General features: G+C 57.1%; 81 protein-coding genes, 5 rRNA genes and 1 other annotated feature. Of the genes, 51 read left to right on the forward strand and 35 right to left on the reverse strand.

The window, feature by feature from the left end:
- Positions 1-141: 141 nt before the first annotated feature.
- The 4 genes from N1030_RS17210 to N1030_RS17225 form a co-directional block, all read right to left on the reverse strand.
- Entirely contained in the window at positions 142-924 is a 783-nt protein-coding gene (locus N1030_RS17210) for a fumarylacetoacetate hydrolase family protein (protein WP_265826805.1), read from the reverse strand.
- Between the two features lie 207 nt (positions 925-1,131).
- Positions 1,132-2,790 carry a ribonuclease J gene (locus N1030_RS17215; RefSeq protein WP_265826806.1) on the reverse strand — a complete coding sequence of 553 codons (1,659 nt, stop codon included), beginning with the start codon at positions 2,788-2,790 and terminating at the stop codon, positions 1,132-1,134.
- Entirely contained in the window at positions 2,766-3,503 is a 738-nt protein-coding gene (locus N1030_RS17220) for a lysophospholipid acyltransferase family protein (protein ID WP_265826807.1), read from the reverse strand. Before N1030_RS17220 ends, N1030_RS17215 begins: the two co-directional genes overlap by 25 nt.
- Positions 3,504-3,620: 117 nt before the next feature.
- On the reverse strand, positions 3,621-5,681 hold the full coding sequence (locus N1030_RS17225) for an elongation factor G (protein WP_265826808.1): 2,061 nt from the start codon (positions 5,679-5,681) through the stop codon (positions 3,621-3,623).
- A 298-nt stretch (positions 5,682-5,979) separates the two neighbouring features.
- Between N1030_RS17225 and N1030_RS17230 the strand changes: the two genes are divergently transcribed.
- The 3 genes from N1030_RS17230 (at position 5,980) to N1030_RS17240 (ending at position 7,168) form a co-directional block, all read left to right on the forward strand.
- Positions 5,980-6,477 (forward strand): hypothetical protein, encoded by a 498-nt coding sequence (locus N1030_RS17230; RefSeq protein ID WP_265826809.1) that lies wholly within the window; start codon positions 5,980-5,982, stop codon positions 6,475-6,477.
- Positions 6,478-6,557: 80 nt separating this feature from the next.
- Positions 6,558-6,821 (forward strand): glutaredoxin family protein, encoded by a 264-nt coding sequence (locus N1030_RS17235; protein WP_265826811.1) that lies wholly within the window; start codon positions 6,558-6,560, stop codon positions 6,819-6,821.
- Positions 6,818-7,168, forward strand: a complete 351-nt coding sequence (locus N1030_RS17240) for a ferredoxin-thioredoxin reductase catalytic domain-containing protein (RefSeq protein ID WP_265826812.1) — start codon at positions 6,818-6,820, stop codon at positions 7,166-7,168. The genes N1030_RS17235 and N1030_RS17240 overlap by 4 nt, the downstream gene beginning before the upstream one ends.
- A gap of 39 nt (positions 7,169-7,207) precedes the next feature.
- Here N1030_RS17240 and N1030_RS17245 read toward each other — a convergent pair whose 3' ends face one another.
- The 15 genes from N1030_RS17245 to N1030_RS17315 form a co-directional block, all read right to left on the reverse strand.
- A complete protein-coding gene (locus tag N1030_RS17245; protein ID WP_265826813.1) occupies positions 7,208-8,002 on the reverse strand; it encodes an amidohydrolase family protein in 795 nt (264 codons plus the stop codon).
- 97 nt (positions 8,003-8,099) lie between these two features.
- The gene (locus N1030_RS17250) at positions 8,100-8,525 is read right to left on the reverse strand and encodes an acyl-CoA thioesterase (RefSeq protein ID WP_265826814.1); all 426 of its coding nucleotides are present in this window, start codon (positions 8,523-8,525) and stop codon (positions 8,100-8,102) included.
- A gap of 33 nt (positions 8,526-8,558) precedes the next feature.
- Positions 8,559-9,323: a dienelactone hydrolase family protein gene (locus N1030_RS17255; protein WP_265826816.1), complete on the reverse strand. Its 765-nt coding sequence runs from the start codon at positions 9,321-9,323 to the stop codon at positions 8,559-8,561.
- Positions 9,320-10,111, reverse strand: a complete 792-nt coding sequence (locus tag N1030_RS17260; protein ID WP_265826817.1) for an acyl-[acyl-carrier-protein] thioesterase — start codon at positions 10,109-10,111, stop codon at positions 9,320-9,322. The genes N1030_RS17255 and N1030_RS17260 overlap by 4 nt, the downstream gene beginning before the upstream one ends.
- Positions 10,112-10,182: 71 nt before the next feature.
- Positions 10,183-11,439, reverse strand: coding sequence for an ABC transporter permease (locus N1030_RS17265; protein WP_265826818.1), 1,257 nt, complete (start codon positions 11,437-11,439; stop codon positions 10,183-10,185).
- Positions 11,440-11,441: 2 nt separating this feature from the next.
- Positions 11,442-12,716, reverse strand: coding sequence for an ABC transporter permease (locus N1030_RS17270; protein WP_265826819.1), 1,275 nt, complete (start codon positions 12,714-12,716; stop codon positions 11,442-11,444).
- Positions 12,717-12,974: 258 nt separating this feature from the next.
- Positions 12,975-14,582, reverse strand: coding sequence for a sodium:solute symporter family protein (locus tag N1030_RS17275; protein WP_265826821.1), 1,608 nt, complete (start codon positions 14,580-14,582; stop codon positions 12,975-12,977).
- 11 nt (positions 14,583-14,593) lie between these two features.
- On the reverse strand, positions 14,594-14,758 hold the full coding sequence (locus N1030_RS17280) for a symporter small accessory protein (RefSeq protein ID WP_265826822.1): 165 nt from the start codon (positions 14,756-14,758) through the stop codon (positions 14,594-14,596).
- A gap of 421 nt (positions 14,759-15,179) precedes the next feature.
- Positions 15,180-16,787 (reverse strand): sodium:solute symporter family protein, encoded by a 1,608-nt coding sequence (locus tag N1030_RS17285; RefSeq protein WP_265826823.1) that lies wholly within the window; start codon positions 16,785-16,787, stop codon positions 15,180-15,182.
- Between the two features lie 12 nt (positions 16,788-16,799).
- The gene (locus tag N1030_RS17290) at positions 16,800-16,967 is read right to left on the reverse strand and encodes a symporter small accessory protein (RefSeq protein ID WP_265826825.1); all 168 of its coding nucleotides are present in this window, start codon (positions 16,965-16,967) and stop codon (positions 16,800-16,802) included.
- A 136-nt stretch (positions 16,968-17,103) separates the two neighbouring features.
- Positions 17,104-17,460, reverse strand: coding sequence for a hypothetical protein (locus N1030_RS17295; RefSeq protein WP_265826826.1), 357 nt, complete (start codon positions 17,458-17,460; stop codon positions 17,104-17,106).
- Between the two features lie 83 nt (positions 17,461-17,543).
- The gene (locus N1030_RS17300; RefSeq protein ID WP_265826827.1) at positions 17,544-17,702 is read right to left on the reverse strand and encodes a transport-associated protein; all 159 of its coding nucleotides are present in this window, start codon (positions 17,700-17,702) and stop codon (positions 17,544-17,546) included.
- A gap of 287 nt (positions 17,703-17,989) precedes the next feature.
- The gene (locus N1030_RS17305; protein WP_265826829.1) at positions 17,990-18,685 is read right to left on the reverse strand and encodes an ABC transporter ATP-binding protein; all 696 of its coding nucleotides are present in this window, start codon (positions 18,683-18,685) and stop codon (positions 17,990-17,992) included.
- A complete protein-coding gene (locus N1030_RS17310; protein ID WP_265826830.1) occupies positions 18,685-19,923 on the reverse strand; it encodes an efflux RND transporter periplasmic adaptor subunit in 1,239 nt (412 codons plus the stop codon). The genes N1030_RS17305 and N1030_RS17310 overlap by 1 nt, the downstream gene beginning before the upstream one ends.
- Before the next feature lie 234 nt (positions 19,924-20,157).
- Positions 20,158-21,057 carry a hypothetical protein gene (locus N1030_RS17315; protein WP_265826831.1) on the reverse strand — a complete coding sequence of 300 codons (900 nt, stop codon included), beginning with the start codon at positions 21,055-21,057 and terminating at the stop codon, positions 20,158-20,160.
- A 268-nt stretch (positions 21,058-21,325) separates the two neighbouring features.
- On the opposite strand from N1030_RS17315, the gene N1030_RS17320 reads away from it, so the two are divergent.
- From N1030_RS17320 to N1030_RS17335, 4 genes are all read left to right on the forward strand, one after another.
- On the forward strand, positions 21,326-21,760 hold the full coding sequence (locus tag N1030_RS17320) for an Hsp20/alpha crystallin family protein (RefSeq protein ID WP_265826832.1): 435 nt from the start codon (positions 21,326-21,328) through the stop codon (positions 21,758-21,760).
- Between the two features lie 11 nt (positions 21,761-21,771).
- Positions 21,772-22,134, forward strand: coding sequence for an Hsp20/alpha crystallin family protein (locus tag N1030_RS17325; protein WP_265826834.1), 363 nt, complete (start codon positions 21,772-21,774; stop codon positions 22,132-22,134).
- 238 nt (positions 22,135-22,372) lie between these two features.
- Positions 22,373-23,602: a response regulator gene (locus N1030_RS17330; protein WP_265826836.1), complete on the forward strand. Its 1,230-nt coding sequence runs from the start codon at positions 22,373-22,375 to the stop codon at positions 23,600-23,602.
- A gap of 237 nt (positions 23,603-23,839) precedes the next feature.
- Complete coding sequence (locus N1030_RS17335; RefSeq protein WP_265826837.1) at positions 23,840-24,349, forward strand: hypothetical protein; 510 nt, start codon at positions 23,840-23,842, stop codon at positions 24,347-24,349.
- A 108-nt stretch (positions 24,350-24,457) separates the two neighbouring features.
- Here N1030_RS17335 and N1030_RS17340 read toward each other — a convergent pair whose 3' ends face one another.
- The 5 genes from N1030_RS17340 to N1030_RS17360 form a co-directional block, all read right to left on the reverse strand.
- Complete coding sequence (locus N1030_RS17340) at positions 24,458-24,916, reverse strand: hypothetical protein (protein ID WP_265826839.1); 459 nt, start codon at positions 24,914-24,916, stop codon at positions 24,458-24,460.
- Complete coding sequence (locus N1030_RS17345; RefSeq protein WP_265826840.1) at positions 24,909-25,094, reverse strand: hypothetical protein; 186 nt, start codon at positions 25,092-25,094, stop codon at positions 24,909-24,911. Before N1030_RS17345 ends, N1030_RS17340 begins: the two co-directional genes overlap by 8 nt.
- A gap of 9 nt (positions 25,095-25,103) precedes the next feature.
- Entirely contained in the window at positions 25,104-25,583 is a 480-nt protein-coding gene (locus tag N1030_RS17350; RefSeq protein ID WP_265826841.1) for a hypothetical protein, read from the reverse strand.
- A gap of 286 nt (positions 25,584-25,869) precedes the next feature.
- A complete protein-coding gene (locus N1030_RS17355) occupies positions 25,870-26,319 on the reverse strand; it encodes a hypothetical protein (RefSeq protein ID WP_265826842.1) in 450 nt (149 codons plus the stop codon).
- On the reverse strand, positions 26,310-26,618 hold the full coding sequence (locus N1030_RS17360) for a hypothetical protein (protein WP_265826843.1): 309 nt from the start codon (positions 26,616-26,618) through the stop codon (positions 26,310-26,312). Before N1030_RS17360 ends, N1030_RS17355 begins: the two co-directional genes overlap by 10 nt.
- Before the next feature lie 191 nt (positions 26,619-26,809).
- On the opposite strand from N1030_RS17360, the gene N1030_RS17365 reads away from it, so the two are divergent.
- The 12 genes from N1030_RS17365 (at position 26,810) to N1030_RS17420 (ending at position 39,015) form a co-directional block, all read left to right on the forward strand.
- On the forward strand, positions 26,810-27,571 hold the full coding sequence (locus N1030_RS17365; protein WP_265826845.1) for a S24 family peptidase: 762 nt from the start codon (positions 26,810-26,812) through the stop codon (positions 27,569-27,571).
- 112 nt (positions 27,572-27,683) lie between these two features.
- Positions 27,684-27,932 carry a hypothetical protein gene (locus N1030_RS17370; protein WP_265826847.1) on the forward strand — a complete coding sequence of 83 codons (249 nt, stop codon included), beginning with the start codon at positions 27,684-27,686 and terminating at the stop codon, positions 27,930-27,932.
- Between the two features lie 239 nt (positions 27,933-28,171).
- Complete coding sequence (locus N1030_RS17375; protein WP_265826848.1) at positions 28,172-29,584, forward strand: SH3 domain-containing protein; 1,413 nt, start codon at positions 28,172-28,174, stop codon at positions 29,582-29,584.
- 349 nt (positions 29,585-29,933) lie between these two features.
- On the forward strand, positions 29,934-31,229 hold the full coding sequence (gene mtaB, locus N1030_RS17380) for a tRNA (N(6)-L-threonylcarbamoyladenosine(37)-C(2))-methylthiotransferase MtaB (RefSeq protein WP_265826849.1): 1,296 nt from the start codon (positions 29,934-29,936) through the stop codon (positions 31,227-31,229).
- A 230-nt stretch (positions 31,230-31,459) separates the two neighbouring features.
- The gene (locus N1030_RS17385; RefSeq protein WP_265826851.1) at positions 31,460-32,341 is read left to right on the forward strand and encodes a YicC/YloC family endoribonuclease; all 882 of its coding nucleotides are present in this window, start codon (positions 31,460-31,462) and stop codon (positions 32,339-32,341) included.
- A gap of 6 nt (positions 32,342-32,347) precedes the next feature.
- The gene (locus N1030_RS17390; RefSeq protein WP_174404627.1) at positions 32,348-32,602 is read left to right on the forward strand and encodes a DUF370 domain-containing protein; all 255 of its coding nucleotides are present in this window, start codon (positions 32,348-32,350) and stop codon (positions 32,600-32,602) included.
- A 68-nt stretch (positions 32,603-32,670) separates the two neighbouring features.
- Positions 32,671-33,300, forward strand: coding sequence for a guanylate kinase (gene gmk, locus N1030_RS17395; RefSeq protein WP_265829101.1), 630 nt, complete (start codon positions 32,671-32,673; stop codon positions 33,298-33,300).
- On the forward strand, positions 33,293-33,991 hold the full coding sequence (gene pyrF / locus N1030_RS17400) for an orotidine-5'-phosphate decarboxylase (protein WP_265826853.1): 699 nt from the start codon (positions 33,293-33,295) through the stop codon (positions 33,989-33,991). Before gmk ends, pyrF begins: the two co-directional genes overlap by 8 nt.
- A gap of 148 nt (positions 33,992-34,139) precedes the next feature.
- A complete protein-coding gene (locus N1030_RS17405) occupies positions 34,140-35,051 on the forward strand; it encodes a tetratricopeptide repeat protein (protein ID WP_265826854.1) in 912 nt (303 codons plus the stop codon).
- Positions 35,052-35,207: 156 nt separating this feature from the next.
- The gene (locus N1030_RS17410; protein ID WP_265826855.1) at positions 35,208-36,083 is read left to right on the forward strand and encodes an HDOD domain-containing protein; all 876 of its coding nucleotides are present in this window, start codon (positions 35,208-35,210) and stop codon (positions 36,081-36,083) included.
- Between the two features lie 32 nt (positions 36,084-36,115).
- Entirely contained in the window at positions 36,116-37,822 is a 1,707-nt protein-coding gene (recJ, locus tag N1030_RS17415) for a single-stranded-DNA-specific exonuclease RecJ (protein WP_265826856.1), read from the forward strand.
- 164 nt (positions 37,823-37,986) lie between these two features.
- A complete protein-coding gene (locus N1030_RS17420) occupies positions 37,987-39,015 on the forward strand; it encodes a CREC-EF hand family protein (RefSeq protein WP_265826857.1) in 1,029 nt (342 codons plus the stop codon).
- Between the two features lie 235 nt (positions 39,016-39,250).
- On the opposite strand, the gene N1030_RS17425 is transcribed toward N1030_RS17420, so the two are convergent.
- Complete coding sequence (locus N1030_RS17425; protein ID WP_265826858.1) at positions 39,251-39,814, reverse strand: NHL repeat-containing protein; 564 nt, start codon at positions 39,812-39,814, stop codon at positions 39,251-39,253.
- A gap of 107 nt (positions 39,815-39,921) precedes the next feature.
- Between N1030_RS17425 and N1030_RS17430 the strand changes: the two genes are divergently transcribed.
- The 3 genes from N1030_RS17430 to N1030_RS17440 all read left to right on the forward strand — a co-directional run bounded on the left by N1030_RS17430 (position 39,922) and on the right by N1030_RS17440 (position 44,161).
- Positions 39,922-40,812: a LysR substrate-binding domain-containing protein gene (locus N1030_RS17430; protein WP_265826860.1), complete on the forward strand. Its 891-nt coding sequence runs from the start codon at positions 39,922-39,924 to the stop codon at positions 40,810-40,812.
- Positions 40,813-40,917: 105 nt separating this feature from the next.
- Positions 40,918-42,078, forward strand: a complete 1,161-nt coding sequence (locus N1030_RS17435) for an iron-containing alcohol dehydrogenase (RefSeq protein ID WP_265826861.1) — start codon at positions 40,918-40,920, stop codon at positions 42,076-42,078.
- Positions 42,062-44,161 (forward strand): PAS domain-containing sensor histidine kinase, encoded by a 2,100-nt coding sequence (locus tag N1030_RS17440; RefSeq protein WP_265826862.1) that lies wholly within the window; start codon positions 42,062-42,064, stop codon positions 44,159-44,161. The genes N1030_RS17435 and N1030_RS17440 overlap by 17 nt, the downstream gene beginning before the upstream one ends.
- Before the next feature lie 7 nt (positions 44,162-44,168).
- On the opposite strand, the gene N1030_RS17445 is transcribed toward N1030_RS17440, so the two are convergent.
- Entirely contained in the window at positions 44,169-44,480 is a 312-nt protein-coding gene (locus tag N1030_RS17445; protein WP_265826864.1) for a TIGR03905 family TSCPD domain-containing protein, read from the reverse strand.
- A gap of 118 nt (positions 44,481-44,598) precedes the next feature.
- On the opposite strand from N1030_RS17445, the gene N1030_RS17450 reads away from it, so the two are divergent.
- A complete protein-coding gene (locus N1030_RS17450) occupies positions 44,599-47,475 on the forward strand; it encodes a cache domain-containing protein (RefSeq protein ID WP_265826866.1) in 2,877 nt (958 codons plus the stop codon).
- Between the two features lie 10 nt (positions 47,476-47,485).
- On the opposite strand, the gene sppA is transcribed toward N1030_RS17450, so the two are convergent.
- On the reverse strand, positions 47,486-48,466 hold the full coding sequence (gene sppA / locus N1030_RS17455; RefSeq protein ID WP_265826867.1) for a signal peptide peptidase SppA: 981 nt from the start codon (positions 48,464-48,466) through the stop codon (positions 47,486-47,488).
- 180 nt (positions 48,467-48,646) lie between these two features.
- Between sppA and N1030_RS17460 the strand changes: the two genes are divergently transcribed.
- Positions 48,647-49,756: a Smr/MutS family protein gene (locus N1030_RS17460; protein ID WP_265826869.1), complete on the forward strand. Its 1,110-nt coding sequence runs from the start codon at positions 48,647-48,649 to the stop codon at positions 49,754-49,756.
- A gap of 27 nt (positions 49,757-49,783) precedes the next feature.
- On the opposite strand, the gene N1030_RS17465 is transcribed toward N1030_RS17460, so the two are convergent.
- Together N1030_RS17465 and N1030_RS17470 are read right to left on the reverse strand one after the other, a co-directional pair.
- Positions 49,784-52,177, reverse strand: coding sequence for a diguanylate cyclase domain-containing protein (locus tag N1030_RS17465; protein WP_265826870.1), 2,394 nt, complete (start codon positions 52,175-52,177; stop codon positions 49,784-49,786).
- A 125-nt stretch (positions 52,178-52,302) separates the two neighbouring features.
- A complete protein-coding gene (locus N1030_RS17470) occupies positions 52,303-52,764 on the reverse strand; it encodes a hypothetical protein (RefSeq protein ID WP_265826871.1) in 462 nt (153 codons plus the stop codon).
- A gap of 704 nt (positions 52,765-53,468) precedes the next feature.
- On the opposite strand from N1030_RS17470, the gene N1030_RS17475 reads away from it, so the two are divergent.
- The 4 genes from N1030_RS17475 (at position 53,469) to N1030_RS17490 (ending at position 55,944) form a co-directional block, all read left to right on the forward strand.
- Entirely contained in the window at positions 53,469-54,044 is a 576-nt protein-coding gene (locus N1030_RS17475; protein WP_265826872.1) for a tetratricopeptide repeat protein, read from the forward strand.
- Positions 54,045-54,264: 220 nt separating this feature from the next.
- Positions 54,265-54,894, forward strand: coding sequence for a hypothetical protein (locus tag N1030_RS17480; RefSeq protein WP_265826873.1), 630 nt, complete (start codon positions 54,265-54,267; stop codon positions 54,892-54,894).
- Positions 54,881-55,168, forward strand: a complete 288-nt coding sequence (locus N1030_RS17485; protein WP_265826874.1) for a hypothetical protein — start codon at positions 54,881-54,883, stop codon at positions 55,166-55,168. The genes N1030_RS17480 and N1030_RS17485 overlap by 14 nt, the downstream gene beginning before the upstream one ends.
- Positions 55,165-55,944 carry a terminase small subunit gene (locus N1030_RS17490; protein ID WP_265826875.1) on the forward strand — a complete coding sequence of 260 codons (780 nt, stop codon included), beginning with the start codon at positions 55,165-55,167 and terminating at the stop codon, positions 55,942-55,944. Before N1030_RS17485 ends, N1030_RS17490 begins: the two co-directional genes overlap by 4 nt.
- A 108-nt stretch (positions 55,945-56,052) precedes the next feature.
- On the opposite strand, the gene N1030_RS17495 is transcribed toward N1030_RS17490, so the two are convergent.
- The gene (locus N1030_RS17495; RefSeq protein ID WP_265826876.1) at positions 56,053-57,180 is read right to left on the reverse strand and encodes an NAD(P)/FAD-dependent oxidoreductase; all 1,128 of its coding nucleotides are present in this window, start codon (positions 57,178-57,180) and stop codon (positions 56,053-56,055) included.
- A gap of 68 nt (positions 57,181-57,248) precedes the next feature.
- Entirely contained in the window at positions 57,249-58,064 is an 816-nt protein-coding gene (locus tag N1030_RS17500; RefSeq protein WP_265826877.1) for a rhodanese-like domain-containing protein, read from the reverse strand.
- 538 nt (positions 58,065-58,602) lie between these two features.
- Between N1030_RS17500 and N1030_RS17505 the strand changes: the two genes are divergently transcribed.
- The 18 genes from N1030_RS17505 to N1030_RS17590 all read left to right on the forward strand — a co-directional run bounded on the left by N1030_RS17505 (position 58,603) and on the right by N1030_RS17590 (position 76,393).
- Entirely contained in the window at positions 58,603-59,508 is a 906-nt protein-coding gene (locus N1030_RS17505) for a GGDEF domain-containing protein (protein ID WP_265826878.1), read from the forward strand.
- 47 nt (positions 59,509-59,555) lie between these two features.
- Entirely contained in the window at positions 59,556-60,827 is a 1,272-nt protein-coding gene (locus tag N1030_RS17510) for a hypothetical protein (protein WP_265826879.1), read from the forward strand.
- 201 nt (positions 60,828-61,028) lie between these two features.
- Complete coding sequence (locus N1030_RS17515) at positions 61,029-62,558, forward strand: hypothetical protein (protein WP_420842818.1); 1,530 nt, start codon at positions 61,029-61,031, stop codon at positions 62,556-62,558.
- Complete coding sequence (locus N1030_RS17520) at positions 62,551-63,117, forward strand: hypothetical protein (RefSeq protein ID WP_265826880.1); 567 nt, start codon at positions 62,551-62,553, stop codon at positions 63,115-63,117. Before N1030_RS17515 ends, N1030_RS17520 begins: the two co-directional genes overlap by 8 nt.
- A 660-nt stretch (positions 63,118-63,777) precedes the next feature.
- Positions 63,778-65,145: an alanine/glycine:cation symporter family protein gene (locus tag N1030_RS17525; protein ID WP_265826881.1), complete on the forward strand. Its 1,368-nt coding sequence runs from the start codon at positions 63,778-63,780 to the stop codon at positions 65,143-65,145.
- A gap of 277 nt (positions 65,146-65,422) precedes the next feature.
- Entirely contained in the window at positions 65,423-65,650 is a 228-nt protein-coding gene (locus N1030_RS17530; RefSeq protein WP_265826882.1) for a hypothetical protein, read from the forward strand.
- Positions 65,651-65,652: 2 nt separating this feature from the next.
- On the forward strand, positions 65,653-67,326 hold the full coding sequence (locus N1030_RS17535; RefSeq protein WP_265826884.1) for a portal protein: 1,674 nt from the start codon (positions 65,653-65,655) through the stop codon (positions 67,324-67,326).
- Positions 67,326-67,727, forward strand: a complete 402-nt coding sequence (locus N1030_RS17540) for a hypothetical protein (RefSeq protein WP_265826885.1) — start codon at positions 67,326-67,328, stop codon at positions 67,725-67,727. Before N1030_RS17535 ends, N1030_RS17540 begins: the two co-directional genes overlap by 1 nt.
- A gap of 110 nt (positions 67,728-67,837) precedes the next feature.
- Positions 67,838-68,611, forward strand: a complete 774-nt coding sequence (locus tag N1030_RS17545) for a hypothetical protein (RefSeq protein ID WP_265826886.1) — start codon at positions 67,838-67,840, stop codon at positions 68,609-68,611.
- Between the two features lie 12 nt (positions 68,612-68,623).
- A complete protein-coding gene (locus tag N1030_RS17550) occupies positions 68,624-69,538 on the forward strand; it encodes a major capsid protein (RefSeq protein ID WP_265826887.1) in 915 nt (304 codons plus the stop codon).
- A gap of 42 nt (positions 69,539-69,580) precedes the next feature.
- Positions 69,581-69,982, forward strand: coding sequence for a hypothetical protein (locus N1030_RS17555; protein ID WP_265826888.1), 402 nt, complete (start codon positions 69,581-69,583; stop codon positions 69,980-69,982).
- Between the two features lie 141 nt (positions 69,983-70,123).
- The gene (locus tag N1030_RS17560; RefSeq protein WP_265826889.1) at positions 70,124-70,396 is read left to right on the forward strand and encodes a hypothetical protein; all 273 of its coding nucleotides are present in this window, start codon (positions 70,124-70,126) and stop codon (positions 70,394-70,396) included.
- A 3-nt stretch (positions 70,397-70,399) separates the two neighbouring features.
- Positions 70,400-70,960 (forward strand): phage connector family protein, encoded by a 561-nt coding sequence (locus N1030_RS17565; protein ID WP_265826891.1) that lies wholly within the window; start codon positions 70,400-70,402, stop codon positions 70,958-70,960.
- Between the two features lie 104 nt (positions 70,961-71,064).
- A complete protein-coding gene (locus N1030_RS17570; RefSeq protein WP_265826892.1) occupies positions 71,065-73,131 on the forward strand; it encodes a phage tail protein in 2,067 nt (688 codons plus the stop codon).
- Positions 73,128-73,604 carry a hypothetical protein gene (locus tag N1030_RS17575; protein WP_265826894.1) on the forward strand — a complete coding sequence of 159 codons (477 nt, stop codon included), beginning with the start codon at positions 73,128-73,130 and terminating at the stop codon, positions 73,602-73,604. The genes N1030_RS17570 and N1030_RS17575 overlap by 4 nt, the downstream gene beginning before the upstream one ends.
- A complete protein-coding gene (locus N1030_RS17580; protein ID WP_265826895.1) occupies positions 73,588-74,094 on the forward strand; it encodes a hypothetical protein in 507 nt (168 codons plus the stop codon). The genes N1030_RS17575 and N1030_RS17580 overlap by 17 nt, the downstream gene beginning before the upstream one ends.
- Positions 74,084-74,638 (forward strand): hypothetical protein, encoded by a 555-nt coding sequence (locus N1030_RS17585; RefSeq protein ID WP_265826896.1) that lies wholly within the window; start codon positions 74,084-74,086, stop codon positions 74,636-74,638. Before N1030_RS17580 ends, N1030_RS17585 begins: the two co-directional genes overlap by 11 nt.
- Before the next feature lie 36 nt (positions 74,639-74,674).
- Entirely contained in the window at positions 74,675-76,393 is a 1,719-nt protein-coding gene (locus N1030_RS17590) for a hypothetical protein (protein WP_265826897.1), read from the forward strand.
- A gap of 90 nt (positions 76,394-76,483) precedes the next feature.
- Here N1030_RS17590 and N1030_RS17595 read toward each other — a convergent pair whose 3' ends face one another.
- The 4 genes from N1030_RS17595 to N1030_RS17610 form a co-directional block, all read right to left on the reverse strand.
- Positions 76,484-78,520: a methyl-accepting chemotaxis protein gene (locus tag N1030_RS17595; RefSeq protein WP_338033317.1), complete on the reverse strand. Its 2,037-nt coding sequence runs from the start codon at positions 78,518-78,520 to the stop codon at positions 76,484-76,486.
- A gap of 177 nt (positions 78,521-78,697) precedes the next feature.
- Positions 78,698-79,282: a TetR/AcrR family transcriptional regulator gene (locus N1030_RS17600; RefSeq protein WP_265826900.1), complete on the reverse strand. Its 585-nt coding sequence runs from the start codon at positions 79,280-79,282 to the stop codon at positions 78,698-78,700.
- A 278-nt stretch (positions 79,283-79,560) separates the two neighbouring features.
- Positions 79,561-82,554 carry an ATP-binding protein gene (locus N1030_RS17605; RefSeq protein ID WP_265826901.1) on the reverse strand — a complete coding sequence of 998 codons (2,994 nt, stop codon included), beginning with the start codon at positions 82,552-82,554 and terminating at the stop codon, positions 79,561-79,563.
- A gap of 147 nt (positions 82,555-82,701) precedes the next feature.
- Entirely contained in the window at positions 82,702-83,346 is a 645-nt protein-coding gene (locus N1030_RS17610) for a tetratricopeptide repeat protein (RefSeq protein WP_265826902.1), read from the reverse strand.
- Positions 83,347-84,079: 733 nt separating this feature from the next.
- Here N1030_RS17610 and N1030_RS17615 point away from each other — a divergent pair.
- The 5 genes from N1030_RS17615 to N1030_RS17635 all read left to right on the forward strand — a co-directional run bounded on the left by N1030_RS17615 (position 84,080) and on the right by N1030_RS17635 (position 94,980).
- A 16S ribosomal RNA gene (locus N1030_RS17615) occupies positions 84,080-85,621 on the forward strand.
- Positions 85,622-85,796: 175 nt separating this feature from the next.
- Positions 85,797-88,723 (forward strand): 23S ribosomal RNA (locus N1030_RS17620).
- Between the two features lie 115 nt (positions 88,724-88,838).
- Positions 88,839-88,953, forward strand: a 5S ribosomal RNA gene (gene rrf, locus N1030_RS17625).
- A gap of 1,383 nt (positions 88,954-90,336) precedes the next feature.
- Positions 90,337-91,878 (forward strand): 16S ribosomal RNA (locus N1030_RS17630).
- A gap of 175 nt (positions 91,879-92,053) precedes the next feature.
- A 23S ribosomal RNA gene (locus N1030_RS17635) occupies positions 92,054-94,980 on the forward strand.
- Together the 16S, 23S and 5S rRNA genes form the textbook arrangement of a ribosomal RNA operon.
- Before the next feature lie 115 nt (positions 94,981-95,095).
- Positions 95,096-95,161: a sequence feature (5S ribosomal RNA rRNA prediction is too short), on the forward strand.

Consider the following 95,161-nt stretch of genomic DNA (forward strand, 5'->3'; position numbering starts at 1 on the left):
GAAAAGGCAAGCGTTTGTGCGCATCGCGAGCGAATTTTCACATGATTTTTATGACTCCGGGCGTATGAGAGCCCGAGGTCATCTTTCAACCCTCACGCTGTCCCCGCGGGGGACATGCCGCATGCGGCCATGCGCGGCAGGCTACTGGACCGGCACCTCGTCCTCTCCGGCGCGGCCAAGGCTGTCGCGTACGGGGTTGATGAGCAGCGCCATGTTCTCAACCTCCACGCGCACTTCGTCTCCCGGGTGCATGGGGCCTACGCCGGGCGGGGTGCCGGTGAGAATCACATCTCCCGGCAGCAGGGTCATGACGTGGGAAATGTGCATGACCAGACTGTAGGGAGAGAAGAGCATGTCGGAGGTGTGTCCCTCCTGCATGACCTGTCCGTTCTTGATACAGCGTATGGTCAGGTCGTCCGGATTCTTCACTTCCGTCTCAATCCACGGACCTATCGGAAGGAAGGTGTCGAAACCCTTGCAACGGCCAAACATGGCGTCCTTTTTCTGCAGGTCGCGGGCGGTGACGTCGTTGGCGCAGGTGAAGCCGAAAATGCTGTCCGGAACCTGGTCGGGGCGCAGCTTGCGGCTTTCCTTGCCGATGACGATGGCAAGTTCGGCCTCGTAGTCCACCCGTTGGGAGACTTCTGGCAGCAGGATGGGCTGGCCGGAGCCTATGACTGCGGACGGCGGCTTGAGGAAGTAGACCGGTTCATCAGGGATGGGCATGCCGAGCTCCGCCGCGTGGGCCTTGTAGTTCAATCCCACGCAGACCACCTTTGAAGGGGTGACCACCGGCAGTACGGCAACGTCTTCCAGCGGAATGGGATCGACGAAGCCCAGTTGGGGATTGAGGCACAGTACCGTGTCTTCGCGCAAGGCGGCGTAGAAGGCGGAATTCTTGTAGCGGACCCTGAGAACGCGCATATCCCCTCCGTTTCTGAACAGTTGTGTCAGGACGTTGTTGAGCGTACGGCGGCTGCGGTCAAAAGCTTTGTATCTGCAGGCAGCGTTGTGAGGCAGTATGGGAAAAAGGGCCGGAAGCGTCCATTATTCTTCCGGTCTTCCCCCTTCGGTTTCAGTCAGTCCGCGTTGCGCCGGTCGTTCCGTAACGGCAGATGCCTTTGGGCATGCCTAGACCATGGTGATGACGGGCAGCACTACGGGGTCACGTTCCAGCACCTTGCGGAAGAAGCGGCGCAGGGTGGAGCGGATGCGGTCCTTCAGCTTTTCCAGATCGCCCGGGCTCATGTTTTCCAGAATGTCCAGCACGATGCACTTGGCGTCTTCCAGCACGTGATTGTAATGGGCCTCGAAGATGAAGCCTTTGGACACGATGTCCGGCCCGTGCAGGATTTCCCAAATCTGCTCATCCAGCACGAGGAAGACTACCACCATGCCTTCTCCGCCCAGTATCTGACGTTCCTTGAGTACGGAGGAACCCACGTCGCCCACGCCCTTGCCGTCTACCAGCACGGTTTCCAGATTGATGCGCGGCTCCTTGCGGATGCCTTCCGGCAGCAGTGTGACGGGATCGCCGTCTTCCAGAATGATGGTGTGGTCGGCGGGAATGCCGCATTCGTGGGCAAGGCGGCAGTGCTTGACCAGATGGCGATACTCGCCGTGCACCGGTACGAAGAAGCGTGGGCGCACGGTTTCCAGCATGATGCGAAGTTCTTCACGGTAGGCGTGGCCCGAAGCGTGGATGTTGCGGAAATTCTCGTAATAGACCTCTGCCCCCAGCCGGTACATGTCGTTGATGAGCCGGGTGATGGCGCGCGCGTTGCCGGGGATGAACCGTGACGACATGATGACCGTATCCCCTTCCTTGATGGAGAGGGAGCGGTGTTCGCCGCGGGTGATGCGGGAAAGTGCTGACAGCGGCTCGCCCTGTGAGCCTGTTACCAGCAGGACGATCTCGTTGTCCGGCAGGGCGGGCATGTCCTGCGGGTCCATGTAGACGCCGGAAGGCACGCGCATGAAGCCGAGATCGCGGGCGATGTCTATATTGTTCAGCAGGCTGCGGCCGGAAACGGCCACCTTGCGGCCGTACTTGGCGGCGATGTCGAACACTTCCTGAATGCGCTGGATATGGCTTGAGAACAGCGTGACAACCACTCGTCCCTTGGCGTCACGGAAGATGCCGTCAAAGGTGTCGCGGATCTCGCGTTCGCCAAGCGAATGGCCATCCCGCTCAATGTTGGTGGAGTCGGAAAGCAGGAGCTGCACACCCTCGTCGGAAAAACGGCGGAAGGCGTCCAGATCGGTGCTGTGGCCGTCAATGGGGTTGGGGTCCAGCTTGAAGTCGCCGGTATGCACCACGCGCCCTACGGGCGTTTCCACACCGAGAGCGAAACCTTCAATGATGGAGTGGCACACGGGGAAGAAGTTGAAGACCATGTCGCCCAAGGCAAGACGCTGTCCAGGTTTCACAACGATCAGTTCGGTGCGATCCAGCAGATTGGCTTCGCGCAGCTTGTGTTCCACCAGCGCGAGCGTGAAGCGGGAACCGTAGATGGGCACGTGCAGCCAGGGCATGAGCCATGGCAGCGCGCCTATGTGATCTTCGTGTCCGTGCGTGAGCACAACGCCGCGCACTTTCTCCTTCTGACGGAGAATATGGTCGAACTGGGGAATGACCACGTCGATGCCGAGGTGGTAGTCGTCAGGAAACATGAGCCCGCAGTCCACCACGACCGAGGTCGTGGGGGTGGACCAGATGGTGCAGTTCATGCCGATTTCGCCGTAGCCCCCAAGGGGGGTCAGCGTCAGGAATTCTTGCTGGTCCGGCATGCGCGCATCTCCAGATAGGCGTTGTTCATTATGGTGTGCAGGTCCTCGAGAAACCTGTTGCGGTCTTTGAGGGTATAACCGGAAAGGTCAATGGGCGGCAGGGCCTTTACCCGCACCACATGGCGGCGCTTGAGCGTGATATGCCCCTTGGGCAGAATTTCACCGGTGCCGTCCATGACAACGGGAACCACGGGAAGACCGGTTTTAAGGGCCAGAATGATGCCTCCGGATTTGAAATCGCCCAAATGGGAGGTGTCCAACTGGCGGGTACCTTCGGGAAAAATGAGAATGGAGCGGCCTGCCTTGGCTATTTCCGCAGCATTGTCCATGGATTTCATGGCGCTTCGGCTATTCTTGCGGTCGATGGGAATGTGCTTGCCCATACTGAATGCCCAGCCCACGAAGGGAATGCGGAAAAGACTCTTCTTGGCGATGAAGGCCGGATAGAAGTCGCGCAGCAGCAGGGTGCTTATGGGAATGTCGAACTGGCTCTGGTGGTTGACCATGAAGACCACCGGGCCATTTTCAGGCAGGGCAGCAAGGTCGGACTCCAGCCGGATGCCGGAAAGGACAACAGCGCTACGGCTCCACAGGGCGGCAAGAAAGGCGCAGGCCTTGCCGGCCGGTGCGAAGACGCCCACGGCCAGAGTGGCGACGCTGATCACGAATGTGGCCGTGAGGAACGATAGATAAAACCATAGAGTACGGATCATGAAACCTTCCAGTGTGAATCAAGTCTGCCAAGCTACCGGAAAAAGTGGATTGCCTCAAGGGGGAGCGGGCAGCAAATTAAAGCCCCGCCGCAGATGCGACGGGGCTTGTCTCTTCCATTAGTCTCTGGCTGCCTCATGTTCGGCTACCACGCGGTCCACAACCGGAGGCGGAGCCTCTTCATAGTGGGTGAGTTCCATGGTGAACACGCCCTGACCACCCGTCATGGAGCGCAGGTCGGGGGCGTAGCGCAGGACTTCGTTCATGGGCACGTGTGCCTTGATCTCCGTGAGACCCGATTGGGAGTCGGAGCCCAGCACCTTGCCGCGCCGCGAGGAAAGGTCGCCGATGACGTCGCCCATGTATTCGTCCGGAATTTGCACGGTGAGCAGGACGATGGGTTCCAGCAGGGCGGGCTTCACCTTTTCCATAGCGCTTTTCAGGGCGAGGGAACCGGCGATCTTGAAGGCCATTTCAGAGGAGTCCACGTTGTGGTAGGAGCCGTCGTACAGCTTGGCACGGAAGTCCACCAACGGGTAGCCCGCAAGGAAGCCGCGCTGGGCCGATTCCTGAATGCCCTTGTCCACGGCGGGGATGTACTGGCGCGGAATGACACCGCCCACGATGGCGTCTTCGAACTCGTAGCCGAAGCCGTGGGGCATGCCTTCGATTTCCACCCAGCAATCGCCGAACTGGCCGCGTCCGCCGGACTGCTTCTTGTGTCGTCCCTGTACCTGGGCCTTGCCCTTGATGGTTTCGCGGTAGGGAACCTTGGGGGTTTTCAGCAGGATTTCGCACTTGTACCGGCGCATGGCTTTTTCCACGCTGGTCTCTATGTGCATCTGGCCCATTCCGGAGATGAGGATGTCGCTCGATTCCTCGGCACGGGAAAGGCGCAGTGTGATATCTTCGTCAAGCAGCCTGTTAACGGCTGCATACACCTTGTCTTCGTCTCCCTTTTCCTTGGGCGCGAGCGCGTAGGAGATAAGGTGCGGAGGCAGGGTGGGCGGGGTAAGCTTGAAGGGCTTCTTTTCGTCGGCAAGGGTGTCGCCGGTTTTGGTCATCTTGAGTTTCGGCAGGGCGACAATGGCACCGGGGCCTATGCCGCCGCGGGCGGGCGAGGTTTCCTTGCCAACCATGAAGAGCGGGGTGCCGATGCGTTCGGATTCACCCTTGTTCACGTTGCGCAGGCTGGCTTCGCCGTTCAGCGTGCCGGAAAGTACGCGCATTATGGTGAGTTGGCCCGCAAAGGGATCTGCCAGCGTCTTGAACGCGAACATGGCAAGTGGGGCATCGGGATCAGATGTACGGGTTGCGCTTTCCGCACCTTGCCACGGAGCATGGTCCATGGGGTTGGGGAACAGTTCCTGGATGGCGTCGAGAAGTTGGGCACCGCCCCTGTTTTCGAGCGAGGAACCCACAACAACGGGCACCAGCTCACCTTTGAGCACGCCGATTCTCAGGCCGTGCGCAATCTCTTCGGGGGCAAGTTCGCCGGTTTCCAGATACTTTTCCATCAGTTCTTCATCGCTCTCCGCGATGTTCTCGATGGTGGTCTCGCGCAGCATGGAGACCTCATCCGCCATCTCGGCGGGAATGGGGATTTCCGAAAATTTACCGTCTGCTTCAAAGGAATAGGCCTTTTCACCAAGGACATCCACAACGCCTTTGAAGTCCTGTTTGGTGCCTATGGGCATGTACAGCAGGACAGTGCGCATGCCCAGCATGGAGGAGAGGCCGTTGAACGCCATGTCGAAATCCGCACGGTCGCGGTCCATCTTGTTGATGAAGGCAATGGCGGGCAGGCCTGCGCTTTTTACATAGCTCCACAGACGTTTTGTGAGGGGGCGTACACCGTCCACGGCGTCTACAACTAAAATGGCGCTATCCGCACCTTTGAGCAGGTACTGGATATCGCCGATAAAGTTGTTGTCGCCGGGGGTGTCGATGAGGAAGTGACGGTTCTTCTGCCATTCGAAGGTGGCGAAGGCCGGTTGGACGGAACCGCGGCGCTTCACTTCCTCAGGTTCGTAGTCGAGGGTGGTGGAACCCTCCTCGACCTTCCCAAGGCGGTTGATGACGCCAGACTGAAACAGCAGCATTTCAGCCAGCGACGTCTTACCGCAACCTCCGGTGCCTACAATTGCATAGGTTCTCTGGGTCTCCAGTGCTTTGGACATATACCTCTCCCTTACTCAGTTTAAACCAGTTAAGACGGAGTTCTCTGGCCCGGCATCCGGGCGTTCGGTCCATTGCGAATATGCGGAGGGGAAATCAGTACGGCGTGCCCTCCGACTTTTCCCGATGATGCCACATTGAATAAGCTGCACCTAGTTGTCAACCCTGTTTGTAAAAACGCTTGTTTGGTTGCTCAGGCAAAATAGGGGCAAATGTATCATCCCGCCATGGTTTACCCTTTGTGTTGACCACGACGCGCAACTGATAGATGATGCGATAGTATTATGCAGAGGAGCGGTCATGTATTTCAATCTGATCATCGGTCTGGTCGTGCTCGGAGGGCTGTTTTTTCTGGCAAGGGAATTTGCCGGACGCCTGCGTTCTCCTCGCGCCATCCTGCAGGAAGAGCTGGAAGAGCGCCGCAGGCGTAACGAGCGTATTCAGGAAAACCTGCAGCGTATCCGCGAACGCGCCATTGCCAAGATGGTTCCCGTGCGGCGGGCCATAGACGAGATGAATGCATCCCTCCTTGTCTCGCAACGGTTCATCATTGAAGGGGAGGGCGAAACCGTCTCCCTGCGTCAAGGCAGTCTGACCATTACCGTCAGCTATCAGCTGGCTAGTTTTTCCGTGGATGGCACGCCCGGCGAGTTGCGTGAAGATGTGGCCCAATATGAGCGGTATGTGATCGATGTGCAGGATACCGCGTATGAACGGTCGAACATGCGTGAGGCCGTGACCAGCGAGGAGGCCATCCGCCTCGTGGCGCGCGAGATTGCCGCCCTGCTGCAACGCTGAAGCGGGCCGGACGCGTTGTCTTTGCCTCCGGCTGCTGTTATGCTGCACTATTCAGTACACGATACGATGAGGATATTCTTATGGCAAAGCCCTGCAATGTGACTCTGTATGCCTTATCCACTTGCATTCATTGCAAGAAGACCAAGCAGTTCCTTGAGGATAACGACGTGCAGTTCAAGGTGGTGTATGTGGACCAGCTCACCGGCGACGAGCGCAAGGAAGCCATTGCGCGCATCAAGGAATACAACCCGAAGCTGTCGTTCCCCACTATCATTATTGACGAGGGCGTGTGCGTCATCGTCGGGTTCCAGAAGGAAGAGATTCAGGAGGCGCTGGACATATGAGCAAGCAGATGACCGTGGAGCAGCTCTTTGAGATGCTCAAGAAGTTTCAGGAACCCAAGGGGTATTTCTTCAACAAGGACATGACCATGACCATGCCCCTGCTGGAGAATCTGCTTGTGAACAAGGAGCGCTACGGCTACATGGCCTGCCCCTGTCGCCTGCCCAACGGTACCTTTGAAGACGACAAGGATATCGTCTGTCCCTGCGTGTACCGCGAGGAAGACATGAAGGAATACGGGGCCTGCTTCTGCGGCCTGTATGTCACCGCCGAGGTGAACGAGCGGGAAGATACCTCCATCGTCGTGCCTGAACGCCGCCCCCCGGAAAAGATTCTGGGTCAGGACTAGAAAGCGAAAGCCCTGCCGTGATGAACGGCAGGGCTTTTTTTATTGTTCGATTCCCAGCGCGATCGCGCTGTTACGCAGAATCTGTTCCAGATCCGCGTCGCTCAGTTTCAGGCGTTTGCGTAGTCTGGCCATTTCATCCGCCGGATCGTACAGCGGATAGTCCGAGCCGAAGAGGATGCGTTCGCGTGGATGCTTCTTCCAGATGGCGGCAAGGGTCTCGTCGTCGATGAACTCCAGCGAGCTGGAGGTGTCGATGTAAACATCTCTGCCAATAATGCTTTCCAACGCGTACTTCCAGTGCCTGTAGCCGCCCATGTGGGCCGCGATGAAGCGTGCGCGGGGAAAGAGGTCCATCAGGGCGGCGAGCTTGTACGGGCAGGAGGGGTTTTGCTCGGGCGGCAGTACGTCGCCGATGTGCAGCATGAACATGAAGTGGTCCTGCGCCTCTTCGATGATGGGGTGCAGGCGCGGATCATCCAGACGGAAGCTCTGGAATTCGGGATGCAGCTTCAGGCCCATTATGCCGTTTTTCTTCAGTCGTTCCAGTTGGCAGGCCCAATCCTCGTAGTCGGGATGAATAGTGCCGAAAGGAATGACCGAAGGATGGGCTTCCTTCAGGGCAAGCGCAAAATTGTTGGCCGGAATGACCTGTGCTGCCGCAGTGGCAGCGGAATGGACCACAACCTTGTCTATGCCCGCTTTGCGGGCCCTTGCCAGCAAATCTTCTATCAGCCCGGAACCAACGCCGTGAATGCCGTAATGCTGCCCCAGCTGCTGGAGCACCTTGTCGGCAATCTTCGGGTGGAAGGCATGAGTATGCACGTCTATAAACATGGGCAGTTGCTTACTGCCGCCTTTGGGGAAAGGCAAGCGCAAAACATATCATGCAGGGAATGGAATTGGATGGAAGGCAGTTGCAGTGCTATTTCAATCAGCTTGCCTGCACATCGCCGGAGAACAGGTTCTTCAGCCAGTCCGGCACGGCCACGGGGCGTCCTGTTTCGTTCACGCAGGCATGCTGCGTCATGCCGGTTGCCAGCACCTTGGCCTTGTCTGCGTTCAGAATCTCGTAGGTGAACGTAATGGAAGCCTTGCCCCATTCGGCAATGCCGACGCGCACGTATACAAGGTCGTCGTAGCGTGCGGGAGCACGGTACCGGCACTGGGCTTCGCGCACGGGCAGCATGATGCCACGCTCTTCAACTGTGGCATAGCTCATGCCGCGTTCGCGGATGAACTCGCTTCTGCCGCGTTCAAACAGGTGCAGGTATTCGGCGTAGTACAGCACGCCCATTGTGTCTGTTTCACCGTAGGAAATGCGGTGGGGCAGGAAGGTTTCCGGTGTGGGAAAGCTCATGTGCGTATGCTCCGGAATGGATGATTGCTCGGGTTATGCGGATAATGTCTTTTCGGAGGCCGCAAGGGCGGCCTCGAAGAATGTCAGGATGTCGTTCCATGCCCGCTGTGCGAGTTGCGGGCAGTACCATGAATTGAGGGCCTCGTTCGGAATCAGCAGTTCATTGCAGAAGCCGTGACCCGCATCACTATATATGGTGAGGCGGCAGTCGAGGCGGGCGTCCCGCATCTCTTCCACAAAGGGGGGCACTTCGGCAAGGGGGACCACCTTGTCGTGCGCGCCGTGCAGTACCAGCAGCGGGCCGCAGGGTACGGCTTTTTCCGTGACGGGCTGCAGGGGATGCGTCGTGTTCAGATAGCCGTAGACGCTGCAGGTGGCGTCCACGGGAGCGCCGGAGCGGGCAAGCTCCAGCACGCAACAGCCGCCGAAGGAAAAGCCGAGCGTGAACACCGGCAGTCCTGCCGTGGCAGGATGTGCGCGCAGGGCGTTGAACGAAGCACGGATGCGTCTGCGCATCAGGAGCCTGTCCGAGCGGTAGATGCGGGAAACGGTACTGCCTTCCGCCGGAGAGGCGGGGCGCACGTCCTTGCCATACATATCGCAGGCCAGAACAGCATAGCCGAGGGCGGCAAGCCGTCCGGCGTGTCTGTGCATGTATTCGCCCGGCCCCATGAATTCATGCACCAGCAGCACGGCTGCCTTTGCCTTTTGGGGGACAAGGAGCAGCCCTTCCAGCAGGGTGTCCTGATCCATGCATTCGAAGGCGGTGTCTGATTCGAGGGAGGATGCGCCGGTCATTTCCGGCTTCCGTTTGCAAAGGCTGCGGGAATGCCGTTCATGTTGACTGCGGAGCGTTCCCGCCAGATCACGCGCGCACGGCACAGTTCCGTGCCGTCCTCAAGCGTGACGGAATGCAGAGTCTCGCGTGATGCGGGATCGGAGCAGGCGGAAACCAGCGGGGTTCCCGCACCGCATTCGGCACGAAAGGTGATGTCCACCAGCGATGGTTCATGCGTAGCCGAGAAGGACTCCGGTACCGATTCCAGCACCCAGTCCGTATAGCGGGCGTTGTTGACGTGTCCGTTCATGTCCAGATCGGCCTTGCGGGTGAGCACGGGGGCGTTGTGGGCTACCTCGCGCAGTTTGGGCACCGCACGGGTTGCAAATGCCTGACAGGGGGGCTGGTTCTTGGGGTACTCGTCAGTCACGAAGTCTGGAATGGGGGCCATGCGGCGGGTGGAAAAGTCGATGACCGTCCATGCGCTGGTGCCGGAGGCGAGCAGGTTGCCTTGCGCGTCGAAGGCTTCATAGCAGCGCATGGCCACCGTGCGGTCGTGGGTGGAGGGCCACGTGCGCAGGGTTATGGTCTCGCCTGCGGCGGGATAGCGGTCTACCGTGATGGAGAGTCTGGTCAGCACCCATGCGACTCCTTCGGCCCACAGCCGCTCGCCGGGAAAGCCGAGATCACGGGCGTTGTTGGAGGCCGCTTCCTGAAAATAGTCAGCAAAGGTGGTGGGGGTGGCAACGCCTGTCACGCCTACTTCATAGCAGCGCACAGGCAGCGTTTCTGTGCCGGATACGGTCATTGGGGTATCCTCTGATTTGAGTCCTGGCAGAGTCTGAGCGGTGCGGGACTGGAGTTGTCGTAAATGCGTCATCAGGTTTCGTGGCTGCGCAGCACGTCCAGCACTTCCACGCGGGAAGCCTTCCATGCCGGATAGGCTCCGGCAATGAGACCGAACAGGACGGAAGCGCCGCAGGACATGGCAATCAGCAGCGGGTCATATACATAGGGGAAGTTGCCTATGCGATATACCACGGTCACGCAGAGCAGAGCTCCGCATACACCAAGAAGGCCGCCAGTGCCAGACATGAGACCGGCTTCCAGAAGAAATTGCAGCACGATGGAACGGCGTTTGGCTCCCACGGCGCGGCGTATGCCTATCTCCAGCCTGCGTGAGCGTACCAGCAGGATCATGATGGACAGAATGCCGAGGCTGCCCACCATGAAGGAAATGCCGGAACTCATGACGCCCAGTGTCCACACGAGGTCCAGAGCCTGAGTCTGCAGTATGGCCGCGTCACTGGCCGTGAGCACGGCGAAATCGTCGCGGGCTGGATCGGTTATCTGGTGCCGTGCACGGAGCAGGGCTTTTGTCTCAGCCTTGGCGGCCGTCGTATCCGCGCCGTCGTACAGGGTCATGTAGACGCCGGAGATGTAATCCTGATTGCTCATGCGCCGCATGTAGGTGGTGACGGGGACGAATACCTGCTCGTCCTGATCGGTGCCGGAAAGGTCGCGGCCCTTCTCTTCCATGACGCCTATCACTTCGAGGCCCGCGCGGTAGAAAAATACGGTTTGCCCCAATGCCAGCTCGGGCTTGCCGAAGAGCTTTTCCGCAATGGTCTTGCCCAGTACGCAAACCTTGGCCCGTGTCTCCACGTCATTCCGCGAAATAAAGCGGCCAGTGGCCGGAGCTACGGAGCGTACAGCGGTATACGCGGGAGCCGTGGCCACAAGCTGGGCTGTGGTCGTGGTGCGCTGAAAGCGAACCGGCATGTTCTTTCTTACAAAGGGAACGCCGACGCGTACCTGCGGTACGCCGCTGATCAGGGCTTCTGCATCGGCGAGGGTGAATGTGGTGGTTTCGCTGCCGAAGCGGACGGAGCCGCTATGGACGAAGCGCACCTTGCCGGACATGGCTACAAACAGGTTGGGGCCGAGCTTGGCGGTCTCTTCTTCCGCCTTTTGTACCATGGCCTTGGAAACATGCATGACGCCGGTAAGGGCCAGTGCGCCGAGGAATACACCGAGCATGGCAAGGGCCGTGCGCAACTTGTGGGTGGCAAGCGCCTGCAGGGCGATTTTCAGGCCGCCGAACAGGGTGTGCAGCATGGAAGCGGCGGTGCTCATGGCTAATCGCCTCCCCGCAGGGCACGTATGGGGTCCATGTCGGCGGCATGTCGCGCGGGCCGCAGCCCGAAAATAACGCCCACCAGCGTGGCGGAGAGCATCGCGTAGCTGAAGATCTTCCACGACAGGCGGATTTCGATGAGGCCGAGCCGGGCCAGCATCTGGCCCATGGCAAGGCCCAGAAAAACGCCCACCACGGCTCCGAGCACTGTCAGCGCCACGGCTTCAATGAGAAACTGGGTGACAATGGCCTGCCTGTCGGCTCCCATGGCGCGGCGCAGGCCGATTTCGCGCGTGCGTTCGGACACGGAGAGGTAGAAGAGGTTGGCCAGCACGAAGCCGCCTACCAGAATGGCGGCGGCAGCCGTAATGCCGAGAAATATGGTCAGTCCGCCCTTGATCATGGCGAGAAATTTCTGCACCTCGGCGGCGGAAAGGATGGTGAAGTCGTTGGGCTCGCCTTCCCGCAACCCGTGCAGGTGGCGGAGCAGGCTCTCCAGATTGATGATGTTGTCTTCCATGTGTTCGGCGTCATGGAATTTGATGCGCAGGGCGCGGAAGTAGCGGCGGTCCACGCCGAAGCGTTGAACCATGGTGGTCAGGGGGATGATGACGCGGTCATCCAGATTGGCCCCGCCTCCGGCAATGCCGCGTGGGGTGAGTTTGCCTGCTACGGTGAAGGGAATTCGGTTCAGAAAGACGCTTTTGCCTACGGGGCTGGCGTTGCCGAACAGTTCCTTTGCCACGGTCTCGCCCAGAAGGCAGACACGGGCGCCCATCTCAACGTCTCCGGCGGAAAGGTCACGGCCTTCGGCAAGGGGCCAGTTCCACGATTCCCCGTAGTTCTCCGTGGCGCCGATGGTGTTTCCAATATCCCACTTTTTGTTGCCGTGGCTGATGCTTGTTGCTCCCGATACCTGCATGGGGACAACAAGATAGGTGCCCGGCAGTGACTGACGGATGCGTTCCGCGTCATCCCACGTGAGTGTCTTGAAACGCTGGCCCACTGCCCGATTGATTATGTCGCCGCCAAGAATGAGCAGGGCGTCCGGCCCGAATGACTGCGTGATTTCGTCCGCTTTGCGGTTGGCACCGTCATGGGCGGCGATGATGACCGTGAGCGAGGCGATACCCAGCGCAATGGCCGTGATGACGAAGACTGAGCGCAGCTTGTAGGCCCACAGCACGTTCAGGGCCATGCCCTGTATGCGCCAGAAGAGGCGCAGACGCTGGCGGAGTCCGGTGCGGAAGGTTGTGGCGGTTTGCGGAGTCTTCATGGTTCGTGGCGTGCTGCAACGGTGGGAGGTTGGAGGATGTTGATCGGCATATGGTAATCATCTGCGGCAGAACCGCAAGCGGAATCGTCGGACTGATGCGTCAAACAATCATGAGGAAGCTTGCCGGTAGGTTGTCGTTTCCGCAGCCCCGTTCTTTTGCAGTACATATGAGCTGTTGGGCAGCATGCACCAGATTCCGTTTTAAATGATGAAGGGCGCGTTGCCGCGCCCTTCTCGATTGTCGATTTCCTTGGAGAGCTAGCAGTTCTGCCAGCAGGCTTCCACGTGTTCGTCGGCAAGGCTTGTGGAGAATGCGCTTACGCCCCATGCGAGCAGGAAGGCGAAGGGCAGAGCCACCACGTTGGGGTCTACCCACTGGAGCAGGAACAGCCAGCTGCCCTTGGTCGCGTCGGCAACGAGCGTGGTCTTGCCGAAGAGGAACTGGCACAGACCTATGGAAGCAGCTTCCTTTTCATGGATGAAGAGCAGCCAGAACATGGAGGTCATGAAGCCTCCGATGATGGAGACCTTGGCACCGGCTTTGGTCATGCCCTTCCAGTACAGGCCGAGCAGGTAGGCAGGCAGGAAGGCTGCACCGCACAGGCCGAAGAAGAACGCCGTGGCGCGGGCGATGACGGATTCCGGCAGCACCCATGCCCAGATGAGGGCGGCGAGAATGGTGATGACCACGCCCATCTGGTTCACCGCCATGGAATTTCCTGCGGCACGCACGCGGGTGCGCATGGCGCGGGCATAGATGTCGTGGCCCAGCGAGGTGCCACCCACGTGGAACTGGCTGGAAAGGGTGGACATGGCTGCGGCGAACATGGCCAGCAGGAACACGGCGGAGAACCACGAGGGCATCATGGTTTCGATGAATGTGGGAATGATCTTGTCAATGTTGCCACCGGCCATGGCTATGCTGATTTTGCCGAATTCCTTGAAGAACACGGCGTTGGAAAGGGCGCCGACAGTGAAAGCCACGCCCGTCATCAACAGGATGAAAATGCCGCCGTAGAGCACGGCCCGGTTCAGTTCGCGGTCGCCGGGTACGGTCATGAAGCGCACGGCAAGCTGCGGCTGGGCAAGCACGCCCACACCCACGCCGTAGACGATGGTGGTGTAGATGGTCAGCCACAGGGGCGAGAAGGGCACGGCTCCCTGCGTCCAGCCGAGCATGCCGCCTTTCTGCAATTTTTCCGGCATCAGGTGGGCCATGTCGGTGAGCATCTGGTGACCTTCCGTCACGCCGCCGAGCAGGCTGTAAGTGTAGCAGATGAGTACCAGCATCATCACGGCCATGATGGTACCCTGAAAGACATCCGTATACATAACGGCCTTCATGCCGCCCGTGATGACGTAGAGCGCCACGATGGCAGTTACGCCGAGCAGCACCCATGTGTAGGGCAGGCCGAGGGAGACTTCCACCATGCGGCATATGCCGATGAGCACGGCAGCGGCGTAGACGGGAATGAACAGGAAGATCACGCCGCCGGTAAAGCCCTGAATGAATCTGGATTGATAGCGTTTGCCCAGCAGTTCCGGAAAGGTGTGGCAGTTGAGGGCAAGCCCCATGCGGCGGGTGCGTTTGCCGAAGAAGACCATGGCGATGAAGATGCCGAAGACCAGTGTGAAAACGGTGAGCCAGAGCAGGGGAAACCCGAACAGCCCTGCCGCGCCGCCGAAGCCGATGATGGCGGAAGTGGAAATGAAGGTGGCCCCGTAGGACATGGCCATGACGAAGGGGTTCACGCGGCGGCCTGCCAGCATGTAGTCATTGGCTCCCTTGGTTTCCTTCCACCCCTTGTACCCGAGATAGAAAACGATGGCGAAATAGACCAGCGTGGTAATCAGCTTGGCGGTCATGGTGTTGCTCCCTATGCGTTGTCTCCGCCTTCGTCAGGCAGAATATCGTCTATGGAAATGGTGTCCGGCGTGCCGGTGTTATTCCAGTTGATGTAGCCGTATGCCACGCAGCCTATTGCCGAAATGATGCATAGCCAAAAGGCCAGTGCCGTGTCCCAACTGCCGAGTCCGAGCATGTTTCCTCCTCAGGGTTAACGCCGTTACAACGAAAAAGGGCCGCAGGTTTTCACCTGCGGCCCTTGTGGGTGCCTTGGTTCTAGTTCTTCTTCAGCAGCGCGTGGTCGCGCACACCCGGGGTCCGCAGGCAATCAAGCCGCTAAAGAAGAAGCTAAAAAAGAAGCTGAATGCGAAGTGCGCAAGTGCGCGTGCGGTAAGGGTGTTCATAGGGATGTTGTTTACGCGGCTGTTTTCAAATTTGTCAAGCCGGAATTTGTTGTGGATATGAAAAATAATGACGTATCACTCCTGAGTGCGGTGGTTAATACTGCATTTGGGGCAAGCAGCTAACGGGATGGAGCTGCTGCCGGTTACCGTAAGTACGGTAACAGAAAGGGGGGCGCGTTGCCGCGCCCCCCTTATTCGGTTGAGTATGGATGGTTAGCAGTTCTGCCAGCAGGCTTCCACGTGTTCGTCGGCAAGGCTGGTGGAGAATGCGCTTACGCCCCATGCGAGCAGGAAGGCGAAAGGCAGGGCCACCACGTTGGGGTCTACCCACTGGAGCAGGAACAGCCAACTGCCCTTGGTCGCATCGGCAACGAGCGTGGTCTTGCCGAAAAGGAACTGGCACAGGCCTATGGAGGCGGCTTCCTTTTCGTGGATGAAGAGCAGCCAGAACATGGAGGTCATGAAGCCGCCGATAATGGAGACCTTGGCACCGGCTTTGGTCATGCCCTTCCAGTACAGGCCGAGCAGGTAGGACGGCAGGAAGGCTGCACCGCACAGGCCGAAGAAGAACGCCGTGGCGCGGGCGATGACGGATTCCGGCAGGACCCATGCCCAGACGAGAGCGGCGAGAATGGTGATGACTACGCCCATCTGGTTCACGGCCATGGAATTCCCTGCGGCGCGCACGCGGGTGCGCATGGCGCGGGCATAGATGTCGTGGCCCAGCGAGGTGCCACCCACGTGGAACTGGCTGGAAAGGGTGGACATGGCTGCGGCGAACATGGCCAGCAGGAACACGGCGGAGAACCACGAGGGCATCATGGTCTCGATGAATGTGGGAATGATCTTGTCAATGTTGCCGGCTGCCATGGCAATGCTGATCTTGCCGAATTCCTTGAAGAACACGGCGTTGGAAAGGGCACCTACGGTGAAGGCCACGCCCGTCATCAGCAGGATGAAGATGCCGCCGTAGAGTACGGCCCGGTTCAGCTCGCGGTCACCGGGAACGGTCATGTAGCGTACGGCAAGCTGGGGTTGGGCAAGTACGCCGATACCCACGCCGTAGACGATGGTGGTGTAGATGGTCAGCCACAACGGGGAGTAGGGCACGGCTCCCTGCGTCCAGCCGAGCATGCCGCCCTTCTGCAGCTTTTCCGGCATCAGGTGGGCCATGTCGGTGAGGGTCTGGTGGGCTTCCGTCACACCGCCGAGCATGGAATAGGTGTAGTAGATCAGAATGAGCATCATCACGGCCATGACGGTGCCCTGAAATGCGTCCGTGTACATGACGGCCTTCATGCCGCCCGTGATGACGTACAGGGCGATGATGGCGGTTACGCCGATCAGCACCCATGTGTAGGGCAGGCCGAGGGAGACTTCCACCATGCGGCATATGCCGATGAGCACGGCAGCGGCATAGACGGGAATGAACATGAAGATAACGCCGCCGGTGAAGCCCTGAATGAATCTGGATTGATAGCGTTTACCGAGCAGCTCGGGGAAGGTGTGGCAGTTGAGAGCAAGTCCCATGCGGCGGGTGCGTTTGCCGAAGAAGATCATGGCGATGAAGATGCCGAAGACAAGATTGAACACCGTGAGCCACAGCAACGGAAAGCCGAAGAGACCGGCTGCGCCGCCGAAGCCGATGATGGCGGAGGTGGAAATGAAGGTGGCCCCGTAGGACATGGCCATGACGAAGGGGTTCACGCGGCGGCCTGCCAGCATGTAGTCGCTGGCGCCCTTGGTCTCCTTCCAGCCCTTGTAGCCGAGGTAGAAGACAATGCCGAAGTAGACCAGCGTGGTGAGCAGTTTGGCTGTCATGCTGTTATCTCCCTATCTGTCGTCATCGCAACTGCCGTCCGGCAGCACGTCGTCTATGGAAATGGTGTCGGGCGTACCGGTGTTATTCCAGTTGATGAAGCCGTATGCCACGCAGCCAATTGCCGAAATTATGCACAGCCAGAAAGCCAGCGCCGTGTCCCAACTGCCGAGTCCGAGCATGTTTCCTCCTCTTGTTGCAAGCCCGAAAAAACAAGAAGGGCCGCAGGTGTTGCCTGCGGCCCTTCGGGGTGTTCGTGAAGCTACTTTTTAGCAGCGCCTTGAGGCGCACACCCGGGTCCCGCAGGCAATCGTGCCGCTAAAAAAGTAAAAGCCAAAAAAGAATAGCGCAGAGGCGCATGCGGTATGGGTGTTCATGGGCAACCTTTATCTTGTGTTTTTCATTATTGTCAAGTTCGACAATGAGAAGAACGCAATGGGACAGAACATTATAACGGTGTGACTTTGTCGCGGTGGTGTGGCGCTCTTTGTCTGGTGTGCTGAATGCTTGTTTTGGCGGGGCTTGGCTGGAGCCTGTTTGTGCGGCGCAGAGAGCAAAAGAAAAGGCCGGAATTGTTCCGGCCTTTTGCTTCGGATGGGCCCCCGGCCACATCTCGCCGCTAGTGTGGCGAATAATGCGGCAGGATGAAAGTGCGATCAGGCGCTTCGGGATCACCCTCAACTATGTGAAGGGATATAGTGTGCATACCCTTAACGTCGTTAAAACCTCTATCGGTCAGTGCGGACTGAACCTGAGGGCTATTCAAACAGTTTTTTCGCGCCTTCCTTGGCGGAATCCATGGCTTCGTCAATCTTCTTACCGGCCTTCTCGGCGGGGCCTTCTTCCTTGCAGCCGGCGAGGGGCAGGGCAAGAGACAGCATCAACATGGCAACAAGCAGCAATCTGGCAAACGTCATTGGGTATCTCCGTAATAAAAACATTGGTTCCGGCAGGATAGGGGGGCATTGCCGCGCACCGCCTGTCTGCCGGAGTAATTTCTCGCGGACCTGTCTGTCCGCAGGATGGTCCTCACCAATAATGTATACGTTGGCATCCGTACAGAGGTCACATGATTATGAAAAAAAATGAAAAAGGATAGTGCAGGCAGGCGAGGTCCCCGCAACCGGGGTGATGATCGGTAGCGTTGACCGGTATATGCCGGGAGTCGTCATGGGGACTTGGGGGCCGGTGGACATGCCCGCTGTCAGGACGTGGTGTCGGAAACGATGCGTCCGTCGGCGAATTCAATGCGCCTTGCGGCTCTGGTTGCGGTTTCCGGATCGTGTGTGACGATGATGATCGTCTTGCCCGCCGCGTTGATGGATTCGAAGAGATCCAGAATATCCTTGCCGGTGGCTGTGTCCAGCTGGCCCGTAGGCTCATCGGCCAACAGCAGGGGCGGGTCATTGAGCAGGGCGCGGGCCAGCGCCACACGTTGCTGCTGGCCGCCGGACAGGCTTGAAGGCTTGAAGTGCATGCGGTCCGCCAACCCTACACGTTCGAGCAGGGCTTCGGCCCGTTCACGCAGGAACTTGCCGCTCGCATCGCCATACAGGCCTGGGAGCATCACGTTATCCAGCGCCGAGGCGTAGGGAATGAGATAAAAGCTCTGGAACACCATGCCCACAAGGGTGTTGCGGGCGGCACTGCGGGTGTCGTCATCCATGCCTGCCGTATCCGTTCCATCAAGATAATAGTGGCCGGAAGTGGGGGAATCGAGCAGCGCCAGCAGGTGCAGCAGGGTGGACTTGCCCGATCCCGAAACTCCCTGAATGGCCACCAGCTCTCCGTGACCAATGCACAGATCAAGCGGCTTTACCGCCTCCACGGTCAGGTCCCCCTGCCGGAATGTGCGGGTCAGGGCCTCGGTCCGCACAACGTATGGCGCTTTGCTGGTCATCAGGGGGTCTTCTTTCTGGCGGACGCTGTGGGCAGGACGATCTTGACGGCCAGCTCGTCGCCTTCGGAGAGCCCCTCAAGCACTTCGCTGGACGTCTGTCCAAGCAGGCCGAGCTTGGGCTGGACTTGCCTGATGCCTCCTCCGGCTGCCTTGACGAAGACGTATTGTTCGCCGTCCACCCATTTGAGCGCATCGTTGGGCAGGGCGAGCACGTCCTTCTTTTCCTCCACAACCACGGTGCACTGGGTGGTCATTTCGGGCCGCAGCTCGGAAGCTGTTTCCGGTGTCAGACGGACAAGTGCCTGATAATAAACGATGTTGTCGCGGATTTCCGGTTCCGGATAAATCTGGTTCACGGTGCCGTCAAAGATGCGGCCGGGGTAGGCGTCTACGCGAAACTCCACGGGCATGCCGGGGCGTATGCGGCCCACGTCGGTTTCATCCACGTAAATCCACATCTCAAGTCGGGTCGGGTCAAGAATGGTGATGAGGTTGGCCACTTCCAGCCCCGCCACCACGGTCTCACCCGTCTGGGCGGCCACCTGGCTGACAACGCCGTCTATGGGGGCGTATATGGTCGTATAGGTGATGCGTACCTGCGTGGACTTGAGGGTTGCCTGCGCTGCGGCAACGGCTTCGCGGGCCTTGGTGCTCTCAAGCCGGTACTCGGTTTCAAGCCGCTTGAGGGTGGCGCTACGCGCCTTTTGGGTATTCTTTGAAACGGTGAATTTCTGGTTGGCGTCGTCCAGACTGTCCTGCGAATCCAGCTTCTGTTCCACCAGTTTCATTTTACGCTTCAGGCTGAGTTGCAGATATTCGGCCTCGGCCTGTGATGCTTTCAACTGGGCACGGGCTTCATTGATCTGCAGGGGATACACCGTGTCCACACGGGAAAGTTCGGCTTCCGCTTTGCGCAGGGCTGCTTCGGCTTCGGCAAGGCTGGCCTGTTGTTCGCGGTCATCGATTTCCGCGATGAGGTCGCCTTTCTTTACGCTGTCGCCCACGCGGACATACATCTGCTTGATGAGGCCGGTGGCGCGGCTGCCGGTTTTGACTATGGCTCCCACCTCGGGCTTGATGATGCCGGTGGCTTCAAGCGTGGCGCGGACGGTCCCCTTGGTGAGGCGGGCTGTTTCCAGCACCTTGGTTTCCTGCGATGTCCTGCCTGATTGCCAATACCATGCGCCCGCACCGACTGCGGCGAGAAGCAGGGCGAGTATGATCAGTCTGTTCCGCATGCGTTTCCTGTGATTCATTGTTTGCAGCACAGCGTTCCGTTGAGGGGATGCCCCAACGGGAGCGCACGATAACTGCGTGGACGCATACTATAATACAGTAATCGCATTAGGCCACCCCAAATGCAGAACGATTCCTGATTAGTCGTAAAAAAGGGCGGAGCTGTTTGGAAGCTCCGCCCCTTCTGTTGCATGGGGAAGGCATATGGGGGCCTCAAGGTACGAGGCTGCGCCCTGCTAAATGTCGACCACCTCGCATTCCATGCACTTTTCGCCATCCTTGAAGCGGATGCCGAAGTTGGCCCAGAACGCTTCCATAAGGTCGATGCCGTCGGAAAGGTCAACGGCGTCTTCCTGAAACTTGTAGCGGAAATACTCGAGGAAGGCCCGGGTGTTGTTGTCCAGCATGGGGGCTTCCGCAATCAGCGATTCCTTTTCACGCAGGGACTCGTAGTGGTCCATGGTCGCATACGCAAAGATGATTGCGTAGGAAAGCTGCGCGATTTTCCCGCGTACCGCTCCCAGAAAATCGTTGATATTCTGTTTCTCGCGGTACTCCATGATCTGGAAGCGGAACCAGTCGTAGTACTCCGCCTTGTTGCGGATGATGGCAAGGCTGCCCAGCAGGGAACGCTCAAGGTCTTCCTTGGCAAGGTCGGAAAGTTCTTCCTTCAGTACTTCACGCAGTACGGCATCGCGGAACTCAAAGGACTTTCTGGCCGCGGTGTACTGGTCGTACAGCTGGTACAGGTTCATGAAGTAGTTGGCGTACCTGTCCAGCTTATGACGGGTGAGTACGGGGAAGTGCCCCTTGTTCACCAGCAGGGTGAATTCGTGCCAGTAAATGGCGTAGCGGATGTGATTGTCGTAGGCGGTGGAGAAGATGTTGGGATGGAAGAGCAGCACATGACCCTGCGGGGTGAATATGGCCTTGGAGACGGGCTCCATGCCGGGAATGGATTTGTAGGTGCCTGCCTTCTGCAGCTCGGTTACCGTGGCATCGAAGTCCTTGGGAACAATGATTTCCTTGATGCGGAACGCCATGGTGTAATGCTTGGAGGCTTCTCCCAGCATACCGAGCTCATTGATTATTTCCTGCTGTTGTTCCTTGGTGCCGATTTCAACGGTGATTTGCATGAATTCTCCCTGTCGCGAAAGTTTGCGGGGAGCTTCCCCGCGCGTTTTGGGTATACCGTCACGCCCCGGCCCGCAAGAAAAAATGGCATCTCCGGTATTCGCCGGAAAACTCTTGAAGCGACGATAATTTTTGGCTGTGGAATGTTTTCCACAGGGTAACATTATGTAATAAAGCGCTAATGATGTGTTGACAGTTTTTTAATGGGTATTACTTCAAGAACGAAAAAAGCAAATCGAGCTCCCGAAGAGGGGCTCAAAGGAGGTGCCCATGGTTATCGATTTCAGTTCTTTCTATGACTTCCCCAGAGAGGTTGAGCGCTTCTTTGACGATGTGGCCCGCTTCCGCAGAGTGGGAACGGGCGGCGCTACGTACCCCCTGCTTAATATCGCAGAAGACGAAGAGAACTATTACGTTGAGATTCTTGCTCCCGGAGTTGACCCCAAGGAAGTGGAACTGACCCTCACGGAGAGAAGTCTTGTCATCAAGTGTGTGCGCAACGCCGCAGAAGGCCGCTATCTGCGACAGGAATGCCCTGCCGGAACATTTCAGAGGGTTGTGTCCCTGAACGTTCCTGTAGAACGCGACAAGGTAATGGCTTCCGGAGCCGACGGCATTCTGAAGGTTGTCCTTCCCAAGGCGGAAGGCGTGAAGCCGCGTAAGATTTCCATAACCGCCGCTGACAGCAAGGCGATTGACGTATAAGGAGGCCGGACATGACAAACGAAGTTGCAAAGACCGAAACGGCACTGCGGCGTATTGTTCCCGCTTCTGATATTCTTGAGCGTGAAGATGGCTTCCACATCATCATGGATATTCCGGGTGTGGTGAAGGAAGCGCTGGCCATTGAGATCGAGGAAAATGAACTGAAGGTTACCGGCAAGGTCGAAAGGCAGTCAGACTCTGCAATGCGCCGTATTCATACCGAGTTTGGTCCGGTGGAATATGTACGTACCTTCACGCTGACCGACATGGTGGACAAGGACAAGGTTAAGGCGTCGATCAGTAACGGCGTGCTGGATCTTTTTCTGCCGCGGGCAGAGGCGGCCAAGCCCAGGAGGATAGAGGTAACCACCTAGGTTGGAATGGGATACCGCTCTCCTTCCCTATGCGGAAGGCAAGGATTGAAAGGAACGTCCGGCAATTGCCGGACGTTTTCGTTTTTTTAATAATGTTGCTTCCATAGTATCCTGACTTATTGGTAAGGTGTAAGGACAATCGTTACAGGGTGGCTCATCATGGCGCGGGAGGCGTGATGGCTTGGCGGTGCGGGATGTGACCTCTAGCTTGAGGACGTGCTGAGGGGAGTTTGCCGAGATGAAACTGCGAGTCCTGTTTGTTGATGACGAACCCAATGTGCTGAACGGATTACGCCTTGTGTTGCGCTCCTTGCGAGACAAGTGGCATATGGCCTATGCGACAAACGCTGTTGAAGCGTTGGGCATGCTGGCCGGAGAAACCTTTGATGTAATCATTTCGGACATGCGCATGCCGGGTATGGACGGGGGAGATCTGCTGGCTGAGGTGCAGCAGCGCTACCCGCACATGCTGCGCATCATTCTGTCGGGCTACTCCGATCAGGCCATGATCATGAAGACGGTGAAGCCCGCCCATCAATTTCTTTCCAAACCATGCAACCACAAGGAACTGGAAGAGGTTGTCGAGCGTTCCATGCAGTTGCGTGGCGTGCTTGGCAATGATCGTGTGCGTTCCATTCTTTCCGATGTGGAAGCGCTGCCTTCCCTTCCTGAAGTCTACCAGGCGCTAGAGGCTGAACTTGGTAAAGAAAATCCATCTTTGCAGTATCTTGGTGATATCATTGAACAGGACATGGGGCTCACCGTTTCGTTGCTCAAGCTGGTGAATTCGTCCTTCTTCGGGCTCCGCAGACATGTTTCCAGCCCTCATCAGGCCGTTGTGCTGCTGGGGACAGAAACCGTAAAAAGTCTCATGCTGATACTCGCTCTGGTAAAGAAGTTTCATGTCAATAGCTCCCTCAAGGTGGATGCCTCATTGCTGTGGCAGCACAGCACATACACAGGGCATCTGGCTCGGTGTATTGCCGCCAAGTGTCAGGCAAGCAAGGAAATGATAGATTACTCCTTTATCGGCGGCCTGTTGCACGATGTGGGTAAGCTGGTGCTCCTTACCCGTTTCGAGAAGGAATATGCAGAGGTGTTGAAGCTGGTGCGCGAGGAAGGATTCTATATTCTTGATGCTGAACAGCGAGTTTTCGGAACAACACATGCCGAGATGGGAGCCTATCTGCTTGCACTCTGGGGGCTGCCTGCGCCGGTGGTTGAGGCCGTGCTTCGGCATGATGCGCCAGTTATTTCCGACGAGGGCGTCTTTACCCCCCTTGCTGCTGTTCATGTGGCCAATGTGCTGGAACGCCAGTTGCGCATTATTCACGAGGATTACCTGTTGCCGCAGTTGCACGAGGAGTTCGTCCATAGCGTTGGGATTGCCCACCGTATTGACGACCTGACCGAGGCGTGCAGGGGAATGCTTGACGCAGACGACTGCCGGGAGAGTGTGGCCTCCTGATTCTTAAGTCCCTTCGAGCCCGGAGCCGTAACCTGTTCTTCTCATTTCCCTAATGCATCCCGTTTCGCAGAAGGCGTAACGGCTGGTTTTTTCGTCCTCTCTTTCGGGGTTGCCATGCAGGGGGCAAATCTGTATTGTCCCCCCCTTCGCGTAACTGACATTTGCCGCAGGTTCGGCCTGTGGCTTTTTTCTTCCCGTTGATACAAATTTTGCATCACAGCCAAAGAGATCGAGAATATGATGACGAAAGAACTGTCTGCTGGCGGCCGCATTGAAACAACCTGTTCCCGCTGTAGCGATATCACCGGCCACATCATCGTGGCTATGGTGGGCGATGCCATCGTCAAGGTTGAGTGTCAGGCCTGCGGCAGTGTCCATAAATACAGAGAGATTCGTAAGCCCAAGCTGAAGTCCGAGACCTCCGGTGTTCGCAGGGTGCGCCCCGGTGAATCCAGAGAGCAGGCCGTGTCGCAGGCACGTTCCGAGGCTGCCAAGAAGGCCGCTCAGACTCGCGCCAACCAGCGCGCTCAGCAGGAAGCGGAAGCCGTGATGATTGCGTGGAAGTCGGTCATCGTCTCCAAGGGAGTCGGTGAGGCGCGTCCCTACAGCATGCGTGAGAGTTTTGCGCCCGGTGATATCGTTGACCATCCCACTTTCGGCATGGGCGAAGTGCAGGGCGTTACCCGTCCCGATAAGATGGAAGTGCTGTTCAAGGACGGCGTGAAGGTACTGCGCTGCACCCTGTAGTAGCCGCCGTATTGTGACGAAACAGGGCAGCGGATTTCCGCTGCCCTTTTTTGTTGCCGTGTGTGCGGGACGATGGAGGGGCGTGAAACGCCGGTTCTGCCCTTCCTATCAATGCAGCCTTCTTGAGCCGCCAGCCTGGGGGGTGCTGCCGGAGGATTTTCCGGGGCCCGTTTGGGCGTTGTCCTTCCTGACTCCCTTGGCGAGCTGGCTATCCGGTATGCCGGGGTAGGGCGGTCTGAACCACTCCAGAATGCTTTCCGCTGATGCCCGGTAAATGCCGTCCGAGCAGCGGCGGGCGGGAAAAGCGTCTTCCCGTATCCAGCGTTTAATGGTTTGCGGGCCGGCTCCTACCGCTTTGCCTATTGCCTGCAATCCCACGAAAACAGGGACGGCGGCATGCACGGGCATGCCCGTCGGGTGCCGATGGGATTCATCATGAGGCCGTTCAAAATCTCGCTCGCCCCCCCGCTCCAGTTCGGTAAACGGCCATGCAGGCTGGGCACCCGGTCTGCCGAACGTCGTTTGCTGCGGCGGCAGGCTGTCGCAGCGAGAGGCTGACCTATGCATCCGGCACCTCTGTCTTTTCTTGTCTATCGCCTGTTCCCCTTTCCTTTACCTGCGGGGCGGGCGTGCCTGCTGCGATGATCTGCACTCCCCTTGTTTCCTTCTCATGATTGCCTATATCGAAAGGGAGCCAGTTCATGCCTTCGATGGCCTTTATGCGGAAGTGGCTTGGTGTATACATGGCTGTTCTCTAATTGGTTCGCAGACTGTGTGCGGTTGCCATAAAGGCCGCGTTGCGGAATGTGGCGCATACAGGGGGAATGCTTCTCTGCGCGGCAAGGAGGAAAGGGGCGTTCGACACAAGCTGAAGATGGTCCGCTTCCAGCATGGTGAGGCAGGCGCCCGTCTCCGTAACGCCCAGTGGAGTGATTCGTGCTTCAGCCATAACGAGTGCCCCCGTCCTCAGCTTTTCTGCACACCATTGTGCTGCAAGGCCCCGTACGAGCAACGGCAGGGCATGGTGTCTGTCGGGATGGGATGAACAGGGTTGTCTGCCGGAGAATCCTTGGAGCATGCTGTCGTTATAGACCATGCTTTCCTGTACGCGTAGCAGGACGATAGCCAATTCGCCCTGTGCGTCCTGTCTGATCTGCGGTGTGTCCATTACCTTTCCCATGAGGGTTGCCCTGTTGATACTGGGCGATCCCTGTTGCAGCCTTGTTGCGATCATGGCCTATCCTTCTCTGTTGCCGGATGATTCGATCTGTGTCCGGCTTTTGCAGCGTTGTCTGTATTGTCGCACCGTTCAAGTTGTGAGTGTGTCCGGTGAGACGGTGGCTTCCTCGGTCAATATGATATCGTTTCGCCGGTTGCAGTTCGGCGGGTAAGGGGCGTTGCCAGCGCCAATCGGCCTGCCCAGCCGGTTGTGCGGTTTGTTCGATAGTTCGGAGCGTTCGGATGAGCGGCAGCGTGCCTCCGTCCGGCACCTTGGCCCGGGAGTGCGGTCCTGGGCAGGCTCAGAAGCCCAGCCCGATGTCCGGTGTGCGGTACAAGTCTCTGCCGTACCGGTCCGGCGGTATGGCGCCGCTGGCCCATGGGTCTTCAAACAGACCGAATGATGGGCCGCCTCCGAGCCGTGCTGCCTTGCGGCAGCGGTTGGAGCAGTAGTGTTCCGTCAGCGTGGCCGGAGCAAAGCCTGTTCCGCACTGTTTGCATTCCCGCTGATCCGGGAGTTTGCGATACTGTGCAGCATGCAGGGCGGCAGCTGAGCAGGCGCGTGAGCAGAACTTCTGGTTGCCGCGTCTGGGAACCATGGGTTGCTGGCACCATTCGCAGGGAATTGGCTTTGTTGCCCGCCGGGAGGCGGCCGAACAGGCTCGGGAGCAGAATTTCGCCTTGCCCATGGCAATGCGTCCGGGTTTGGCCTGAAACTCCTTGCCGCAGGTTTGGCAGGTGACTAATGGCATGAACTGCCTCCCTCAAAGTATTTGTTGCAGCGTTGAATGGCCTGATAAAGGGCCGTGGAGGTCTGCGCGGATGGAGTCATCTCGTGCTCGAAAAGTGCATAGTAGAGGTGGAGCAAGCGCTGATGCTCTCCGGATTCGATCTGGACCATGGGCTCGTATCCCCCCCGTGAGGCCTGCGGGCGTACGCAGGTGGCGCAGGTTTGCGTGCCTTCCCGCATCATGTTCCACGGGCGCGTGAAGATGCGTCCGCAGACACTGCAGGCGATATGGTCGTGCTCCGGCATGTGATGTGGATGCATAAACTCCTCGCTGTTAGATATAGGTTCTGCTTTGGTGTATGTATTTGTGCACATCTTGTGCGACTTTGGAACGCTTTGCCTGTATTGCTTGCACATATATTTCATTATTCGCACAGAAACGTCAAGGTGTCGTGCGATAATGTTCGGAATGGGTATTTACTTCTGCCCGTAATGCGCTATCATCTCAACATATGAACAATATTCGCACAGCCAGTGGAGACTGGCGCATTCGGGAATTCATAGCCGAGGCCATCGGGCTGGTCGGCGGCATCGCCGAACTGGCGCGTATTGCCGGGGTCAGCGAACGGACCGTCTATGCCTGGAAGAATGGCGAGAGGCACCCCAGCAGGACCAACCTGAACAGGGTGACGGAGCATCTGGAGTCCATTGTGGAAGGCGGCTGGACACAAGGAGGTTCCGGGCCGGGACTGCCGATGCAGGAGCGAACCCTTGCGCCCTATGGTTCCTCCGGCGGGAGAGCTGTTTTGGGAGACAAGGCTGCGGGCGCTCAGGCGAAGGCGGATCTGCTGGAATCCTTCGTCTTTGTGGAGAAAGCGCAGGCGCGCCCCAGTGCCGGTGGCGGTTCGCTGGAAACGGGTGGCGAGGGAGAAGGAGTCTACGCATTCAGGCTGGACTGGCTGACGCGCAAGACGGCGGATACGTCGCGGTTACGGATCATGGAAGTCATGGGCCGCTCCATGGAAAACACCTTACACAACGGTGACATGTGTCTGGTTAATGAACGGGATAAGGAGCTCGTGGAAGACCGGATTTATGTGATCCGCGTGCATGATGAAATTTACGTGAAGCGTTTTTCCCGTGCTCCGGGCAGATATCTTTTCCGGGGCGATAACCGTGAGCTTTCCTATCAGGATATCGAAGTCGATGTCTCCGACGAATCGCTGAACTGGGAGGTTATCGGCAGGGTTATCTGGGCGGGCAAGGACTTTTAGAAGCGGATTGTTCTGGCGCGGTTCTGCGATGTGTGCAACAGTCTTTGCACATTTTGTACAAGGTGTTGTGTTGCCGCCGGCAGTGGATCTCGTGAAAAATGATGGGGGGACGATGCAGGATTTTCTGGTGCAGTGCCGCTGGCCTGACGGAGAGATTGAGTACTTTCTTTCCGACAGCGAGGCAGAGGCCCGCGCATGGGCGGCGGATGCCCGCAGGGACAGTGAGTGTGTGGCCGGGGTTTATGGGCTTTTACTGCTGGAATCGCCTGAAGATGCCGGGGGGAGTGTCGGGGGGAGTACCGGGCGTTATGCCGGATTGCAGGTGCGGCGTGCTGCCGCCGGAGAGATGGTGCTGCAATGACCGTTTGGTCGCAGTAGACAGGCAGAGCATGCTCTGATTGCAACATGAACGGCGTCCGATGTTGTGGTGGCGCGGCTTATGCGTTGTCTGCGGGGGCAGAAGGCAAGGCGGCGTTTCGGGATGACAGGCGACAATGGGCAAATGGGCAAATGGGCTGGGTGACGGGTGCAGATCGCCTGTCTCTGAAGCAATAACAACCAGATGTGTATTTTTTGATCCGCCTGCGCGGAGGAATTTGTATGAATGGTGCACGGTATCTGCGTTTGGTCGCAATTCTTGCGGCATGTTTTATTCTCTGTGCCTGCGGTGCCCGCAGGGAAGGCATTGCCGACCTTGAAAAACTGCAGCAGCGCGCTGCAGCCTACCTGCCGGATGAATCCGGCCGACCTCTTGTCACCCCTGAGGTCCAGAAGGACTTGCAGGCCCGGTATATGGAAAAGTTTTTCGGCCCGTGGCGTAACGGCAAGGCCACGCTTGCGCCCGAGGTCGCTTTCTGGGGAACGGCGACCTTCGGCCGGAAGAAAGGGTTCGGAGAAAACCTGCAGCCCTGGTCCCTGCCTCGTTGGGAGGCTCTTGTGGCCATGCAGTTGGAAAGCTCCTATCCCTCCATGGCGCGGCATGCCATTGCCACGCGCAATACCTCCTTCCGGGTCATGCCCACGGACAAGCCCTTTTTTTATGATCCGGCCAAGGCCGGAGAAGGGTATCCCTTTGATTACATGCAGAACTCTGCCGTGTGGATTGGCACCCCCCTGCTCGTGACACACGCTTCCGCTGACGGGGCATGGTACTTTGCCGAGGCGGGCATGACCTATGGCTGGGTGCCGGCCGATGCTGTCGGCTGGACGGATGAGGCGTTCAGGACGGCCTACATGACCGGCATTTATGCAGCAGCCCTGCACGACAGGATTGTTCTGCGCACGGATGCCGGAGCCTTTGCCGGTATGGCCCATCTGGGAACCGTGTTCCCGGTTTCTGTCAGCGCCATGATGCTGGAGTCGGCACAGGCTGCCGAAGGTGTGGTTGCAGAGCAGGGTGGCGGCGTACAGGCGTTGCCCGTGCTTGTGCCCTTGCGTACGGTCGAAGGCGATGCCATCGCCGTATCTGTCAGGTTGCCTCTTACGGCGATGGGGCTCATGCCCCAGCCGCTTTCGGCGCAGGCTCTTGCCCGCTTTGCGGATGTGATGATGGGTCAGCCCTACGGCTGGGGCGGGCTGCTTGAAAACCGGGACTGTTCGGCAGCAATGCGCGACCTCTTTGCGCCTTTCGGTATCTGGTTGCCCCGTAATTCCAGCCAGCAGGGCAAGGAAGTGGGAACCCCTGTTTCGCTGGAAGGAAAAAGTGCGGCGGTAAAGCGCGCCATGATTCTTGAAGCGGGCATTCCGTATTACACCCTGCTCTGGTTCAAGGGGCATATCGGACTGTATATCGGGCCTGATCCTGTGACCGGCGAGCCGTTGCTTCTGCATGATGTGTGGGGAGCTCGTACCACATGGAAAGGCGTCGATGGCCGCGCCGTCGTGGGGCGGCTGGCCGTGACCACGCTTCGTTTCGGCGAAGAGCGTGACGACGTGCAGAAAGATTGGTTCTACGACAGGCTGCGCGGAATGGTGCTCATGCCTTCAGGTGAGGCGAGCGGCTCTGTGCAGTAAGAATAAGAAACGTGAAGCGGCGATCATGATCGCCGCTTTTTTGCGCTGCACGGTGTTTTGCTGCTCTGTCCTGTTCTGTACAGTTGACACCGTTTCGTTTATCGCTACTCTGCCGTAAGGCGTTGCCCGAGGCCGGACTTGCGACAGATTCATCTCGGGTAGCCCGGCTTGCTGGCTTCATGCAGCGCCGGAAACCGCAATCCCAAAAAACCGAAGCTGAACCTGCGGGCTTCAGTTTGCGTAGCAGGGAACAGGGTTCCTGTTCCGCCCGTATCGCTTCCGCACCGTTTTCCGGATACCTTCAGGAGGGCGGTGAGACGTCAGCGATCCTTCAGCTTCAGGATATCCCATGAGTGATTTTCACACCTTCTACATGGCCACCCATGGCTGCAAGATAAATCAGTACGAAACACAGGCTCTGCGCGAGGTCTGGGTGCGTCGCGGTTTCCGCGAGGTGCAGGCTGCGGAGGATGCCTCCGTGGTGCTCGTCAACTCCTGCGCCGTCACCGCCAAGGCGGTGAGCGAACTGCGCTCTGTGGTACGGCAGGCGAACAGAGCCAACCCCGATGCCCGCATCATCATTACGGGCTGTGCCGCACAGGTCATGGGCAAGGAGCTTGAAACCCTGCCCGGCGTAGTGGAGGTGGTGCCGCAGGAAGCCAAGGCATCTCTGAAGGCATGGCCTCTCAAGCTGGAAACTGCTGACGGTGCGGATGCCTTTCCCGCTTTTTCCATCAGCGGCTACAACCGTGCCCGCGCCGTTGTGAAGGTGCAGGACGGTTGTTCGCACCGTTGCACCTACTGCATCGTGCCGCTTACCCGCGGTCGTTCGCGTTCCCGCTCCATCGCGGATATTGTTTCCGAATCCCGCTCCCTGCTGGAGGCCGGATTCCGCGAGATCATTCTCTCCGGTGTGAATCTGCGGCAGTTCGGCAAGGATCTTTCCTATACGCCGGATTTCTGGGATCTCGTGTCGACTTTGGAATCCTCGCTGGGGCCGGACTGGGCAGGCGAGGCTCGCTTCCGCCTTTCGTCTCTTGAGCCGGGGCAGTTGAACGACCGTGCGCTGGAAACACTGTCGGCATCGCGGCTCATTGCGCCGCAGCTGCATATTTCCATGCAATCCGGGAGTGATAGCGTACTCAAGCGTATGGGACGCGGGCATTACAACGTGGCCCCGCTTCTGGAATTTCTGGAGCGTCTGCGCGGCGTATGGCCGGTGTATGGTCTCGGCGCGGACATCCTGATGGGTTTTCCCGGTGAAACGGAAGACGAGTTTGCCCGGACGCTGGAGGTGGTGAAGGCCATGCCCCTCACTTACGCCCATGTGTTCCCCTATTCGCGTCGCCCCGGTACGGCGGCTTCCGCCATGCCGGACCAGCTGGACAAGCAGACCAAGGCGGCGCGTGCCAAGGCCGTGCGTGAGATTGTTGCTGAAAAGAAGGCTGCCTTCCTGCAATGGCTTGTGGATAATGAAACTCCGCTGGACGTTGTGCTGCAGTCGGAGGAGACGAAAAGCGGCATTTCCCAGTTTTACACCGAGTGCCAGTTTTCGCTTTTGCCGCTCGGAGCAGCGCAGCGCAATATCGTCAGGGCTGTTGCCGTGAAGGTTCGCAAGCGCGGCCTGCTGGTACGTCCGCTGTAGTCTTTGCCATATGCCGCCGCATGGTGTACGGTACGGACTTGAACAAAGGTGCGTTGTAGCGTATCGGGGCGTACCGTTATTGCATGCGGCGTTTTTTGCGGACGCCATGCATCTGTCCGATCATGGCCGGTCCGGTTGCAGCAGTCCTGCTGCACACCATATGTGCATGCATCATTTTAGAATTTTTCCGCCCTGCCGATGCAGGGCGTTACCGTATCAAGAGGCTCGCAATGCTGAGAAGTATGACAGGTTTCGGACGTTGTTTCATGGAAGGCGACGGCTTTACCATGACTTGGGAAGTGCGCAGTGTGAACAGCCGCCATCTGGACGTAAAATGGCGGCTGCCTGTTATGGTGCGGTCTGCCGAGGCGCGCTTTGAAAAGGTCGTGCGTCGTTTCGCCACCCGCGGCAGGGTGGACGTGTCCCTGAATCTGCAGGTGCATAAGGCCGAACTGATGGCAGTGACCTTCAACGCCTCGCAGGCAGGTGCCATGATGGACCAGCTTGCTTCCTTCGCTTCGTCGAGGGGCGATGCCTTTGCGCCGGATTACAACCGTCTGCTCGGCATGGGCTTCCTGTGGGAAGACAGCGGTGCCGAACTGGACGAAGCCTTCGTGGCCAGCCTTGAAAACGGTCTTGCCGAGGCGCTGCAGGACTGGAACGTTTCCCGCGAGGCGGAAGCCGTGGCACTGGAAAAGGACATGCTGGAGCGTATTGCCCGCATGGAGGAATGGACCGCCATCATCAGCGAACGTGCTCCCCAGATCAAGGAAGATCGCTTCGCACTGGTGCGCGAGCGTCTGCGTGACGTGCTTTCCCGCAATGAGGTTGAGCTTGAGGAACAGCGCTTCCTGCAGGAAATCACCCTGCTTTCCGACAAGCTGGATGTGAGCGAGGAGATTACCCGCCTGAACACCCACCTTGTCCGCCTGCGCGAGCTCATGCAGTCCGGCGGCGATGCTGGCAAGCGTCTCGACTTTACGCTGCAGGAGTGCTTCCGCGAGATCAATACCTGCGGCAACAAGATTCAGGATCCCCAGATTTCCCACATCGTGGTGGATTTCAAGAACGAAATGGAAAAGTGCCGCGAACAGGTTCAGAATCTGGAGTAAGCCTGCATGAAGGGAAACAGGCTACTCAACATCGGGTTCGGCAACTTTGTGGTGGCAAGCCGTGTCATAGGCATCTACAGCCCCACATCCGCCCCCATGCGTCGCGTGCGTGAGGACGCAAGGGCGGAGGGCAGGCTGGTGGACGCCACGCAGGGCAGAAAAACGCGATCCATAGTGATTACCGACTCGAACCATGTTATTCTCTCCGCCATACAGGCGGAAACCATAGGTCAACGATTCATACAGGAGGATGAGGCATAATGGTGCCTGACACGCAAGACGCAACCGGAAAACAGGAAAAGGGCGCGTCCATGTCCAGAAGGGACAGGATGGAAGCTGAACGTACGGGCATCGTACTGGTACTCTGCGCGCCTTCCGGTACTGGCAAGACAACGCTGACCAGGCGTCTTCTCAAGGAATTTCCCCGCTTCGAGTTTTCGGTTTCCTACACCACCCGCCAGCCCCGCGATGGCGAAGAGCACGGTAAGGACTATTTTTTCGTGACCGAGGCGGAATTCACCGAAAAGCAGAAGGCCGGCTTTTTTGCCGAATGGGCAGAAGTGCACGGCAACTATTATGGCACCCCCAAGGAAGAAACCCTGCAGAAACTTGCCGCCGGCAAGGACATCATCTTCGACATCGACGTGCAGGGTGCCAGCCAGCTGCACGGCAGCCTGAAGCAGGGGTGCTACGTCTTCATCCTGCCGCCTTCCCGCAATGAGCTGGAACGCCGTCTGCACGGCAGGGGGACTGATTCAGAAGCCACCATCATCAAGCGGCTTGCCAATGCCGAAAAGGAAATGCAGCAGGCTCACTGGTTCAACGCATGGATCGTGAACGACGACCTTGAGCGGGCCTATGACGAGTTGCGCAGCGCCTATCTTGCGGCCACCCTGTCTCCCGCCTGCCATCCGGCACTTGTCAGCAGCATCATGAAGGGCTGGAGGGACAATGGCTGATCTCGTCATTGCGCTTGATTATCCGGACGCGCGCGGCGCGCTTGCCATGGCGGAACGCCTGAAGGGCGCGGATGTGTGGATGAAGGTAGGGCTGGAGCTCTTTACTGCCGAAGGCCCGTCGCTCATCTCCCGCATCAAGGATATGGGCTTCAAGGTCTTTCTGGACATGAAGTTTTTCGACATCCCCAATACTGTGCGCGGTGCGGTGCGCTCCAGCGTGCGGCACGGGGTGGATATGGTGAATATCCATCTCATGGGCGGCGAGCGTATGGCCCGCGCAGCCATGGAAGGCCTGCAGGAAGGCGCTGCCGGTTCCGGCGCTGCTCCTCTTCTGCTCGGCGTGACCGTGCTTACCTCCATGGCGCAGGAAGACCTGCCGCAGGGCTTCAGCACATCCCTGTCGGAAACGGTTCTGCAACTGGCTTCGGCGGGCAGCCGTTGGGGCATTCACGGTGTTGTCTGTTCCGGCCACGAGGTTGCCGCCATAAAAAATAGTTGTGGAAATGGTTACTTATGTCTTACTCCTGGAATACGCCCCGTAGCGCTTGGCGATGACCAGCGCAGGACCATGACGCCGGCGCAGGCCGTGCAGGCAGGGTCGGATTTCCTTGTGGTGGGACGCCCGGTAACCGGATCGGATGATCCTGTCTCCGCGGCACACGCCATACTGGAAGCCATGCGGCAGGCCTAGCTTCCTGCCGTCGTGAGTCTGGATTGCTGCGAAAGGCGTCGATGGTGACTTTTTAGAACTGTGCAGCGCGGTAGCGCACGGCGGCAAACAATACCTTGTCAGAAAGCCAGAGGTCGCTGCATGGCGACTCTTGCCCTTGGGAGAGAATATGGGAGAGCAGAAGGAGCAAGCGGCCGGGACCAAAGAGCGTGAACCTATCAAGGGTATTTTTTCCACGCAGGAATTGAAGAAGGTAGGGGCGGGCACCACGGTGCGCAAAACCGTCCAGAAAGCTTTCTGGTCTGTGGAGGAAGCCGGCGGCAAGATTGAGGTGCAGCCCCTCAACGCCAACTATGTGCCTTCCGGTCCCAAGAGGACCATCAGTCTTGAGGAGCTGATCGAAAAGTTTCAGCCGGAACCGGAGTTCTACGTACAGACCGTGTTCCCCAAGATGAAGGAGCTAAACAAGACCATTGCCCGTGCCGACAGGCACCGCCAGCGGGGTGAGGGCTTCAGCGCCGAATTCGAATACAATAACGCCCTCAAGGTGGACGAACAGAACGTGCGTGCCAACTTCGGGCTGGGACTGACCTACCTTGACCGCGGCGAGACAGAGAAGGCGGATAACATCTTCGAACGTCTCGTCAAGCTGGATGCCGCCTTCGACGTTGAGCACAAGCATCTGTTCAATGAATTCGGCATCAACCTGCGCAAGAACAAGATGCTTGATCAGGCGCGGGACTACTACTCAAGGGCGCTTGAGCTTTCCGGTAATGACGAGAACCTGCACTACAATGTGGCCCGCGTCTGTCTGGAGAAGCAGGAATATGCGCCCTGCGCCGAACATCTGCTCAAATGTCTGGCTATCAACCCCTCTCTTGATGCGGCTGTGAAATTTCTCCTCTGGCTGAAGCAGAAGGATTTTGTTCCGGCGGAAAAGAAGGCCGAGGTGGATGCGCAACTCGTCAAATCCGCCCAGGCCATCAAGCGCCAGAAGGAAGGCGGCGAGGCTCCTGCCGCCAAGCCGGAAGGAACTGCAGCGCCTGCAACGCCTCAGGAGGCTGAGGGGGAAGCGGAGTAATAGGGAGATGTGCGCGCAGCGAAATTGCCCTCCGGATTCTTTCCGGGGCGGACAATACGCGAGCGCAGTTGTCTTGCAGTGAAGACCGGTCTGGCGTCTTTGGATGATTCGTTCTTAACCTGAGTTGTGTGGCGGGGTCACGTAACAGGAGCGGAAATGCAGCATCACATGGAAGCGCAGGATTTTTTGGCGGACCTGTTGCAGAGCATGCAGGATCTTCCCTATGAGCCGAGCCTGCTAAGCGATCTCTTTTCGCTTACAAAGGATAATTCCCCCGCGTCACTGGAAGCCATAGGCCAGACCATAGCCCGCGGACAGGGGCTTGCCGCCCGTGTTCTTTCCATTGCCAATTCCGCTTATTACGGCCTGCAGTCGGAGGTTTCCTCCGTCTCGCGGGCCGTTGCCGTTCTTGGTCTAAAAGAGGTGCGCAACCTTGTTCTGGCCATCGGTGTTGCCGAGATTGCCAGCAAACGCAAGATGCCGAAAAAATTCGAGATAGCCGAATACTGGATGCATCAGGTGGGCGTTGGCGAAGCGGCGCGTCTTATCGCTCTGCATGCGGCAAAGAAAGGGGAAAAGGAAGATCCCGATACCCTCTATACTGCAGGCCTGCTGCATGACCTTGGCAAACTCTTCATAGCTTCTTTCAGGCCGTTGACCTGGGCAGCCATCCGCAAGTTGCGTGATACCGCGCAGATATCCGATGCAGAGGCAGAGGACCGCTATTGGGGCATGGACCATGCCGTTATTGCGGCGCATGTCCTTTCTTACTGGAACCTGCCGGATGTCCTGACTGACCCCATCAGCTGGCACCACCAGCCCCGCCTTGCCGGAGAGCACAAGTGCGCCGCCGCCATGCTGCATGTGGCTAATGCCCTGTTGCACAGCCGGGAGGCGCAGGCTATACCCATGTCCGAGACGGCAACGGCTCTGCTCTCCCGATTCGTGCCCGATATGGAGCAATTCGAGAGCGAGCTTGCCCTGCGGCTGGCCCCCGACAATATCCGGGCCTTTGTTTCACACCTCATCTAGGTTGCCTTCGTTCGCACATCACGGAGTCTCTTTTGTCCAAACAGTGGATTTCCCGTTCGGCAGACCCTGCACCGCAGGGCCTTTCTGCCTGGGCGGAACAACTGGAAATTTCGGATTTTCTGGCGGAACTTCTGTGGCATCGCGGCCTGCAGAGCCGTGAGGATATGCAGCAGTACCTCAGCCCCTTTCTGCGTCAGCTTGCTCCGCTGTGCCAATGGCCCGGTCTGGAGGAGGCGGCGGACGTGCTTGCACAGGGGCTGGCGGAAGGTCGCCAACTGGCCGTGTGGGGCGATTATGACGTGGATGGCGTGACCTCCACGGCTTTGGTGAAGAGCTTTCTGGCAGGGCACGGGATTGATGCGCTGCATCATCTGCCCAATCGTATGACCGAAGGTTACGGCATGAACGTGGCGGGCGTGGAAGCCCTGTTTGAGCGGGGGGTGCGCATGCTCCTTTCCGTTGACTGCGGCATTTCCGATTTCGCTCCCGTGGCGCGTGCCCGAGAGTTGGGCATGCTGGTGGTGGTTTCCGACCACCATCTCCCCGGCGAGAAACTGCCCGATGCCCACGCCATCTGCAATCCCCGTTTGCGTGAATGTCCGTGTCCGGCCTTGGCCGGCGTGGGCGTGGCATTTTTCCTCATGTGCGCATTGAACGCACGGCTTGAGAAGCAAACCGGCATCCGGCAGGACGTGCGTCCGTTGCTTGACCTTGTGGCCTTGGGCACCATCGCCGACGTGGTGGATCTGGCAGGCCAGAACCGCATTCTGGTCAAGAACGGCCTGCTGGTGCTGGCGGAAGGAAAGCGCATCGGCATGGCTGCGCTCAAGGAAGTTTCCGGCTATGCGCCGGGGGCGGCCGTGGGGGCAGGGCAGGTCGCCTTCGGCCTTGCGCCGCGCATCAACGCAGCCGGACGCATGGGCAGGGCTGGTTTGGCGCTTGATCTTCTGCTCTCGCAGGATCCCGAGGAGGCCAGACGGCTTGCGGCCTCGCTGGACGGCATGAACGAGGAACGCAAGAACGAGGAAGAACGCATTCAGGAAGCTGCGTTCAATCAGGCGGAATCACAGCTCAACCGCAACGCGTTAGTGCTGTATGGTGAGGACTGGCACTCCGGCGTCATAGGCATCGTCGCCTCCCGCGTGGTGGAAGCCCACTACAGGCCCACGGTCATCCTGTGCCGTGAGGGAGATATCATCAAGGGGTCGGCCCGTTCGGTCAGCGAATTTCATCTGCACGAGGGGCTCACCCGCTGTGCCGATCTGTTCATTGGCTTCGGCGGACACAAGCTCGCGGCGGGCATGTCCTTTGCGCCCGACAAGCTGGAGGCGTTCAGATCCCGTTTCACGGATATCGTCGAGCAGAGTATCGGCACCCAGCCGCTTACGGCCCACCTTCGTGTGGACGGAGACATGGGCTTTGATCTGGCTTCGGACTTTACCCTGCTCAAGGAACTTGAACTGCTGCAGCCCTTCGGCATGGGGAACAGTGAGCCCGTGTTCGCCTCGCCGCCCCTGTTGGTCAAGTCGCGCCGCGTCTTTGCCAGAAAGCACCTGAAGCTGGAACTCTTTGACGGGGCAAGCGGCATAACCCTGCACGCCAAGGCGTGGAGAATGGCTGAAGCCATGCCGCCCATGATCGAAGGCAGGAATATTCGTCTCGCTTTTTCTCCCCGCATAGACCGCTACAACGGCGGAGCCGAGGTGGACTTGCGCATCAAGGATTGGAAATTGATGTGATCTCAGATAGATATCGCCTTTACAAAAAATAAGGTATCTTAACCTTGCTGAACGGTCCTTAACGGACCGTTTTTTGCTGCATCTGTGGTGTTTCTTCGTTTCGGCAAAGATTGCCGATGACCCTTCGGTGAACCCGGGAGGGGGTAAACCGCAGAGAGGCGAGTATGAGCGTATCGGGGATTGATAAATCGTTATCGGGAACCAGCGGATGGATTCATGGTGCCGGGCAGCGCGGAAAGAAGGATTCCGGGCCGGATTATGATCAGCTGGCAAAGAAGATCCTGGAAGAGCGCGATCAGGATGGGGACGGACTTCTTTCCGCATCGGAACTGCGCATGTCCCGCAAGCGTTTTGCGGCGGTGGATACAGACAGCGACGGTTTCGTTTCGCAGGAAGAGCTGGCCACACACGTAAGCAGCGGCAACAGCAACAGCCATTTGCACAAGATTGCCGCGGCCATCATTGCACAGCAGGATACCGACGGCGACGGCAAGCTCTCCAAGTCCGAGAGCGAGCTGGCCAACGAGCAGTTCGAACAGGCCGACTCTGACGGAGACGGCTTCCTTACCCAGAGCGAAATCGCCAATGCCTTGGGGGCCTCGCGCAAGGAGTTCAACGAAGCCATGCAGGAAGGCATGGCCTCCATGCGCGGCGAGCAACAGGACCGCGGTGCCGGTAATGATGACCGCAAGGGGACATATCCTCTCGGCAGTCCTGATTCGGACGCCACCAGCAAAAGCGGATACAATGAACGCAAGGACTTGAACGGCGACGGCGTTGTTTCTCCTGAAGAGGTTGCCGCGATTCTGGAACACGGCCTTGCCAAGGCCAAGTCCATGGTTGCCAGTGGCGAGTTGGATATCAAGACCGAGGACAACGGGGGCAGCACTGTTGACGGCACAGAGGAAAATGCCGCTGTCATTGCCGGAGAGAAGCAGGATGAGGGGCATGGCGGCAGGCATGGCGTTCCTGTCTGGCTGCGCCGACGTGCCATGGAAGCCTATGAGGGCCAGATGGGGACTCTGTTGAGCCGCGTGCTCGGCGGAACCGGAACTCCTGTTGCGGCTGATGGTGTTGAAGGCGCATCGCCCGTCACCGAGGCTGCAGAAGGCACTGTTGCCGATCAGGTTCCCGCCGCGGATGCGACGGCGGCTGTTCCAGAAACAGGCGAGATGCTTTCGGCTCTGGTCTGATGTGCTTCAGCCTGCTTCGACCTTGGCCTATTGCAGGCAATGGATCATTGAATGCCAATGAACCGGCTCTTCGGAGCCGGTTTTTATTTTTCGGTCAGCCCATGAATCGAAATATCTAAAAGGTGCGATGTATTTCTCACCTATGCCGCTGCAAGACATTGCATGGAAAAATAACAGGGCTTCGTTGCTGCCGGTGCTTCCGTAGCTGTCCTTGCAGCGGCTACGTTCGGTCCGTCTAGCGGGCGTTGATGCGTATCACGTTACCGGCGGCCGTTGCGGCAATGGCAGCTCCGTCTCGGTCCACGGTGACGGAAACAACGGCTTCCGTTCCGCTCTCCAGAAGGATTGCGCTGCCGTCCGGGGCAATCTTCCATATCTCTCCGAAACGGGTACCCACAATCAACTGCCTGCGGTGGTCTACCGCCACAGCACTGGGACCGCGCAGTCCGCTCACGAGCACGCCGGATTCACCGTCTCTGGTCAGGCAGCGGACGGTTCCTGCTGTTTCGTCAGCCACATACAGGGCTCCGTGTGCATCCATGGCAAGACAAAGGGAAGAGGATTCCCTGTGCAGCAAAATGCGGGAGGATGTTGTATCTGCACCGGGGGCGGAAGGAATAGACTTGCCCGCCATGAGTACGGCGCCAGAACCGGCCTTCTGCAACTGGTTCAAGGCCTCCTGCCCGCCTGCGTGTCCGAAGACCGGCAGGCTGAGAACGGTCAGAATGCATCCGGCTGCAAGAGCGTGCCGCCAGACGCGATATCCGGAAAAGGTACTGGGAAAGGTCTCGTTGTGCATGGTTTCCTCCTGCATCACGGTGGATACGATAAGGGGATACTGCGCCCGGGGTATTGATATGTCCAATATTGCTTTATGTGGTGATTGATTTGTGCTATGTATTAATAATGGAACTCAGACATCTTCACTATTTTATCGCTGTGGCAGAGGAACTGCATTTCGGCAACGCGGCCAAGCGCCTGCATATGTCGCAGCCGCCGCTCAGTCAGCAGGTGCGCCAGCTTGAAGAGGAGTTGGGCGTTTCGTTGTTCAGCAGGACAAGCCGGAGCGTGGCCCTGACGCCGGAGGGGGCTGCTTTTCTTGAAGACGCCCGTGATATTCTGCAGCGCACGGAGCTTGCGGTGAAGCGGGTTCAGGCTGTGGCCAACGGGGAGGAGGGGCTGTTGCGGGTCGGCTTCATGGGGTATGCGCTCATGACCGGATACCCGCAGGCCATTCGGGAGTTCAGGCAACGGTACCCCAAGGTCCGTCTGGAGCTTTGGGAGTTTTCCACGGCGCATCAGCTCAGGATGATTGCGGCGGATGAGTTGGATGTGGGGCTCATAAGCTGTGTACGCGGGGTTCCCATGAAGCTGGACAGTCTGCTGTTCCGCAAGGAGCCATTCATGCTGTGCATTCCGGAAGGGCACCCGCTTGCCGAACTGGAAGCAGTGCCGCTTGCAAGGCTGGCCGGAGTGCCGCTTATCCTCTTTCCGCGCAAGGCGCACCCCATGCTTTACGATGCGTTGATTGCCAGCTTTCGCAATGCCGGTGTAGTGGCCGAGGTGGTGCAGAGCGTTGCCCGTATAGAAACCGGCAAGGCGCTGGTGGCTGCAGGGTTGGGGTGCTCCATTCATCCGGCTTCCGTCAGCGCCGCAATGAGGCCCGGGGTGGTGTACCGTCCGCTCATAGGCGACATGCCCAGCCCGGAGTTGCGCGTTGTGTGGAAGAAGGACAACCTGAGCGCTGCGCTCAGCCTGTTTCTTGAAGAAGTGCGCCTGTATAGGGACGAGGTGTGATCGGTATGACTGATTGGTCAGGGAAGGAAATTTTGCAAGGTCGGGGTTCCTCTCACTAACTCCCTGTGATATGCTGTAAACCTATCCAATGCGGGAGGTGAGAGCATGAGCGGATTGCATACCTTGCGTAAATTTGCGGCACCGGAGGTCATATTCGGCAACGGGGCCCGCTTTCTGTTGACCAAGTATGTTCATAACTTCAGCCTGAGCCATTGTCTGGTTGTGACCGACAAAGGGGTGCGCTCGACCGGATTGGTTGATGCGCTCATTGCTCCGCTGCATGAGGCAGGTGTTCGGACGACCATTTTTGATGACATTTCACCGAACCCCAGAGACGGCCAGATCCGCAGGGGGACGGCCGTATTTCTCGATTCCCGCTGTGACGGTGTTGTGGCCATCGGGGGCGGCAGCCCCATGGATGCCGCCAAGGCCATCGGTTTTATGGCCACCAACGGTGCGGATGTGCTGTCCTTTGAAGGGGTGGATAAGGTCGAGGCTCCGGCCCCGCCCATGATATGCATTCCGACCACGGCGGGTACCAGCGCCGATATTTCGCAATTCTGCATCGTCAACGATACAAGTCGCCATATCAAGATTGCCATTGTGGCGCAGGCCGCCATTCCGGATGTGGCGCTGGTCGATCCCGAATGCACCTACAGCATGCCCCCAGGGCTGACTGCCGCAACCGGCATGGATGCCCTTACCCACGCGTTTGAGGCTTATGTCTCAACCGTATCTTCCCCCACGACGGATCTCTTTGCCCTGGATGCGGTGCAGCTTGTACGCAAGCATTTGAGGCAAGCCGTAGAGCACCCTGACGACGTCGAGGCACGTGAGGGGATGATGCGTGCGTCCATGCATGCGGGGTATGCCTTTTCAAATGCCATTCTGGGGGCGGTGCACGCCATGGCCCATAGCCTTGGCGGCATTCTCGACGCGCCGCATGGCGATTGTAATGCCGTTCTGCTGCCTTACGTGGTGCGGGCGAATTTCATTACCGTACCGGAACGTTATCGGGAGCTCGCCGCTGCGTTCGGCATGTCTGTAAAGGATATGTCTGATGCAGTGCTTGTAGAGGAATTATTCAACGAGTTACAGATGTTTGGCAGGCAGCTTGGCATACCGGAAGGGCTGAGCGGTTTAAATATGGACAAGGGGATTATTCCGAGGCTTGCGCATACTGCCTTGCAGGATGCCTGTATGCTCACGAATCCGCGCAAGTTTAGTCAGGGAGAGGTTGAGGCGTTGTATGAAGAGGCGTGGTAATCCGTTAGGGACTCATATTCCTGCAGTAGAGCCTGCCGAATCCCTTGATGCAGATCAGGCTGAAGAGCTTGAAAAGCTTATCGGGCTTGGCGAGCGCTCCATCCGCAAGAGCTATTATCCAGAGTTGCGCCGCAAGATCGGAGAACTGGAGCGTTTTCAGGTTCTTGTGGATACGGCGCGTGACTTTATCTATCTTGTCCGGCTTGACCCGCTGTCCATCGTTCATGCCAACTACGCGGCCATGGAGTGCTTCGGCGTCGGTGCAACGTTTGAGGGGAGAAATGTTGTCGAGCTGTTCGGGGTAAAAATGGCTGACCGCTTGCTTGCCTTTTTCCGTCATCCTGGCAGGAGCAGGCACGCCACATTCCAGACCGAGCTTCCGCGTTATCGCAATCCTGCCCTGCCGGTGGAAATTTCAGTCAGCCTGCATGAGCTGGACGGCGTAGAGTATGCGGTGATCGTGGCCCGTGACATTTCAGAGAGGTTGCGGGCCGAGCAGGAACTGGACGCCTCTGCCCAGCGTATTTCCGCCATGGCTTCGGAATTGGAGTTTCTGCTCTCCAACATGGGGGACTGTCTCTATCGCCGTGGTATTGACGGTAAGCTTAGGTATGTTTCTCCTTCCATCACGCATGTGACCGGGTATACGCCGGAAGAATTCATAGAAGGCGGCGGATCATACAGGACCGATAATCCCATGAACAAGTCGCTGGAAGATAGCATCGCACGTATTCTTTCCGGCGAGGATGTGCCGCCGTTCCATGTGGAATTTCGGCATAAGGACGGGCGGATTGGTGTGTTGGAAGTGCTTGAGCGTCCCTTCTTCGAGGATGGAAAAGTTGCCGGCGGCATCGGTGTTGCCCGAGACGTGACGGAACGGGTACGGGCGACAGAGGAATCCCGACGGCTCAGAGCGTTACTCGCCAATACCATCAATGCCATGCCCTCCATCCTCGTGGGGGTGGATACGGAAGGCAAGGTCATGCAGTGGAACCGGCAGGCTGAGATGGATTCCGGAGTGTCTTCCCATGATGCTCTGGGTAAGCCCCTGACTGAGATCTATCCCAGACTTTCCGCTTTGGATGCTGAAGTGAAAGCATCCATGGACTCCCTTACACCTATTGCTTTGCCGAGGCGTCAGTATTTTCGTGATGGGCGGATGTGTTTTGAAAGCGTGACCATTTTTCCCCTGCCCCGTGAGGAAGAGCATATTCCGGTCGGAGTTGTCATCCGTATTGACGACGTGACCGAGCAGGTCCGGCTGGAGCAGATCATGATTCAGACGGAGAAAATGATGTCTGTCGGGGGGCTTGCCGCGGGCATGGCGCATGAGATCAACAACCCTCTCGGGGGCATTCTGCAGGGGGCACAGAATATTCTTCGCCGTCTTTCGCCGGATTTGCCTGCCAACAGGCAGGCTGCTGATGACGTGGGATGTTCTCTTGATTCCATCCAGGCGTACATCGAGGAGCGCAAGATACTCAAAATGCTTGAGGGCATAAGAGAGTCGGCTGTGCGTGCTGCGGAAATCGTGCAGAACATGCTCAGCTTTGCCCGTAAGAGCGACTCTTCACAGAGTACGTATCAACTCAATGATATCGTGGAGAATACCGTACGGCTGGCCTCGACGGACTATGACCTTAAGAAGAGTTTCGATTTCCGGCATATCGAGATTGTCCGGGAGTTTGCCGGTGACCTGCCCCTTATCACCTGTTCACGTACCGAGATTGAGCAGGTGCTTCTCAACCTGCTGCGCAATGCCGCACAGGCCATGGTGCATATGGAGTCTCCGGTCATCACCCTGCGGACGCGTCTGGAGGCCCCCCGTCGTTCCAAAACGGATATGAGCTATTTGACCATAGTCGTGGAGGATAACGGGCCGGGGATGGATGAGCAGACCAGAATGCGCATATTCGAACCGTTTTTTACGACCAAGGAGCCGGGAGTGGGAACCGGGCTCGGGCTTTCCGTTTCCTATTTCATTATTACGGAAAACCACAAAGGGCAGATGGAAGTTGAATCGGTGCCCGGCAAGGGTACCCGTTTCACAATCCGTCTGCCCTTTGAAGGGCCGTCTGCCTGACGGTATGCTATCCGAAGGGATTGAGTGAGCGAATCACCTGACCCAGTCCGGGGCCCTGTTTGTGCTTGTCACCGTTGCCGCTGGCAATATCCTTGAGGACAAATGCAAGCTGGTCCGGGCACGAAGTTGCCTTTTTGCCGCAGGAAAGGCCTGCAAGGGCGGTGATGACGTTATCGACTTCCTGCCCTTCGAGCAGGCGGGTGATGGCGGTAAGCGAGCCGGGACAACCGCCCACGAACTGCAGGTCGTGGATCTTGCCGTCGGTGATGTTGAAAAGAATCTGCTTTGCGCACACTCCAGAGGGGGTGAACGTATACATGAGAAATGGTGCTCCTGAATGTTTGTGGGCCACACTCTACGGCGGGCGTCCTGTCTTGTAAAGATTGTTTCGCCTGTCCTTATTCATCCAGCAGTTTCAGACTGCTGCAGGGTTTTCTATGCGTCTGTTCCGTAACGCAAGCGTGCGTTTGAAGCTGATCGGCACCAATGTCTTCTACCTTGCGCTCCTGCTCTGCCTGGGCGGGGGCCTCGCCTATCGTCTTGTTTCCGATGTATTTCTTTCACACATTGAATCCGAGATTCAGCTGGCTTCAACTAGCGTTGCCAGAAATATGGAACTCGCGGGCGACATGGCCGTGAAGAGTTTTCTGCGCGCTCAGGCAGAGACCTGCCTGCAGATTGTGGAGAGGGTGTATATCGAATCGATACAATCCGGCACAGACAAGGAAGAGGCCAAGCGCAAGGCAATAGAGTTGCTCTCAAGCTTGCGCGTGGGGCAAAGCGGATACGTGTTCTGTCTTGATGGCGATGCCAGGCTTATTTTTCACCCCCGCCCTGAGCTGGTCGGAAAAAGCATTGTGCAGACGGATGTCGCGCAAAGGATGTTGGGGCTGGAGGAAGGGTATTTTGAGTACGAGTGGAGGAATCCCGGCGAGGATGCTGAACGTGCCAAGGGAGGGTACGTTATCCGCTTCAGGCCTTGGGACTGGTATATCGGCGTTTCCGGTTATCGCGATGAGTTTTCAGAACTTGTTACCATAGGAGATTTGCGGGGGACTCTCGAACCCATGGCGCTCTCTTCGGGAGGGATGGCCTTCCTGATAGGTGCGGACGGCTCCCTTCTGCTCGGAAATACCACGCAAGGGACTGCCGAATCTGAAATGCGGTCTGTGTATCAACTGTTCGTGAAAGATATGCTCCGTAACAGAAACGGGCGTATTCAGTATCAGTGGAAGGATCCCGGAGGGGGCAGGTTCAGGCAGCGTCTGATCGTGTATCAGGAAATGCCGAAGTTTAACTGGATTGTTGGCATTTCCGGCTACATGGACGACATTTATGCTCCGGTTCTGTTGCTGAAGTACTGGTCGTTGGGGGCGTTTTTTGTTTTTCTTGCAGTTGTGCTGGCTGTTTCGCACGTTATGGGCATGTCCATTGTGGGTCCTTTGTGGGAACTGATGGACTGCTTCAAACGTGGCGCCCGGGGCGAGTATGATGTCCGGAGCACGCGTACGAGTCAGGATGAGATAGGCATGTTGGGGCGGTATTTCAATGACCTTATGAACCGCCTGCAGCGACACACGGACTTCATGGAGAAGACCGTGGAAGAGCGGACGCGCGAATTGGCCCATTTGAATAGTGAGTATCTTAGGGAAATTGATGAGAAGAACGAGGCGGAGAGCAAACTGAGGCAACAACTCGCCTTTCTGGATACGCTGTTGTCTACCATTCCCAGTCCGGTGTTCTATCGGGGAACGGACGGTCGTTTTCTCGGATGTAACCGAAGCTATGCGCGAGACGTGCTGGGGACTGATCCGGAGGCCGTGCGCGGCAAGACCGTGCGAGATTTCGGAACGACCTATATACACGAATTGGGCAGCAGTATCATGCTGAACGACGCCAGCTTGCTGCGGACGGGCGGGCGGATGCAGGTGGAACGTGTTCTTATGTGTGCTGACGGGCGGCTCAGGGATTTCGTGATTGATAAGGCCGTGTTTCATGACAGTGAGGGAATGCCTGCCGGTATCATCGGCGTCATGGTGGACATCAGCGAACGGAGGAATGCGGAGCGCGACAGAGAGTTGCTTGAAAGGGCTGTGGAACGCGCAAGCAGCGCCATTTTCATTACGGAAGCCGATCTGGGGTTGATTCGCTACGTGAACTGCGCCTTTGAGGAGGATACGGGCTTTCACCGGGATGAGGCCGTGGGAAGACTGTTCAGGGACATGGTTTCCAGACTGTATCGGGATGAAGACATTGCCGGAACCATTCTGGATAGCGTCAAGGCGCAGAATGTATGGGCCGGAAGGCTGATAGGTCTTCGTAAGGACGGTGCTTCGTATGAGGCCGAGTTGTCAGTTTCCGTCATTCATGACGAGAACGGAAAGGCTGCCTGGCTTGTTGGGGTACAGAACGATATTTCTGAAAGAACACGCATGGAAACCAAGCTGCTGCAGGCGCAGAAGTTGGAATCCATAGGGTTGCTGGCTGCGGGTATTGCGCATGAAATCAATACGCCAGCACAATTTGTGGGGGATAACCTGCGCTTCATCAAAGATTCGACTGCCGTACTGTTGGAAATGGTGGATTCGTGTAATGAAATGGCTTGCGGCATGCCGGAAAGCAAGGTGGAGCTGGACTCGTTTTGCAGTTCCCTGAAGAGAAAGCTTGAGGATGGCGGTTTCGACTTTGTGCGTGCCGAACTGCCCACAGCCATAGCCCAGTCGTTGGACGGCATGGGGCGCATAACCACCATTGTGCGGGCTATGAAGGAGTTTTCACATCCCGGGCGTAAGGAAAAACAGCTGGCGAATCTGAACAACGCGTTGCGGAATACCCTTACCGTGACCCGCAATGAGTGGAAGTATGTGGCCGATGTGGAGCTGGATCTGGATGATGCCCTGCCGGAAGTGTATTGTCTGCTGGCGGAGATCAATCAGGTATTCATGAATATTCTTGTGAACGCCTCGCACGCCATTGCCGAAAAACTTAGCAGGGACCATGTGAAACGGACCCAAAGTACAGGCACCATATCCGTATCAGGGGATAAGGGGCTCATTCATTTGTCGAGCTGTGCGCAGAACAATATGGCTGTGATCCGTATTTCAGATACCGGAATCGGTATCCCCCAAGAGCACCTGCAACTGATATTTGATCCTTTCTTCACCACCAAGGAGGTGGGCAAGGGAACCGGACAAGGGTTGGCCATCGCACGTGACGTGGTGGTGAACAAGCATGGGGGAGCGTTGGACGTTGAATCAGAACCTGGCAAGGGAACCACGTTTACCATCTCGCTGCCCATGGCTCGCTTCCGATGAATATAGCGTTCTATCTGACGTATTCGGGTGCCCAGAGGTAGTAAAAACCTGTTCTGGGAACCGCCAGAAATTCGGCAAGACTGATGTTGATGAGGGCGGCACTGTCCGCTGTCCGTGTTTCCATGTTGTTGTAGACGCTCTCATTGGGGAAGCTGGACTCGCGATAGGCCACTACCCTCGGGTTTTCAATTCCCGCCTTTTCTTCCACCATGCGCAATGCATCTTCCATATATCCGATTCTGTCCACCAATCCTGCCTCAAGAGCTTGATTGGCGGTGAGGATGCGTGCGTCGGCAAACAGGGATGCCTGCGTTTGCGAGAGCTTTCTGCTCTCCTGCACAAGCGTCTGGAAACGGTTGTTCATTGTGTCGATCATGGTCTGGAACAGGGCCTGCTCTTCTTCGGTTTCTTCCCTGAAAGGAGAGCCCATGTCCTTGTGGGCACCGGATTTTGTGACAATGGCCTCTACGCCGATTTTGTCCATGAGACCTGAAACCTGCGGTCTGATGAACACTGTGCCGATGGAGCCTGTCACCGTGGAAGGATGGGCGACGATGCCGTCTGCCGCCGTGGCGATGTAGTACCCGCCGGAGGCAGCAATATCCATGAACAGGGCGACAACCTTGTTGCCCGTATCCTTTTTGTAGCGGGCCAGCTCATGCTGGATGACATCGCTTGCGGTCACACCGCCGCCGGGACTGTCGATGACCAGCAGCACGGAACGGATGGCATCGTCTTCCCGTGCGGCATCCAGTCGTGTAACCACCTGCTGGACCATGCCCGGCCGGGAACTGAGCCAGCCGCGGCTGGGTTTGTTGTCTATGACGCCGTGTATGTTGATGAGCAGTATCTTGTCGTCGCCATCGCCTTGCAGGGTGTACTGTTGCAGGGGAGAAGGCTCGCCGAAGAGCTTTACCTTCGGGGCGCAGCCTGAGAGCGTGATCACCGCGAAGAACAGGAATATCGTTGCAAGGCGGGGATTGATTCGCATGGTCAACTCCTTGATGTCTTTTTCAGAGTATGGGAGTGCTGGACAGGGTTGCGGAAATGCCGCACGGTTGTACCCTATCGCTCCGTGAAATTGCGGGCAATGCGCTCAGCCGTATTTTTTCATTGTTTTACATAGTTGAGATTGTGCCGTTCCTGCATGATGCGGTGCAAGGAGATGAATATGTCTTTTGAGGATGCCAATCCGTTCAAGAAGCTGGATAAATTGTTGTTCAAGGATGCTGAAGACCCGAAGGGAAAGAAGCAGAAGGATACCCTTGTCCGGAAGACGTCGGCCGCCAAGTCCGGCAAGATGGGGAACGCCAAGTCGCCCAGCGGAAACGGTGCTGCTGTTAATGACATGTTGCAGGAAGAAGGGGCTGCTGACTTCATGCGTGCCATGACAGGGGTTGCCCGTCTGGAAAAAGCCAAGTCGTCCAAGGCGGGCGGCGGTGCTTCCTCTTCTGCAAAGGCGGACGTTGCCGGAACTTTGGCGCATGGTAAGAGCAGTCAGCCGCCACAGGATGAGGGTATTTTTTCCATGGCCGATCTTGAAGAGTTCAAGCAGGTTGCCAAGAAGGGAACCTCGCAGGAGATCAAGTCTTCCCACGAGGATAGCGATGCCAGAAAGCGTTCCCGGGATGCCGTTGTGAAGCGCGAGACGCTGACCGTGCAGCAGGCGGAAGATATGCAGAGCCATGGGGAAGACGCGGAAGAGGATGCTTTCATGCAGGCCATGGAGGGCGTTTCCGGCATCACTTCGCGCGGGCGGGATATTCGCAAGCGGCCTGAACTTGCTCAGAAGGGGCAGGGGGCGGCCCATGCCGCGCAGGCGTTGCAGGACCTGCTGGATGGCACCATAGAGTTTCAGCTTGAATACACGGAAGAGTTCATACAGGGACACGTCAGCGGTTTTGATCCTGTGGTGCTTGGCAAGCTTCGCGCAGGTCAGTACAGCCCCGAGGCGCATCTTGATCTGCATGGCATGGTGGCGCAGGAAGCCTATGATGCCTTGGTGATGTTCATGCGCATGGCCTACAACAAGGGAATGCGGAACGTACTGCTCATTCCCGGACGGGGCAAGAACTCACCGGAAGGCTTCGGGGTGTTGCGTCAGAAAATGCAGCATTGGCTGACAAGGGATCCCTTCAAGCGGGTCGTTCTGGCTTTTTGTACCGCACAGCCCAGAGATGGCGGTGCAGGGGCTGTATACGTCATGTTGCGCAAGATGAAGAAGAGCCACGGAAAGATTCAGTGGGATCGGACACCTTCGGATCCCGACCTGTTTGTGTAGGCACGGCCCGATTGGTAGCGGAAGGGGCTAGTTCCCGTATTCGCTTTGGATCTCGCTGGTAATGTAGGGGACCTGAGGTGCCGATTTGCACTGGTACATGGCCTTGTCCGCCATGGTCAGCAGCGAGTCGGGATCTGTGCCGTGCTGCGGACACAGGGCTATACCGATGGCGGTTTCCACCTGTCTTTCCTGCCCGTTGATCGTAACGGGCAGGCGGACGGCTTCGGCGATGCGGGTCGCGGCCTTGTGAATCTCCGTCTCGTTTCTGATGTTGTGCAGTAGCACGACGAATTCGTCGCCGCCGAGCCGTGCGGCGAAGTCAACTTCCCGCAGGCTTTCGGAAATGCGGTCTGCTATGGTTTTCAGTACCAGATCGCCCGCATCGTGGCCCAGCGTATCGTTGATCTCCTTGAAATTATTCAGGTCGAGGAAGAGCAGGGCGAATGGCGTATTGTCGCGTTGGTACATGGCCGCAGCCTGCCGCAGCCTGTTCATGAACAGTCGGCGGTTTGGCAGGGAGGTCAGGCCGTCGTTCATGGCCATGAAGCGGATGTATTCCTCCTGCTCCTTTCTTTGGGTTATGTCGTCCAGTACTATCAGTGCGTTCAGAATGCTGCCCGCATCGTTCATCACGGGCGAGATGGACGCCAGCAGCCAGCACGATGCGCCGCCCTTGCGAGCATATTCGAATTCCCCTCTCCATTGTTCCCCGCATTGAATGAGCTTCCACACCTCGTCCGGCGTGATCTCCGGCAGACTGTGCAGAATGGCCGGCTGCCTGTTGTGGGCTTGGGCAGGCAGAAGGCCGGTGATTTCCGTGTAGCGGGGATTCACGTATTCCACGATGCCTTCCCGTGTCGTAATGGCAACTGCGGTGGAGCTTTGCTCAATGGCCCGCGATAGGGTTCTGATTTCATCTTCGGCCTTGCGCCGTTCCGAGATGTCGCGGGCAATGCCCATGGTGCCGAGAACGCGGATAAACCCTTCCGGCGTTTCTTCGGTCAGGGGTTGGCGGATGACTTCAAACCACTTGGATTTGCCGTTGGTCTGGCATAATTCGTCATTACGCAGCGGCATGCCGGTTTGTACCACAGCCCGCTCGTTGGCCGAGCAGCGTCTGGCCATCTCTTCCGGCAGCAGGTCGTTGTCCGTAAGCCCAGCAAGGTCTGCCGGTGCCTTGCCCAATAGTTCCCCGAGTGCGCGGTTGGCAACGCTGTAGCGTCCTTCGGCGTCCTTGATCCATGCGGGGTCCGGTATGCCGTTGAGTAGCATGAGGAACTGCCGTTCCTGCTGGCGCAGGTCTGATACATCCGCAATAATGCCGAGCATGCCGGAAATGCTGCCCTGATTGTCCCGCAGGGGCACCTTGCTTACCAGAACATCTGCCTGCCGCGGGGGCTGGCCTTCCTCGTTGATGAACATGGAGCGTTCCGCATTGATGATGGGAACGCCTGATGCCATGACATGCTGGTCTTCCTGACGGGTTCCCTGCGTGTGGGGGGATTTCCGGAGCATGCGGTTATCAAGCTCGTCATCCGCGAAGTCTTCCACGCGTTGCAAGGCCGCATTCGGAAATGCGGAGCGGAACAGGGCGTTGGCTCCGAGATAGTGATGGTTCGTATCCTTCCAGAATATATAATAGGGAATGTGCCGCAGGATGGATTCGAGCAGTTCTGTCTTGCTGGCCAGTTCGTGGCGCAGGCTTTCAATGTCCGTGATGTCGCGGGCGATGATGATGTCGCTGCGCACGCCGTCCAGTTCAATGGCGCGGGCAGAGATGAGAAACTGCCGTGCTCTGCCGCCGGAATCGCGGATGTCGGCCCGCAGGTTGCTGACGGAACCGGTCTGGCGGAGGGTGGCATAGCGATCCTGATCCTCCTGGGAATGCCAGTGGAGGATGTCTTGTATAGGTGCGCCCATGACTTCGCGCCAGCTTATGCCCAGCAGGTGCAGAAAACTCTCGTTCAGATCCATGACCAGCCCCGTGTCTGCATTGATGAAGAGAATGGGGTCCGGTGTGGCATGAAAGGCCACCTGAAAACGGCTTTCGTGACGCTTCATCGCAAGGTCTGAATGCACGGACTCTGCAGCATGCCGTTGCAATGCCATGGCCTGCCTCTCGGCTTCGGCAGTCTTGCGGCGTTGTCTGGCAAGTTCAATTTGCTGTTTTTCCTGAGCCTCCCGCTGTTCTGCGTTTTCTGCGGGCAGAGGGCATCGGGAACAGTGGCGTGCAGAGAGCAGTCTGATGAAGAGTGTGGCAAGAATGCCGGCGGCAACTGGAAGCGCCAGTCGCAACGGGGAGCCCTGTGGCAGGATCTCCGAAGTCACATACTGGTAGAGAGTGGCGGCGAGAGTTGCCAGGACAAAGATGAGCACGGCTGAAACGCCGTACTGTCTTGTATCCTTTGGGGGCTGATCCATGCATCCTGCCTTTGTGTCTGCAAGCCGGCTGTATTGCGGACGGACTGTATCATAAGAGTTGCTGCAGGCAAAGGCGGAACGTGGAGAACAGATTGCCGAAGCTTCAGGGAAAAGATGCCGTAGCTTCAGCGTCGAACCGGGATCTGTTCCATGATGCTTTTGGCGATGTGGAGAGGAAGGTCGTAAAAATAGTGCATCGTGAAGGCCGTGTTGTCTGTTGGAGACCAGACCGTGCCGCTTTCTACAGTATTGATGAGCTGGATCTCGGATTGGCAGTTGTGCAGGGCTGGGGCCCGCAGATTCTTCTCGCGGATGAGGATGAGGATGTCTTCCAGCAGCGGGAGGATCTCGCTGTCGGTCAAGGTTGCGTTGGCGATGGTTTCTCGCAAATGCCGGGCGAAAGCACTGTCCGGATCGCAGAGCATGTCCATTGATGGTGCCTGCTCAAGAAAGATGCCCAGTGCTGTGATCAGGGCGTCGGTATTATGCGTTTCGGGTCCTTTCTCCTGCCCTGACCTCATGCCTATCAGCGTACTGATGTGCCGACGGGCATGTTCTCTGAGAGACGAAAAACGGGGAATGTTCACTTGATTGTCCTATATAGGTTTTTATTTATTTAGATCGCGTCTCGAGGTGATGTCAAGCTGGTCATATAATTCCTGTTGTCCCTTTGGGAAAATGTCAGAGGTGTCTGATTAGGTTGTTGATGTATGTTGTAAAAGATATCACGGTCAGGTTTGCGCTGTTTTTTTTCTGTCATGGATAGACACGGAGACTGCCGGGGTAATGTTTGGCAACGTAGTGTCGGCTCGTTGCGGAGGTGTGTGGCATAATATCATCGTTTTATTATATATTCGGTTTGATGTATCATGCGGTTGTCGCTTTGGTTGATGTGAATGCGTATAGTTGTATGACAAAGCCAATTATTCCTTTCCAAGAATCATGGATTGCGATATGTGTTTAGGTGATTCTCGTAATCGGTACCCCGATATGCTCCATTGTCGTCATGGACATATCTCCCGCAAGGAGTGCCGAAGGGAATCTGCACGGAAGCGTTTGGTCCCCGGTTCTGCAAAATAGTGTCTCCCGCCATTCCTTTGCAGAATGCGCCTTATGCTTCCGTGCTCCTATTTATTCTCTTGTCACCTTTCCCCCTTTTCTTTGCTGCGGATAGCGGCTAGCCTTGCCCCTCATATGCGACCGCCATTCGAGAGCACGTCGAGACATGGGCGGAACCAAGGAGGATGAACGGAAGATGACCGTTTTGACGATAGCTGCTGTGAAACATAACATGCTTAAAACATTTGGCATTTGTCTGTGCCTTATCTTTGCGCTGGCCGGTTGCGGCAAGAGCGAGTCTGCTCCTTTGGGGCGTTTCAATCCTGTGGGAACGGCGGGCATATATAATGAGCAGGCGGAGCGTGCCTTTGCCAAGGCTCATGTGCTGTGGCGGGGGGAGCGTTGCACTGATCCCGATCAGGCCATAAAGTGGCTGACGGAAGCGATTACGCTGGAGCCGGAGTATGCGCAGGCGTGGCTGCGCCGCGGTTTGGCCTATTCAGACAAGGGGTGGTACGATCTTGCTCTGGACGACTTGAACAAAGCGGTCAGGCTGGCCCCGACCGTTGAGTCTTATTCCTACAGAGGACTTGTGGAGATGCGCCTCGGTAACCTTATGGGAGCGGAGCGTGACCTTACCCGCGCCATAGACATGGATTCGAATTATCACAGGGCGTGGAACTTCCGCGCGGCGACCCGACTTCTGGATGAACGGATTACCGCTGCCTGCGATGACTTCAAAACCGGCTGCAAGAAAGGGGATTGTACTGGTTGGGATAATGCCGTGCAGCAAGGCATCTGCGAGTAAGCACCGCGACAGCACTGACCTTTGGAAGCAACCGGACACGGCAGAAGCCTTCGGGGGGCTGTCCGGCAGTACGTTATATGAATCTGAAAGACCGGCTTTGGCCGGTCTTTTGTTTTTTGATGCGATATTCCGGAATGCCGTCCACCCTCGGTTACGCCTCTCCGGTACCTGCGGGACGCTACCCCGGGACACGTCTTTCGGCATTTCACGGAAAATTACCATGTTACGCAATGCCATGAATAACGCGACCATCCTGTCGGGCGGGGCAGGGGATTGCAGAGAGAAGGAGACATTCTCCATGGAATGGAAAGATGTGGCGAAAACCGTGGCAAAGGCTGCCCCCGTGCTGGCAACGGTTCTTGGCGGTCCTGCAGGGGCAGTGGCTGGAGCTGCCGGTTCGCTGGTCGCCAGCCTGTTCGGCGTTGCGCCGGAGCCTGATGAGATAGCACGGGTGCTTGATGACCCTCAGGCCCTTGTCCGCCTCAAGGAGCTGGAGAAGGAACACGCGTCACTGCTGCTGCGCTGGCAGGCAACGCAGTTGCAGGCCGAACTCGATAATGTGCGCAGCGCCCGTGAACGGGAAGTGCAACTCGCCAAGGCGGGGCACGGAGGGGCATGGGTGACAGGGCTTGTGGCCATTGTGGTCATTGTCGGTTTTTTCTGGATGCTGCAGGCGGTGGTAGAGATGGGGCAAGTGAACGAGCCCGCTCTCTTGTTGTTGGGTTCTCTCGGTACGGCCTTCGGGGCGGTGGTGAACTACTATCTGGGCTCGTCGCTGGGTTCATATCGCAAGGATGCTCTGCTGGGACAGGGCAAGCCTCAGGGCGGAAGCGGCAATGCAGCGTTGTAGCGAGGAAAGCGGCTGGTGTTTTGACCGGCGGGTGAACATATCCACCGTTGTATCGGCCCTTACGAGTCTGGCTATTGCTGTAGGCATGATTGTGTCCCTTGAGGCGCGGCTTGAAGCGCTGGAGTCCAGAACAGCCCTTATGCGTGAAGAGGTGCGTGAGGCCCGCAAGACTGTGCTGCAGGTGGAGCGTATTGACGAGCGTATTATCGCCATGCACCGGATGCTGGAGGAGATCAAGGTGGAACTGCGGCAGCGGCGGGAGGCTCGTCCATGAGCAGGCTTACACCGCAACAGAAGCGATTTGCTGAGGAATACCTGATTGACCTTGATGCGGATGCAGCCGCACGCAGGGCCGGATACAGCGAGGCTGGCTGCAGGCGTGCCGCCGTTCGCAACATGCGGCATGCCGGAGTGAGGGAGGCCATACGCGAAGCGCGGGAGCAGCGTATCGAGCGTGTGCAGGTGACACAGGATATGGTGCTCCGCGAGCTTGCAGCCATCGGTTTTACCACCATGGCGGACGTGTGCCGCTGGTCCGGAGACTCGTTGGAACTTCTTGATTCCGGCTCGCTCAGTACTGAACAGGCGGCTGCCATTGCCGAGATAACGGAAACCACGACATCCCGTGGCGGTACCGTGCGGGTGAAGCTGCACTCCAAGCTCAAGGCCCTTGAGATGCTGGCACGCCACGTGGGATTGTATGAGGAACGGACGGATGATGCCGAGCCTGCAGCAGACGCCTGCCTGCCTGTCATCTCACCAGAATTACGGGAGAAGCTGGACGCCATGTATGGCGTGTCCCGCATCTGTGGCGGCGGTGACAGGGAGGCGGACAGGCAGACGGGGCGTGTTGAAGACGTGGCTGTCCCTAAGAACGGGGGCATGGCGTCTGCACATGAGCCATCATTAGCTGCTGTGAAGAGGAAGAGGCCATCCTCCGAACGGGGCGGGGGCCGCTTTGGTGAAGAAAACGCAGGGGGGCACGAAGAAGGATTCGAAGACGAACCGGACTGGGATTCTTTCGGGTCCGGTGACGATGGCGATTTCTAGGAGACAATGAAAAAGGGACCGGCAGAATTGTCTCTGCCGGTCCCTGATCCAGGACTCGATGTTTTGTCAGGCCGGTGGGGACGTTTGCTCCGTCGGCTTTGGGGCAGATCAGGCGTAGCGTCCCGTGCGTTCATATTCCGGTTTGAATTTTTTCATGAAGGCTGAATCGATGTAGTCCTTGATGCGGAACGCGAGGCTGCCGCCGAAGCGGATGCCGAATTTATGCAGCACGCCGGTGCGCCCGCCCGTGTTGTAGATGAGCAGGTAGTCGCCACCCGGAGAGAATTCCATGAGCGGTGCGCCTTCGAGCTGCGCCATGACGTTATGGTAGAGCACGGGATTCTCGCGCACGGCGTAGACGCCTACCTTGTCCAGCGGCTGCGGCTCGAACCAGATGCAGTCGCCTCCGCCGAAAATGTCCGGATATTTGGGACTCTGCAGGTACTTGTTCACCAGCAGTCCGCCGTCCGGCCCTGCCGGAATGCCGGAGGGGGCGAAGAGGGGGCGGGGACGCACACCCATGGCGATGAAGATGATGTCCGCAGAGTGTTGTTTGCCGTTGTCCAGTGTGACCTTTCCGGTGGAAACGGATTGCACGTAATTGCCGCCCACCAGTTCCACACCGTGTTTCAGCAGGGCCTTGCGGCAGAGTTCGCGCACGGTGTCCGGGGCCTTGGACATGAAGGTTTTGCCGTGAAACAGGGCGACGGAGACGTTGCCTCCAACCTCCTGACCGCAGGCCCATGCGTTGCCCGCAACCTCTACGCCCGCGGGTCCGCCGCCGACGACGGCGACACGCACATGGTCCTTGCGGGCCAGTTCCATCAGGCGTTCGCGGCCCATGAGTAGATTCTCGATGGGTTTTACCCTGTAGATGTCCTGACTGCCTTTCTGAACAACGTCATCCACGATGGAACTGCCTGTGTTGAATGAGGCCACATCGTAGGGCACTTCCTGCCCTGATTCCAGAACCACCAGCTTTTCTTCCGGCTTGATGGCGGCGCACTTGTCCACAAGGAAGGTTGCGCCGGCCTGTTCGCAGGCGCGTTTGACGGGGAAGCTGATGTCCTGCGGCTTGTAGTCGCCGCCGAGCATACCCGGCCCCATGCCGGAATAGTAGTGGCGTTCGCCGGGGCCGATGACCGTAACTTCGTGGCCTTTGGCTAGGATGGCGGGAATATTCTCCATTATGGTCATGTGCGCATGGCCGGCACCGACAAGCAGTAGTTTCGACATGGTTGCTCTCCTTCTGTGGTCAGGTCAGTGGGGGCAGTATAGCAGGATCGAGGAATGATGGGGAGTGTTTACACCAGCGAATCCATGAGCACGGCAAGGTGTTTCAGATGCCCCCGTTCTTCCTGCGACATGCGTTCAAGCGCTTCACGGGATGCGGCATCCGGCGCGTTTTCTGCTGCCCTGGCATAGAGGTCCATGGCCTGTGCTTCCAGCGCCATGGCAAAGTCCACGACATCTCGGGGAGATTCAACATTCGTTCCCAGCCTGTGCATGTATTCCTCGGTCGTCAGCCCGCTTTCAGGAGTTGCGTCAGGGCCGACGGACGGAAGTGGTGCATTGCCCGAAACGGCGCGCAACTGCTCTGCCACGGCGTCGCTGTGCTTGTTCTCGACAGAGGCGAGCCGGGTGAACAGGTCTGCCGCCTTGGGAGCTTTCACGCTCTTTGCCATGGTGGCGTAAAACTCGCCGAGGGCCTTTTCCATGACATAGGCAATTTCCAGAATTTCCTGCAGGTTTTCGGCATTCATGAACAGGTCCAGCCCCTGTTCGTAGTCGCCAAAGCCTTTCCAGCCGTTCCATGCCTTGATGCCGCCGGAAAGGTTGAAGACCTTGTCAAAGCCCTTGCCCGCCAGCAACTGGGCCGCAACCCGGCTTCTGCCGCCGATGGCGCAATAGACGATGACAGGGCGTTGCTTGTCTATTTCTCCGAGCATTTCGTCCAGTGAGGCAAGCGGAATGAACTTGGCTCCGGCGATGTGCCCTTCCTGATATTCCTTGTCCTGACGTACATCGAGCAGTTGAACCTGCGGATCGGTTTCCAGCATGCTTTGTGCTTCGTGGGCGTCTATCGATTTGACGGGAGTGAGAAACTGTTTCCAGCGCATTGTGCGATCCTTGTGTTTGGGTCGAGCAGGGGACACCCTGTCGGAATGGTGTTGCAGCAATCAGTGTGGGCGTAGCTTCCCTTTGTCCTGTTGAAGATTCTTGGGGCAGAACCGTCAGTTGGTGCTTCCGGGCTTGTCGCCCGCCCGCAGGTGATTTGTGTTGTTCGGATAGCCGAAAAAATATCGTTTTATCTGATATGGTTATTATTGGACAGCCTTGTTTAGCGTGTAGCTCTGCAAGTCATCGCAAAAAACGTTGCGAGTGAATCCTCATATAGCAAAGTTTTGAGAATGTTTACTAGTAAAAAAACGGCAGCTTTGTTCATAGGAATGCGGCTCTGATCGCGGCTCTGATCATTGTGTGGCAATAGTTCGTAGCAACAATATGTTAGGAGTTGAAGAGGGGGCATGGTCGGCAGATGCTCTTTTTGCCGTAAGGTTGGTTACAGGAAGCTTTTTTTCTACTCATGCAGAAACGTTTATTGTAGAGTGGGGCTTATCCGGCACGGTAAAACGTAACGTATTGCGAGGGATGTATATGAAGTTGCTGCAGGAGCTATACGAATTTACGGACAGCCTGCCTTCCGGGGTGATGATCTTCTCGCCGGAAGGTGCAGCTGTATATGCGAATCGGACCGCACGCGAATTGCTTGGCGTTGTGGCGGAGGCTGCTGCACCGCTGGATTATTTTCTGGCGGAAAATGGGGAGCCGCTTCTTGCGGAGAATCATCCGGTTGCGGTGGCGCTTCGTGAAGGAAAGGCCAGCGGCTGGAAGATGCTCGGCGTGCAGCGTGCCTCCGGATATGAACCGGTCTGGTTGCGGGTGCAGGCTGCTCCTGTCATGTCTGACTCCGGAGTGTTGCAGTATCTGGTTGTTTCTCTCGAAGATGCTTCCGAAGAGCGGCGGTTGAAACGTGAGCTTGACGAATTTCGGGAATGCCGGAGCAGTGAGACTCCGTCAGGCGTTTTTCCGGCGGGACCATGTGGCAGAATGGAGGCCAATGTCCTGTTGGCACGTGCGGTGGTGGAAGCCCGTGAAAAGGAGTATCCCCTTGCGGTCTGCCTGCTTGATCTGGATATGTTCAAGCGGCTTAATCAGGCTTTTGGCAGGCGGTGTGGTGATGAGGTGTTGCAGTACGTGGCTGAAACGTTGGGCGCGTGCCTGCGTCCTGAAGACCTGTTCAGCCGGATGAACGGTGGTGAATTTTTGGTCGCTATGCCCGGATTGACTTTGAAGGAGGCATGGCAGGAGATGGACAGGTTCCGAACGCAGTTGGCATCGACCGTTGTACCCTGTACGGGCAGGGCTGCCAGTGTGAGTGGCGGCGTGGTCATGATGCGCGATGACGAAGATGCGCCTGCATTGCTGGAGCGTGTGGACAGTCTGCTGTATCTCGCCAAACTGGACGGAAGAAACAGGATTGTGCCGGATTCGGCGATCTGAGGGCGGTACATATGTTTTTCAGATGCCTGGGGGCAGCATGCCTTTGCATGCTGCTTTCCTTTTTTTCTGCAGAGCGGGGCATGGCGGCGCGCGATTCTGACGAGGCGTTGTTAAACGTCATGTGTCAGGATTGTTCGCCCAAGGCAAGGAATGCGCTGAAGCGGCTGCTGGCCGCCAAGGGAGATGTTGTTGCCACCAAGGGCGAATACATGGTGCTGGACAGCGGCATTGCCGTAAACCGGGAGTGCCTTAACGCGTTTTCTGAGACGCTGCCTGCCACCGTGACCACTGCCCTGCAGCGCGGGCTTCGTTGTCTTGCCGCAACCCCTGCCGAGACCACGCGTATGCTTGTATCGGAAATGGCCTCAGTGCTTGGGCAGGAGCACGCCGCACTGCCGGTGGTTTTGTGTCGTACACTCGTGTCGCGGCAGATGAAGGGGATGGGGGTGCGCAGCGAGGAACGCAGGAAGTCGCCCTACATTGTTCTGAGTCCTGTCATGTCGCATGAAGACAGCGAATATATTCAGGCGGTGGTCTTCCATGAGTTCATTCACCTTGGGGGAAACGGGCATCCGCACGGCGCTCAGCGCGAATTGGCCACTCCCTGTCAGGAGTGCTGCTTTGAGGCCGGACTGAGAGGGGCCGGGGCCCGTGATTTTGCCTGTCGGGTTTGCACCACGGACTATACGGACAAGTTCGACCCCGTCTACATCCGCGATTTGACTTCATGGGCGCGGCTTACGCCGGGAAGCGAGTTTATCGCCCGTATCAACAGGTTGGACGGCGTGCGCAGGGCTGGCGGCGATGTTCGGTTTTTTGTCGAACTGGTCAGGGAGTTCCGCGATCATCCTTTTGGCTTCGAACTGGCTTCCGAGGTGCTGAAATCCCTGTCGCTGGAAGGGGATGATGCGGCCACTGTGCGCGCCGTAGCCCGCAAGAAGCATGGTCACGTGACCAAACGGTTTGCTGCGTTCGGGCGCAGCATTGCCAAGGCTGCCATTCTGCGTTTTGAGCTGGCCCGCAAGGGTGAGGATCCGCAGCGTGTTCTGGAAGCTGTTTCCGACTTGCTTGAGCGCAGCACCCTGCCCCAGAAGGGGACTGTCCCGCGGCTGGATATGCCGATTTTCTACAAATATTATTATGAGTTTGCCCTGCTTCGTGGAGTGCTTGCCGATGAGGTTTACGGCCTGTGGCGCGCCCGTTTTGATGCCGTTTGCGGGGAGAGTGCTTCCTGTCCGGAACTCTACCGGAAACGGCGTATTTTCAGCTGTCAGAAAGCGGGGCTGGACTATGACGTTGCGGGCGATGTCTGCCAGTAGGCCGAAAATCGGCTTCAGAGTGTGGCAGCCCTGTATGCCGTCAACCCCTGCCAGACATGTCCGGGACCGTCTTTGCACCCTCACGGGATCGCCTTCATACCGTTTTTCATGAAACAGTCGTGTTAGCCCCTGCGTTTTGGCGTTCTTCCCAGTCGCGTTGACGGATCGGAGAACGGATAACTGAAGCGCAGGAGGATAACTGTGAACAGCGAGACACGTGATGAGGCTAATGCTCGTTATGCTGATCTGCTTCGTGAGGCGGAGCCGCATGGGGAGGAGGCCGTTCTGGCGCTCATGGCCGAGCTTGGGAGGCGCGACCTGTTCTTTCTCATGACCCGCTTGCTCGGGCGTGAGGATATGAACAGGGACTGGCATTTTGCCAGGTGCCGCGAGGTGCAGGCCGCTCCGGACAGCAGGCTCGACCTGTGGGCGCGGGAGCACTACAAATCCACCATCATCACCTTCGGATTGACCATTCAGGACATCTTGAATGACCCGGAACAGACCTTCGGGGTCTTTTCACACTCCCGTCCCATCGCCAAAGGGTTTCTTGCTCAGATTAAATACGAATTCGAGAACAACGCGCTGCTCAAGCGGTGTTATGCCGACGTGCTGTGGGAAGAGCCCAAACGGCAGTCCCCCCGATGGTCGCTTGATCACGGCATTGTGGTCCGGCGGGCGGGTAATCCCAAGGAGGCCACTGTGGAGGCCTGGGGACTGGTTGATGGACAGCCCACGGGTAAGCACTTCTCCGTGCTGGTCTATGACGACGTGGTGACGCGCGAGAGTGTGACCACGCCTGAGATGATCGCCAAGGTTACTGAGTGCTGGGCGCTTTCGCTGAACCTTGGCGCGAGGGGCGGCAGGCGACGGTATATCGGCACCCGATATCACTATAATGACACCTACAGAGCTATGCTCGAACGAGGGGCGGCCGTGCCGCGGGTGCATGCCGCCACGTCTGATGGAACGCCCGAAGGGGCGCCGGTTCTTCTTTCCCGCGAGGAGCTTGATGAGAAACGGCGTCAGATGGGCCCGTATGTTTTCGGCTGCCAGATGTTGCAGGATCCCAAGGCGGACATCTCTCAGGGGTTCCGAGAGGAGTGGCTCGGGTACTGGGAGCTGCGCAGTCCCGAAGACTGGCAGGGTATGAACCGGTACATCGTGGTTGACCCCGCAGGCGAAAAGAAGGCGGGAAGCGACTATACCGTCATGCTGGTCATCGGGCTTGGGGTGGACGGCAACTACTACCTCATTGACGGCGTACGGGACAGATTGAATCTGACCGAGCGTGCCGCATGGCTGTTCCGGTTGCACCGAACCTATAAACCCATTGCTGTCGGCTACGAGCGTTACGGCGTGCAGGCTGATATTGAGCATATCCGTTACGAGATGCAGGGGCGCAACTACCGGTTCGAGATTCTGGAACTGGGGGGCAGGGTGTCCAAGAATGACCGTATCCGAAAACTGGTGCCGCTGTTTGAGCGCCGCAGATTTTATCTGCCTGTAAGAGCGCCGTTTCGTGATCACGAGGGGCAGTGGCGGGACCTGACGCGTGAGTTCGTACAGGAAGAATATCTGGCCTTTCCGGTTTCTGCGCATGACGACATGTTGGACTGCATGGCCCGTATCGTCGATCCCTCGCTATGTGCCGAGTTCCCTGACGAGGGAACCTGTGCGCCCCCTGACAGCGGTGCAACGGCCAACATGGAGTATTCGCTCTATGCATGATGCAGGATCATTCACCGTGCGCGCCCATATTCCCGGTACGGTTACGCTTACCGAGGATATGCTTGCAGCGTTCTGGTTCCGGCTGGTGGAAGAAGGCATTGCGGACTCCCTGTTCTATGATGGAGGAGTGCGTGGGGTAGGAGATTTTACCGCCTTCATGACTGATTCTTCCGTATACTGTTATGCCGTGTATGACGGGGAAGCACCCCTTGCTCTGACATGGTTGAACAATTTTGCGGGCAGGACGGCCATGATGCATTTTGCCGTCTTCAAAGCCGGATTGGGCATGAAGTCGGTGCTGGGCCGTTATGTTGTGCAGTTCCTGCTGCACGGCAAGGACGCCGAGGGCAGGTATTGCCTTGATTCCCTGTACGGGTTGACGCCGGAGCCGTATGTTCATGTCCTGCGCTTCATCAGGCGGCTCGGGTTCCGGCAGTTGGGAGTCCTTCCGGGGGCGGTTTGCCTGAGTAACGGGCAGAATGGTGAAGCGCCGCGGCACGTTGGAGGAGTCATCTCCGTCTGCACCCGTGAGAGTCTGAATTTGCAGGTGGCCGGGTAATTCGTCGCGAAATTTGCTGTTCCCATCAAAATACACAAAAACTCCGACTTTATTTTGAGGTCGGAGTTTTTGCGTTTACAGGCAGCAAATCAGATAATGCTGAAAAAATGATCAAAAAAACAACAAAAATTAATCGAAAACTTTTTGCTTTGCGGTAGGGGTCGTGTTTCAAAACTCATTGGTTTGTAAGGATTTCTCATTTTTTCGGGTTGCCAAACGAAGGCGCAGTAGGTATTTTTCGTCCCCTTTTGGCAAAAAGCGTTAAGCAAATGCTGAGTTTTAGATCAAAATGTCTTGCTGTTTTGATGTAAATATCTGCCTGCCATCTCTTTCAGGAGGTTTTCGCTAGATTGAGCGATCACCTTGAGTTGACGCAATTGTCACATGGCGTACTATACGCCAGACTCAGTACCCTTATGCGTATCGGAAGGATTGGGACTTTTCGATAACATATTGAAAATGCAGGGCAAGTGTTGCTGTTCTGCTGGATTGATGCCGCTGGGGTGCTGGTGTCGCAAGTGTGTGTGAGGCTTTTTGATGCAGTAGTAATTGGACTTTCTTTATGCTGTCTTGCTGCATCGCCGCTGTGTTTTTCTGACGCGCCGTCATGGTTATACGGGGTGAGGCTGTTGTGACCCTGTCGGCGAGAGGAGTGTTGCAATGGAATCGTTCATGGCGTTCATCGATTGGTTGAACGGGCTGGTCTGGGGACCCTACATGCTTTTCCTGCTTGTGGGTACCGGTGTGCTTCTCACCATTATGCTGCGCGGTTTGCAGTTCACCAAACTTGGGCACTCTCTGTATCTTGCTCTGATCAAGCGCAAGGATGACGAAGCCGAAGAGGGAGATATCTCCAACTTCGAAGCGCTGATGACCGCACTTTCCGCAACCGTGGGTACGGGTAATATTGCGGGCGTGGCAACCGCCATTGCCATCGGCGGCCCGGGCGCCCTGTTCTGGATGTGGGTGACCGGCCTTGTGGGCATGGCCACCAAGTATGGCGAAGCCGTGCTGGCTGTTAAGTACCGTGTGGTAGACGAAAACGGTGAGATGTCCGGTGGTCCCATGTACTACATCTCCCGCGGGCTCGGCTGGAACTGGCTGGGCACCCTGTTTGCCATTCTGGCCGCTGTGGCGGCTTTCGGTATCGGCAACATGGTTCAGTCCCACTCCGTTGCGGATGCCGTGTACAGCACTTTCGGCGTCGACAAGCTTGTTGTGGGCATTGCCCTTGCAGCCTTCACCGCCATGGTTGTTCTTGGTGGCATCAAGAGCATCGGCAAGGTTACCGCCGTGCTTATTCCTGTGATGATTCTCTTCTACATGGGCGGCGCACTCATCATTCTGGTCATGAACGCAGGCAAGATTCCCGGCGCCATCTCTCTTGTTCTTGAGTCCGCTTTCAGCCCCACTGCCGCTTCCGGCGGTTTTGCAGGCGCCACCATCATGATGGCCATCCGCATGGGTGTTGCACGAGGCGTATTCTCCAACGAATCCGGTCTTGGTTCTGCCCCCATCGCTGCCGCTGCTGCCCAGACCAAGCACCCCGTGAACCAGGCGCTTGTTTCCATGACTCAGACCTTCATCGATACGCTCGTCGTGTGTACCATGACCGGTCTCGTCATCATCATGTTCAACTGGAACTCCGGTCTCAACGGCGCCCCCCTGACCACCGAAGCCTTTGAAATGGGCTTTGCGGGCGGCAAGTATGTCGTAACCATCGGCATCATCCTCTTCGCCTACTCCACCATTCTGGGCTGGTGCTACTACGGTGAAAAGTCCGTTGAGTACCTTGCAGGGGTGAAGGCGATCATGCCTTACCGAATCCTCTTCGTACTCGCCGTTCTTCTGGGTACGCAGGCGAAGCTGGAGTTCATTTGGACCCTTGCCGATACTTTCAACGGCATGATGGCCATTCCCAACCTGATCGGTCTGATCATGCTCAGCCCCGTCATCGTCCGCGAAACGCAGGACTACTTCGCACGTCAGCAGGGTGTTGCCCCTGAAGCGCTGCGCGCGACCGAATAGTTCTTTCTCGGATTGTTTTGCTTCCATGGCCCCCGCCGCAAGGCGGGGGCTTTTTTTGTGCCCGAAAAACGGAATTGAGCCTGCGTTGCAGAACCTGTCCACCCCCGGTCAGGCCCCGCCGGGATCCATCTGACGCATGGTCGGGCCCCCGCTGACGCCGGATTCGCCAGAACAGCGTGTTGTAGGGTCTGCCCACACGCGGACGGCATGGGGCCGGATGCGCAACGTGCGATGCGCCGAATCTGCAACGTGATGAGAAGCGCAGAAGGAGAAACGTATGGGCGGTGGCGGTGGCAAGTCCTACTCCCCCCCTGCACCGGTGGCACCTCCGCCGCCGGATCCGCCGAAAGAGGTGGAAGGGGAAACCGAGGAATCGAAGAAGGCGAGAGATAACGAGCGGAAGGCGCAGCTTGCGGCGCTGGGGCGCGATTCGACCATCATCACTGGTGCGCTGGGAGATACCTCTCAGGCCAACGTGAACAAGAAGCAACTACTGGGGCAGTAACCATGGAATCGAGCAGACTGAAACGGGCTCGCGAAACACTTTCCTTTCTGGAATCGCAGCGTAGTGGCTGGGAATCCCACTGGCGGGACATTGCCGAGTACGTTGTGCCGCGCAAGGGGCGGTTCTCCGGCACCGCCTCATGGGAGCCGGATTCCGGAGACCGTCGCGGCGGCAAGATCATCGACGCTACGGCAACCCGCGCCGTACGTGTTTTGGCGGCCGGAATGCAGGGGGGACTCACTTCGCCGGCGCGCCCGTGGTTCCGGCTTCGCCTCGGAAACAGGGACCTGATGGAGTTCGGGCCGGTACGCATGTGGCTGGACGATGTGGAAAACCGCATTTACGGCGCGCTGGCGCGATCGAATTTCTACCAGTCCATTCACGGCATGTATACGGAACTTGGCGCGTTCGGTTCCGCCGATCTGTTCCATGAGGCGGACCGCGAGCGGGTGATGAACTTCACCTGTCTTACCTGCGGCGAATATGCGTGGGCAACCAACGCATGGGGCAGGGTGGATACGGTGGTGCGTCGTTCCATGATGACTGCACGCCAGATCGCGGAAAAGTATGGTGAAGACAGGCTGAGCCGCAGCACCCGCCGCAAGCTTGTGAAGGAGCCTTACGGTTTCGTCGAGGTGGTGCATCTGGTCATGCCCCGCAAGGATAGGGACCCTTCCAAGCGTGACTTCCGCAATATGCCGTTTGCTTCTCTCGTATTCGAGGCCAACGGCGAGGCGGATGACCTGTTGCATGAGGGCGGCTATGAGGAATTTCCGCATCTCTGCGCCCGCTGGGATGTTTCCGGAGCGGATGTGTATGGCCGTTCTCCCGGCATGGATGCCCTGCCGGACGTGAAGATGCTGCAGGAGATGGCCAAGAGCCAGCTTCTGGCTGTGCACAAGGTGGTCAATCCGCCCATGCGTGTGCCCACCGGTTACAAGCAGCGGCTTAACCTCATTCCCGGCGCGCAGAACTATGTGAATCCCAACCAGCCCGAGGCTCTGGCTCCGCTGTATCAGATCAATCCCGACATTCAGGCCGTGACCTACAAGATCGAAGATGTGCGCAAGGCCATCCGCGAGGGCTTCTTCAATGATCTCTTCCTCATGTTTGCGGGGGACTCGCGTTCCAACGTGACCGCGGCGGAGATCATGGAGCGCAGTCAGGAAAAACTGCTCATGCTCGGTCCGGTCATAGAGCGTTACCAGACGGAGATTCTGGACCCGCTCATCACCCGCAGCTTCGGCATTCTCCACCGTAAAGGCATGCTGCCGCCGGTGCCGCCGGAACTGGCGGGAGAGGATCTGGATATCGAATATGTCTCTGTTCTGGCGCAGGCCCAGAAACAGTCCTCCGGCAACGCCATTCGCCAGTTGACGATGGAAGTGGGCCGCATGGCCGCTGTTGCGCCGCAGGTGCTGGACAAGATCGACTTTGATCAGTGCGTGGACGAACTGGCCGCCATTGCCGGTGCACCTGCCCGTATCATCCGTTCTGATGACGAAGTGCAGCGTCTGCGTGTGGAAAAGGCGCAGGCGGCGCAGCAGCAGGCACAGCTTGAGCAGGCCATGCAGATGTCCAGAAGCGCCAAGGACCTTTCGTCCGTGGAAACCAGTCAGGGGAACGCCCTTGAAATGATGCTCCGGCAGACCGGCGTGATGAAGGAGAATGCTTGATGCTTACCCCCGAAGATACGGAACTGAAAGGTCTGCTCGAACTGGATGAAGGCGCGCTTACCGACCTGCTGGCTTGTGATTACGCCAGTGCCCGCAATGCGCTGCGTGATGAGGAGGCAAGAGCGCTCTCCTACCTCTCGGACTTGCGCGAGGTGCTGCGGCTGGAGTCCGGTGCCGGAGTCCGCGTGCTGCGTCACTGGCTGGATGCGGCCTGCGCCAACGAGCGGCTTTCGCGCACCAACGCCTCTGTCTATGGGGCAACGGCCCTCTATGACTATGCCCGCGACCGCATGGCGGACATAGCACTTTCTGACCCCGTGAGCCACGTGCGCATGCAGCTTGAGGGGGCCCGTCAGTGGGCGCGTTCCAACATGCGGACAGGCACGCGAACCGAGAGTTGAGCCTGATTCACGGAGCCTGATCCATGAAGTCCGACAGCTTACCAATTCATGATGTCGCGTTTTCCATTCCGTGGCCGTAGCCACGGAACCTAACGCAGGGAGCAATCACAATGCAGAACGAATTTACCACCGACGCCGGTCAGGGAAACACCGCATCCGGCTCCGGGGAACATGGAGGCGGCAATGCAGCCGTCATGGCAGGGGAACACGCCGTCGCACCGGCGGACAAGGCGCAGGCCGGAAAGCGGAATGAAACCGTTGTTTCCGGAGAGCTGCCAGCAGGCATGGAACATCTTGCAGACAGGAAGCTTGCGCTGAGGACTTCTGGCGCAGGGAAGGCGGCCGATGTGTCCGGTGACGCCGCTGAGGCCGCCCCCGAGGCGGGCCCGTCCGGAAATGGTTCCGGCGGGGCGGAAATGCCGCTCATCGATCCTGCATCGGTGGAGCTTTCCCTTCCCGAAGGCATGCCTGTGGATGAGGGCCTGCTCGGCAGTTACCGGCAATTTTGTGTCGACTGTGGCCTTACGCCCGGTCAGGCGCAACAGGCCGCGGAGTTTTATCTCGCGGAAACGGGCCGGCGCATGCGGTTTGAGAAGGAGGCCTCGCTCCGTTCCCTCAGGGAGGGAGCTTGGGCGGGCTGCTTCGACGAGAAACTGGCCAGAGCCAATTATGCCACGCATCTGCTGGATCGCGAAGTGGGCGGCAGGCTGCGCCCCATGCTGGCAACGGGGCTTGGCAATAACGCCGTGTTTGCGGAGATGATGGCCGTGATCGGTGAATGCATCAGCGAAGATGCTTTTTCCGCTCACCCCGGTGCGTATGCGAGTTCCCACCGGATGATGACAACCGAAGAATACCTGAGAACCGAAGTGTTCAAGAATTAAGGAGTAATGAAAATGGGTGCAACACTGAAAGATCTGGCAACCGTGCATAGCCGCAAGATGCCCGAACAGGTGGACAACCTGACTGAAGAAGCGCCGATTCTGGCGGTCATTCCTTTTGAGGAAGCCTCGCACGGCCTGTGGAACATGTATGAGGATGTGAGCGACGTGGACGGTGCGGGCTGGGTGGAGATGAACGCCCCGCTGCCTGCCGTGGATGTGACATCCGACCTGAAGAAGGTGGACCTTTCCATCCTTGGGGGCGAGATCGAGTGTCCTGAAGATACCGCCAATATGTTCGGCGGCACGACCAACTACTTTGCCAAGAAGCTGCCCAAGGTCATCCGCAAGTCCGGCATGGCCGCTGAACAGCGTATTCTGTACGACAACTTCCGCACCTGGGCATTGGACAAGGGCAAGGCCGTCAACGCCGGTGCGGCGACCGACGACTGCTATTCCATGCTGGCCGTGCGCTTCATCTCCGGTGAGACCACCGGGCTGTATTCCAAGGAAAGCTTCAAGCAGGGTTCCCTGCTGGACGTAACCCCCATCAACAGCGGTTCCATCTACAAGGCGGCTTCAGGCAAGCATCAGGGCGTTTTGTGCTTCGGCATGCGCCTGAAGGCCTATTTCGGCATCCAGATTGCCAACAGGCACTCCGTGGCCGCCATTGTGAACATCAATAAGTCCAACCTGCCCACGGCCATGATGATCGATGATCTGCTTGCCGACGTGCGCGCCATTCCCGGCAACACCTTCCTGTTCATGCACGAGAAGGCCAAGACTTTGCTTTACGAGCACAAGGGCAAGTCCCTGCAGGTGAACGTGGGCGGCAAGGACATGGATCGCCAGGTCACCCATTGGAACGGCGTGGAGATCGTTACTTCCTACAACTTCCTCGACGCCGCAGAAAAGGCCGTCGCTTTCTAATGGTGCTGCGGATTTGCTCCGCGCAAGAAAAGGAGAGACAGTATGTATAAGAATCAGCTTACGGTGTACGGTGAGCATTTGGCCAAGGCCCAGACTCTGCCCGCAAACACCACTGCGGCAGGGAACGGCGGTTCCCGCAAGGCGGGATCCATGCTCGGCGCGGCCGAAGTGGTGATGGTGGCGGCAACCCCCGTGGCCATTGCGGAGAATGCCACTCTGACCCTGTCACTGCAGGAAAGCGCGGACGATGCCGTGTTTGCGGACGTACCCGTGCTGTTCCGCAAGGCGGCAGTCGGTAAGGCCATGAGTTTTGCCGCAGGCGAGGTCATGGCCCGTCTGCCCATGCCTTCGGATACCGCAAAGTATGTGAAGGCTTCTATGGGGACTGATGACGCTGCTGCAAGCGGCACTGTGAACATCATCTTCGAATATCTGCCCCGTTAACCTTGTGCGGGCGTCCTGTCCTTGGACCGGGCGCCCGCATATTGCTCAAGGTTGCGGCCATTGTCTCCGCAGGATCGGAGAACGCTGACCGGTCCGGTGGACGCGGCAGGCAAGCGCAAAGAATTCTGTCAGGAGAAAAGAATGAAAAACGCAAACGATATAACTGAGCAGGATGCCAGACGTTTCAGGATGGCATTGCTTCGGGCCAAACTCACGAGAATGGCTGTGGGATTCGAGGAAAATGCTGATGAGGAGATGCTGGAGCGCCTTGTCGTCTATGCCGAGCGGCAGCAGGCGGGGCGGCAGAGGGCTGGCCGTGTGACAGCCGGTTCTGCAGGCTCTGCCGAAAAAGAGGCAACCGGCACCGGTGCCGGACGGGGCTGCCGGTGTTGCCGCCAGTGCAAGGAGGACTAGGCTATGGCTTCAGTCATTTCCATCTGCAACAAGGGACTCAGATATCTTGGCGGCGAAGAGATTCTTTCGCTTGAGCAGGAATCGCGGGGAGCCCGTCTGTGCAGTCAGTATTATTCCGAGGTGCGCGACGAATTGCTCGAAGAGCATCATTGGAACTTCGCAGCACGGTATATTGCCCTCGCTTCCTTGCCTGCAGCGCCCCTTTTCGGGTTTGCCAGAGCCTATCAGTTGCCTGCCGATTGTCTGCGAGTGCGCCGACTGCGCGGCAACGCCGATTTTGAGGTAGTTGAGAACCGCGTTCTTTATTCGGATGCATATCCCGCAGAGGCTGTTGTGACCGTGCGGGTGACTGACCCTGCGCGTTTTCCCGCATTGTTCGTGGAAGTGCTTGCGCGCAAGCTGGCAGCAGAACTGGCAGTGCCGCTCATGAACAGTTCGCGACTGGAGCAGTCCATGATGACCAAGTACATAAATGCGCTGGAACGCGCCAAGGCCATGGATGCCACGGAAGGGGCTGTTGACCCTGACGACACCAACGAATGGGTGCGAGCCCGTCTGTGGTGACGGCTTGAATAATAGGGAGAGACACCTATGCAAAAGACAATTTCTTCCGGGGGGCGGCTGGCAGACGGAGCGCAGGAGCTTTTGCCTCATGAGGGAGGGCGGGCATGAGTTCGGTCAACATTCTTCAATCCAGTTTCAACGGCGGCGAATTATCTCCGCTGATGGACGCCCGTGTGGACCAGAGTCGTTACGGCAACGGTTGTTCGGTGCTGCGCAACATGTTTGTGCATCCCCATGGCCCTGCGAGCCGCAGACCGGGGCTCCGTTTTGCCGGTGAGTGCAAAGCGTGCGGAGGGCGAGCGCGGCTCATTCCCTTTGCCTTCAATGTGGAACAGTCCTACGCGTTGGAGTTCGGCAACTTGTACATGCGGGTCTGGAAAGATGGCGGTCAGGTCGTGAAAGAGGACGGCAGTCCCGTGGAACTGGCAACGCCGTGGGCGGAAGCCGATCTGGACGGACTTAAGTTCTGTCAGTCAGCGGACGTGATGTATTTTGTTTCCCCCTCACACGCGCCGCGTAAAATATCGCGCCATGCGCACGATGACTGGCGCATCGGCGAGCTGGTGTTCGGCTCCGGCGTGGTCAAGCCGGCCAATCTGGCGGGCAAGGCCGTCGGCGTTACCGGCAGCCGTGAATATTCCTACGTGGTCACGGCCCTGAACAAGGATACGGAGGAGGAAAGCCTGCCCACCGAGCCTGTTCGGGTGACGGCGGCTTCTTCACTGAACGTGGACGACCGCGTGGAGCTGACCTGGGATACGCTGGAAGGCAACTACGAATATCGCATCTACAAGTGCTGGAATAATTCGGAAAGCTACGGCTATGCAGGCAGGGCCAGTACCGGTTCATGGGCGGATAGAGGTGTTTCTCCGGACTTCGCGGATGGCCCGCCTGAGATCCGTAACCCGTTTTCGGGTGAGGGCACGTATCCTTCCGTGGTGCAGTTTTTCCAGCAGCGTCTGTGTTTTGCTGCCAGCAGCCAGAAACCCCAGACTGTGTGGACAAGTCAGTCCGGTAACTATGAGAACCTTAACGTATCCAACCCGCTGCGTGCAGATGACGCGGTGACTGCCACCATTGCGGCAGACCGCGTCAATGCCATCCGCTGGATGCTCCCCACCAAGGAGCTGCTTATAGGAACCTTGGGCGGGGAATGGATCATGTCCGGCGTGAACGGGGAGCCCTTATCTCCCATGTCGGTCACCTTTCAGCGGCAGACCGTGCGCGGTGCGGCAGACATCATGCCTATCGTCATCGGGTCCACGGTGCTCTTTGTGCAGCGTTGCGGCAAGGTTGTGCGCGAATTCCGCTACAGCCTTGAGGTGGACGGCTACGATGCCGGGGATCTGACCGTGCTTTCGGAACACATGACCCGCAACAGCGCCATCCGCGAATGGGCCTATCAGCAGTCGCCGCATTCCATTGTCTGGTGTGTGCTGGAAAGCGGAGAGATGGTGGCCTTCACGTACGAACGCGAGCACAAGGTCGTGGGCTGGCACAGGCATGATACGGACGGGGCTTTCGAGTCCGTGTGCGTTGTTCCTGCCGTTGACGGCGATGAACTGTGGTGCATCGTGCGCCGCGAGGTGAACGGTGAGCCCAGACGCTATGTTGAAAGACTGGCCCCGTATTTCATCGGCGGCAGCACGCGGGACGCCTTCTTTGTGGACTGCGGGCTGACCTATGAGGGAGAGCCCGCGGATGAATTGACGGGGCTTGACCATCTGGAAGGCCGGACCGTGACCATTCTTACGGACGGCTGGGTGCATCCTGACAGGGTGGTGAGTGGCGGCAAGGTGACACTGGAGCGTCCTGCTGCCTTGGTGCATGTGGGGCTTCCCTTTGTGTCGGACCTTTCTCCCATGCAGCCGGAAGTGGCGTTGCAGGATGGTACGGCGCAGGGGCGTACAAAGCGTGTCAGCCGTCTGTGGGTACGTCTGCACGAATCACTGGGGTTGAAGGTGGGGCCTGATGCCTCCCGTCTGCGGGAAATCGTGTTCCGCAAGGGCAGTGACCCTCTGGGACAAGCAGTGCCGTTGTTCACGGGTGACAAGGTGACGGAGTTCGATGCCGGGTACGATCCTCAGGCAAGTATTCTTGTCCGGCAGGATTATCCGCTGCCGATGACCATTCTTGCGCTCATCGCGCAACTGGAGGTGGGGGACCGATGAAAGACGTTCGTATCATCAAGGCAACACAGAGTCATGTTGACGGTCTGAGGGGGCGTCTGCGCAGAAGCGACTGCGGAGAGGTGCTTGCCGCCACGGGGCTCGCGCCGGATGCGGGGCTGGAGCGGTCATTCTCCATGTCCTGCATGGCATGGGCGGTTGTGGAGAAAGCCGAGGTCATCGCCATGTTCGGGGTTGGAGCATCTTCCTTGTCGGGAACCGGCAGCCCATGGTTGCTGGGGACGGATGCACTTGTCCGTCAGGTTCGCGGGTTTATCCAGCATTCCCGAGAGTATATCGACCTGATGCGTCAACGCTTTCCGAATCTGGTGAACTGGGTGGACGCCCGCAATGCAGCATCGGTTCGCTGGCTTGGCTGGTGCGGTTTTACCGTGGAGGAACCGGTTCCTTTCGGGCCGTTCGGGTTGCCTTTTCACAAATTCCATATGGGAGGCGGGCATGTGTACCGTAATTAACCTCGCCTTGGCAGCCATGGCTGTTGTCAGCACAGGCTCCGCTGTGATCATGCAGGAAGAGGCGGCTGCCAACCAGCGACGGATGGCAAGATACCAGGCAAGCATGGCTGAGGCGCAGGCAAAGACGGCAAGCTATGAGGCGGCCAACGCGCGCAAGCTTGCAAAATATGATGCGCAGAATTTGCGCAGGGAGTTTCTGCGGGCGCAGGGATCGCAACGCTCCCTGCTTGCGGCGGGCGGTGTGGGCATGGCGGACGGCAGTTCCATGGATGTGCTGCTCGACAATGCTTCGCAGGCCAGAAGGCAGGAGGAGCTGCGCCTGTATCAGGGCGAGATGGACGCATGGCGTGCTGAGAACCAGTCCCGCAGCCTGCTTGCCGATGCCGGTATGGCGAAGATGAAGGCATCGCAGAGCAAGGTTTCCGGATGGACCTATGCGCAAACCGCAGTGTCGTTTGCCAACCAACAGGTAGGGGCCTATGCCGGGTAGTAGTATCTCTTTGGGGCAGGTGTTCGGTTCCGGACTTTCCGCGCTCGACTCCACCATGAACTCCTTTCAGACCGTATACGGCATGTTCGAGGAGGACCGGAACCGCAGGCGGGAGGTGGCGTTCAAGGCGGACAGCTACAAGAACGACGCTGTCATCGCGCAATATGAAGCGGATTACGTGCGGGCCATGGCGGCCATCAAGGCCAAGGAAATCGTACGAAGTTTCAAGCGGCAGAACGGTGCCATGCGAGTGTCCATGGCGGCTTCCGGCATGGTGATGTCTGACGGAAGCGCGGTCGATGCGCTCATGGACAGGGCTTCGGAAGCAGGCAGAGCGCGTGAAATGGCTCTGCATGAAGGGGCCATGCAGGCATGGCGGCATGAGAATCAGTCGTCACAGGCGCATGCCGAGCGTAGCTTCCTGATCAGTCAGTCCAAACCCGGTTTTATGACCCGCTATCAGCAGGCACGAACGGTGTGGGGTGAAGTGGGCAAGGTTCGTGATACATGGACCAATCTGTGGGACATGGCTCAGGCCGGGTAGCGCAGACTGCGTACAGAAAAGAGACAGGAGAGAACAATGGCTTTGCATATCCCCGATTCCGGCGGAAGGAGAAGGGCCGGAGGCCCGGCTGCTGGATCGGATGAGACGGCGACTATTCTGGAGTCTGTGGCACCTCATGAGCTGAGGTCTGCTGCAAGAGGCGATGCCGAGCGTGTGACCGGAGCATTGCGTCGTGCGTTGGAGGCGGAAAATCAATTCCGCAGCATTGTTGACGAAGCGCAGCCGGGGAAGATGCAGGAGGCCGCCTCGCGATTCGGCAAGGTACCGTACTTGGCCCTATCCGGTACGGCAGATCCTGTGGAGCAGGCTGCCATCATCGGGCAGTTGGATCAGGGCATGGCTTTTCATGAAGACCGGCTCGCCATGCGGGCTTTGAAGGACAGGGCGCAGGAGCTTCAGCAACTGCGGGAAGAGCGCATGAGTGGTATGCTGCGCGATGCGGCGGAGGCTGGCGGCATGGCCGGCATGACGCTTTCGCCGGAGCTGCAGCAGCGGGCTTTGCGTCATTTCAGCAATACGCTGCTTTCCATGGAACAGACGTTCCGTTCCACAGGGCAGACGCTTGGTGAGTCCTCCGAAGTGACGGGGCAACGCATCAAGACTACACGCTCCGGCATGACCGGTGCCTTTCTTGCCCGCATGGCTGACGAAAACCCCGTGCATGCCCGTGCGCTGCTTGGGCAGTTGGAAGGGACGCTGGAGGAGAGGGATCTGGACAGATCCAGAGAGGCCGTGAACCGTGCTTTTGAAGACCATGCGTTCTCTACGCTTGAGGAACGTTACAGGCAGGACGGAACGGTGGACTATGACACCGCGTTGCAGAATCTGCTCGATGTGCACGACATGCCGGATCTGGAGGACAGCCATCGGCAGGTTGTTCAGGAACGGCTGGAGGTAGCCAACGCTCGGCAGGCCTACCAGAAGAGCAAGGATGACGAGACGCTGCGGAAGAAGACCTTTGAAGACTTCTATAATGCCGTGGATGGCGGTGATGTGCAGGCTGCGCATAATTTGCTGGATAAGGATACGGTGCTGGGCGATGGCGTGCGCAAGCGTATGCGCGACTCATTGAAAGCGGATAAGTGGGAGACCAGGCCGGACGTTCTGTTCAAGACGGTGGACGATATGCGACGGGGCAAGATTGAGGACGCCTACACGATCATCCCCGGACGGGATTTGTCGCATAGTGATGCCTCAGCCCTGCGGAATCTTCTTCAGAAGCGTGATCCCCGCTCCGATCTTGAGAACAGAATGTTCTATCGCGGCGTGGAAACGGTACTGGAGCGTATGGAAGGGGCGAAACCGGAGCGTAGGGCCGAAGCGGTACGCACCCTGTTCAGTTCGCTGACGGACGCCCGCAACAAGGGAGGTGACCCGATCATGCTGTTCACCCCCGGCAAGGAAGGGAACCTCATCGACAGCATGGTGTGGGGGTATGGAACGGGTACGGTAGATGACCGGAAGGTCATGCCGGAGCATGACGGTACCGAAGGTGGGCGTGAAAACTCCATGCCGCAGTATGGCGGGCCAGCTGATGGCATGGATGAACGTTTCTACCGTGGAGGAGAAAGGAGTGAAGGCTCCCGGGGAAACAATGAAGCGCGGGGATGGGACGACCTTGTATGGAGAGCTGGCGAGGGGGAGGAGGTGAAGGCAGAGTTTCTGCCTGCGTTGCACAACGGTACAGAGCGGAAAGAGAAGCCTGTAGAAATGGCTGGGCACGGGAATGCCTAGCCAAACGTATTGCAGGACTGTCTGCATCCGATAGCTATCGGCAATAATGATGAAGCCCCCGCAACCGGCAGGTTGCGGGGGCTTTGCTTGCTAGTATTTTTCAAACTCGCTGTCGTCAGTATCCATATCCAGACGCAGCTTGGGCTGCCTTACGGGAGCCGGCTGTCTGGCCGCCAGCGCCTTGGGCTTCGGTCTGGCAACATTGGCCTTTACGGAGCGGGCGGCGGGCAGCGCTCTGCGGGTGTCGCCGTCCACCTTGAAAAAGGCGATGGTCTGCTGCAGCTGGATGGCCTGGGCTGACAGCTCTTCAGACGTTGAGGCCATCTCTTCCGAGGCGGAGGCATTCTGCTGAATGATCTGCTCAAGCTGGGAAATCGCCTTGTTCACCTGAAGGGCGCCATTGGCCTGTTCACTCGTACCGGCTGAAATCTCCTGCACCAGTTCTGCAGTGCGCTGTATTTCAGGAACCAGTGCTGTCAGCATGGTGCCAGCCTTTTCCGCAATGCTGACGCTGTTGGAGGAAAGCTCGCTGATTTCAGCTGCGGCGTTGCCGGAGCGTTCGGCCAGTTTACGTACTTCGGCAGCCACAACAGCAAAGCCCTTACCGTGCTCACCGGCGCGGGCGGCTTCAATGGCGGCGTTCAGAGCCAGTAGGTTGGTCTGGCGGGCGATCTCTTCAATAATGGTGATCTTTTCCGCGATGTTTTTCATGGCCGAGACGGTCTGGTTCACAGCCGAACCGCTTTCTGAGGCGCTTGATGCAGCGGTACGGGAAATCCTTTCCGTTTCCGATGCGTTCTCGGCATTCTGGGAGATGTTGGCAGTCATCTCTTCCATGGAAGCAGATATTTCTTCTATGGAAGCGGCCTGTTCGGTTGCTCCCTGTGACAGCGTTTGTGACGTGCCGGAAAGCTCTTCGCTGCCAGCAGCCACGTTTTCCGCTCCGCTTTCGATGGAGGAAGCCACGTCCTGGAGTTTATTAACCATGGAACGCAGGGATTCTGCCAGCATGCCGATTTCGTCTTTCTGGTTCACGTCAAGTGTGGCTGTGAGGTCGCCCGTGGCCACAACTTCGGCAAAGTCCACGCCTTTCTTCAGCGGGCCGATGATGCCGCGCGCGATGATGACGGCGAGCAAAAGTCCCAGCACGACGGCAGCAGAGCCGCTGACAAGCACTACGCTACGAGTCGCTTCAGCGGCATGCAGCATGGTTTCGTCCGTCATGATGTTTTCGGACGTGATGCTCTTGACGTTATTGAGAAGGGTTTGCACCTGCTCAAGAGCCGGCATGGTTTCCGTCACAAAAATATGCTTTGCTTTGTTGAGCCCTTCAGCGCGTTTCACATACTCGTTTATGACGGTATCAAGCTGGCTTATGGTCGCCTCGGCAAACGGGTCCGTTTCCGAATGGTACATGCGTATGGCTTCATCACGATGTCCGGCGGAAAGTAGCCGCCCAAGTTTGGCGCCGCTTTGGTGGAGTTTCTGGTGAGGTTCGTAGATGGGAGAAATCAGTCCTGCAAACTGGATGTCGGCCTTGATCCGGTTCTGGATATCGTCGGAATAGAGCCAACGACCAAGACCACATTGAGTATGGTCCAGCTGAACACTGAGCGTTGTAACGGCGGGGTTGGTAACCGCATCAAGCACAGTCTTCATCCAGACAAGGTGGTCCAGCTTCTTTTCATACATGAAGTTGAGCAGACTCATGTCGGCAGGGAGATATGCCTTCTGAATGGCAATGGCGGACTGGTGCAGGTGTTTATGGGGGGCTTCAATGTCCTTCAGGACAGATGCAAGCTGTGGGACCAGGTGCTCGGCATCCTTGCGGCCCTGCCCGTAATACCATTTCCCGAACCCGCATAATGTAGGATCTGTCTGAACGCTAAGAGTGTGCACTGTATCATCGGAGAGTAGTAGCTGTACTTTTTCAGCCCACTTGAGATGATCAACAGTTTTTTGCACGACATCAGCTTTTAGCTCGTTGCCGTGTATAACCTCTTCGGCATTGCGAACAATAGTTCCTATTCCGATTACGGACCATATTACCAAACCGCTAAGTAACAGGAGGATTGAACCGAAGCCGATACCAAATTTGCCCTTCAATCCGATGTTTTTCCAGTTCACACGCTACTCCTTGCCTTGTAAAATGTATCTGTCGTCCTATATTCCCCCCGGATCGACAGACTTGCCCTGCGATTGATTACTACGCTAAATGTCAACTATCATAAAGAGTAGAAATAACTTTATAATGAAAAAGCGCCGTACATTGCACGGCGCTTTCAACTTGCATTCAGACCAAGTCTACTTGTTGGAAAGCAGTCTGGTGTAACTTTCGATGACGTTTTTGAGGATATCATCAGAAGATTCGATGAATCCGAAATGAACTGCCCTTACAAGACCTACCATGGTGCTCATGAGCATGTCGGCGAATTCCTGTGCGGATACATCGGAGCGGATGGTGCCTTCCTTCTTTCCTTCCTCGATGGCTTCCTTCAGGTAGTTGGTGACGTAGCTGTAGATTTCCTTGATCTGGAGGAACACGTCGTCATGGCGCTGACCATAGCGGGTGGGCGCATCGCGGAAGATAAGGCTGAACTCCATGTTGTTCTTCTTGACGAACACGTAGAAGGACTTGATGACGGATTCCAGCTTTTCAAGGGCGTTTTCAGGGCCACGAACCTCAAGGTACTTTTCGATATCGCTGATAAGCTGGGTCTTCACGTTGTTGATGAGGGTGAAGAAGATATCGTCCTTGGTCTGGAAATGACGGAAGATGGTGCCTTCGGCAACCCCTGCCTCTTTGGCCAGAAGGCTGGTGGGGGTGTTGTTGAAACCGCGCTCGGCGAAAAGGCGAGCGGCTGTTTCCAGTATTACATCGCGTTTCATGTTCTATCCCTTATATGGCTTGCCCGTCTTCAAGGTGAGACAGGCTGATGGATCGTGCTCGTGTATAGTATTGCAGTTGTTATATCAGGTAGCGGTGGACTATTAATTTTAAGTGTTCACTCACGCAGTTTGGATACCCCTATCGTTTCGCCTTGTCAACGTTACGAAGGGCAAAAATCAAGCAGTGTCCTATGTAAGCGGGTGAATGCGCAAAGGGGCCAATCGCCCAGTGGCGAAGCCACGGGCGGTGTTGGCCTGTTTGAGCAGGCAGGTCTACCTTACCGGATGTTGCGGTCTTCCGATGCGGACATGGCCTTGTGCATGCGATAGATGTCCGTAAGCGCGCGGTTGTTACGCTGTGCCATGTTCTCGAGTTCGGGCAGCAGGTTCAGTATGGCATCAAGGTCGTCAGCAAGCGCGGCTCTCTCGACACAGCGGGCCATACGTTCAAGAACGCGCAGGCCGAAGCTGGAGGCAGTGCCTGCCAGACGCCCGGCAGCTTCCTGAACGCCCAAGGGGCTGCCGTTGCGCACACTTCTGTGCGCATCGGCCAGAGCTTCATCTATACTTTCCAGCAGTCCTGGTACAAGCGGCAGCAGGCTGGAATCCAGCGTAGGCATGTCACCTTCCGTCCGCACTGCGATCTCCGGTTCCGGAGCGGGGCTGGGGGGGGGGGCGGGTGCAGGGGCTGGGACCGGCTTTTGCAAAAGGGCAGCAGGGAGCGTTTGCTCTTCCTGCGGAAGGCGATCTGAGCCTGTTTCCGCATCGGAATGATACAGCACAGTGTTCTGGTGCAGGGCTTCCGCGGGAGCAGCCTTTTTTTGCGGGGCGACTCCGATCCTTTCTATGGTTGTATGTCCGGTGACGAGAGAATCGTCCGTTTCTTCTGCGGCGGTTGCAGGTGGTGCAAGGCGGGTAACCACCTCAAGAAGACGCATGCGTGACAGCGGCTTCAGAAGGGTTGCCGTACAACCGGCTTCAAGCATGCGCGCGCTTTCCTCGGGGCGGGCGGCAAGCGCCAGAATGGGGGCGGCACTGAGTCCTTGCTGCGATTCGATGGTTCGGATGGCCTGCACGGCATGCGTACCGCCAAGGCCGGGCATGTCGGCATCAATCAGCACCATGCCGTAAGGCTGATTCTGGTACCGCTCTATGGCTTCTTCACCGGTTCGGGCTTCTTCAAGCACGTACGGTAACCCTTCAAGGAAGAAGCGCACGAGCTGTCTGTTGCTGGCCACATCATCTGCGACAAGAATACGATTTGCCTGTGGTTTTGGCGGCTTGCTGAAGGGGGAATAGGCGCTGAACTCATCTTCTCGTGCCATTGAAGCGATCTGCACGTCTCCCGGCAAGGGGAGCAGGCGTACGGTGAAGCTTACCTCGGTACCATGGCTGGGACTGGATTGCAGGCAGATATGACCGCCCATCAATCCGATGAGGTCTCTGGCAATGGTGAGGCCGAGGCCGGAACCGCTGTATCTTCCGGTTCCGGAATCCGGACTGAGGCAGAACTCTTCAAATACGGCATATTGATTCTGTAGCGGAATGCTGATGCCGTTGTCCTTGATGGTGAAGAGCAGATAGCCTGCATTGGTGCTTTCCGGTACGCGTGAGACCTTGAAGCTTACCGTTCCTCTGTCCGAAAAGCGCACGGCGTTGCCGAGCAGATTGAGCAGTACCTGCAACAGACGGTCGGCATCACCGCTGTATTTCACATGTAAATGGGGTTCCATGTACCATGAAAGGTTCAGCCCTTTCTGTTCTGCAAGCGGCAGTATGATGTCATGTGCTTCAACAAGAATGTGCTGCAGGTCAAAGGGCCTCTGTTTCAGGTGCATGCGCCCTTTGCTTATGCGGTTGGCATCAAGCAGGTCGTTTATCAGGGTGGAAAGGTTGCCTGCCGCTGCCTGCATAGTCCGTACTTTTTTCATGGCATCAGCATCAAGAGGAGCAAGACTCAGCGTTTCTGCCGCGTTGCATATGGCATGCAGGGGGGTGCGCAGGTCGTGGCTGACTCTGGCTACCAACTCCTGAGATGCTGCACCTGGTGCATTTTTCTGGGTGGGAGGGGTCTGCCTGGAGGTATCTGGAGAGCGTTTGACCAGAGGCAGGGAGACAAGCGGAGTGAGAATAAGCAGTCCCAGCGCAGCACCTGCAAAGGGAATCATGGCTGCAAGTCGTGCGGATTCAGGCGAGGACACGGGGGCAAATACTGTAAAGGCACCTGAGGCCGTGATGAGACAGGCGAGCAGATAACGTTTGGCGCCTGGTAGCTTGGCGTGGCTGCATTGCAGTGCCGGAATGGCGGTGGGGAGTGCCAGAACAGGCCATAGCGGCAGCAGACGGACAAGGCTGCTGCATCCGGGAATGAGCGGAGCTACAGCAAGGACGGCACCGAACACAGAGAGGCCGCGTAACGTTGCATCAACAGAGGGCTTCTTGTCCCACGTATTGAGAATGTGTCTGCCCACATGTGGCAGAAGCACGAGTGCAAGCCCGGGCGTGAGAAAAGCCCATGCGGAGGAAAAAGGGAGGCCGCCTGCGGGGGCTGGGGGCGGGCCGGACGCGCTATGCAGCAGCATCAGGCCGCCGTAAAGACCGAGCCAGAAGCGGCTTTCGCCGCGTCCCATGGCGAACATCAGGAAATTTAGCATGACAAGACCTGCGACCAGCCCCGTGATTCCCTCCATGTAGGAAGGGGCGTGGCGCAGCGGTGCACTGGCCTTGCGGAGTTGCAATGAAGGGTAGAACCATAAGCCGGTCGGACCCGCGATGCGTACATAGCAAGTAACTGTTCCATCGGGGGGGACAGGAAGAGGAAACTGGGCGGGGCCTGCTGCGGAAAGGGACTGCCAGCCTGTGGGCCAGGCTGAACTTTCGTCCGCGTAATGGGGGACGAAAAGCTGCACTCCGCCGGGTTGGGCAGAGCCAAGATCAAGAACCGGGTAGAGCATCTCCTCACTCAGTCGGCCGGTTTTGTCGGCTTCCAGCGTCAGTCGCAACCAACTTGCCGCAGTGCCTCCGGAAACGTTGCGGAAGGCAAGCGGCGTGAATTTTTGTATGTAAGCGGCAGAGGCTACCTGCTCAATGGTCAGTTGACCGTGCGGGTCTTCAAGAGCGTCGATGTGAGGGCGTAAAGGAAGGGAACTCATGACGACGGAAAGTGGAACAGCAGGCGAGCTGGCGCCAAATGCCGTGCAATATGACATCGCGCAAAACAGTATGATGATAAGAATGCGGAAGCTCTGTCGGGCCGCTACTGATACAGTCATGAAGTCCTCGATACAGGTCATGGAGAGAATTTATTTGTTTTTATGGGGAACTGGAGTTTTTGTCCATCTGCTTGGACATAAGCTCCGCTGCCAGAATGAAATAACCGCCCTGCGGGGCAGGGCGGCTGTCATCGGGCGGTTATGCAGCTATTTGGAATGCTGCTTGATCAGTTCCGTAATGGGCATGCCATTGGGGGCCTTGGCATTGGGATTGATGGCGAGAAGTTCCTGCCATGCGGCGATGGCGGCTTCCTTCTGCTTCAGGTCATGCATGAGTACGATTCCCTTGTTGAATCGGGACTGTTCATGCTTGGGATCAAGTGCGGATGCTTTGCCGAATTGCTCAAGGGCCTTCTCAGGCTCTCCGTTGCGGCGGTACATGACGCCAAGGTCGGTCAGCACATTGGCGTTGCCGGGAGCAAGTTCAAGTGCCTTGGTATATGCGGCGATGGCCGGCTTGGGCTTGTCGCTGTCAAAATAGGCATGGCCAAGATGTATCCAGGCTTCCACATTAGCGGGGTCTTCGCGGGTGATTTTTTCATACTTCAGAATCTGCGCGGCAAGTCCGGGGTCAACCTGAGGTTGCTGGGTTTGCTGTGCGGGCGCAGCCTGTTGTTGGGACTGCACAACATGTGTTGGCGTTGGGGTATATATTGTCGTGAGAAGGTTGCCCAGATACAGACCGAGAACCAGCGCGATGCCGACGGAGACATACAAGGTTCCCTTGCTGACGTAACGGCCTTCCTGAACCTGACGTGCTATTTCCTGCATTTCCTGCTTGCTAAGAGACATGTGGTTTCCTTCAGTGATGTATGCGATGTTCAAGAGTGGAGGGGCGTTGCCCGCAGAAATTGCCCATCGGCAGCGTAGGGTGTTGCGCCAACCGAACGACAATTTACATATATGCCAAGCCTAGTTGGAAGACAAACCCGAAGATTAGGTAAAACTTTTGAGTATGTTCAGTAGTCATTTCGGTGGATTATGGTGATGATTTCAGAAAATACGAAAAACCTTGTTGACGACAGGGCGGGATTTGCATAGATACAGCCTCCCTGCTGCGGCAGGGACAGTTCTTTCACAGCACGAGTTCTTCTATCTCCCTTGCATATAAGGTAATCGGTCGAATGATCGGTTCCGGCAGAGCGAAGTGGGGCACCTGAAAAAGTTTGAAAAACAGCTTGACGGTGAACGCGAAGCTCTGTTGAAGCTGCCTCTCGCTTTGGCGAGAAGTTCTTTCACAAGCGCAAGGGCGTCACATCCGGGTTTCACCCCGACCGCATGAGTCATTCTTGAGAATGCCTCATGAAGCCGCAAGGTTCAGGTCGAGAGGCTGAAACGGCTTCAAAAAAAGTTGAAAAAAGATGTTGACGGGGCGACGAGGAAGTGACATAAGCACCCCTCGCCGCTACGGAAAACGCCGTGCGGAACTTGAGGTTCTTTGACAATTAAATAGCGAGTTGGACAGAAAGATATCAGCTAGCGTGATTAAGGGAATTAGCCCCCTTGATCATGAAGACACAGATTTAAACTGGAGAGTTTGATTCTGGCTCAGATTGAACGCTGGCGGCGTGCCTAACACATGCAAGTCGAACGAGAAAGTTCCTTCGGGAATGAGTACAGTGGCGCACGGGTGAGTAACGCGTGGATTATCTACCTATGGGTCTGGAATAACAGTTGGAAACGACTGATAATACTGGATAATATGGCAACGTTAAAGGTGGCCTCTGCTTGCATGCTACTGCCCATAGATGAGTCCGCGTCTCATTAGCTAGACGGTAGGGTAACGGCCTACCGTGGCAACGATGAGTAGCAGGCCTGAGAGGGTGGCCTGCCACACTGGGACTGGAACACGGCCCAGACTCCTACGGGAGGCAGCAGTGGGGAATATTGCGCAATGGGGGAAACCCTGACGCAGCGACGCCGCGTGGAGGATGAAGGTTTTCGGATCGTAAACTCCTGTCAGAAGGGAAGAACCCTGCGAAGAATAATACGCTTCGCAGCTGACGGTACCTTCAGAGGAAGCACCGGCTAATTCCGTGCCAGCAGCCGCGGTAATACGGAAGGTGCAAGCGTTAATCGGAATCACTGGGCGTAAAGCGCTCGTAGGTTGCTTTGTAAGTCAGGTGTGAAAGCCCACGGCTCAACCGTGGAATTGCACTTGATACTGCATTGCTAGAGTTCGGGAGAGGGTAGTGGAATTCCAGGTGTAGGAGTGAAATCCGTAGAGATCTGGAGGAACACCAGTGGCGAAGGCGACTACCTGGACCGATACTGACACTGAGGAGCGAAAGCGTGGGGAGCAAACAGGATTAGATACCCTGGTAGTCCACGCTGTAAACGATGGATACTAGGTGTCGGGGGCTTGACCTTCGGTGCCGTAGCTAACGCGTTAAGTATCCCGCCTGGGGAGTACGGTCGCAAGGCTGAAACTCAAAGAAATTGACGGGGGCCCGCACAAGCGGTGGAGTATGTGGTTTAATTCGATGCAACGCGAAGAACCTTACCTAGGCTTGACATCCCTGGAACCTTCCCGAAAAGGAAGGGTGCTCTTCGGAGAACCAGGAGACAGGTGCTGCATGGCTGTCGTCAGCTCGTGCCGTGAGGTGTTGGGTTAAGTCCCGCAACGAGCGCAACCCCTATTCTTAGTTGCCATCAGGTGATGCTGGGCACTCTAGGGAGACTGCCCGGGTTAACCGGGAGGAAGGTGGGGACGACGTCAAGTCATCATGGCCCTTACGCCTAGGGCTACACACGTACTACAATGGCGCGTACAAAGGGCAGCGATACCGTGAGGTGGAGCCAATCCCAAAAAGCGCGTCTCAGTCCGGATAGGAGTCTGCAACTCGACTCCTTGAAGTCGGAATCGCTAGTAATCCCAGATCAGCATGCTGGGGTGAATGCGTTCCCGGGCCTTGTACACACCGCCCGTCACACCACGAAAGTTGGTTCTACCCGACATCGGTGAGCTAACCCGCAAGGGAGGCAGCCGCCTACGGTAGGGCTAATGATTGGGGTGAAGTCGTAACAAGGTAGCCGTAGGGGAACCTGCGGCTGGATCACCTCCTTTAAGGAAATTTGTCCAACTCGCTATTTAATTGCAAGGAGCTTCACGCTCTTTGACAAGTGAATGGTTGGTAGCACGCACCACGCAAGTGATGCATGTACTCCAAGTATACACTTGGCTGAGGCTTTTGTGCCTCTGCTCATTGACAATCGATAGGGACGGAAAGGAAGTCTAAGAAAAATAAGTTATTAAGGGCATTTGGTGGATGCCTTGGTGCCAGAAGGCGATGAAAGACGTGGTAGGCTGCGATAAGCAGCGGGGAGGAGCCAAACATCCTTTGATCCGCTGATCTCTGAATGGGGAAACCCAACCGGAGTCATGTCCGGTTATCCTTGAGCTGAATACATAGGCTCTTGGAGGCGAACCCGGGGAAGTGAAACATCTCAGTACCCGGAGGAGAAGAAATCAAACGAGACTCCCTCAGTAGCGGCGAGCGAACGGGGATTAGCCCAAACCGGCTGGTTTCGACCAGTCGGGGTTGTAGGGCGGCCATCATCGATCTGTTAGTAAATAGGGGAACGAGCTGGGAAGCTCGGCCATAGAGGGTGAAAGCCCCGTACCTGAAGTTGAACACAGCGTAGGCCGTACCTGAGTACTGCGGGACACGTGAAACCCCGTGGGAATCTGGGAGGACCATCTTCCAAGGCTAAGTACTCTCTGGCGACCGATAGTGTACCAGTACCGTGAGGGAAAGGTGAAAAGAACCCCTGTTAGGGGAGTGAAATAGAACCTGAAACCATTTGCCTACAAGCTGTGGGAGCATCCTTGAGATGTGACCGCGTGCCTTTTGCATAATGAGTCAGCGAGTTACTCTACAGTGCAAGGTTAAGCGAAAGTGGAGCCGTAGCGAAAGCGAGTCTGATAAGGGCGACAAGTACTGTGGAGTAGACCCGAAACCGGGTGATCTATCTATGAGCAGGTTGAAGCTCAGGTAAAACTGAGTGGAGGACCGAACCAGTATCGGTTGAAAACGATTTGGATGACTTGTGGATAGGGGTGAAAGGCCAATCAAACCCGGTGATAGCTGGTTCTCTCCGAAATATATTGAGGTATAGCCTCGAGGGAGTTTAGCGGGGGTAGAGCACTGACAGGGCTAGGGGGCTCACCAGCTTACCAAACCCTATCAAACTCCGAATACCGCATAAATGCTCCTCGGGAGTCAGACTGCGACTGAGAAGGGCCGTAGTCGAGAGGGAAAGAGCCCAGACCGACAGCTAAGGTCTCCAAATCCATGCTCAGTGGAAAAGGTGGTGGAATTTCACAGACAGCCAGGAGGTTGGCTTAGAAGCAGCCATCCTTTAAAGAAAGCGTAATAGCTCACTGGTCTAGAGATTCTGCGCCGAAAATGTAACGGGGCTAAGCATGGTACCGAAGCTTCGGACTTGATTTATCAAGTGGTAGGAGAGCGTTCTCTACTGGTTGAAGGTGTGTCGTAAGGCTAACTGGACGGTAGAGAAGTGATTATGCTGACATGAGTAACGATAAAACAGGTGAAAAACCTGTTCGCCGTAAGCCCAAGGTTTCCCGGGTAAAGGTAATCTTCCCGGGGTTAGTCGGCCCCTAAGGTGAGGCAGAAATGCGTAACCGATGGGAAACGGGTTAATATTCCCGTACCTGTGTGAATGTGCGATGGAGGGACGGAGAAGGATACGCAGGCCAGCTGTTGGATTAGCTGGTGCAAGTGTGTAGGCTTGGAAGATAGGCAAATCCGTCTTCCTTATGGCTGAGACACGATGCGGTGGCCGTATGGCCGTAAGCTGCCGAGTCCATGCTTCCAAGAAAAGCTTCTAAGTTTAGTTCACGCAGACCGTACCGCAAACCAACTCAGGTGGGCGGGATGAGTAATCCAAGGCGCTCGAGAGAACTCTGGTTAAGGAACTCGGCAAAATGACCCCGTAACTTCGGGATAAGGGGTGCTCTTTAGTGTGTCTGATTTACTCGTACAGCACTGAAGAGCCGCAGAGAAATGGCGGTGGCGACTGTTTACTAAAAACATAGGTCTCTGCTAAGTCGTAAGACGATGTATAGGGACTGACACCTGCCCGGTGCCGGAAGGTTAAGAGGAGAGGTCAGCGCAAGCGAAGCTTTGAATCGAAGCCCCGGTAAACGGCGGCCGTAACTATAACGGTCCTAAGGTAGCGAAATTCCTTGTCGGGTAAGTTCCGACCTGCACGAATGGTGTAACGATCTCCGCACTGTCTCAACCAGAGACTCGGTGAAATTGAAGTCGCGGTGAAAATGCCGTGTACCCGCAGCAAGACGGAAAGACCCTGTGCACCTTTACTATAGCTTGACATTGGGTTTTGGGTTGGCATGTGTAGGATAGGTGGGAGGCTTTGAAGCGTGCACGCCAGTGTGTGTGGAGCCATCCTTGAAATACCACCCTTGCCAATCTAAGGCTCTAATCCGACGCCGTTATCCGGCTCGGAGACAGTGTCTGGTGGGTAGTTTGACTGGGGCGGTCGCCTCCTAAAGAGTAACGGAGGCATGCAAAGGTTCCCTCAGGCTGATTGGAAACCAGCCGTTGAGTGCAAACGCATAAGGGAGCTTGACTGCAAGACAGACATGTCGAGCAGGGACGAAAGTCGGTGTTAGTGATCCGGTGGTTCCGAGTGGAAGGGCCATCGCTCATTGGATAAAAGGTACGCCGGGGATAACAGGCTGATCGCGCCCAAGAGTTCACATCGACGGCGCGGTTTGGCACCTCGATGTCGGCTCATCACATCCTGGGGCTGAAGCAGGTCCCAAGGGTACGGCTGTTCGCCGTTTAAAGTGGTACGCGAGCTGGGTTTAAAACGTCGTGAGACAGTTTGGTCCCTATCTGCTGTGGGCGTAGGAGACTTGAAAGGGCCTGCCCCTAGTACGAGAGGACCGGGGTGGACGAACCTCTAGTGGACCTGTTGTCGTGCCAACGGCATAGCAGGGTAGCTACGTTCGGAAGGGATAAACGCTGAAAGCATCTAAGCGTGAAGCCTGCCTTGAGATAAGGTCTCCCTCTCGCAAGAGCTAAAGGACCCAGGTAGACCACCTGGTTGATAGGCCGGAGGTGTAAGTGCAGCGATGCATTCAGCTTACCGGTACTAATAGTCCGTGCGCCTTATTTTTCTACTAAAATCTTCCTTTCCTCCCTATTTGATTCAAATTTTGGGTCAAGTCGCCGATGTGGCAACGGGGTAAATACCGTTCGCCTTCCCGACAGACGCAGACCCGAGAACTTTGTCTTGGTGGCCATGGAGGCGGGGGTACACCCGATCCCATTCCGAACTCGGAAGTTAAGCCCGCCATCGCCGATGATACTGCCAGGGAGCTGGTGGGAAAGTAGGCCGCCGCCAAGACTTATTTCCAGAACGAAAAACTCCGGTAACCGATGAGGGCCGGAGTTTTTCTGTTTTGGGGATAGTGCGTTATCCTTCCATCCTTTCCTCTTATTCCTTCCTATTCCTTTTACCTTTGTCATGCATTGTGTATAGGGCCTTGGTCTGTGCTGGCTTGATTGGGCTTTCATCGACTACATTGAGTCTTAGCTCGTATTGCCCGTTGCCGCCTTCCGCGGGACCAGAAGGGCCTCAGCCGGGCGGTGCCCGCCCTCAGCAAGGCCCCTCTGGACTCCCCTGCCTCGCCCCAGCTGTCCGTTGAAAGGGCACCCATCCCGCCGAGGAAGCGAAGCGCTTCCAATCGGCCTCACGTTGTGTTTGGGGGGGGAAAGCAAGGGGCATTTTCCTTTCATTGCTTTCCCCTTGAGTGAATAGGACCTTGGTCTGTGCTGGCTTGATTGGGCTTTCATCGACTACAATAAGCACGGTGCAGTCTATCCCGTTGTTGCCTCCGGCGGCCAGAAGGGCCTCAGCCGGGCGGTGCCCGCCCTCAGCAAGGCCCCTCTGGACTCCCCTGCCTCGCCCAGGCTGTCCGCTGAAAGGGCACCCATCCAGCCGTGGAAGCGAAGCGCTTCCAATCGGCCTCACGTTTTGTGAGGGGAGCAGGGGCATTTTCCTCTCTTCGCTTTCCCTTTGAATGTGTCTGGGGCGGTTCTGTCTGCTTGCGATGGCGGAGGTAGGGAGAACTCCTGTGAAGTTTCATGTTGGAGATATCGTACACGCGTCACAACCAGCCCTCATTATCTCGGGTTTATTGGGCATTCCTAACAGTCTGAATTGTTGAAGTATTTCACGGGTGGATCTGTGTTTCTGATTCATTTTTCAAAACCTCATTGACAGTATCAGCGCTTTTACGTAAACACTCCTTCCCTGCTGCGGCAGGGACAGTTCTTTCACAGCACGAATTCTTCTATCTCCCTTGCATATAAGGTAATCGGTCGAATGATCGATTCCGGCAGAGCAGAGCGGGACACCTGAGAAAAGTTTGAAAAACAGCTTGACGGTGAACGCGAAGCTCTGTAGAAGCTGCCTCTCGCTTCGGCGAGAAGTTCTTTTACAAACGCAAGGGCGTCACATCCGGGTTTCACCCCGACCGCATGAGTCAATCTTGAGAATGCCTCATGAAGCCGCAAGGTTCAGGTCGAGCGGCTGAAACGGCTTCAAAAAAAGTTGAAAAAAGATGTTGACGGGGCGACGAGGAAGTGACATAAGCACCCCTCGCCGCTACGGAAAACGCCGTGCGGAAATTGAGGTTCTTTGACAATTAAATAGCGAGTTGGACAGAAAGATATCAGCTAGCGTGATTAAGGGAATTAGCCCCCTTGATCATGAAGACACAGATTTAAACTGGAGAGTTTGATTCTGGCTCAGATTGAACGCTGGCGGCGTGCCTAACACATGCAAGTCGAACGAGAAAGTTCCTTCGGGAATGAGTACAGTGGCGCACGGGTGAGTAACGCGTGGATTATCTACCTATGGGTCTGGAATAACAGTTGGAAACGACTGATAATACTGGATAATATGGCAACGTTAAAGGTGGCCTCTGCTTGCATGCTACTGCCCATAGATGAGTCCGCGTCTCATTAGCTAGACGGTAGGGTAACGGCCTACCGTGGCAACGATGAGTAGCAGGCCTGAGAGGGTGGCCTGCCACACTGGGACTGGAACACGGCCCAGACTCCTACGGGAGGCAGCAGTGGGGAATATTGCGCAATGGGGGAAACCCTGACGCAGCGACGCCGCGTGGAGGATGAAGGTTTTCGGATCGTAAACTCCTGTCAGAAGGGAAGAACCCTGCGAAGAATAATACGCTTCGCAGCTGACGGTACCTTCAGAGGAAGCACCGGCTAATTCCGTGCCAGCAGCCGCGGTAATACGGAAGGTGCAAGCGTTAATCGGAATCACTGGGCGTAAAGCGCTCGTAGGTTGCTTTGTAAGTCAGGTGTGAAAGCCCACGGCTCAACCGTGGAATTGCACTTGATACTGCATTGCTAGAGTTCGGGAGAGGGTAGTGGAATTCCAGGTGTAGGAGTGAAATCCGTAGAGATCTGGAGGAACACCAGTGGCGAAGGCGACTACCTGGACCGATACTGACACTGAGGAGCGAAAGCGTGGGGAGCAAACAGGATTAGATACCCTGGTAGTCCACGCTGTAAACGATGGATACTAGGTGTCGGGGGCTTGACCTTCGGTGCCGTAGCTAACGCGTTAAGTATCCCGCCTGGGGAGTACGGTCGCAAGGCTGAAACTCAAAGAAATTGACGGGGGCCCGCACAAGCGGTGGAGTATGTGGTTTAATTCGATGCAACGCGAAGAACCTTACCTAGGCTTGACATCCCTGGAACCTTCCCGAAAAGGAAGGGTGCTCTTCGGAGAACCAGGAGACAGGTGCTGCATGGCTGTCGTCAGCTCGTGCCGTGAGGTGTTGGGTTAAGTCCCGCAACGAGCGCAACCCCTATTCTTAGTTGCCATCAGGTGATGCTGGGCACTCTAGGGAGACTGCCCGGGTTAACCGGGAGGAAGGTGGGGACGACGTCAAGTCATCATGGCCCTTACGCCTAGGGCTACACACGTACTACAATGGCGCGTACAAAGGGCAGCGATACCGTGAGGTGGAGCCAATCCCAAAAAGCGCGTCTCAGTCCGGATAGGAGTCTGCAACTCGACTCCTTGAAGTCGGAATCGCTAGTAATCCCAGATCAGCATGCTGGGGTGAATGCGTTCCCGGGCCTTGTACACACCGCCCGTCACACCACGAAAGTTGGTTCTACCCGACATCGGTGAGCTAACCCGCAAGGGAGGCAGCCGCCTACGGTAGGGCTAATGATTGGGGTGAAGTCGTAACAAGGTAGCCGTAGGGGAACCTGCGGCTGGATCACCTCCTTTAAGGAAATTTGTCCAACTCGCTATTTAATTGCAAGGAGCTTCACGCTCTTTGACAAGTGAATGGTTGGTAGCACGCACCACGCAAGTGATGCATGTACTCCAAGTATACACTTGGCTGAGGCTTTTGTGCCTCTGCTCATTGACAATCGATAGGGACGGAAAGGAAGTCTAAGAAAAATAAGTTATTAAGGGCATTTGGTGGATGCCTTGGTGCCAGAAGGCGATGAAAGACGTGGTAGGCTGCGATAAGCAGCGGGGAGGAGCCAAACATCCTTTGATCCGCTGATCTCTGAATGGGGAAACCCAACCGGAGTCATGTCCGGTTATCCTTGAGCTGAATACATAGGCTCTTGGAGGCGAACCCGGGGAAGTGAAACATCTCAGTACCCGGAGGAGAAGAAATCAAACGAGACTCCCTCAGTAGCGGCGAGCGAACGGGGATTAGCCCAAACCGGCTGGTTTCGACCAGTCGGGGTTGTAGGGCGGCCATCATCGATCTGTTAGTAAATAGGGGAACGAGCTGGGAAGCTCGGCCATAGAGGGTGAAAGCCCCGTACCTGAAGTTGAACACAGCGTAGGCCGTACCTGAGTACTGCGGGACACGTGAAACCCCGTGGGAATCTGGGAGGACCATCTTCCAAGGCTAAGTACTCTCTGGCGACCGATAGTGTACCAGTACCGTGAGGGAAAGGTGAAAAGAACCCCTGTTAGGGGAGTGAAATAGAACCTGAAACCATTTGCCTACAAGCTGTGGGAGCATCCTTGAGATGTGACCGCGTGCCTTTTGCATAATGAGTCAGCGAGTTACTCTACAGTGCAAGGTTAAGCGAAAGTGGAGCCGTAGCGAAAGCGAGTCTGATAAGGGCGACAAGTACTGTGGAGTAGACCCGAAACCGGGTGATCTATCTATGAGCAGGTTGAAGCTCAGGTAAAACTGAGTGGAGGACCGAACCAGTATCGGTTGAAAACGATTTGGATGACTTGTGGATAGGGGTGAAAGGCCAATCAAACCCGGTGATAGCTGGTTCTCTCCGAAATATATTGAGGTATAGCCTCGAGGGAGTTTAGCGGGGGTAGAGCACTGACAGGGCTAGGGGGCTCACCAGCTTACCAAACCCTATCAAACTCCGAATACCGCATAAATGCTCCTCGGGAGTCAGACTGCGACTGAGAAGGGCCGTAGTCGAGAGGGAAAGAGCCCAGACCGACAGCTAAGGTCTCCAAATCCATGCTCAGTGGAAAAGGTGGTGGAATTTCACAGACAGCCAGGAGGTTGGCTTAGAAGCAGCCATCCTTTAAAGAAAGCGTAATAGCTCACTGGTCTAGAGATTCTGCGCCGAAAATGTAACGGGGCTAAGCATGGTACCGAAGCTTCGGACTTGATTTATCAAGTGGTAGGAGAGCGTTCTCTACTGGTTGAAGGTGTGTCGTAAGGCTAACTGGACGGTAGAGAAGTGATTATGCTGACATGAGTAACGATAAAACAGGTGAAAAACCTGTTCGCCGTAAGCCCAAGGTTTCCCGGGTAAAGGTAATCTTCCCGGGGTTAGTCGGCCCCTAAGGTGAGGCAGAAATGCGTAACCGATGGGAAACGGGTTAATATTCCCGTACCTGTGTGAATGTGCGATGGAGGGACGGAGAAGGATACGCAGGCCAGCTGTTGGATTAGCTGGTGCAAGTGTGTAGGCTTGGAAGATAGGCAAATCCGTCTTCCTTATGGCTGAGACACGATGCGGTGGCCGTATGGCCGTAAGCTGCCGAGTCCATGCTTCCAAGAAAAGCTTCTAAGTTTAGTTCACGCAGACCGTACCGCAAACCAACTCAGGTGGGCGGGATGAGTAATCCAAGGCGCTCGAGAGAACTCTGGTTAAGGAACTCGGCAAAATGACCCCGTAACTTCGGGATAAGGGGTGCTCTTTAGTGTGTCTGATTTACTCGTACAGCACTGAAGAGCCGCAGAGAAATGGCGGTGGCGACTGTTTACTAAAAACATAGGTCTCTGCTAAGTCGTAAGACGATGTATAGGGACTGACACCTGCCCGGTGCCGGAAGGTTAAGAGGAGAGGTCAGCGCAAGCGAAGCTTTGAATCGAAGCCCCGGTAAACGGCGGCCGTAACTATAACGGTCCTAAGGTAGCGAAATTCCTTGTCGGGTAAGTTCCGACCTGCACGAATGGTGTAACGATCTCCGCACTGTCTCAACCAGAGACTCGGTGAAATTGAAGTCGCGGTGAAAATGCCGTGTACCCGCAGCAAGACGGAAAGACCCTGTGCACCTTTACTATAGCTTGACATTGGGTTTTGGGTTGGCATGTGTAGGATAGGTGGGAGGCTTTGAAGCGTGCACGCCAGTGTGTGTGGAGCCATCCTTGAAATACCACCCTTGCCAATCTAAGGCTCTAATCCGACGCCGTTATCCGGCTCGGAGACAGTGTCTGGTGGGTAGTTTGACTGGGGCGGTCGCCTCCTAAAGAGTAACGGAGGCATGCAAAGGTTCCCTCAGGCTGATTGGAAACCAGCCGTTGAGTGCAAACGCATAAGGGAGCTTGACTGCAAGACAGACATGTCGAGCAGGGACGAAAGTCGGTGTTAGTGATCCGGTGGTTCCGAGTGGAAGGGCCATCGCTCATTGGATAAAAGGTACGCCGGGGATAACAGGCTGATCGCGCCCAAGAGTTCACATCGACGGCGCGGTTTGGCACCTCGATGTCGGCTCATCACATCCTGGGGCTGAAGCAGGTCCCAAGGGTACGGCTGTTCGCCGTTTAAAGTGGTACGCGAGCTGGGTTTAAAACGTCGTGAGACAGTTTGGTCCCTATCTGCTGTGGGCGTAGGAGACTTGAAAGGGCCTGCCCCTAGTACGAGAGGACCGGGGTGGACGAACCTCTAGTGGACCTGTTGTCGTGCCAACGGCATAGCAGGGTAGCTACGTTCGGAAGGGATAAACGCTGAAAGCATCTAAGCGTGAAGCCTGCCTTGAGATAAGGTCTCCCTCTCGCAAGAGCTAAAGGACCCAGGTAGACCACCTGGTTGATAGGCCGGAGGTGTAAGTGCAGCGATGCATTCAGCTTACCGGTACTAATAGTCCGTGCGCCTTATTTTTCTACTAAAATCTTCCTTTCCTCCCTATTTGATTCAAATTTTGGGTCAAGTCGCCGATGTGGCAACGGGGTAAATACCGTTCGCCTTCCCGACAGACGCAGACCCGAGAACTTTGTCTTGGTGGCCATGGAGGCGGGGGTACACCCGATCCCATTCCGAACTCGGAAGTTAAGCCCGCCATC

Source organism: Desulfovibrio mangrovi, assembly GCF_026230175.1.
GTDB classification, from domain to species: domain Bacteria; phylum Desulfobacterota; class Desulfovibrionia; order Desulfovibrionales; family Desulfovibrionaceae; genus Halodesulfovibrio; species Halodesulfovibrio mangrovi.

What these genes read in the sequence shown, in the direction of transcription:
- N1030_RS17430 (WP_265826860.1), top strand. Translation starts at nt 39,922, where the DNA reads ATGGAACTCAGACATCTTCACTATTTTATCGCTGTGGCAGAGGAACTG.
- N1030_RS17445 (WP_265826864.1), bottom strand. Translation starts at nt 44,480, where the DNA reads ATGTATACGTTCACCCCCTCTGGAGTGTGCGCAAAGCAGATTCTTTTC.
- N1030_RS17250 (WP_265826814.1), bottom strand. Translation starts at nt 8,525, where the DNA reads ATGAGCTTTCCCACACCGGAAACCTTCCTGCCCCACCGCATTTCCTAC.
- N1030_RS17560 (WP_265826889.1), top strand. Translation starts at nt 70,124, where the DNA reads ATGAAAAACGCAAACGATATAACTGAGCAGGATGCCAGACGTTTCAGG.
- N1030_RS17330 (WP_265826836.1), top strand. Translation starts at nt 22,373, where the DNA reads ATGAAACTGCGAGTCCTGTTTGTTGATGACGAACCCAATGTGCTGAAC.
- N1030_RS17325 (WP_265826834.1), top strand. Translation starts at nt 21,772, where the DNA reads ATGACAAACGAAGTTGCAAAGACCGAAACGGCACTGCGGCGTATTGTT.
- N1030_RS17385 (WP_265826851.1), top strand. Translation starts at nt 31,460, where the DNA reads ATGCTGAGAAGTATGACAGGTTTCGGACGTTGTTTCATGGAAGGCGAC.
- N1030_RS17495 (WP_265826876.1), bottom strand. Translation starts at nt 57,180, where the DNA reads ATGTCGAAACTACTGCTTGTCGGTGCCGGCCATGCGCACATGACCATA.
- N1030_RS17480 (WP_265826873.1), top strand. Translation starts at nt 54,265, where the DNA reads ATGTTACGCAATGCCATGAATAACGCGACCATCCTGTCGGGCGGGGCA.
- N1030_RS17605 (WP_265826901.1), bottom strand. Translation starts at nt 82,554, where the DNA reads ATGACTGTATCAGTAGCGGCCCGACAGAGCTTCCGCATTCTTATCATC.
- N1030_RS17210 (WP_265826805.1), bottom strand. Translation starts at nt 924, where the DNA reads ATGCGCGTTCTCAGGGTCCGCTACAAGAATTCCGCCTTCTACGCCGCC.
- N1030_RS17290 (WP_265826825.1), bottom strand. Translation starts at nt 16,967, where the DNA reads ATGCTCGGACTCGGCAGTTGGGACACGGCGCTGGCTTTCTGGCTGTGC.
- N1030_RS17610 (WP_265826902.1), bottom strand. Translation starts at nt 83,346, where the DNA reads ATGTCTCTTAGCAAGCAGGAAATGCAGGAAATAGCACGTCAGGTTCAG.
- N1030_RS17555 (WP_265826888.1), top strand. Translation starts at nt 69,581, where the DNA reads ATGTATAAGAATCAGCTTACGGTGTACGGTGAGCATTTGGCCAAGGCC.
- N1030_RS17420 (WP_265826857.1), top strand. Translation starts at nt 37,987, where the DNA reads ATGAGCGTATCGGGGATTGATAAATCGTTATCGGGAACCAGCGGATGG.
- gmk (WP_265829101.1), top strand. Translation starts at nt 32,671, where the DNA reads ATGGAAGCTGAACGTACGGGCATCGTACTGGTACTCTGCGCGCCTTCC.
- N1030_RS17600 (WP_265826900.1), bottom strand. Translation starts at nt 79,282, where the DNA reads ATGAAACGCGATGTAATACTGGAAACAGCCGCTCGCCTTTTCGCCGAG.
- N1030_RS17270 (WP_265826819.1), bottom strand. Translation starts at nt 12,716, where the DNA reads ATGAAGACTCCGCAAACCGCCACAACCTTCCGCACCGGACTCCGCCAG.
- N1030_RS17360 (WP_265826843.1), bottom strand. Translation starts at nt 26,618, where the DNA reads ATGCATCCACATCACATGCCGGAGCACGACCATATCGCCTGCAGTGTC.
- N1030_RS17575 (WP_265826894.1), top strand. Translation starts at nt 73,128, where the DNA reads ATGAAAGACGTTCGTATCATCAAGGCAACACAGAGTCATGTTGACGGT.
- N1030_RS17580 (WP_265826895.1), top strand. Translation starts at nt 73,588, where the DNA reads ATGTGTACCGTAATTAACCTCGCCTTGGCAGCCATGGCTGTTGTCAGC.
- N1030_RS17440 (WP_265826862.1), top strand. Translation starts at nt 42,062, where the DNA reads ATGAAGAGGCGTGGTAATCCGTTAGGGACTCATATTCCTGCAGTAGAG.
- N1030_RS17590 (WP_265826897.1), top strand. Translation starts at nt 74,675, where the DNA reads ATGGCTTTGCATATCCCCGATTCCGGCGGAAGGAGAAGGGCCGGAGGC.
- N1030_RS17300 (WP_265826827.1), bottom strand. Translation starts at nt 17,702, where the DNA reads ATGACGTTTGCCAGATTGCTGCTTGTTGCCATGTTGATGCTGTCTCTT.
- N1030_RS17465 (WP_265826870.1), bottom strand. Translation starts at nt 52,177, where the DNA reads ATGGATCAGCCCCCAAAGGATACAAGACAGTACGGCGTTTCAGCCGTG.
- N1030_RS17500 (WP_265826877.1), bottom strand. Translation starts at nt 58,064, where the DNA reads ATGCGCTGGAAACAGTTTCTCACTCCCGTCAAATCGATAGACGCCCAC.
- N1030_RS17410 (WP_265826855.1), top strand. Translation starts at nt 35,208, where the DNA reads ATGCAGCATCACATGGAAGCGCAGGATTTTTTGGCGGACCTGTTGCAG.
- N1030_RS17510 (WP_265826879.1), top strand. Translation starts at nt 59,556, where the DNA reads ATGCTGCTTTCCTTTTTTTCTGCAGAGCGGGGCATGGCGGCGCGCGAT.
- N1030_RS17525 (WP_265826881.1), top strand. Translation starts at nt 63,778, where the DNA reads ATGGAATCGTTCATGGCGTTCATCGATTGGTTGAACGGGCTGGTCTGG.
- N1030_RS17260 (WP_265826817.1), bottom strand. Translation starts at nt 10,111, where the DNA reads ATGACCGTATCCGGCACAGAAACGCTGCCTGTGCGCTGCTATGAAGTA.
- N1030_RS17315 (WP_265826831.1), bottom strand. Translation starts at nt 21,057, where the DNA reads ATGCAAATCACCGTTGAAATCGGCACCAAGGAACAACAGCAGGAAATA.
- N1030_RS17305 (WP_265826829.1), bottom strand. Translation starts at nt 18,685, where the DNA reads ATGACCAGCAAAGCGCCATACGTTGTGCGGACCGAGGCCCTGACCCGC.
- N1030_RS17405 (WP_265826854.1), top strand. Translation starts at nt 34,140, where the DNA reads ATGGGAGAGCAGAAGGAGCAAGCGGCCGGGACCAAAGAGCGTGAACCT.
- N1030_RS17225 (WP_265826808.1), bottom strand. Translation starts at nt 5,681, where the DNA reads ATGTCCAAAGCACTGGAGACCCAGAGAACCTATGCAATTGTAGGCACC.
- N1030_RS17275 (WP_265826821.1), bottom strand. Translation starts at nt 14,582, where the DNA reads ATGACCGCCAAGCTGATTACCACGCTGGTCTATTTCGCCATCGTTTTC.
- N1030_RS17220 (WP_265826807.1), bottom strand. Translation starts at nt 3,503, where the DNA reads ATGATCCGTACTCTATGGTTTTATCTATCGTTCCTCACGGCCACATTC.
- N1030_RS17215 (WP_265826806.1), bottom strand. Translation starts at nt 2,790, where the DNA reads ATGCCGGACCAGCAAGAATTCCTGACGCTGACCCCCCTTGGGGGCTAC.
- N1030_RS17350 (WP_265826841.1), bottom strand. Translation starts at nt 25,583, where the DNA reads ATGATCGCAACAAGGCTGCAACAGGGATCGCCCAGTATCAACAGGGCA.
- N1030_RS17450 (WP_265826866.1), top strand. Translation starts at nt 44,599, where the DNA reads ATGCGTCTGTTCCGTAACGCAAGCGTGCGTTTGAAGCTGATCGGCACC.
- N1030_RS17320 (WP_265826832.1), top strand. Translation starts at nt 21,326, where the DNA reads ATGGTTATCGATTTCAGTTCTTTCTATGACTTCCCCAGAGAGGTTGAG.
- N1030_RS17245 (WP_265826813.1), bottom strand. Translation starts at nt 8,002, where the DNA reads ATGTTTATAGACGTGCATACTCATGCCTTCCACCCGAAGATTGCCGAC.
- N1030_RS17490 (WP_265826875.1), top strand. Translation starts at nt 55,165, where the DNA reads ATGAGCAGGCTTACACCGCAACAGAAGCGATTTGCTGAGGAATACCTG.
- N1030_RS17255 (WP_265826816.1), bottom strand. Translation starts at nt 9,323, where the DNA reads ATGACCGGCGCATCCTCCCTCGAATCAGACACCGCCTTCGAATGCATG.
- N1030_RS17230 (WP_265826809.1), top strand. Translation starts at nt 5,980, where the DNA reads ATGTATTTCAATCTGATCATCGGTCTGGTCGTGCTCGGAGGGCTGTTT.
- N1030_RS17565 (WP_265826891.1), top strand. Translation starts at nt 70,400, where the DNA reads ATGGCTTCAGTCATTTCCATCTGCAACAAGGGACTCAGATATCTTGGC.
- N1030_RS17585 (WP_265826896.1), top strand. Translation starts at nt 74,084, where the DNA reads ATGCCGGGTAGTAGTATCTCTTTGGGGCAGGTGTTCGGTTCCGGACTT.
- N1030_RS17570 (WP_265826892.1), top strand. Translation starts at nt 71,065, where the DNA reads ATGAGTTCGGTCAACATTCTTCAATCCAGTTTCAACGGCGGCGAATTA.
- N1030_RS17335 (WP_265826837.1), top strand. Translation starts at nt 23,840, where the DNA reads ATGATGACGAAAGAACTGTCTGCTGGCGGCCGCATTGAAACAACCTGT.
- N1030_RS17545 (WP_265826886.1), top strand. Translation starts at nt 67,838, where the DNA reads ATGCAGAACGAATTTACCACCGACGCCGGTCAGGGAAACACCGCATCC.
- N1030_RS17425 (WP_265826858.1), bottom strand. Translation starts at nt 39,814, where the DNA reads ATGCACAACGAGACCTTTCCCAGTACCTTTTCCGGATATCGCGTCTGG.
- N1030_RS17435 (WP_265826861.1), top strand. Translation starts at nt 40,918, where the DNA reads ATGAGCGGATTGCATACCTTGCGTAAATTTGCGGCACCGGAGGTCATA.
- N1030_RS17265 (WP_265826818.1), bottom strand. Translation starts at nt 11,439, where the DNA reads ATGAGCACCGCCGCTTCCATGCTGCACACCCTGTTCGGCGGCCTGAAA.
- N1030_RS17530 (WP_265826882.1), top strand. Translation starts at nt 65,423, where the DNA reads ATGGGCGGTGGCGGTGGCAAGTCCTACTCCCCCCCTGCACCGGTGGCA.
- N1030_RS17375 (WP_265826848.1), top strand. Translation starts at nt 28,172, where the DNA reads ATGAATGGTGCACGGTATCTGCGTTTGGTCGCAATTCTTGCGGCATGT.
- N1030_RS17540 (WP_265826885.1), top strand. Translation starts at nt 67,326, where the DNA reads ATGCTTACCCCCGAAGATACGGAACTGAAAGGTCTGCTCGAACTGGAT.
- N1030_RS17340 (WP_265826839.1), bottom strand. Translation starts at nt 24,916, where the DNA reads ATGCATAGGTCAGCCTCTCGCTGCGACAGCCTGCCGCCGCAGCAAACG.
- pyrF (WP_265826853.1), top strand. Translation starts at nt 33,293, where the DNA reads ATGGCTGATCTCGTCATTGCGCTTGATTATCCGGACGCGCGCGGCGCG.
- N1030_RS17235 (WP_265826811.1), top strand. Translation starts at nt 6,558, where the DNA reads ATGGCAAAGCCCTGCAATGTGACTCTGTATGCCTTATCCACTTGCATT.
- N1030_RS17485 (WP_265826874.1), top strand. Translation starts at nt 54,881, where the DNA reads ATGCAGCGTTGTAGCGAGGAAAGCGGCTGGTGTTTTGACCGGCGGGTG.
- N1030_RS17505 (WP_265826878.1), top strand. Translation starts at nt 58,603, where the DNA reads ATGAAGTTGCTGCAGGAGCTATACGAATTTACGGACAGCCTGCCTTCC.
- N1030_RS17365 (WP_265826845.1), top strand. Translation starts at nt 26,810, where the DNA reads ATGAACAATATTCGCACAGCCAGTGGAGACTGGCGCATTCGGGAATTC.
- N1030_RS17310 (WP_265826830.1), bottom strand. Translation starts at nt 19,923, where the DNA reads ATGCGGAACAGACTGATCATACTCGCCCTGCTTCTCGCCGCAGTCGGT.
- N1030_RS17345 (WP_265826840.1), bottom strand. Translation starts at nt 25,094, where the DNA reads ATGTATACACCAAGCCACTTCCGCATAAAGGCCATCGAAGGCATGAAC.
- sppA (WP_265826867.1), bottom strand. Translation starts at nt 48,466, where the DNA reads ATGCGAATCAATCCCCGCCTTGCAACGATATTCCTGTTCTTCGCGGTG.
- N1030_RS17280 (WP_265826822.1), bottom strand. Translation starts at nt 14,758, where the DNA reads ATGCTCGGACTCGGCAGTTGGGACACGGCACTGGCCTTTTGGCTATGC.
- N1030_RS17390 (WP_174404627.1), top strand. Translation starts at nt 32,348, where the DNA reads ATGAAGGGAAACAGGCTACTCAACATCGGGTTCGGCAACTTTGTGGTG.
- N1030_RS17535 (WP_265826884.1), top strand. Translation starts at nt 65,653, where the DNA reads ATGGAATCGAGCAGACTGAAACGGGCTCGCGAAACACTTTCCTTTCTG.
- N1030_RS17285 (WP_265826823.1), bottom strand. Translation starts at nt 16,787, where the DNA reads ATGACAGCCAAACTGCTCACCACGCTGGTCTACTTCGGCATTGTCTTC.
- N1030_RS17355 (WP_265826842.1), bottom strand. Translation starts at nt 26,319, where the DNA reads ATGCCATTAGTCACCTGCCAAACCTGCGGCAAGGAGTTTCAGGCCAAA.
- N1030_RS17240 (WP_265826812.1), top strand. Translation starts at nt 6,818, where the DNA reads ATGAGCAAGCAGATGACCGTGGAGCAGCTCTTTGAGATGCTCAAGAAG.
- N1030_RS17475 (WP_265826872.1), top strand. Translation starts at nt 53,469, where the DNA reads ATGCTTAAAACATTTGGCATTTGTCTGTGCCTTATCTTTGCGCTGGCC.
- N1030_RS17370 (WP_265826847.1), top strand. Translation starts at nt 27,684, where the DNA reads ATGCAGGATTTTCTGGTGCAGTGCCGCTGGCCTGACGGAGAGATTGAG.
- N1030_RS17520 (WP_265826880.1), top strand. Translation starts at nt 62,551, where the DNA reads ATGCATGATGCAGGATCATTCACCGTGCGCGCCCATATTCCCGGTACG.
- N1030_RS17550 (WP_265826887.1), top strand. Translation starts at nt 68,624, where the DNA reads ATGGGTGCAACACTGAAAGATCTGGCAACCGTGCATAGCCGCAAGATG.
- mtaB (WP_265826849.1), top strand. Translation starts at nt 29,934, where the DNA reads ATGAGTGATTTTCACACCTTCTACATGGCCACCCATGGCTGCAAGATA.
- N1030_RS17460 (WP_265826869.1), top strand. Translation starts at nt 48,647, where the DNA reads ATGTCTTTTGAGGATGCCAATCCGTTCAAGAAGCTGGATAAATTGTTG.